101 protein-coding genes and 1 other annotated feature (1 of these 102 running past the window's edge) are annotated in these 115,343 nt (G+C 44.1%); of the genes, 70 read left to right on the top strand and 31 right to left on the bottom strand.

All coding sequences use genetic code 11. From position 1 onward, the window contains the following. Positions 1-101 precede the first annotated feature (101 nt). Both AWM73_RS08680 and mnmG read left to right on the top strand, forming a co-directional pair. Positions 102-1,091, top strand: coding sequence for a helix-turn-helix domain-containing protein (locus tag AWM73_RS08680; RefSeq protein ID WP_060778978.1), 990 nt, complete (start codon positions 102-104; stop codon positions 1,089-1,091). A 227-nt stretch (positions 1,092-1,318) separates the two neighbouring features. Next, positions 1,319-3,208: a tRNA uridine-5-carboxymethylaminomethyl(34) synthesis enzyme MnmG gene (gene mnmG, locus AWM73_RS08675; RefSeq protein WP_060778977.1), complete on the top strand. Its 1,890-nt coding sequence runs from the start codon at positions 1,319-1,321 to the stop codon at positions 3,206-3,208. A 301-nt stretch (positions 3,209-3,509) separates the two neighbouring features. Here mnmG and AWM73_RS08670 read toward each other — a convergent pair whose 3' ends face one another. The 4 genes from AWM73_RS08670 to AWM73_RS08655 are packed head-to-tail and all read right to left on the bottom strand — an operon-like array spanning position 3,510 to position 8,273. Then, positions 3,510-5,012, bottom strand: coding sequence for an ABC transporter ATP-binding protein (locus AWM73_RS08670; RefSeq protein WP_060778976.1), 1,503 nt, complete (start codon positions 5,010-5,012; stop codon positions 3,510-3,512). 6 nt (positions 5,013-5,018) lie between these two features. Next, positions 5,019-5,798, bottom strand: a complete 780-nt coding sequence (locus AWM73_RS08665) for an ABC transporter permease (protein WP_060778975.1) — start codon at positions 5,796-5,798, stop codon at positions 5,019-5,021. Beyond that, positions 5,788-6,711 carry an ABC transporter permease gene (locus AWM73_RS08660; RefSeq protein WP_060778974.1) on the bottom strand — a complete coding sequence of 308 codons (924 nt, stop codon included), beginning with the start codon at positions 6,709-6,711 and terminating at the stop codon, positions 5,788-5,790. The genes AWM73_RS08665 and AWM73_RS08660 overlap by 11 nt, the downstream gene beginning before the upstream one ends. Before the next feature lie 50 nt (positions 6,712-6,761). Further along, on the bottom strand, positions 6,762-8,273 hold the full coding sequence (locus AWM73_RS08655) for an ABC transporter substrate-binding protein (RefSeq protein WP_060778973.1): 1,512 nt from the start codon (positions 8,271-8,273) through the stop codon (positions 6,762-6,764). 252 nt (positions 8,274-8,525) lie between these two features. Here AWM73_RS08655 and AWM73_RS08650 point away from each other — a divergent pair, with 252 nt between their 5' ends. From AWM73_RS08650 to AWM73_RS08635, 4 genes are all read left to right on the top strand, one after another. Further along, positions 8,526-9,443 (top strand): magnesium transporter CorA family protein, encoded by a 918-nt coding sequence (locus AWM73_RS08650; protein ID WP_060778972.1) that lies wholly within the window; start codon positions 8,526-8,528, stop codon positions 9,441-9,443. Between the two features lie 1,033 nt (positions 9,444-10,476). Beyond that, positions 10,477-10,683, top strand: coding sequence for a PspC domain-containing protein (locus AWM73_RS08645; RefSeq protein ID WP_060778971.1), 207 nt, complete (start codon positions 10,477-10,479; stop codon positions 10,681-10,683). A 38-nt stretch (positions 10,684-10,721) separates the two neighbouring features. Then, positions 10,722-11,732 carry a transglutaminase domain-containing protein gene (locus AWM73_RS08640; RefSeq protein WP_060778970.1) on the top strand — a complete coding sequence of 337 codons (1,011 nt, stop codon included), beginning with the start codon at positions 10,722-10,724 and terminating at the stop codon, positions 11,730-11,732. A 182-nt stretch (positions 11,733-11,914) separates the two neighbouring features. Next, positions 11,915-13,069, top strand: coding sequence for an MFS transporter (locus tag AWM73_RS08635; protein WP_158083607.1), 1,155 nt, complete (start codon positions 11,915-11,917; stop codon positions 13,067-13,069). A gap of 353 nt (positions 13,070-13,422) precedes the next feature. Here the strand turns inward: AWM73_RS08635 and lrgB are convergent, their stop codons facing one another. The 4 genes from lrgB to AWM73_RS08610 all read right to left on the bottom strand — a co-directional run bounded on the left by lrgB (position 13,423) and on the right by AWM73_RS08610 (position 17,280). After that, positions 13,423-14,106, bottom strand: coding sequence for an antiholin-like protein LrgB (lrgB, locus tag AWM73_RS08625; protein WP_060778967.1), 684 nt, complete (start codon positions 14,104-14,106; stop codon positions 13,423-13,425). Between the two features lie 53 nt (positions 14,107-14,159). Next, complete coding sequence (gene lrgA, locus AWM73_RS08620) at positions 14,160-14,609, bottom strand: antiholin-like murein hydrolase modulator LrgA (RefSeq protein WP_060778966.1); 450 nt, start codon at positions 14,607-14,609, stop codon at positions 14,160-14,162. Between the two features lie 155 nt (positions 14,610-14,764). Further along, complete coding sequence (locus tag AWM73_RS08615) at positions 14,765-15,496, bottom strand: LytR/AlgR family response regulator transcription factor (RefSeq protein WP_060778965.1); 732 nt, start codon at positions 15,494-15,496, stop codon at positions 14,765-14,767. A 2-nt stretch (positions 15,497-15,498) separates the two neighbouring features. Beyond that, positions 15,499-17,280, bottom strand: coding sequence for a sensor histidine kinase (locus AWM73_RS08610; RefSeq protein ID WP_060778964.1), 1,782 nt, complete (start codon positions 17,278-17,280; stop codon positions 15,499-15,501). Between the two features lie 349 nt (positions 17,281-17,629). Between AWM73_RS08610 and rsmG the strand changes: the two genes are divergently transcribed. The 6 genes from rsmG (at position 17,630) to AWM73_RS08580 (ending at position 26,851) form a co-directional block, all read left to right on the top strand. Beyond that, positions 17,630-18,349 (top strand): 16S rRNA (guanine(527)-N(7))-methyltransferase RsmG, encoded by a 720-nt coding sequence (gene rsmG / locus AWM73_RS08605; protein WP_060778963.1) that lies wholly within the window; start codon positions 17,630-17,632, stop codon positions 18,347-18,349. A 461-nt stretch (positions 18,350-18,810) separates the two neighbouring features. Further along, complete coding sequence (locus AWM73_RS08600) at positions 18,811-22,644, top strand: Cna B-type domain-containing protein (protein ID WP_060778962.1); 3,834 nt, start codon at positions 18,811-18,813, stop codon at positions 22,642-22,644. 293 nt (positions 22,645-22,937) lie between these two features. After that, positions 22,938-24,158, top strand: a complete 1,221-nt coding sequence (gene pepT, locus AWM73_RS08595; protein WP_060778961.1) for a peptidase T — start codon at positions 22,938-22,940, stop codon at positions 24,156-24,158. Positions 24,159-24,457: 299 nt separating this feature from the next. Further along, positions 24,458-25,366, top strand: a complete 909-nt coding sequence (locus tag AWM73_RS08590; RefSeq protein ID WP_060778960.1) for an ABC transporter ATP-binding protein — start codon at positions 24,458-24,460, stop codon at positions 25,364-25,366. Positions 25,367-25,370: 4 nt separating this feature from the next. Continuing rightward, positions 25,371-26,120 carry an ABC transporter permease gene (locus tag AWM73_RS08585; RefSeq protein WP_060778959.1) on the top strand — a complete coding sequence of 250 codons (750 nt, stop codon included), beginning with the start codon at positions 25,371-25,373 and terminating at the stop codon, positions 26,118-26,120. Then, a complete protein-coding gene (locus AWM73_RS08580; RefSeq protein WP_060778958.1) occupies positions 26,117-26,851 on the top strand; it encodes an ABC transporter permease in 735 nt (244 codons plus the stop codon). Before AWM73_RS08585 ends, AWM73_RS08580 begins: the two co-directional genes overlap by 4 nt. A 169-nt stretch (positions 26,852-27,020) precedes the next feature. Here the strand turns inward: AWM73_RS08580 and AWM73_RS08575 are convergent, their stop codons facing one another. Then, positions 27,021-28,265, bottom strand: a complete 1,245-nt coding sequence (locus AWM73_RS08575) for a peptidoglycan bridge formation glycyltransferase FemA/FemB family protein (protein WP_060778957.1) — start codon at positions 28,263-28,265, stop codon at positions 27,021-27,023. A gap of 252 nt (positions 28,266-28,517) precedes the next feature. Between AWM73_RS08575 and AWM73_RS08570 the strand changes: the two genes are divergently transcribed. From AWM73_RS08570 to AWM73_RS08545, 7 genes are all read left to right on the top strand, one after another. Beyond that, entirely contained in the window at positions 28,518-30,233 is a 1,716-nt protein-coding gene (locus AWM73_RS08570) for a putative polysaccharide biosynthesis protein (RefSeq protein WP_060778956.1), read from the top strand. 179 nt (positions 30,234-30,412) lie between these two features. Next, the gene (locus AWM73_RS09040; RefSeq protein WP_060785023.1) at positions 30,413-30,622 is read left to right on the top strand and encodes a hypothetical protein; all 210 of its coding nucleotides are present in this window, start codon (positions 30,413-30,415) and stop codon (positions 30,620-30,622) included. Between the two features lie 321 nt (positions 30,623-30,943). Beyond that, positions 30,944-31,708, top strand: a complete 765-nt coding sequence (locus AWM73_RS08565; protein WP_013669632.1) for a ParA family protein — start codon at positions 30,944-30,946, stop codon at positions 31,706-31,708. Beyond that, the gene (locus AWM73_RS08560; protein ID WP_060778955.1) at positions 31,698-32,663 is read left to right on the top strand and encodes a ParB/RepB/Spo0J family partition protein; all 966 of its coding nucleotides are present in this window, start codon (positions 31,698-31,700) and stop codon (positions 32,661-32,663) included. The genes AWM73_RS08565 and AWM73_RS08560 overlap by 11 nt, the downstream gene beginning before the upstream one ends. Before the next feature lie 10 nt (positions 32,664-32,673). Further along, positions 32,674-32,877, top strand: coding sequence for a DUF951 domain-containing protein (locus AWM73_RS08555; RefSeq protein ID WP_013668998.1), 204 nt, complete (start codon positions 32,674-32,676; stop codon positions 32,875-32,877). A gap of 108 nt (positions 32,878-32,985) precedes the next feature. Then, positions 32,986-34,083, top strand: coding sequence for a redox-regulated ATPase YchF (gene ychF / locus AWM73_RS08550; RefSeq protein ID WP_060778954.1), 1,098 nt, complete (start codon positions 32,986-32,988; stop codon positions 34,081-34,083). A 12-nt stretch (positions 34,084-34,095) separates the two neighbouring features. After that, entirely contained in the window at positions 34,096-34,809 is a 714-nt protein-coding gene (locus AWM73_RS08545) for a DUF1129 domain-containing protein (protein WP_060778953.1), read from the top strand. Between the two features lie 487 nt (positions 34,810-35,296). On the opposite strand, the gene ppc is transcribed toward AWM73_RS08545, so the two are convergent. Beyond that, positions 35,297-37,969: a phosphoenolpyruvate carboxylase gene (ppc, locus tag AWM73_RS08540; RefSeq protein WP_268048487.1), complete on the bottom strand. Its 2,673-nt coding sequence runs from the start codon at positions 37,967-37,969 to the stop codon at positions 35,297-35,299. 414 nt (positions 37,970-38,383) lie between these two features. Here ppc and AWM73_RS08535 point away from each other — a divergent pair, with 414 nt between their 5' ends. Next, positions 38,384-40,015, top strand: coding sequence for a muramidase family protein (locus tag AWM73_RS08535; protein WP_060778951.1), 1,632 nt, complete (start codon positions 38,384-38,386; stop codon positions 40,013-40,015). 324 nt (positions 40,016-40,339) lie between these two features. Here the strand turns inward: AWM73_RS08535 and AWM73_RS08530 are convergent, their stop codons facing one another. The 3 genes from AWM73_RS08530 to AWM73_RS08520 all read right to left on the bottom strand — a co-directional run bounded on the left by AWM73_RS08530 (position 40,340) and on the right by AWM73_RS08520 (position 43,575). Next, positions 40,340-41,602: a lipid II:glycine glycyltransferase FemX gene (locus AWM73_RS08530; RefSeq protein WP_060778950.1), complete on the bottom strand. Its 1,263-nt coding sequence runs from the start codon at positions 41,600-41,602 to the stop codon at positions 40,340-40,342. Between the two features lie 109 nt (positions 41,603-41,711). After that, positions 41,712-42,782 (bottom strand): glycosyltransferase family 4 protein, encoded by a 1,071-nt coding sequence (locus AWM73_RS08525; protein WP_060778949.1) that lies wholly within the window; start codon positions 42,780-42,782, stop codon positions 41,712-41,714. Between the two features lie 34 nt (positions 42,783-42,816). Continuing rightward, positions 42,817-43,575, bottom strand: a complete 759-nt coding sequence (locus AWM73_RS08520; RefSeq protein ID WP_082702898.1) for a TVP38/TMEM64 family protein — start codon at positions 43,573-43,575, stop codon at positions 42,817-42,819. Between the two features lie 802 nt (positions 43,576-44,377). Between AWM73_RS08520 and AWM73_RS08515 the strand changes: the two genes are divergently transcribed. From AWM73_RS08515 to AWM73_RS08505, 3 genes are all read left to right on the top strand, one after another. Then, positions 44,378-45,067, top strand: a complete 690-nt coding sequence (locus AWM73_RS08515; RefSeq protein ID WP_060778948.1) for a response regulator transcription factor — start codon at positions 44,378-44,380, stop codon at positions 45,065-45,067. Positions 45,068-45,470: 403 nt separating this feature from the next. Beyond that, positions 45,471-46,628, top strand: a complete 1,158-nt coding sequence (locus AWM73_RS08510) for a sensor histidine kinase (protein ID WP_060778947.1) — start codon at positions 45,471-45,473, stop codon at positions 46,626-46,628. Next, positions 46,612-47,979 (top strand): serine hydrolase, encoded by a 1,368-nt coding sequence (locus AWM73_RS08505; protein ID WP_060778946.1) that lies wholly within the window; start codon positions 46,612-46,614, stop codon positions 47,977-47,979. Before AWM73_RS08510 ends, AWM73_RS08505 begins: the two co-directional genes overlap by 17 nt. A 76-nt stretch (positions 47,980-48,055) precedes the next feature. Here the strand turns inward: AWM73_RS08505 and AWM73_RS08500 are convergent, their stop codons facing one another. After that, positions 48,056-48,448 (bottom strand): DUF3021 domain-containing protein, encoded by a 393-nt coding sequence (locus tag AWM73_RS08500; RefSeq protein ID WP_060778945.1) that lies wholly within the window; start codon positions 48,446-48,448, stop codon positions 48,056-48,058. Positions 48,449-48,461: 13 nt separating this feature from the next. Next, on the bottom strand, positions 48,462-48,923 hold the full coding sequence (locus AWM73_RS08495; RefSeq protein ID WP_060778944.1) for a LytR/AlgR family response regulator transcription factor: 462 nt from the start codon (positions 48,921-48,923) through the stop codon (positions 48,462-48,464). Positions 48,924-49,366: 443 nt separating this feature from the next. On the opposite strand from AWM73_RS08495, the gene AWM73_RS08490 reads away from it, so the two are divergent. From AWM73_RS08490 to AWM73_RS08470, 5 genes are read left to right on the top strand one after another with little or no spacing between them, the layout of a single operon-like run. Next, positions 49,367-50,665: a YeeE/YedE family protein gene (locus AWM73_RS08490; protein WP_060778943.1), complete on the top strand. Its 1,299-nt coding sequence runs from the start codon at positions 49,367-49,369 to the stop codon at positions 50,663-50,665. A gap of 15 nt (positions 50,666-50,680) precedes the next feature. Then, a complete protein-coding gene (locus AWM73_RS08485) occupies positions 50,681-52,384 on the top strand; it encodes an FAD-dependent oxidoreductase (protein ID WP_060778942.1) in 1,704 nt (567 codons plus the stop codon). Between the two features lie 29 nt (positions 52,385-52,413). Next, positions 52,414-53,187, top strand: coding sequence for an ABC transporter permease (locus AWM73_RS08480; protein WP_060778941.1), 774 nt, complete (start codon positions 52,414-52,416; stop codon positions 53,185-53,187). A 2-nt stretch (positions 53,188-53,189) separates the two neighbouring features. Further along, complete coding sequence (locus AWM73_RS08475) at positions 53,190-54,239, top strand: taurine ABC transporter substrate-binding protein (RefSeq protein WP_060778940.1); 1,050 nt, start codon at positions 53,190-53,192, stop codon at positions 54,237-54,239. Positions 54,240-54,241: 2 nt separating this feature from the next. Then, positions 54,242-55,012 (top strand): ABC transporter ATP-binding protein, encoded by a 771-nt coding sequence (locus tag AWM73_RS08470; RefSeq protein WP_060778939.1) that lies wholly within the window; start codon positions 54,242-54,244, stop codon positions 55,010-55,012. 176 nt (positions 55,013-55,188) lie between these two features. Here AWM73_RS08470 and AWM73_RS09165 read toward each other — a convergent pair whose 3' ends face one another. Together AWM73_RS09165 and guaD are read right to left on the bottom strand one after the other, a co-directional pair. Then, positions 55,189-55,314, bottom strand: a complete 126-nt coding sequence (locus tag AWM73_RS09165; RefSeq protein ID WP_255204082.1) for a hypothetical protein — start codon at positions 55,312-55,314, stop codon at positions 55,189-55,191. Positions 55,315-55,444: 130 nt separating this feature from the next. Further along, a complete protein-coding gene (gene guaD, locus AWM73_RS08465) occupies positions 55,445-56,806 on the bottom strand; it encodes a guanine deaminase (protein WP_076340232.1) in 1,362 nt (453 codons plus the stop codon). A 367-nt stretch (positions 56,807-57,173) separates the two neighbouring features. On the opposite strand from guaD, the gene AWM73_RS08460 reads away from it, so the two are divergent. The 7 genes from AWM73_RS08460 to AWM73_RS08425 all read left to right on the top strand — a co-directional run bounded on the left by AWM73_RS08460 (position 57,174) and on the right by AWM73_RS08425 (position 66,291). Continuing rightward, entirely contained in the window at positions 57,174-58,400 is a 1,227-nt protein-coding gene (locus AWM73_RS08460) for a dicarboxylate/amino acid:cation symporter (RefSeq protein WP_060778938.1), read from the top strand. A gap of 97 nt (positions 58,401-58,497) precedes the next feature. After that, positions 58,498-58,715 (top strand) — a binding site (T-box leader). Positions 58,716-58,883: 168 nt separating this feature from the next. After that, the gene (gene serS / locus AWM73_RS08450; RefSeq protein ID WP_060778936.1) at positions 58,884-60,182 is read left to right on the top strand and encodes a serine--tRNA ligase; all 1,299 of its coding nucleotides are present in this window, start codon (positions 58,884-58,886) and stop codon (positions 60,180-60,182) included. A gap of 312 nt (positions 60,183-60,494) precedes the next feature. Further along, positions 60,495-61,019: a peptide-methionine (S)-S-oxide reductase MsrA gene (gene msrA / locus AWM73_RS08445; protein WP_060778935.1), complete on the top strand. Its 525-nt coding sequence runs from the start codon at positions 60,495-60,497 to the stop codon at positions 61,017-61,019. Positions 61,020-61,899: 880 nt separating this feature from the next. After that, positions 61,900-62,934 carry a branched-chain amino acid aminotransferase gene (locus AWM73_RS08440; protein WP_255204081.1) on the top strand — a complete coding sequence of 345 codons (1,035 nt, stop codon included), beginning with the start codon at positions 61,900-61,902 and terminating at the stop codon, positions 62,932-62,934. A 455-nt stretch (positions 62,935-63,389) separates the two neighbouring features. Beyond that, the gene (gene relB, locus AWM73_RS08435) at positions 63,390-63,614 is read left to right on the top strand and encodes a type II toxin-antitoxin system RelB family antitoxin (protein ID WP_060778933.1); all 225 of its coding nucleotides are present in this window, start codon (positions 63,390-63,392) and stop codon (positions 63,612-63,614) included. Between the two features lie 41 nt (positions 63,615-63,655). Then, the gene (locus tag AWM73_RS08430) at positions 63,656-63,928 is read left to right on the top strand and encodes a type II toxin-antitoxin system RelB/DinJ family antitoxin (protein ID WP_060778932.1); all 273 of its coding nucleotides are present in this window, start codon (positions 63,656-63,658) and stop codon (positions 63,926-63,928) included. Positions 63,929-64,134: 206 nt separating this feature from the next. Next, on the top strand, positions 64,135-66,291 hold the full coding sequence (locus AWM73_RS08425) for a copper-translocating P-type ATPase (protein ID WP_230080911.1): 2,157 nt from the start codon (positions 64,135-64,137) through the stop codon (positions 66,289-66,291). Between the two features lie 365 nt (positions 66,292-66,656). Here the strand turns inward: AWM73_RS08425 and AWM73_RS08420 are convergent, their stop codons facing one another. Together AWM73_RS08420 and AWM73_RS08415 are read right to left on the bottom strand one after the other, a co-directional pair. Continuing rightward, the gene (locus AWM73_RS08420; RefSeq protein WP_082702857.1) at positions 66,657-67,457 is read right to left on the bottom strand and encodes an IS3 family transposase; all 801 of its coding nucleotides are present in this window, start codon (positions 67,455-67,457) and stop codon (positions 66,657-66,659) included. A gap of 17 nt (positions 67,458-67,474) precedes the next feature. Further along, a complete protein-coding gene (locus AWM73_RS08415; RefSeq protein WP_060778350.1) occupies positions 67,475-68,206 on the bottom strand; it encodes a helix-turn-helix domain-containing protein in 732 nt (243 codons plus the stop codon). A 144-nt stretch (positions 68,207-68,350) separates the two neighbouring features. Between AWM73_RS08415 and AWM73_RS08410 the strand changes: the two genes are divergently transcribed. From AWM73_RS08410 to AWM73_RS08390, 5 genes are all read left to right on the top strand, one after another. Continuing rightward, positions 68,351-68,536 carry a hypothetical protein gene (locus AWM73_RS08410; RefSeq protein ID WP_060778930.1) on the top strand — a complete coding sequence of 62 codons (186 nt, stop codon included), beginning with the start codon at positions 68,351-68,353 and terminating at the stop codon, positions 68,534-68,536. Between the two features lie 41 nt (positions 68,537-68,577). Then, positions 68,578-68,847: a hypothetical protein gene (locus AWM73_RS08405; protein ID WP_060778929.1), complete on the top strand. Its 270-nt coding sequence runs from the start codon at positions 68,578-68,580 to the stop codon at positions 68,845-68,847. Between the two features lie 420 nt (positions 68,848-69,267). Further along, positions 69,268-70,464, top strand: a complete 1,197-nt coding sequence (locus tag AWM73_RS08400; protein WP_060778928.1) for a MalY/PatB family protein — start codon at positions 69,268-69,270, stop codon at positions 70,462-70,464. A gap of 123 nt (positions 70,465-70,587) precedes the next feature. Then, entirely contained in the window at positions 70,588-70,950 is a 363-nt protein-coding gene (locus AWM73_RS08395; protein WP_060779097.1) for a MerR family transcriptional regulator, read from the top strand. A 179-nt stretch (positions 70,951-71,129) separates the two neighbouring features. Further along, complete coding sequence (locus AWM73_RS08390) at positions 71,130-72,041, top strand: LysR family transcriptional regulator (protein ID WP_060778927.1); 912 nt, start codon at positions 71,130-71,132, stop codon at positions 72,039-72,041. Here AWM73_RS08390 and AWM73_RS08385 read toward each other — a convergent pair. Next, the gene (locus tag AWM73_RS08385) at positions 72,038-72,574 is read right to left on the bottom strand and encodes a TetR/AcrR family transcriptional regulator (protein ID WP_060778926.1); all 537 of its coding nucleotides are present in this window, start codon (positions 72,572-72,574) and stop codon (positions 72,038-72,040) included. The genes AWM73_RS08390 and AWM73_RS08385 overlap by 4 nt on opposite strands. A gap of 297 nt (positions 72,575-72,871) precedes the next feature. Here AWM73_RS08385 and AWM73_RS08380 point away from each other — a divergent pair, with 297 nt between their 5' ends. From AWM73_RS08380 to AWM73_RS08295, 18 genes are all read left to right on the top strand, one after another. Continuing rightward, positions 72,872-74,245 carry a class II fumarate hydratase gene (locus AWM73_RS08380; RefSeq protein WP_060778925.1) on the top strand — a complete coding sequence of 458 codons (1,374 nt, stop codon included), beginning with the start codon at positions 72,872-72,874 and terminating at the stop codon, positions 74,243-74,245. A gap of 72 nt (positions 74,246-74,317) precedes the next feature. Beyond that, positions 74,318-75,748 (top strand): anion permease, encoded by a 1,431-nt coding sequence (locus AWM73_RS08375; RefSeq protein WP_060778924.1) that lies wholly within the window; start codon positions 74,318-74,320, stop codon positions 75,746-75,748. Positions 75,749-75,817: 69 nt separating this feature from the next. After that, positions 75,818-77,173, top strand: coding sequence for a flavocytochrome c (locus tag AWM73_RS08370; protein WP_060778923.1), 1,356 nt, complete (start codon positions 75,818-75,820; stop codon positions 77,171-77,173). 224 nt (positions 77,174-77,397) lie between these two features. Further along, positions 77,398-78,054, top strand: a complete 657-nt coding sequence (gene rpe, locus AWM73_RS08365; RefSeq protein ID WP_060778922.1) for a ribulose-phosphate 3-epimerase — start codon at positions 77,398-77,400, stop codon at positions 78,052-78,054. Between the two features lie 161 nt (positions 78,055-78,215). Continuing rightward, positions 78,216-79,601, top strand: a complete 1,386-nt coding sequence (locus tag AWM73_RS08360; protein ID WP_060778921.1) for a PTS transporter subunit IIC — start codon at positions 78,216-78,218, stop codon at positions 79,599-79,601. Between the two features lie 2 nt (positions 79,602-79,603). Then, complete coding sequence (locus tag AWM73_RS08355; RefSeq protein ID WP_060778920.1) at positions 79,604-80,527, top strand: ribokinase; 924 nt, start codon at positions 79,604-79,606, stop codon at positions 80,525-80,527. A gap of 240 nt (positions 80,528-80,767) precedes the next feature. Next, positions 80,768-81,484 (top strand): HAD family hydrolase, encoded by a 717-nt coding sequence (locus AWM73_RS08350; protein WP_060785009.1) that lies wholly within the window; start codon positions 80,768-80,770, stop codon positions 81,482-81,484. Positions 81,485-81,556: 72 nt separating this feature from the next. Further along, entirely contained in the window at positions 81,557-82,252 is a 696-nt protein-coding gene (gene rpiA / locus AWM73_RS08345) for a ribose-5-phosphate isomerase RpiA (protein WP_060778918.1), read from the top strand. Positions 82,253-82,377: 125 nt separating this feature from the next. Next, the gene (locus tag AWM73_RS08340; protein ID WP_060778917.1) at positions 82,378-83,127 is read left to right on the top strand and encodes a DeoR/GlpR family DNA-binding transcription regulator; all 750 of its coding nucleotides are present in this window, start codon (positions 82,378-82,380) and stop codon (positions 83,125-83,127) included. A gap of 13 nt (positions 83,128-83,140) precedes the next feature. Beyond that, positions 83,141-84,088 carry a 1-phosphofructokinase family hexose kinase gene (locus tag AWM73_RS08335; protein ID WP_060778916.1) on the top strand — a complete coding sequence of 316 codons (948 nt, stop codon included), beginning with the start codon at positions 83,141-83,143 and terminating at the stop codon, positions 84,086-84,088. Positions 84,089-84,092: 4 nt separating this feature from the next. Then, positions 84,093-84,719 (top strand): class II aldolase/adducin family protein, encoded by a 627-nt coding sequence (locus AWM73_RS08330; RefSeq protein WP_060778915.1) that lies wholly within the window; start codon positions 84,093-84,095, stop codon positions 84,717-84,719. A 506-nt stretch (positions 84,720-85,225) separates the two neighbouring features. After that, the gene (tkt, locus tag AWM73_RS08325) at positions 85,226-87,223 is read left to right on the top strand and encodes a transketolase (RefSeq protein ID WP_060778914.1); all 1,998 of its coding nucleotides are present in this window, start codon (positions 85,226-85,228) and stop codon (positions 87,221-87,223) included. Between the two features lie 102 nt (positions 87,224-87,325). Further along, positions 87,326-87,973, top strand: a complete 648-nt coding sequence (gene fsa, locus AWM73_RS08320; protein ID WP_060778913.1) for a fructose-6-phosphate aldolase — start codon at positions 87,326-87,328, stop codon at positions 87,971-87,973. Positions 87,974-88,850: 877 nt separating this feature from the next. Beyond that, positions 88,851-89,507 carry a nitroreductase family protein gene (locus AWM73_RS08315; RefSeq protein WP_162492258.1) on the top strand — a complete coding sequence of 219 codons (657 nt, stop codon included), beginning with the start codon at positions 88,851-88,853 and terminating at the stop codon, positions 89,505-89,507. Positions 89,508-90,119: 612 nt separating this feature from the next. Continuing rightward, positions 90,120-90,776, top strand: coding sequence for a nitroreductase family protein (locus AWM73_RS08310; protein ID WP_060778911.1), 657 nt, complete (start codon positions 90,120-90,122; stop codon positions 90,774-90,776). A 239-nt stretch (positions 90,777-91,015) separates the two neighbouring features. Then, entirely contained in the window at positions 91,016-91,969 is a 954-nt protein-coding gene (locus AWM73_RS08305) for an NAD(P)/FAD-dependent oxidoreductase (RefSeq protein ID WP_060778910.1), read from the top strand. A 60-nt stretch (positions 91,970-92,029) separates the two neighbouring features. Continuing rightward, complete coding sequence (locus tag AWM73_RS08300) at positions 92,030-92,341, top strand: thioredoxin family protein (protein WP_060778909.1); 312 nt, start codon at positions 92,030-92,032, stop codon at positions 92,339-92,341. A 412-nt stretch (positions 92,342-92,753) separates the two neighbouring features. Continuing rightward, on the top strand, positions 92,754-93,542 hold the full coding sequence (locus AWM73_RS08295; protein ID WP_060778908.1) for an inositol monophosphatase family protein: 789 nt from the start codon (positions 92,754-92,756) through the stop codon (positions 93,540-93,542). Between the two features lie 44 nt (positions 93,543-93,586). Here AWM73_RS08295 and AWM73_RS08290 read toward each other — a convergent pair whose 3' ends face one another. Continuing rightward, the gene (locus AWM73_RS08290; protein WP_060778907.1) at positions 93,587-94,525 is read right to left on the bottom strand and encodes a LysR family transcriptional regulator; all 939 of its coding nucleotides are present in this window, start codon (positions 94,523-94,525) and stop codon (positions 93,587-93,589) included. A gap of 233 nt (positions 94,526-94,758) precedes the next feature. Here AWM73_RS08290 and AWM73_RS08285 point away from each other — a divergent pair, with 233 nt between their 5' ends. From AWM73_RS08285 to AWM73_RS08275, 3 genes are all read left to right on the top strand, one after another. Continuing rightward, complete coding sequence (locus tag AWM73_RS08285) at positions 94,759-95,544, top strand: enoyl-CoA hydratase/isomerase family protein (protein ID WP_060778906.1); 786 nt, start codon at positions 94,759-94,761, stop codon at positions 95,542-95,544. 68 nt (positions 95,545-95,612) lie between these two features. Further along, positions 95,613-96,560 carry an NAD(P)H-dependent flavin oxidoreductase gene (locus AWM73_RS08280; RefSeq protein ID WP_060778905.1) on the top strand — a complete coding sequence of 316 codons (948 nt, stop codon included), beginning with the start codon at positions 95,613-95,615 and terminating at the stop codon, positions 96,558-96,560. 199 nt (positions 96,561-96,759) lie between these two features. After that, positions 96,760-98,013 carry a CaiB/BaiF CoA transferase family protein gene (locus AWM73_RS08275; protein ID WP_060778904.1) on the top strand — a complete coding sequence of 418 codons (1,254 nt, stop codon included), beginning with the start codon at positions 96,760-96,762 and terminating at the stop codon, positions 98,011-98,013. A 99-nt stretch (positions 98,014-98,112) separates the two neighbouring features. Here the strand turns inward: AWM73_RS08275 and AWM73_RS08270 are convergent, their stop codons facing one another. From AWM73_RS08270 to AWM73_RS08255, 4 genes are all read right to left on the bottom strand, one after another. After that, a complete protein-coding gene (locus AWM73_RS08270; RefSeq protein ID WP_060778903.1) occupies positions 98,113-98,367 on the bottom strand; it encodes a Txe/YoeB family addiction module toxin in 255 nt (84 codons plus the stop codon). Beyond that, entirely contained in the window at positions 98,367-98,612 is a 246-nt protein-coding gene (locus AWM73_RS08265) for a type II toxin-antitoxin system Phd/YefM family antitoxin (protein ID WP_060778902.1), read from the bottom strand. The genes AWM73_RS08270 and AWM73_RS08265 overlap by 1 nt, the downstream gene beginning before the upstream one ends. Before the next feature lie 137 nt (positions 98,613-98,749). Next, entirely contained in the window at positions 98,750-99,487 is a 738-nt protein-coding gene (locus AWM73_RS08260; RefSeq protein WP_060778901.1) for a cyclase family protein, read from the bottom strand. Between the two features lie 706 nt (positions 99,488-100,193). Then, positions 100,194-100,865, bottom strand: a complete 672-nt coding sequence (locus AWM73_RS08255) for a hypothetical protein (RefSeq protein WP_060778900.1) — start codon at positions 100,863-100,865, stop codon at positions 100,194-100,196. Positions 100,866-101,015: 150 nt separating this feature from the next. Here AWM73_RS08255 and AWM73_RS08250 point away from each other — a divergent pair, with 150 nt between their 5' ends. After that, positions 101,016-101,504 carry a GNAT family N-acetyltransferase gene (locus tag AWM73_RS08250; protein ID WP_060778899.1) on the top strand — a complete coding sequence of 163 codons (489 nt, stop codon included), beginning with the start codon at positions 101,016-101,018 and terminating at the stop codon, positions 101,502-101,504. Positions 101,505-101,605: 101 nt separating this feature from the next. Here the strand turns inward: AWM73_RS08250 and AWM73_RS08245 are convergent, their stop codons facing one another. Further along, positions 101,606-102,796, bottom strand: coding sequence for a DUF6287 domain-containing protein (locus AWM73_RS08245; protein WP_060778898.1), 1,191 nt, complete (start codon positions 102,794-102,796; stop codon positions 101,606-101,608). Between the two features lie 214 nt (positions 102,797-103,010). Here AWM73_RS08245 and AWM73_RS08240 point away from each other — a divergent pair, with 214 nt between their 5' ends. The 5 genes from AWM73_RS08240 (at position 103,011) to AWM73_RS08220 (ending at position 107,255) form a co-directional block, all read left to right on the top strand. Further along, positions 103,011-103,250, top strand: coding sequence for a hypothetical protein (locus tag AWM73_RS08240; RefSeq protein ID WP_060778897.1), 240 nt, complete (start codon positions 103,011-103,013; stop codon positions 103,248-103,250). A 506-nt stretch (positions 103,251-103,756) separates the two neighbouring features. Beyond that, on the top strand, positions 103,757-104,569 hold the full coding sequence (locus tag AWM73_RS08235) for a MetQ/NlpA family ABC transporter substrate-binding protein (RefSeq protein WP_060778896.1): 813 nt from the start codon (positions 103,757-103,759) through the stop codon (positions 104,567-104,569). A 1-nt stretch (position 104,570) separates the two neighbouring features. Further along, positions 104,571-105,542, top strand: coding sequence for a methionine ABC transporter ATP-binding protein (locus AWM73_RS08230; protein ID WP_060779096.1), 972 nt, complete (start codon positions 104,571-104,573; stop codon positions 105,540-105,542). 1 nt (position 105,543) lies between these two features. Further along, positions 105,544-106,203: a methionine ABC transporter permease gene (locus AWM73_RS08225; protein ID WP_060778895.1), complete on the top strand. Its 660-nt coding sequence runs from the start codon at positions 105,544-105,546 to the stop codon at positions 106,201-106,203. Positions 106,204-106,241: 38 nt separating this feature from the next. After that, positions 106,242-107,255, top strand: a complete 1,014-nt coding sequence (locus AWM73_RS08220) for a uroporphyrinogen decarboxylase family protein (protein ID WP_060778894.1) — start codon at positions 106,242-106,244, stop codon at positions 107,253-107,255. 123 nt (positions 107,256-107,378) lie between these two features. Here the strand turns inward: AWM73_RS08220 and AWM73_RS08215 are convergent, their stop codons facing one another. Next, a complete protein-coding gene (locus tag AWM73_RS08215; RefSeq protein ID WP_060778893.1) occupies positions 107,379-108,062 on the bottom strand; it encodes a DUF6287 domain-containing protein in 684 nt (227 codons plus the stop codon). Positions 108,063-108,309: 247 nt separating this feature from the next. Between AWM73_RS08215 and fic the strand changes: the two genes are divergently transcribed. After that, positions 108,310-108,915 (top strand): protein adenylyltransferase Fic, encoded by a 606-nt coding sequence (gene fic, locus AWM73_RS08210; RefSeq protein ID WP_060778892.1) that lies wholly within the window; start codon positions 108,310-108,312, stop codon positions 108,913-108,915. Positions 108,916-109,009: 94 nt separating this feature from the next. On the opposite strand, the gene AWM73_RS08205 is transcribed toward fic, so the two are convergent. Both AWM73_RS08205 and AWM73_RS08200 read right to left on the bottom strand, forming a co-directional pair. Further along, positions 109,010-109,336, bottom strand: a complete 327-nt coding sequence (locus AWM73_RS08205; RefSeq protein ID WP_060778891.1) for a nucleotide pyrophosphohydrolase — start codon at positions 109,334-109,336, stop codon at positions 109,010-109,012. A gap of 4 nt (positions 109,337-109,340) precedes the next feature. Further along, on the bottom strand, positions 109,341-111,161 hold the full coding sequence (locus AWM73_RS08200; RefSeq protein ID WP_060785007.1) for a DUF2075 domain-containing protein: 1,821 nt from the start codon (positions 111,159-111,161) through the stop codon (positions 109,341-109,343). A gap of 800 nt (positions 111,162-111,961) precedes the next feature. Here AWM73_RS08200 and dcm point away from each other — a divergent pair. Then, positions 111,962-113,191, top strand: a complete 1,230-nt coding sequence (gene dcm / locus AWM73_RS08195; RefSeq protein WP_060778889.1) for a DNA cytosine methyltransferase — start codon at positions 111,962-111,964, stop codon at positions 113,189-113,191. A gap of 22 nt (positions 113,192-113,213) precedes the next feature. Then, positions 113,214-114,389 carry a phospholipase D-like domain-containing protein gene (locus AWM73_RS08190; protein ID WP_060778888.1) on the top strand — a complete coding sequence of 392 codons (1,176 nt, stop codon included), beginning with the start codon at positions 113,214-113,216 and terminating at the stop codon, positions 114,387-114,389. Between the two features lie 63 nt (positions 114,390-114,452). Here AWM73_RS08190 and AWM73_RS08185 read toward each other — a convergent pair whose 3' ends face one another. Then, a complete protein-coding gene (locus AWM73_RS08185; protein ID WP_060778887.1) occupies positions 114,453-114,671 on the bottom strand; it encodes a hypothetical protein in 219 nt (72 codons plus the stop codon). A 418-nt stretch (positions 114,672-115,089) separates the two neighbouring features. Then, on the bottom strand, positions 115,090-115,343 hold the 3' portion of the coding sequence (locus tag AWM73_RS09150) for a DUF1829 domain-containing protein (protein WP_255204077.1). It continues 10 nt past the right edge of the window; 254 of the gene's 264 nt are visible here — the last part of the coding sequence; its start codon lies off the right edge, out of view — the gene reads right to left on this strand; its stop codon occupies positions 115,090-115,092.

Here is a 115,343-nt window from a genome sequence, read left to right as displayed (position 1 = left end):
GCTGCTCTTGGCTAAATCACCTATAATTAAGACAAGAAAGGGGTAGGCGTCGACCGCTTTCAAAATAACTCATGAACTTTCATGGAAAGGAAGTGGTTGGCATGATTTTAGCTGACAAAATTTTATATTTAAGAAAACAGGCGGGCTGGTCCCAGGAAGAATTGGCCCAACAATTAAATGTTTCCCGGCAATCGATTTCTAAATGGGAGCGGGCCGAAGCCATTCCCGATTTAGAGAAAATCCTAGACCTGGCCCGGATATTTGGGGTGACCACCGATTACTTGATTAAAGACGAGATAGACCAAGTGGACTATAGTGAGGGTGACGATTCCCCAGTAGATGCGGTTACCCTTCCCAAACTATCTATTGAGGAGGCCAATGCTTTCATCTCTGCCCGCTATAGAGGGGCCCATCGATTAGCTTTGGGAGTCTTTCTCTGTATCTTAGCTGGGATTCCTGTCACTGTGATGGGGATTTTAAGTGAAGGCCAGGGCTGGTTTTATGTTCAAGGACAAATTTCCATTCTCGGGATCTCTTTGACCTTAGTCATTGTTGCCCTTGCTGTGGCCCTGTTTGTAAAGAACAGCCAGGATTTAAAGCCCTACCAATTCATTTGTGAGGGTCTCTTTACCCCTGCTTATGGGGTCAGTGGCTTGGCCAGTGAAGGGCTTAAACGCTACCAAGCCGCCTATCAACGGGGCTTAGTGATAGGGATTTCCCTCTGTATCTTGGCGGGGATCCCACTCCTCTGGGGAGCGATTAATGAAGAGAATAGCTCTCTGGCTCTGGGCTTTACTTTGACCCTGGTCAGCGTTGCCTTGGGCGTTTATCAGCTAGTCAAGGTGGTCAGTCGCAGGAACAGCTTCCGCTATCTTTTACAGGATGAAGAATTGCTAGGAGAAAGAGAGGATCGCCAATTGGACCTTAAGGTTGACCGCTATATGGAAATTTATTGGCCCCTGGTCATGGCCATCTACCTGGGCTATAGCTTCTGGACTGAGGATTGGGGCCGGTCCTGGATTATCTTCCCAGTGGCGGGACTTCTCAGTGCAGTCCTAGAAAATTTGCTGAAAGTGGTCTTGAAAGATTAAATTAGCCATAATTTCCCAGTTTCCCTATTTTACAAATTCTTCATTTCCTGCTATAATCTGTCAGGAAATTAAATAGCTAGACAGTCAAAGTGTCTTTCCGTTCTGAATCAAGGGGCGGAGTGGACACTTTTTTAGTGCTTATGAATAATGCTAACTGCCTAGTTAAGGAAATTGAAACCACTAGCAAGATAAGAAAGAACGACTTGATTTAGGAAGGAAGAGGATGAATGCAAACTTTTGAAGCGGGAAGTTTTGATGTCATTGTGGTGGGTGCAGGCCATGCGGGGTGTGAAGCGGCCCTAGCCAGCGCTCGGATGGGGATGGAAACCTTACTGATGACTATCGATATTAATATGGTGGCCTTTATGCCATGTAATCCTTCAATTGGTGGACCAGCCAAGGGGGTTGTGGTCAGAGAGATCGATGCCTTGGGTGGCGAAATGGGTAAGAATATTGATAAGACCTACATTCAAATGCGGATGCTCAATACCGGTAAGGGACCAGCTGTTCGCGCCTTGCGGGCCCAAGCGGACAAGGAAGCCTATGCCCGAGAAATGCGCCGGACCGTGGAAGGCCAAGCCGGCTTAACCCTCCGCCAAGGCATTGTCGATGACCTGGTGGTGGAAGACGGGGTCTGCCGAGGAGTCATTACCCAAACTGGTGCGATTTACCGGTCCAAAGCAACCATTCTGACTATGGGAACTAGTGCACGAGGCGAAATTATTATCGGTGAATTAAAATATTCTGCCGGTCCCAACAACTCTCAACCAGCTCTCCATTTGACCAAGAATTTAGCGGAAAAATATGGCTTCGACATTACCCGCTTTAAGACCGGGACCCCGCCTCGGGTAGATAAGAAGACCGTTGACTTCTCCAAGATGGAAGTCCAACCAGGGAGTGCAGAGCCTAACCACTTCAGCTTTATGACCCCGGATGAAGATTATTTACCGGTTTCTGAACAAGTGCCCTGCCATTTAACCTTCACTAACAGTAAGACCCATGAATTGATCCGGGAAAACTTGGACCGAGCACCGATGTTTACCGGGATTGTTGAAGGGGTGGGAGCCCGTTACTGTCCTTCCATTGAAGACAAGATTGTGCGTTTTGCTGATAAGCCCAAGCACCAACTCTTCTTGGAACCAGAAGGCCGCGACAATGAGGAAATCTACCTGCAAGGCTTGTCCACTTCCCTACCAGAGGATGTTCAAATTGACATGGTCCATTCCATTACCGGGATGGAAAAGGCCCAAATCATCCGTGATGGTTATGCCATTGAGTATGACGTGGTCCGTCCTAGTCAGTTAAAGGCGACCTTTGAAACCAAGAAAATTGAAAACCTCTACACCGCAGGCCAAACCAATGGGACTTCAGGCTATGAAGAAGCCGCTGGTCAAGGCCTCTATGCCGGGATTAACGCTGTGCTTAAGATCCAAGGCAAGGCTCCCTTGATCCTGGGCCGGGACGAGGCCTATATTGGCGTCTTAGTGGATGACTTGGTGACCAAGGGAACGACCGAACCTTATCGTCTGCTGACCTCCCGGGCGGAATACCGCCTCCTTCTCCGCCACGACAATGCCGACTGGCGCTTAACCGAGAAGGGCTATGAAATCGGCTTAGTGACTGAAGACCGCTACCAAACCTTTAAAGCCCACCAAGCCGCGGTCAATGAGGAATTGGACCGCTTGGAACATACCCGTTTGAAACCGACTGATGAGCTCCAAGACTACCTGGAATCTAAGAGGTCCGCTCGCTTGAAAGACGGGATCTTGGCTTCTGAACTCTTACGCCGGCCGGAACTTTCAATTGAGGATATCTTGAAATTTGCCCCAAGCGACAAGGAAGTGGGCCATAAGGTTTATGAAGAAGTGGCCATTGCCATTAAATACGCTGGCTATATTGAAAAGGCCCAAAAACAAGTCAAACGCCTGCGGAAAATGGAAGGCAAATTGATCCCAGAAGATATTGACTACAGTCAAATCGAAGGGCTAGCCACTGAGGCCAAAGATCGTCTGTCCACCATTGAACCCCGGACTCTGGCCCAAGCCAGCCGGGTGTCAGGGGTCAACCCTGCTGATGTGTCTATCCTAGCGGTTTACTTGGAAAGTCATCCTAACTAATTACAGTTGATGAGCATGCGTTTTGCTTTTGAATTTTAGTCGTTAAAAAGCCATGGCACCGGCTCGAGCACAAGGTCTCTCGCCTAGCGAGCTTCAAACGGCTAGTACGGCTAATGCCTACTATCCGTATTTCACATCGCTTGCTTATTCATGGCTAATGACTAAATTCAAAGCGCCACTCCTGCTCAAAGCTACTTGCCAAACAAATTTTTATCAATAATTCACTCATAAATGTAAAAACATCCCTCTTCATCAAAGCTGATCAGCTTGGTGAAGTGGGATGTTTTTTGTTGATTTCATTTTATAGTTGACTGATCCGCCCGGCTTCGATCTGGTAGATGCGGGTGCAGAGGATTTTCACCATGGCTAAATCATGGGAAATAAAGATCATGGCGAAGTCTTGGTCCTTTTGCAGGTCCTTGAGTAAGTCAATCAGCTCTAGAGCAATATCCCAGTCCAAGGCAGACAGAATTTCGTCAGCGATAATGACGTCGGGTTGGGCCAGGAGAATCCTTAGAATAGCAAAGCGCTGTCCCTGACCACCTGACAGCTGTTTGGGCGACTTGGCCATTAAGTCTTGGTTGAGTTTGAGCCGCTGGGCGAGTTCCTTTAACTTGGCCTCAAAAGTCTCCGGTGAAGGGTACTTAGCCTTAATATAAGGAATCTGATAGACTTCCTTTAAGTTTTCCTCCATCCGGTAGTGGGGATCAAAGGCCTGGTAGGGGTTTTGAAAGATCATCTGAATGCCTTGAAAATCTTCCAAGGACTGACTATTTAAAGTCTGCCCCTTAAAAATAATCTCACCTTGACTCTTGGGATAGAGACCAGTCAGTAACTTGGCCAGGCTGGACTTGCCTGAGCCGGATTCGCCTACCAAGCCGACAAATTCCCCGGGATAGAGGTCCAGGTTGACTTCTTGGAGGACCGGCTTGTCTGCGCCGGGATAGTGGAGACTAAGATCCTGAGTCTTCAAGACCGGCTCTTGGCCTTGGGGCCGTTGACTGACAAAGTCCTGGCTAGCGGCCTTGCGGTAGGCCACGCTTTCTACCAAGCGCTGGGTAGTGGATGCTTGGGGATGATTAAAGATGGCTTGAGCGCTATTGGTCTCAATATCGTGGCCCTGGTCAATAATGACCAAGCGGCTGCAGAGTTGGCTAACCAATTCTAAGTTATGACTAATAAAGAGGAGAGCAATGTTTTCAGCTTGGCTGACTGACTTGATCAAGTCAATAAAAGTTTCTTGGTTGACCCGGTCTAAGGCGGTGGTGGGTTCATCGGCTAGGATCAGCCGGGGCTTTTGTAAGAGGGCCATGGCAATGACAATTCGCTGTTTCATTCCCCCTGACAGTTGGGCCGGTTTACTGGCTAGGACCTGGTCAGAATGGTTGAGGTTGACTTGCTTTAAGACCCGGTCAAAGACAGCCGGATAGTCGGTTTTGTCGACTTGGGGTTGGAATTGTTTCATCACTAGTTCCAACTGAAAGCCAATATCATAGTGGGGGTTGAGACTGTCGAGTGCCTCTTGTTGAATAACAGCAATTTCCTGGGGCAAGGCTTGTTGGCGGCCTTTAGGCGACAGGTCAACAATGTCACCCAAGCCTTGGTAGTAGACCTGGCCCTTGACCTGGACTTGGTCTTGGAAGTTCATGATGGCCTTGACTGTCAGACTCTTACCGGCGCCAGAAGGGCCTACTAGTCCTAATCGTTCACCGGGATAGACCTCAAGGGACAGGTTCTTGACGTAAGTTTGCCCTTGGACGGCCACTTGAAGGTTTTTAATGCTTAATAGGGGTTTTGAATCCATGAGTCATCACCTTTCTAAGACGGCCTGGCGGTCAAACAGGGCTTGGAAGAGTAGGGCCAGGATAAAAATCGCCAGGGTAGGGGCGAGAACCAGTAAGGGACGCTCAAAGACATAGAGCCGGTAGTCATAGAGTAAGGTCCCCCAGTCGGGTTGGACAATGTCCGTTCCCAATCCGATAAAGGCCAGGCTGGCATAGGATAAAACCATCCCACTCAGGCGGTTGGCCAAATTGGTTAAGATATAGGGCTGTAAATTTTTAGCCAAGTGGTCCTTGATCAGGGCACAGTTAGATAGGCCTAGTTTTCTTAGTGTAATAATAAATTCCTCTTCCTTGAGTTCTTCGGTGAGGGCAGAAACTTGGAAGATATAATTGCCCATGGCCCCGATCCCTAAGACAATGCCGGCACTTATTGGGGTCAGCCCAATTAAGGCGGTAATAATTAAGGCCATAATGAAGCTAGGTAAAATCAAGAGCGCTTGGGCAAAGAGCAGGATGGTTCTCTTCCAATAGCCCCCGTAATAGCCGGCAACAATGCCCAAAATTGTCCCCAAAATTAAGGAAAGACTTCCGCCGACCGCTACCACAGTCAGGGTACGCAGGGCGCCCGCTTGCATTAAGGCCAGGACATCCCGGCCCAAGTGGTCGGTTCCTAGCCAATGAGCCGAAGAGACCGGGGCTAAGATATTAGCCATATCGGTTTGAAAGTAGTCCGGCGAAGGAATCAGTAAAAATACCACAAGTAAGAGCAGGAGACCCCCAGTTAAGATTTTTTGCTTAGCTGACATAACTGGTCTCCTTTCTGAGGGACTTCATCAAGTAGTGGAAGATCACTTGGACCACCAGCATCCATAAGCCCACAATCATAATATAGGACTGGATGACTAGGTAGTCGCGCCGTTGCATGCTGTGGACCAGGTAATTAGAAATCCCGGCCACGCCAAAGGAATATTCCACTACGGCCGTCCCCCCCATGACCCAGCTCATTTGAGCCAGGGAGGCAGCCAGTAAGCCGTACAAGGACTCTTGCCAGCCGTATTTACCCAGGGCAGTCCTTAGAGGATAGCCTCGTAAGACCAGGGCCTTGATATAGGTTTCCTTCTGGGTGGTTTCAAAGTGGCGGCATACAATCCTAGAGAGGGGTCCGACTTGGTAGAGGGCCACCACGACTAAGGCAAAGACAATGGCCCAGGGACTTTCTTCAGTGTAGAACTTGAACCATTGGAGGCGGACACTGGTAATTTGGATAAAGATAATGATTAAAATAAAACTAGGAATGGCCTGGGAGACTAGGGATAGGCCTCGGCTCAGCTTGTCCCAGAAGCCATTAGAACGAAGCGATGCTAGGAAGCCTAGATAAAAGCTTCCCAGCATCGCTAACAAGAGCCCACCCAAGCCGACTGTTAAAGAAGCCGGTAGGCGGTTGAGTATTTCTTGACGAATGGGTTGACTGGAATAGAAGGAAGTGCCCCAATCGCCAGTAATGAAATGGCTGATCCAATGGAAATATTGGACCGGTAAAGAACGATCTAAACCAAACTCTTCATTCACCAGGCGGATATTTTCAGGGCTAGGGGCCAGCTGCTTAGCTTCTAAGTAGAAGGTCGCCGGATCGCCCGGAATTAAGCGCGTGATGAAAAAGGCAAAGAGACTCAATAAAAAGAGGAAGCCCAGAGCTTTGGCTAGCGTTTTTAACTTCATACTTACCTCCTTCAAATCTTGCTTACGTCTTTTCTGTGTTTTAGTTTTCCCTATTTATTAACCCCTAAGGAAGGGTTAACGATGTAATAGTCACCACAATAGAGTTGGTAGTCGCCTAAGTCAGCGCCAACCCCCGCATGCCATTCTGGGTCGACCAGACGGATGATAGGGCGGTCATTAATGATTTTTTCTTGGATGGACTTAGCGATTTCATCTCTTTTTTCGGGAGTAGCTTCATGGCCTAATTGGTCAAGTTCTTGGTCCACTTCCGGATTGCTGTAGTCAAAGCGGTTGTTGGATCCGTCACTTCTAAAGAATTGGTTGAGGAAGTAACTTGGCTCACCCGATGGAGCGGTGTGTTGGCTGTAAAGTAAGAGGTCATAAGGAGACCCGGTCTTCACATCTTCAGCGTTGTCTAAGGCTTGGACGTTGACCTTAATGCCCAAAGGATTGAGTTGGGAAGAAAGGATTTGGCCAATGGTCACTAGGTCTTGACGGAAGGACAGGGTAGCTACATTAAGCTCTAGGGCTTGGCCGTCCTTTTCCCGTTGGCCTTGGTCATTTTTCTTCCAGCCGAGTTCATCTAAGAGGGCTTCAGCTTTTTCGCTGTCATGTTCTAGGGGGACATCGGCGTTAAAGGAGTAAATGTCTGCAAAGAGACCGCTAGGAAGCCGTCCGCCTTTGAGGGCTTTGAGGTAGTCTTCCCGGTTCAAGGCTAAATCAAGCGCCTGGCGCATCTTAGCTTCTTTGAATAGGGGCCTTTGGATGTTAACTAGGGCAAAGTATTGGTAACCCGCATCATAGGATTGGGTCTTTTGCCCGGCCTTGTCTAATTGTTCCTTTAGGTTGGGTGAAATCGGAGCGATCAGGTCTAATTCCCCGGATTGGAAAGCAGACTTCATGGCTGCTTCGTCGTTAAAGGCGGTAATGGTGACATTTTTTCTTTGGTCAGCATCGGGGTAGTTGGGGTTAGGTTCCAAGTCTAACTTTTCTTCGGATTGTAGGTTCTTGGCTTGGTAAGGGCCAGAGTAGATGACTTGGTCGCCGTCGCGTTTATAGACCACATTGGTCCATTCACCGAGAACGGAGTCCATCACTTGGGTAGGACGCTCGGTGGTAATGGTGAGATGACTATCATCATCGGCGGTAAAGGTCATCTTACCAGCTGTGGCATTAGCCAGTGGGTTCTTTTCTTGGATCTCGTTTAAGCATTCCGCTAAAGCTGGGGCATCAACGACGCTACCATCCGCAAACTTAGCTTCGTTTTTTGTGGTTGCTTGCCAGGTATTGTCATCGACATGGTTAAGTTCAGCGATATAGCGGGAGTAGAGATTCCCGTCTGGATCTTGTTGGTAAACATATTCAGCGACCCCGTGACTGGCCAAGGACCAACTGGAACTTAAGGGGTCCAGGTCACTAGCGACCAGGCTTTGGCCGACTTGGTAGCTGTCTTGACTGGCTTGGCCCTGATTCTTACTGTCGCCGCCAGCTTGGCAGCCAGCTAGAAAGAGGGTCAAGCTAGAGGAGCAAAGGACGATGAATTTTAATAATTTTTTATTCATAGCTATACCTTTCTATAAAAATTTTATTAAGGGTTGCTTTTTTGATTCCCTAGATTAAGACGTAAGCAAACTATATATAGGGAACTCCCTTACCGATTTTACAATATGTAGACAGATAAAACAAGTTAAATTTGGAAGCGCTTTAAGCAAAAATAAAAAGCCCATTTTAGTGCTAATAGAAGCTTTAGGAGACGGTCAGTGCTACAATAGTGGGGCAATGATTGATAAAGAAGTGAGGAAAGAAGTGAGAGCATGGCTAAAGTGAAAGAATATGGACCAATGGATGAACGGTTTACCTGGATTAATTTACCGGTCGATGATTTAGATGACCTCTTGGATATTGGGAATACTTACGGGATCAGTGAAGAAATGTTGGCCTATGCTAGCGACAAGAATGAACGGGCCCGCTTGGAGTACGATGATGATACTGATACCTTGCTGATTATTTTTAATATTGCCAATAAGAAGAAGGTGAACTACCATTATGAAACCTTGCCGATGACCTTTATCATTCGCAACAATGTCCTCTTGACCTTTGCCCATGAGGATAATGATTATGTCATCCAGCTGATGAAGCATTATATCCACCGCCACTCGGATGAGGGGCTGTATAAGTTCCTCTTCTCTAGTCTCTTTTTGATTGTTAAGGAATACTTCCCCTTGGTGGAGGAGATGGACCGGGAGCGCAATCTCTTAACTAAGGAATTACGGTCCCGGACTACTCGTAAGAACCTCTTCAACCTGTCAGACTTAGAAACCGGGATTGCTTATTTCCGTACTGGGGCCCGGCAAAATGAAATTCTCTTGGAACAATTCCGCTCACCTTCGCTTTTTAAACGCTTGGACGGAATTGATATTGAGGAGTTGGACGACGCGGTCATTGAAGCTAAGCAGTTAGTGGAAATGACCGAGCTATCCTGGCAAATTCTCGACCGCCTCTCCGACACCTATAATAATGTCCTGAACAACAACTTGAATGAGACCATGCGGATCCTTACCGTCCTCTCCATCCTCCTCACCGTACCGACTATCGTGACCGGTTTCTACGGGATGAATATGGACCTCCCCTTTGTCCAAAGCCGCTTTTCCTGGGTCTTCGCCCTAATCATCTCCGCCTTAGGCTGGTGGATCCTAGCCAGAATCCTAAAACGCTTCTTTGATAAGCATTAGAGTGTGACAAAAGGCATAAGAGCCCTGAACCGCTGGAGCTAAAGGGCGAAAGAATTCTCATAGAGAATTCGTCGACCTTTAGTGAAGCGGACGTCAGGGCTGCCTTTTGGAACACGTTTTCACTAGAGTGCGACGGGTGCGTCAAAGATCGATAGAGCTACGCATACTATATCTGTAACTCGCTGACGCTTCGAACAGCTATAGCAACTGGAGCTAAAGAGCAAAAATTCTTTAAAAGAATTTCTTGCACTTTAGTGAAGTGGAGATCGATCTGCACCCGGAGCAGGTTTGGCTAGAGTGCGAGCTGACGACAAAAAAGTGAAACACTGGAAGAAATATGCGGAAATCCTTGAAAAGGATTGACAAATATTTCTGAAGTGGAGTTCACTTTTGTCAGCGAGCAGGTTTGAAAAGGATGTGAGGAAGGATCAGTGAGGGTGATTACTTGGAAGAAAAGATGATAAGACCAGCTTGATGGTCGTTCAACTTTTCTGAAAGGACATCCCCTCACCCTTCCGAACTCAACTGTAAGGATGTGAGGACGCCGCTAGAGACTTGAATTGCTGGAGGAAAATACCATAAGCACAGGGAACTGTGCGTTGGAATTTTCTGAAGCAACTTCAAGGCTGGCATCCGAGCTCAACTAGAGTGTGACAGTCACACTAAAGGACGAAACCACTGGAAAAAACTGTCATAAGCTCAGCAAAGCTGAGCGTTGGCAGTTTTTGAAGTGGACGTTCGTCCTGTGACTGGAGCACGTTTTCACTAGAGTGCGACAGTCACACTAAAGGACGAAACCGCTACGCATACTATATCTGTAACTCGCTAACGCTTCGAACAGCTATAGCAATTGGAAGAAAAAACACCGTGAATCTGACTGCCCTTTACGGTAAAATAAGGGAATGCTCCATCACTTACTTATAAAAGATTAAAAGCTAGCCTCAGCTGGCGCTTAGACATGAGAATTGCTGACGTTTAGGGTATAATAAAGGTATCTAAAAGGCAGTGATAGTCTGTGAAAGGAGCTATAACGATGGATTTTCAAGGCAAACGTTTGTATCGTAAAAAGTATGACCGCACCTTCCTAGGGGTATGTGGTGGTCTGGGGGAATATTTCAATGTTGACCCAGTCATCTTTAGAATCATCTTCGTTGCCCTTTTCTTAGGTGGGTCAGTTGGATTCTGGATGTACTTATTGATGGCTTTAATTATTCCTGAAGAACCCGATCCACAAGAATAACACGAGCAGTTTGATGAAATCATAATGGGGTGGTATGTATGAAAAAGAGACAAGTTTTGGCCCTATTTTTCAGCATGCTGCTTTTTTTGTGGGGCTGTGACCATAAGCAAGCTCTCAACTGGGTAGAAGACCAACTGGTTGATCGAGAAGAAGTGACTAGCCAAGTCATAGAAGAGAGTGAAACCAAGCCGGTCGAATCTGCTTCTGGAGAGGGGAGCCAGCCAACTTCTGGAAAAGCTCAGCAAGAGAAGAATTCTCAGCAGAAAGGCCGGCCTCAAGCGCCGTCTAAGCAGGAAGTCATCCAGCAATTTAAAGAGGCTCCCCTAGCTGGCGAGGTAAAGGAAGCGAACTATGCCGACCTCTTGCCGATTGTTCAAAGGCAATTAGAGCAGGGCACCTATCAATTTGTGGTTGATGTGACCGCGCCTCAAGCCAGTGGTTCAGCTCTCTTTGAACGTATGCGCCAAGACTTATATGGCACTTATTACGGGATTGTCCTGGACTATGCTAATGCTTATTCCTATCAGGCCAGTCCTAATAAGCTCAAGGTCTTACTGACCTTCCGTCTCCACCATGACGCTGCTGCTGACCAGGCCATCCGTGACTATGCCCGTAACTTTGCTAGTCAGATCCAGGGCAAGAGCGACCATGAAAAGGTCCGCCTCATCCATGATGCCATTATTGACAAAGCCCACTACCACCTGGGTGAGGGGAATGATGTCCAGGGCGTGTCGATTTATTCGCCGGCCTGCATTCTCTCCAAAGGTACTGGGGTCTGCCAGGCCTATGCCGGACTCTTTCAAATGATGTGTGATGAAAGTGGGGTCAAGTCACTGGCCCGGACGGGAATTGCCTATCAACATGCTGATAAGAACCAGCCCATCGACCACGCCTGGAACTTGGTCCAAGTCAATGGTCAGTGGCTGGGGGTAGATACAACTTGGGATGATCCCGTGGACCTCAATAATCCCCAAGCTGACTTCAAGCGGTATGATTACTTCCTAGTGGACTTGTCTGATACCCACTTTGCTGACGATAAGATACGTTAGTTGCTATTAGGAGAGCGCGCTTTTCTTGCCTGCTCTGCCCTAGTAAATCGCAAAAATCCTGCATGCGGGCGGCAGGGCTAGTTTTGGAGAAGATTTTACTTAAAGAGTTCTTATTTAGAAACGAGGCTGGAACTTTTGTCCCAGCCTATTTATATGACAAGATCAAGAAAGGTTGTGAATTAATGAAAACAGAGACAGAACAGCAGGGTTTGCCCTGGCTACCCTTGATGGTGATGCTGGGGTTAGTCTTATTAGCTATTATTTCGGAATTATTACCTTCCGGCCTCTTAGTGCAAATGGGGGATGACCTGGGGGTAGATTATGGGACGGTGTCCTACCTGGTGGGAGGCTATGCCTTACCGGCAGGTCTCTTAGCGATCCCTATGACCCAGGTGGTGACCAAGTTTGACCGCCGGCCGCTCTTATTAGTGTTAACTTGTGGCTTTGCCTTGTCGAACTTTCTCGTCTTCTTGGCTCCTAACTTTCCCCTGGCCTTTATGGGACGCTTGATTGGTGGGGCCAGTGCTGGAACATTTTGGTCCATGTTGGGCCCCTATGCCATGGATATGGTTTCCAGCGAAAACCGGGGCAAGGCCGGGACAATTGCTTTGGCGGGGTCTCCGATTGGGATTTCTCTCGGTTTGCCGCTTTGGACCCGTCTCGGTCAAGTAGCGGGCTGGCGGATCGCCTTTTTAGCGACTGCTTTAGCTTTTGCTGTTTTAGGAATCTTGGCTTGGCGAATTCTCCCTTCCATTCCAGGACAGGCTAGCGACAGCCGGATCAAACCGACGGATGTCTTGAAGAAACCAGGTTTTCGTGTGGCTATTTTAGTGGTCTTTTTGATGGTGATGGCTGAATACAGTGTCTATGTTTATATCCAATTGATTAGTGATCGCCTGGGTCTGGCCCTGCAAAGCTCTCAAATCTTCTTTGGCGTCGGAGCCCTATTAGCGGTTTGGATTGTGGCTCGTTTGATTGACTCCCACTTGAAGCACTTAATGCAAGGGGCTCTTTTAGCGGGAGCTATCGCCATGTTTGTCTTCCTAGCCCTCTCTGGCCACCCGGTCCTTGGACTAGGAGCCATGGTACTTTGGGGGATGAGTTTTGGTCCCATTTCTTCTCTCTTACAGAATTCGGTGATTCGTCAAGTGGACAAGGGCCATGACGTGGCCATGTCCATTCAAACCACGGTCTTTGACCTCTCCATTATGGGGGCCAGTGTCATGGGCGCTTCCCTCTACCAAGGCCTAGGCTTAGCAGCTAACCTCTTAATAGCTATGCTACTCTTCCTGGTAGCTGCCCTTGTGGTTACCGTCTTTAGACAATATTATAAATAGACCGCTATGCCATAGCGATCACGAAAGAAGTTTTTTAATAAATGGTAAAAAAGAGCATTCGTTCTGCTTTTGAAATTTGGTCGTTGAAAAGCCATGGCATCGGTTCGGGCCGAGGTCCCTCACCTAGCGAGCTTCAAACGGTTAGTATGGCTATCCGCCAACTACCCGTATTTCACATCGCTTGCTTGTTCATGGCTAACGACCAATTTCAAAGCTCCACTACTGCTCGAAGCCATTTATTCAAAGTAGCCGTGTTTCATAACAGCTCAATAATAAAAATAAGAGAAATAAAAAATCACTCTAGAGCACATTCTAGAGTGATTTTTTTGAAGGGTGCGTATTTAAAATAAGGATTAGATACCAAAGAGCGGTGCGATCATGGGGACAACGAAGACGGTCAAGACGCTGACTACGACCATGGCAACGGATGCCATAGCGCCTTCGGTTTCACCCATTTCTAAACCAACGGCTGCTCCGATGGTGTGTCCGGCTGTCCCTAAGGCAAGACCACGGGCAACGGGATCTTCGATATGGAGCCATTCGAGCAGGCCTTTACCGACAGCGGAAACGATCACGGCGTTAAAGATCACGGCTGCTGCAGTGATGGAGGAGATACCGCCTAAGGATTCTGCGATCGGTAGGGCAATAGCGGTAGTCGCTGGTTGAGGTAAGAGGGCGGCAATGATTGAGTTATCCATATGGATTAACTTGGCCATGATTCCTAGCGATACCAAGGAAAGGGCCATCCCACCAACTAACATAATAGCGATTTGTTTCCAGTATTTAACCAGTAATTTTCTTTGTTTATAGAGTGGAATGGCAAAAGCGATGGTGGCTGGTTCTAGGAAGAACATGATCACCTTTCCACCGGATTGATAAGCTTCATAAGGGATGCCGGTGACGACTAAGAAACCGATCCCTAAAATCATAGCGACAAAGAGTGGGGTAAAGAGGAAGAAATGGTTAAACCGATTGTATAACCAAGTCCCAATTCCAAAGGCAACAAATGAAATAACAATTCCTAAATAGGGTGACATTTTGATTAACGCTCCTTCTTCTGATAACTGCTTACTGATCTAAGGTCTGAGCACTAGTGGCTAGCGTTATTACCGTAAGAGTAAGAACCTTCGCTGCTTTCTTGTGAGTTAGCCACTTTCTTGCGTACCCATTCAACTCCTTCACCGATGTAACCGATGAATACCATGGCCATGATGGTCCAGAAGATGACTAGGAAAACAATTTGCACGCCGGATGTGGCCATAATCCCCAGGGAATTAATTAAGGAAATTCCGGAGGGGACGAAGAGGAAGGAAAGGATCGAAATCAGTTTTTGTGATAAGCTTTCCACTTGTTCCAGTTTGACAATGCCTAGGCAGAGACTGGCGAAAAGTAAGATTAAACCAATCACTGAGGCGGGCATAGGAATAGGGGATAGTTTGGAGAGATAGGATGAAATTAACATAATCACTGCAAAGATCCCCGCTTGGGTTAGAAAGTTGGCTTGCTTAACCTCTTGTTTTTTGTTTTGTTTCTTATCCATTATGAATCGCTCCCTTTGTTTGTTATTATTAACTCTACATTTATTTGACAATCATAGTTTAGCCTAATAACAAGGATGGAAGCGGTTTTATTCATAAGATGCGAGGATTGGAACATAACTTACATGAGCCTGGACATTAAATACAGGCTTAATTTTTATTCGATAGGCAGGCGGTCCTTAAAATCTTTGAGATAAGACCGTGAAACGGGCACCTTACTGCCGTTTCTCAAGGTCACTTGGTAGGTTTGGTTGAACCAAGGTTGGATTTCTTGGATCTGGTCGATATTAATTAAGTAGGAGCGGTGGGTTCTTAAAAAGAGGTCCTTGGGTAATTTCTTCTCGATGGCACTTAAGGAGCCCGCCATGTCATAGGTCTTGTCATAAGTTTCGATACTGAGGGTATGGCCTTGGACCGAAACCAGGTAGATTTCTTCGGGACGGAGGAGGTAGACTCGGTCATTACTTTGGATGGGGATAGCCTCATGGCGTTTACTTTCCTGGTCTGGGTCGACTTGGCCATTAGCCCGTTCCAAGCTTTGGTAGTATTTATCGATGGCGGCATGGATCTTGGACTCTTCAAAGGGTTTCAAGATATAGTCATTGGCATTGGCTTCAAAGGCCTCTAGGGCATATTGGTCATAGGCTGTGGCAAAGATGAGATAGGGTGGGTTATGGACAGCCTTTAATTTTTCTGCCAGGTCAAAGCCGGTTTCGCCCTCGAGGTGGATGTCTAAAAACAGGATATCGGGCTTTTCATCCAACATCATGGTGACGGCTTGGTCAATGCTGTCGGCGGTTTTTACCTGGCTAACCTGGTCATGTTCTTGGACCAAGTAGGCCAGCTCTTGGCGCGCCATTTGTTCGTCATCAACAATCAAAACTTTCATCGTTAGTCCTCCTTGTTAGCTAATTCTAAGGGAAAAGTCAGGGTAAATCGAGCACCACCGGTTGAGCGGTTAGCGGCTTGGAAGCTGCCTTTGTCGCCGTAAAGGTTCTCAATCCGTCTTGCCAGGTTCTCTAAGGCCGTTCCAGTTCCTTCCTTGGATTCGACACTTTCCTTACCCAGGCGTTGAAGTTGGTCTTCCTCAATGCCGACACCATTGTCTGCGACCACAATTTCTAGTTTGTCGTCCAGCTTCTTAATTTCAATGACCACAGTATTATTGTCCTTCTTGTCGGGAAAGGCGTGGCGGATCGCATTTTCCACCAGGACCTGGATACAGAGCGGGGGAAGGAGGTATTGATTGAGGGCTTCGGGCATGTCCAGTTCAATATGGTAGCGGTCAGGAAAACGGGCGTCATTTAAGGACAGGTAGGCATAGAGGTGTTCCAATTCCTTTTCCACCGGGATCTTGGTTTGCCGGCTGGCTTGGAGATTATGGCGGAAGTAGGTGGTCAGTTGGAGCAGTAACTGCCGAGCCCGATCATGGTCAAAGCGCATCACCGCTAGGATAGTATTAATGGTATTAAAGAAAAAGTGGGGGTTAACTTGAGCTTGTAAGGACTTGATTTCGGCGTCTTGAAGCAATTTGCTTTGTAGTTGGGCTTCCCCAAGTTCCAGCTGCATGGAGAAGATCGCCCCTAAACCACGGGCTAGTTGCTCTTCCACATAGGAGAGCTGGCTGGGATTAGTAAAGTAGAGCTTCATGGAGCCGAGGACTTGTTGGTTGGATTTCAAGGGTACCACAATGGCAGCCTCTAGGGGACAGTCAGGGTGGGTACAGCCAATTTCGCTCTTACTGTGGGCAATCCGCATCTGTCCCGATTCAATGACCTCCCGGGACAGCTCAGTAATCACATCGTGGCTGGGAAAGTGGTGGTCGATCCCCGCTCCCACATGGGCCAGGATTTTGCTTTGGTTGGTCAAAGAGACCGCCGAAACCTTGGTGGAGGCCTTGATCATGGTAGCTAGTTCTTGAGCTTTCTCCCCTTTGAGCCCTTCCAGACCTGACCGCAAGTAGGGCAGGGTTTGCATGGTTAGGGCGAGGACATCGTGGGTTTGGACGGCCCGAGCTTGTTCTTCCTGGATCAGGGTATTGACAATCGTTGAGAGGAAGATAAAGGTTCCGACACTGTTTAAGAGAATCATCGGCAGGGCGATTAATTGGACCAGAGGCCAGCCTTCCCGAGAGAAGATTCCGATAAAGAGCAGTTGAATACACTCTAAGCCCACTGCGACTAGTGATCCTTTGATGGGCTTGATGAAGGGGGCGTAGGCATTGCTGGAGGAAGATTTTTTGCCCGCGTAACCGGCTAGAAAACCGATCAGGGGTGAAGAAACCATATAAAAAGCGTTGGATCCATTACCTTGGAAGAAGCGGTGAACACCAGCGATTAAACCGACCGCGCTCCCCACCCAGGGTCCACCGACAAAACCGGACACCCCAATGGCTAGGGACCGGGTGTTCGCAATGGATGAATTAGGAGAAATCTGAGTCAGCAAGCCAGAATACTTGAGACCGTCTGAAGTAATTTGAATTCCGACTAAGTTCGAGAGAATGGCAAAAAAGCCAAACAAAATAATTAAAGATAACATTCGCTTAGGCGAATTTCTTTGTACCAGTAATTTCTTAAAATAGGTGAAATGAACTAAGAGGACGGCTAAGAGAACAATCAAACCGACCCTTTCCATCATGAGAATAAAAAGTTCACCGAGATACGTCAGTCCCATCTTATGGGCTCCTTTCCACCGAGGCAGGTAAAGATCTTAGCCTCTTTTATAACTACAAAAATCTGTTCCAAACCTGTTCGCTGACAAAAGTGAACTCCGCTTCGGTAATATTTGTCAATCCTCTGTGAGGATTTTCGCATATTTCCTCCAGCGTTTCACTTTTTTATTGTCAGCTCACACTCTTTACTTATATAGCTTATCAGATGAAGGGGAAAGGAGCGCAAGTTTTTTCTTCTCGGAGGGAAAGTTACCTGAAGTAGGAGAGCAGAAAGTGGCTATTCGGCGATGATTTATAGACTGAGCCTGCCTATGCTATAATGAATGGGATAAAGTCAAAGGAGGATTTGACATGAACCCTGAAGAATTTAAGGCAGCCCTGGCTCTGCAAGGGATTGATCTGACGGATTTACAAATGCAACAATTTGAGAACTACTACCAACTGCTGGTATCCTGGAATGAAAAGATTAACCTCACGGCCATTACCGACCGTGATGAAGTGTATTTGAAACACTTTTATGATTCCCTGACCCTGGCCTTTAGCTTGGAAACCGATTTGACGGGCAAAAAGTTGGTTGACGTGGGATCGGGAGCGGGTTTTCCGAGCATCCCGCTCAAGATTGCTTTTCCCCAATTACAGGTCAGCATTGTTGACAGCTTGAACAAGCGGATTAAATTTATTGAAACCGTGACGGAAGAACTGGGACTAACAGGCGTTTTGGCCTACCATAACCGGGCCGAAGATTTTGGTCAAAATAAGGCCTTCCGCGGGCAATTTGACCTAGCCACCGCCCGGGCAGTCGCACGCTTGAGCGTTTTAAGTGAATACTGCCTACCCCTAGTGAAAAAAGGCGGCCTCTTTGTGGCCATGAAAGCAGCCAAGGCGGATGAAGAAATCGCTGATGCTAAGAAGGCTATTGCGACCTTAGGCGGCAAGTTTAGCCAAGACTTGGCCTTAGAACTCCCAGGCCAAGCCGGCGAACGCCATCTCCTAGTCATTGAAAAACGCAAAGAAACCCCTAATAAATACCCCCGCAAGGCCGGTTTACCCAATAAGAAACCCATTTCGTAAAGGAGAGTGCGACAAGCGCAAAAAAGAGCAAGACCTCTGGAAGAAAATACCATAAGCACAGGAAATCTGTGCGTTGGAATTTTCTGAAGAGGACGCTTGCTCTGCGCTTGGAGCAGGTTTAGAAGAGAGTGCGACAGTCACACCAAAGAATATTTATTTAGAAAAACTGCTAAGACTAAGCTGATTGATTAAGTCTTAGCAGTTTTTTTGTATTAATAAACAGTAATTAATAATAAACAAACTAATTTAAAACGTTTTCAATTTTAAATAGTTTTTATTTAATTAACGTGCTAAAATAAATGTGAAAAAACAGAAATGATTGGAATCATGATGCCTTTTCCTAAGTCAAAAGCGGGAAAGCTTGGGCAAGAATGGTTAGTAATATCCTGGTTTTATTAACCCTTATCTTTTTGCTTAAGATCTTTTGATTGCTTTAAAAATTGATTGAGGAGGGTTGAAAAATGAAGAAGGGATTTACTGCTTTATTATTGGCAATAGCAATGTTAATTTTCAGTTTCATGCCGACCCTAGTAGAGGCTAAGGAGCTGGGACCGCCCATTGCTAATCAGGAAGTTATGGCAATAAATGAGGTAAATGATCAGGACCAGGTCACTCCAAGTTCTGAATCTCACAAAGAAGTAAATTCAATCGAGAAGAAGGACACGACGAGTCAAGTTGCTGGCCATGTGAAAGAAGGAGGCGACCAAGAACCAGCGACATTAAAGGAAAATACCCAACCAGTCCAAGCAACTGCAGTAGCTAGTGATGGTGCACATGCCATCAATCCTAGAGCGACTGAGGAAGAAAGACCTTCCACTAAAACGATCCAGACTAAGCGGGTCAAAGAAGAGGAAATTCCTAAAAATATCGAAGAGCCTGCGGAAGTCATACTTGCAACAGAAAAGGCTAGAGTAGACAAGCTGCCCGACCAGGCTGTTGATGTGGGGCTAAGAAGTGCCCCCACCCACCATGACGATGTGATTACAGGAGTAAGCGTGACCAAGGCAAATGGTCAGAAAGTCAATAGTGCCTACCAATGGATGACGATTAAGGTCAATATGAACTTTCAACTCCCGGATAATACCATTAAAGCGGGAGATATCACCACGATTCAGTTGCCTAAGGAGCTGGTCTTTAAAGATACCCCTGATCGCTTTGGAGTCAAGGATTCGACCGGAGCAGTGGTTGCTAGAGGTTATGTTAATCCACAATCCAAGACCCTTACCCTCTCCTACACCGACTATGTCGAAAAACATTCCGGGATCAAGGGAACCCTATTTTTCTCCACCCGGGTTGACCATACTAAGGAGAAGAAAGCCAAAAATATTCCTCTGAATTTTAAAATCGGTAACCAGCTGATCTTTGCTGGGAATATACGTTGGCAAGGGGTCAAACGAGCCAAAGCTTATCCTTTGCAAAAGGATGCCTGGAAAAGCCGACTAGGGGATCATATCATCCAGTATCGGATTTCTATTAATCGCAAGGGACAAGACATTTATAACGGGGTCATTTCAGATGCCTTAGTCAGCGAAAAAGTGGAATACCTCAAGAATAGTTTGCGCGTGTATAAGGGTAAGTGGCAGTGGAACGATAATAAAAGTGATTTTGATTTTAACTATGGGAGGAATGTGACCTCCCAAGTGAAGATTATTTGGGGAGCGAATGATAAAGACTTCAAGATTCACTTTGGTCGCTTAAGACCTCACGAAGGCCTGATGATTACCTATCGGGCCCAAATTGACTACCGAGCCCTTGACGGAGAAGTCATTAAAAATTACGTGCGACTTACTGGCGATGGGATTAACAATGAGGAAGGCATCAGTCGTTATCGCTATATTTCCGCTGGGGGTAAGGCCCAAGGCTATGTTTATCAAATTAAACTGATCAAGTCGGATCAAGCGGATCCCAATAAAACCTTAGCAGGCGCTAAATTTAAGCTGATTCGCAACCGTACTGGCGCCCTTATTGGTGAGTATGAGACCAACCAAGCGGGAGAAATAGTGATTAAAAATCTGCTAAGAGATGCCTACACCTTGAAGGAAAGTCAAGCACCAATCGGCTATCAATTGGATCCTCGTCCCGTAGCCATTGGGGCAGAAGACTTCGACAATCCACAAAAATTAGCCATAAAATCCATTACTAATAAAAAGGTAGAAGAAAAACTATCAATTAAAGTCACTAAGCTGTGGATAGGAAAGATGTTAAATGAGGTCACCGTTTTCTTAAAAGCAGACGGTGAAAAGATTCAAGAAGGCAAAATTTCAGTTGATACCTTTTGGATGCATACTTTTAAAAATCTAGCTAAATTCAAGTCAGACGGCAGTCCCATTGAGTATACCGTTGAAGAAGCCCCTGTGGCAGGATATCGGACGGATATCAGACAAAAAGTAGCTGGTGATGTCAGTCGAGGTTTCATAATTACCAACACCGAAATTCCATTCAGGATACCAAGACGAGAAATCAAAGTGACGAAAGCTTGGTTAAACTCCCAAGGCGAGTCACTAAGCGCGCCAGTTGATAAGATAGAAGTGGAACTTTATCGCGACGGTCAAGCCACTGGTAAGAAACTGATCTTGTCGGCGGAAAATCACTGGTCAGGAGCCTTCAAAGACCTGCCAGTTTATGAATCGATTGAAAATTCGAAAGCCTATGAATACAGCGTAAAAGAAGTGGGTGAAGATAAAGGATCGATCCAAGTCGCTGGCAAGTGGTTCAAGGTGACCCACCAAGGAACGATGAAGGATGGCTTCACCATTCTCAACCAAGAGACGCCATCCTGGACACCAATGACGCCTCCAACCAGAGAGCTTAAAGTGACGAAGAATTGGGTAAATGCCCGAGCTGAGGCATTTCAAGCTCCAATCGATAAAATTGAAGTGGAACTTTATCGTGACGGTCAAGCCACTGGTAAAAAACTGCTCTTGTCGGCAGAAAATCACTGGGTAGGCGCCTTTAAGGGACTACCAGTTTACGAATCGATAGAAAACACCAAAGCCTACGACTACAGTATTAAAGAAGTAGGTGAAGATAAAGGATCGATACAAGTCGCTGGCAAGTGGTTCAAAGCGATTTACCAAGGGACGATGAAGGATGGCTTCGCCATTCTCAACCAAGAGACACCAACCTGGACTCCTATGACCCCACCGACTCGAGAGCTTAAAGTGACGAAGAATTGGTTAAATTTCCAGGGCGAATCACTAAGCGCTCCAGTTGATAAACTCGAAGTAGAACTCTACCGCGACGGCCAAGCGACTGGTAAAAAACTGCTCTTGTCGGCAGAAAATCACTGGGTAGGCGCCTTTAAGGGACTACCAGTTTACGAATCGATAGAAAACACCAAAGCTTACGAATACAGTATTAAAGAAGTAGGTGAAGATAAGGGTTCGATACAAGTCGCTGGCAAGTGGTTCAAAGCGATTTACCAAGGGACGATGAAGGATGGCTTCGCCATTCTCAACCAAGAGATACCATCCTGGACACCAATGACGCCTCCAACCAGAGAGCTTAAAGTGACGAAGAATTGGTTAAATTTCCAAGGCGAGTCACTAAGCGCTCCAGTTGATAAACTCGAAGTAGAACTCTACCGCGACGGCCAAGCGACTGGTAAAAAAGTGACTTTGTCGGCGGAAAATCACTGGACAGGTACTTTCAAAAACCTCCCAGTTTACGAATCGATAGAAAAGTCCAAAGCCTACGACTACAGTATTAAAGAAGTAGGTGAATCCAAGGGATCGATACAAATCGCTGGACAGTGTTTTAAAGTGACTTACTTAGGAAGGATGAAGGACGGCTTCAAAGTAGTTAACCAAGCCTATCTTCCAGAAGAACCACAAACGCCACCGGATAAACCGAATAAGCCGGAAACACCACCTGTGACACCGCCAGACAAACCGAATAAGCCGGAAACACCACCTGTGACGCCACCGGACAAGCCAAAGAAGCCGGAAACGCCACCCGTGACACCGCCAGACAAACCGAAGAAGCCGGAAACGCCGCCTGTGACACCCCCGGACAAGCCAAAGGAACCGGAAACACTGCCCACGCCACCAGCTGATAAAGCGAAGAAAGCAGACATTCCAATAAAAGCCACAGAAAAAGTGAGCCATCCTGCCGACAATCCCTCCCACCCCGCTGAAAAATCACTTCCAGCTCAAAAACAAGTCCATAAAAAAGCGGACTTACCTAAGACTGGATTGGATAGTGAGACTCAGGATTGGCTAGCTTTAGGATTGGGAGCAGTCTTTGTGGGTTGTCTCTTTGCTTGGCTAGGTAAGAATAACAAATCCAAGCGCTGAGATTTTATCCTGGTATAAGATAAACAAAGGACATATTGTAAGAAAAGAATCATTGTAATAACAAAGGATATGTCGAAGAATCACTCCAAAAGTGCTTAGACCTGTGTCATCAACAGGGGTCAAGGCACTTTTTTTCTTTTGAGGTCAAAGCAGATCGATATCATGAGGCCTCATTTTTCTACAATCAAATATATCTATTGTCTGAGTGCGGATTTTTGTTGCACAAAAGGTTTGACAATTTATTATAAACAGTGAAAGATAGCTGTAAAAGATTATGAGAAAGGAGCTAGACCATGTCTAAAAGTTTAAGCGAGCGTTTTATTCGCTATGCTAAGGTTAATACCCGCTCAGATATGTACAGTGACAGCTTTCCCAGTACTAAGAGTCAGTTGGATTTTTTAGAAAGCATTGCTGGAGAGCTGGAAGAACTGGGACTAAGTGAGGTCGATTTTGACCGCGAGCGGGCCTGTGTGACGGCGACCTTGGAAGCCAATACCGAGAAAGACTATCCCGTGATTGCTTTTATCGCCCATGTGGATACGGCTGATTTCAATGCGGAAAATATTCAACCCCAGGTTCATGAAAATTATGACGGCGAGGACATTGTTTTAAACAAGGATGAAGGGATTGTCATGGAAGTGGCCGAATTTCCCTTCCTCAAGGACTATGTGGGTCTTACCCTGATTACCAGTGACGGGACCACCCTGCTTGGTGCTGATGACAAGGCCGGTATGGTGGGGATTATTGGGGCCATGGAATATCTCCTGGACCACCCCGAAATTGAACACGGCAAGGTGAGAATTGCCTTTGTGGTCGATGAAGAAATTGGTCTCTTGGGGGCCTACCGCTTTGATGTGGAAGCTTTTGGCGCCGATTTTGCCTATACACCAGATTCAGGCCGGGTGGGTAAGATTGAAGGAGAGACCTTTAACGCGGCCCAGGTAGAAGTCTGGATCGAGGGCAAGAGTGTCCATCCCGGTTCTTCCAAGGGCAATGCCATTAATCCCTTGCACCTAGGGGCTCAGATCGTCAACGACCTGCCCAAGGACCAAGTGCCTGAGAAGACGGACGGCTATGAGGGTTACTTCATGTTAACCGAACAAAGTGGGGACTTAGGTCAAGTTCACCAAGTCTTTATTATCCGTGACCACGACGCGGACAAATTCCAAGAACGTAAGGAAATCTTTGCCCAAGTGGTGGATAAGATCAATAGCCAGTACAAACGGCCGCGGATCCGCTATGAAATTTCGGACCAGTACAAGAATATTAAAGAAGTTCTCGACCACCATCCATACGTTATGGAACGCGCGCTGAAGGCTTACCGGGACTGTGGCATTGAACCTGATGTCCAACCCTTCCGTGGCGGCATGGATGGCTGTGTCTTCAACTTCAAGGGGCTTCCGACCGCTAACATCTTTACCGGCGGGGAAAACCTCCACGGCCAATACGAATTTGTCAGTGCGGAAGGCCTCCAAGCCCTACAAGAGGTCATTGTTGCCATTATTAAGGGCTAAGACAGTGACTGAGATCAAAATCATGTCGATAAACAATGTCATATCAGTGATGGTATGGCATTTTTCTTTGCCTTGAAGTTAAAGAAAGGATCTTCTCTGGGGCCATGGGGGTAGATATAAGCACAGCTAAGCGCAGTCAGGCTTTGAGTTAATAAACATCAATTAACCTTACAAAACTGTAAGCTTCCCTCTTTGATTTGTAAGGTTAGGTAAAGGCTGGTCCACTTGCTTCAACCTATAATTAGATATGATTTAAAAAGTATATTGCAAAAGATTTTACTGAGAGGAAGAGGCATGACATGACCAATATGATTGAAGTTAAAAATTTGAAGAAGGCTTTTAATGGGCATCATTCGGTGGATTTGGATCATCTTACCGTGAGAAAGGGGGAAATCTATGGCTTCTTAGGGCCTAACGGGGCCGGAAAAACCACCACCATGAAGATGATCCTCTCCTTAATCCCACCCTCATCGGGTCAGATTGAAGTTGGAGGGCAATCTATTCTAGAAAATAGGGATTATTTAAATGACATCGGCTCAATGATTGAAGAACCCTCCTACTATCCCAATTTAACCGGATATGAAAACCTCTTAGTCTTTCAAAAAATGCTGGGTTTTGATAAGCAAAATATTTGGAAAACTCTTGAATTAGTCGGTTTAGCCGAAGAGAAAAATAAGAAAAAACTGGCTAGAGACTATTCCTTAGGGATGAAGCAGCGCTTAGCTCTTGCCTTTGCCTTAGTCAAGCAACCCCAAATCTTACTGCTTGATGAGCCAACCAACGGCTTAGATCCCAGCGGTATCCATGAAGTCAGAGAATTGATTATTAATCTGGCGAAGAGTCAGGGCTTGACCGTCTTGATTTCCAGTCATATTTTATCTGAAATTGAGCAGATGGCTGATCGGGTAGGGATCATTAATCAGGGAAGACTGGTCTATGAAGGTGAAATTGACCAAATCAATGCCAATCATTGGATCGAATTTCGCGGAGAATTTGAAAGCCAGGCAGTAGAGCGTTTGTTAAGTCAATACTATGGGCCCAATGACTTTGAAGTGGCGGACCATATTCTGAAAATCAATCGGACGACTGATGACCAGGTCGCCTTGATCGCTAAAGCCTTGGTTGGGATGGGTTTTCCGCTTTTTAGAATCGCGTCCAAACAGGAAAGTCTGGAAGATATTTTCTTACAGTTAACCAAGGAGGTGTAGGACTTTGAAGGCTTTAAGAATCGAACTTTTAAAGAGTCGCAGAACCCGGTCGTTTTCGCTTGCAGTCATCCTGATGCTAGCAGCCTTATTGTGGAATCTGGTCAGTTTAGGCGATGAGTTCACCAGCCGCCAACTGGATGCGGTAGGAGTCTTGTTTAATAATCAGACCGTTAATAGCCTCTTACTCCCTATAGCGATTAGTATTTTTACCAGTCGGATCGTTAACAATGAAAGAATGGGGCAAACTTTTAAACTGCAAAATGCCAATGGCAGGACCACACTGAAGATTTTTGATAGTAAATTGCTCCTCACGGCCTTATTTTTCCTGCTAATTGCAATCGCCCAAACCGGGCTTGTGACCCTATATGCCTCTGTCCATGGCGTCCATGTCCCTCTATCAATAAGTCTCCTGCAAGTGATTGGACAATTTCTGGCCAGTCTCAGCTTGATCACTCTTTATTTATTCCTGGCGCTGGTGATCGAAAAACAAGGGCTTTTGTTATCCTTAGGCTTTATGGGTGGCTTTTTCGGCCTGGTTTTGGCATCAAAAACCTCAGCGCTTTGGAGTTTTATCCTGCCTTTTTTAGGGGCAGGCTACTTAGCCCCCTATAAATTTAATCTGCTGGATAGTATGTCTTATACCTATGTTTTGGACACTTGGCTGGGAGTACGTTTACTGCTTTATCTGCTTTACCTCGCCCTGATAGCGATTGTCGTCCGGGCCATGATTGCTAGAAAGGGGACCTTAGCATGAGAGACTATCTAGCCCTAGAATGGCATAAATTGAGAAAAGTCCAATTATTCTGTATCGGCCTGGTCTTTCTGGCCTTAGCCAGCTTTATTGGTTTAGGTATTTACTTTGCCAACCAGTCCGTTTTTACTGAAGGGACCCAATACCAAGTCATGTGGGGACAATTGACTTTTTATTATAGCCAAGTCTTGTCTGCTCCCATGCTGGCCATATTTATAGCCATAAGCCTCAATCAAGAATTTGAAAGAAAGAATATCGAAATGTTACGGGCCAATGCTGTTTCGATTAGGAAGCTGCTTTTTAGCAAGCTGATAGCGGTTCTAGGAATCGTCACTTTTATCCAAGGCTTACTTTTCTTAGTGTATCTTGGGGCAGTGTTGGCTGCAGACCTTCAGTTATCGCTGGATGTCCTGGTCAATTTAAAATGGATTGCCTTGTCGCTTGTGGCCTCGGCAAGCATTCTTTCTATTCAAAGTTATCTCTTTTCTAAAAGCAGAAATTTTAGCCAGTCAGTAGGTTTTTCAGGCTTAGCTGTCATGGGCGGCTTTGTCTTGCTCTTCATCAATGAAAACCTGGTGCCATTCTACCCTTACTCTCAAGTCATGGTGGCCTTACGCAGTCGGGCGCTTGAAGACTTTAGCTTGGCTGAACTGGTTTTATTCCTTTTGGTCAATGTGGGGGTCACGGGCCTATTCTACCAATTATCTTGTCAGGAATTAGCCAAAAGCAAGTAAGCCTTCCTAAGTCGACAGCTTGGATTAGCTATAGGCTTGCTCCATCGGATAGGATGGGACTGTCCTAGAAAAGGTTACGTTGACTAATAAAGAGATTCCCAAAAAAGGCGCTGGTGGAGCATGTGTAGCTTCACCAGCGCCTTATTTTTACTATAGCTAGCGGTCAGTCCTACCAGGAAACAATTTTCCCTAGGGCATTTCGTAGTTCGTAGTTGGCCATAAACCATTCGATATTCCCCTTGAAGTTACGCTTGAATTGGAGGACGCCGTAGTCGGGGCCGTCTTCAGAGAAATCGCTACTGGTCCCGTAAAAATTAAAGTAGTTAAAGTCTTTCTCGATGGCCTCTTGGAGCATGCGATAGAGGATAGCGTAAGGTCCCTCAAAACGGGTAAACTTGCTGAAGGCACCACTAGAGAAGTAAATAAAGTCCTCAGCCGATTGGATAAAGCTGGCTGAGGCTAAGTTGACGATATTGCCTTCTTCTGCCTTCAACTTTTGGATCTTTTCAATTTTCTTTTCCCAAATGCCGATATTTTCATTGAGCTCACGGATTTTATTATTGGTCTTTTTAGGGTTAACCTTGCCCAAGGCGAGTTTTTCTTCCAATTCTTGCCGTTCTGCTTTGAGCTTGGCGATGGTTTCTTTGGTTTGGCTCAGGAAGTAGTCACAATCGATATAGGCCAGGGCCAGGATGAGGTCGTCTTTTAGGATGTTTTTGAGATTTTTGAAGTACTTAGCATCTCTCAGTTCAAAACCAATCCGTTCTGAGGTCTCTTGGTTGATGGCATCGAGAATTTTACCATCGGCTTCATCGTAAATATCCAGCGGCCGCACTTGCACGCCTTCCTTGATGGTACGGTTGATGGTGTAGCGGGCGATTTGTGAGACATGCTTCAGGAGATTATCCTTGGTGAGCCCGGTCAAATCTTTGGAAAAAACGCAACGAGTGGCCAGGGTGGGATCATCGAAGAGGTCGTGGTCGGTTTTAATATAGCCTTCCGCTTGAAGGATCTTATCCACGCTGCCGGCTTGGGGATTGTCCTCGATAAAGTCGACATCGGAGAAGTAGCGTTCATTGAGGAAGGGGTTGACCCGGACACAGAGGACCCGCCAATTCTTCTTAAAGTAATTTTTTAAGTGGTGGAAGTAGAAATCGACCAGGTCTGGGTTAGCATAATCCATAATCGGTCCAAATTGGGTGGTCACCTTGTAGAAAAACTTTTTGTAGGGGTAGTAGATGAAGATGGCATAAGCCAGTAGGGACTCACCTTCAACGACGGCCAGGATTTTAGAAGTGGTCTGGTTGCTTTCGGCCAGGCGTTGGTAGTCAGCGCCCTGGGTGAAAAAGTGACGGTCAGGTTGCTCTTGTTGAAAGTGTTCAAGTTCCTTGGCTGAAATTTCTTTAAAAATCATAATAGTCCTTTGCTAATGTTTAATATATTATCTGTTTATTTTACTAAAAATAAGCAAAATCTTGTCTAACAGCTCCCATTATAGCAAAAAAACCGTCTAAAACTCAGGCGATTTTTGCCCTAGCGGTATGGACGGTAGGGGGCTGACTGAAAGAGCAAAGGGAAGTTGTATTGAATTGATGGCTAAATTTGAGTACAATAAGTAAGATTATGATGTATAAAAAACATGTCAAACAATTCTGGGAGAGTAAGAATGCCAAAAAATGAAAAAGACCTGGAAGTTATCGACCAGGAAGCACGCGCAAAAGCTAAATTGAATGAAGGATCGGCCTGGATGTCCATATCCAGTATGGTCTCACGGATCATCGGGGTCCTTTATATTATTCCTTGGATGCGTTGGATCGGAGACCCCCATACGGGAACCCAGGCCAATGCCTTGTATAGTATTGGTTACAATTATTATTTAATTTTCTTGTCGGTGGCCATTGCTGGAGTGCCGGCAGCCATCTCTAAGCAAATGACCAATTACATGGCCCGGGGAGAATACGGGACCAGTCGTCGCCTCTTTAAGAGTGGGGCCATTCTAATGACCCTTACTGGGGTGGTCTGTGCTATCCTACTCTACCTGGCAGCGCCAGCCCTGTCGCAAAACTTACCAGCGGCTCGGGAAGAAGATGTGGTTCTAGTTATCCGTTCCCTAGTTCCGGCTTTGGCAGTCATTCCCCTCTTATCCATTCTTAGAGGGGGCTTTCAAGCCTATCTGGAGATGAAGCAGAGTGCTATCTCCCAGGTTACCGAACAGATCGCCCGGGTAGCCTATATGCTGGTGGCGGTTTATGTGATCCGCCAGCTCTTAGACGGTTCGGTGGCAGCGGCGGTGGGGCACTCCACTTTTGCGGCCTTTATCGGGGCGGTGGTGGCCATTATCACCTTGGTTTTCTACTATATCCGCGATAAAGACCAGTACCAGCTGCCTGAAGGCTATGTGGATACTAATACGGTTTCTACCAGGAGTCTCTTGTTCGAGATTGTCCGGGTGGCCATTCCCTTTGTCATCACCGGGTCAATTGTTGAAGTCATCAACTTGATTGATATGAATACCTACATGCCGGTGATGCAGCGGGTGAGCGATTTAGCCCATGACCAATTAGTCTACCAATATGGGGTCTTTAATGCCAATGCGCGGCGGGTGATTCAAATCATCCTCTCCTTTGCCACCGCCATTGCTTCGACTTCGGTTCCGGTGGTGACCGATACCTATATCCGGGAATTGACCCACTACCGCCGGGCTAAGCTGACTCACAAGGTCAAGGCCAGCTTCACCAAGACCCGGGAAGTGATCTTACATACCTTGAATCTTTTCAGTCTGGTCATGCTACCGGCTTCCTTGGGAATGGCCCTGGTGGCGGGTCCGGTTTACCAACTCCTTTACGGGATTTATGATCCTCTAGGTGAATGGTACTTACAGATCTCTTCAGTGATGGCCATTCCCATGGGACTCTTTTCCGTTTTAGTGATGGTCTTACAAGCCATGGATGACCAAAAACGGGCCATGGTTGGGATTGCCCTCGGGGTGGTCATGAAATTGATCGTCCAATACCCGCTCTTGGCTGTCTTTGGTAGTGAAGGCGCCATGTACGCCTCCATCCTGGCCTTTGTTTATATGTGTGTTTACTACCTGGTGATCATTCATGCCCGGGTTCAGCTCAGTGGCAAGGCAGTTTTAGGTCGCTTATCGGGCGCCTTGAAGGCTAGTGGGCTCATGTTAGTGATTGATGGGCTCTTACTGATCTTTTTCAAGGTCGTGATCGGAGCGCCTAATCGCTTGGGTGCCCTAGTGGAATTACTGGTCTTAGCTAGTGTGGGTGCTTTTGTCTATGTCTTGTCGATTAGTAAAAGCCGGCAGCTGGATGTTATCATTGGTCAAAGACAGGCAGAACGCTTGCGCAATTTCTTCCATATCGGGTAAAAATTAAGTAATAAGAGATTTTCATAGAGTTACTCCTTAAGGGGTGACTCTTTTTTACTTGGAATTGAAAAAAAGCTTTTAATTTATATATTTTAGAGTATAATTTTATCCAATTAATAGGACCGTCGGCTGAATATGGCGTAAAGAGCCAGGCTTTAGCGGCTTCCACTAGCTTGGTGATGTTCTTTTATCTTGCTGACGTCTTTCGGAAACTATCTGATCAGCTGGATTGGCTGGATTATTGTACCTTGTTTACTGTTTACGATCCCGATAAGATTTGTCAGGATACCCATTACTTTCTCGTCTCTTCCCTAGCCATGGTTGTAGTCAGTCTCTTGATCGATTATGGGTCGGTCATTTATTTTTCCAGACGGGACCTTTACCTCTAAAGGCAAGTTAGAGGCAATCAGCTAATATTTATTGAGCAAAGTCAAGCTTTTTTTGATACAATAAAAGAGACCGATGCAAATCAGTTTTTAAGCCCTGGTCTGGGGCCTGGAGCGGTAAATTCTAGGCCAATGTCAAAGCCCAGCAATCAGTCAGGTAAACTGATTTGACACGCTAAGGACCGCTTTTCCTGATTGAGGGAAGAGCGCTTAACGGATACAGTAGAAAAGATAGCGAAGAGTTAATGATTAACTTGGAAGAAATGCGGGGATTAAGGAACGCATTCGTTCCTTTTTTCATTGCTTAGTTTTAGGAGGATTAACATGGGGAAGGTCATTGCCATAGCCAATCAAAAAGGTGGCGTCGGTAAAACGACAACAGCGGTCAACTTAGCTGCTGCACTGGCTTATTCAGACAAACAAGTGCTCTTAGTCGATAGTGATGCCCAGGGAAATGCGACCAGTGGTTTAGGCATCTCTAAAGCGGAAGTCGAGCGGGATATTTATGATGTTTTAGTTAATGATGTGGATATGGCTACCACCATCCAGCAATCATCGCGGGAAAACCTGGTCTTGGTTCCAGCCACCATCCAATTAGCCGGGGCAGAAGTGGAACTGACCAACCTCCCTCACCGGGAAGCCCGGATGAAGCAGGCCATTGATGGGGTCAAGGAAAATTACGACTATGTCATTATCGACTGTCCACCCTCCCTAGGCCACTTGACCATTAATGCCTTTACCGCGGCGGATGCGATCTTGATCCCGGTACAGAGTGAATACTATGCCCTGGAAGGCTTGAGTCAGTTACTTAATACCATTCAACTGGTCCAAAAACACTTTAACCCTCATTTGAAGATTGAAGGGGTCTTGATGACCATGTTCGACTCGCGGACCAACTTGGCCAATGAAGTGGTCGAAGAAGTTCGTAAGTACTTTGGCGACAAGGTCTATAATACCTTGATCCCGCGTAATGTGCGTTTGTCGGAAGCGCCCTCCTACGGCCAATCGATCATTGATTACGATATGAGTTCCAAAGGGGCGCAAGTCTACCTACAACTGGCAAAGGAAGTGCTCGCAAATGACCAGTAAGAAAAACCGGGGTCTGGGTAAGGGGATCGGGGCCCTCTTTCCCGGGGACTCCTTCGATAATGAAGCCACCGACCTGACCCAACAGGCCCAAGCCATCGACCAAGAAGCTGAGGAAGCAGAGGCGAATGAGAGCGGACAAGACCAAAGCCGCCAAGACCAAGTCCAAGAGATTCCTCTTGATGAGATCCGTCCCAATCCCTACCAACCGCGGACGGAATTTGACCCCACTGCCCTCCAAGAATTAGCTGATTCTATTGAAGAACAAGGGCTTTTACAACCCATTACCCTGAGAAAATCGGCCATCAAGGGCTATGAAATTATCGCTGGGGAACGGCGCTTCCGGGCCATGAAACTGGCGGGCTACGATAGCATTCCGGCCTTAGTTCGGGAAATGACCGATGCCCAAATGATCGAGACCGCCATCATTGAAAACCTGCAACGGGAGGACCTGACCCCCCTAGAAGAGGCCCAAGCCTACCGGAATTTAATGGATGAACTCGACCTGACCCAGGCTGAAGCGGCCAAACGCCTAGGCAAGAGCCGGTCCCACCTGGCCAATACCTTGAGACTCCTCGACTTAAATGAAGATGTCAAGGAGCTCCTGCAAAACAAAGAACTGTCCATGGGCCAAGCCCGGACCTTATTAGGGTTAAAAAATAAGAAAGAACAAAGCCGACTGGCCAAGAAAGTCGTCGACGAAGGCATTACCGTTCGTCACTTGGAAAAGCTGGTCCAAAACCTCAATGAACCGGTCCAACCAGCTCCTAAAGTGGCCAATAATAAGTCGGAAAAACCTACTTATTTACTTGAGGGCGAAGAACACCTCATGGATAAGTTCGGCACCAATGTGCAGATTAAACCCAAGGGCCAAGCCGGCAAGATTGAAATTGAATACCTATCCCAAGAAGACCTCACCCGGATCTTGGATATCTTAGACATTCGTTTTGATGATTGAGGTGAAGAAGATGGCTGAAAAAAATTATGATTTAAATGATATCGTGGAAATGAAGAAGCCCCATCCGTGTAAGACCAATGCCTGGAAGTTGATCCGCATGGGGGCCGATATCCGCATGAAGTGTCAAGGCTGTGGGCAGTCTGTCATGATGCCACGGCGCGAATTTGAAAAGAAAATGAAAAAAGTCATTGGCCATGATGACCAAGGCAAGTAGCTGCCGATTTCTTAAAGTGTCAGCTGCCTAGATGATAAGCTGGCCTTGAAGCTTGAAGTGGCTCAGTGAAGACCAAGAATTTTAAAGAGAAAGAGTGACCGAAAAACCATGCCTTTAACAGCAGGAATCGTAGGTTTACCTAATGTAGGGAAATCTACTTTATTTAACGCCATAACCAAGTCTCAAGTGGAAGCCGCTAACTATCCTTTTGCGACGATTGACCCTAATGTGGGGGTTGTGGAAGTGCCCGACCAACGTTTGTGGAAGCTTAGTGAAATCTACCAACCCAAAAAGACCATCCCAACCACCTTTGAATTTACCGATATTGCTGGGATCGTTAAGGGTGCCTCCAAGGGGGAAGGTTTAGGCAACAAGTTCTTAGCCAATATCCGGGAAGTGGACGCCATTTGTCATGTGGTTCGTTGCTTTGATGACGGCAATATTACCCACGTGTCTGGTGGCATTAACCCCCAAGATGACATCGAAACCATTAACCTAGAATTAGTCCTGGCTGACTTGGAAAGTGTCAACAAACGCTATGAAAAAGCGGTCAAAATGGCTAAGTCCAAAGACCATGATGCCGTGACTGAAGCCAATACCTTGAAGAAATTAAAGGAAGCCCTAGAAGCGGGCAAACCGGCCCGGACCGTCGACTTCAACGAAGAAGAAGAAGCGGTAGCTAAGCAATTATTCCTCTTAACCATGAAACCGGTCCTCTACGTGGCTAACGTGAGCGAAGACGATGCCAGTGATGGGGATAATGACTATGTCAACCAAGTCCGCCAATTAGCCCAAGCAGAAGGCTCCGAAGTGGTGGTGGTCTCAGCCAAGTTGGAAGAAGACCTAGCTACCATGGATGAGGAAGACCGCGACATGTTCCTGGAAGACTTGGGCATGGACCAATCCGGCTTGGATGTCTTGATCCAACAAGCCTACAAGTTACTGGGCCTAGCCACCTACTTTACGGCCGGGGAACAAGAAGTTCGGGCCTGGACCTTTAAGAAGGGCATGCATGCGCCCCAAGCCGCCGGGATCATTCACTCCGACTTTGAACGTGGCTTCATTCGTGCGGAAACGGTCCACTATGACGACCTGGTCGAATACGGCAGCATCCAAGCCTGCAAGGAAGCTGGCCGCTACCGTTCGGAAGGCAAGGACTATGAGGTCCAAGACGGTGATGTCATGCTCTTCCGCTTCAATGTTTAGGAGGTGGACCTCGTGTTTAATCAAGATAAAAAAACGGACCAAGCAGCTGAACGCCAGGCTCAACTTGACCAATATGAGGCTGAAAATAAGACTCTCTATCCCCAATTAACCAAGCGTAATAAGGAATTTGTCTTCCAATTTGAAAAAGCTATTAAGGATAAGGACTTACGCGGCCGCAACAAGACCGAAGTCCTCCATGAGATCTTAACCACCTTGGTGGAGACTCAAGCGAGTGGCCAAACCGCCCAACAGCTCTATGGGCAACCCTACCAATACGCTGAAGAATTGGAAAAACGTCCAACTGCTAAGGAATTAGCCCCTGCGCCTTTCTGGATGCATTGGGTGGAAGGGGCCCTCTTTGTGGGTGGACTCTTCTCTATTATTGCCGGCTTGTCGGCCCTCTTATCCAATAACCAATCCAGCTCAGCGACCGCCTTTGGACCGGCTGCCTTGGTGGTTAACTTTGTTATGGGGGGACTGGCTATGGCGGTTTTAAACCAATACAGTCCTGACATGAACCAAGAAAAGGGCAAACGCGGCATTGGTCGCTACATCTTACTCTCCGTTTTGGTGGTCGGCTTGTGGATGCTTATCCTGGTCGGCGCTCTAGCTGTCCTACCGCCATCCTGGAACGGAGCCTTGCCACCTTTCGCCTATCTGGTCATCGGTGCCCTAGCCTTCCTTGCCCGCTGGTGGTTCCAAGGACAATTTATGGGGAAAAATTAAAATATAAAAAGCTAAAGAAAAAGTGTTTCCGTGAAAGCAAAAGACAGCTTTCATAGAAACACTTTTTATTTTTTGATTTATTCTTGTTACTGGCAATATTAAATAAAGTTTCTTTTAACTAATAACTATGAGCAGTAGTGGCGCTTGAAATGCGGTCGTTAGCCATGAACAAGCAAGCGATGTGAATTATGCTGAAGCCGTTCGAAGCAAAGCAAGTTACGGATTCAGTATGCGTAGCTGGGATCATAGGCTTTAGCCGTACGACCCCAAACCTGTTCCAAAAGTAGCCCTGACGTCCACTTCATAAACGAAGGTAGAGCCTTTGGAAAGGCTCTACCTTCGTTTATTCCAGTAGTTCAGGGCTTTTATACTTTTGTCACACTCTGGCTTTGAAGCTGGCTAGGTGAGGGACCTCTGGGCCCGAACCGGTGCCATGGCTGTGTAACGACCAAATTTCAAAAGCAGAACGCATGCTCATAGCTAAAGATCAACCGGAGTTACGTAAACCGGTGGCAATCCCGTTAATGGTGGTATGGATGAGTTTTTCGTAGTCTTCATCCAATTCATTATGACGGAGGCGTTTGATCAATTCAATTTGAATGTAGTTCAAAACATTGAAGTAAGGTAAACGATAGTCCAGGCTGGCCCTTAAGGAAGGGTTGGTAGCCAGGAAGTCGTCATGCTTTTCAATGGCTAGGAGAACTTCTTTGGTGAGTTGCCATTCATCGCGGATGGTGGTGAAGACGGCACGGACCGCTTCATTCTCTGCCAATTGAGCGTATTGCTCAGCGATATTCATGTTGGACTTGGATAAGACCATGTCGACATTAGAGAGTAAGGAATGGAAGAAAGGCCAGCTTTGATACATGGCTTGGAGTTTTTCCAGGTTGCCTTCCTCTTGGTCGATAAAGTGCTTGAAGGCGGAACCGACCCCGTACCAGCCCGGGAACATGATCCGGGTTTGGGACCAGGAGAAGACCCAAGGAATAGCCCGGAGTCCGGTGATTTCCGTGATGGTTTTACGGGCAGCGGGACGCGACCCGATGTTCAAACTTGACACTTCCTTAATCGGTGTGGCTTCAAAGAAATAATCATAGAATTCCGGCGTATCAAAGACTAAGTGGCGGTAAACCCCATTGGAATAGTGGACAATGTCATCCATATCTTGGTAGAAATCTTCCACCTCAGTCTTATTAGCGACTGGACTTGGCACAATTCGACTAATGGCGGCCGAGACTAACATTTCCAGGTTATAGTAGGCTACATCTTGGTTGCCGTACTTATTCTCAATAATTTCTCCTTGTTCGGTCAGACGGATCCGGTCCTTGATAGAGCCAAAGGGTTGGGAAGTGACCGCTTCATAGGAAGGACCGCCCCCACGGCCGACAGTCCCGCCCCGACCATGGATAAAGGTAATCTTAATCCCGTGGTCTTCGCCGAGTTGGGTCAGTTCTTGTTGGACCTTGTAAAGGGTCCAAACGGAAGATAGGTAGCCGCCGTCCTTGTTGGAGTCGGAGTAACCCAGCATGACTTCTTGGTAGCCATGGTTACCTTTGATCCAATTTTTGACCAGGTCATAACTGAGGAATTCTTCCATGATCCCTTGGGCGTTTTCCAAGTCTTCGATGGTCTCAAAGAGGGGCACGATTTGGACCCGGGCTTGTTTAGGAGCCACTAGGCCGACTTCTTTGAGCATGATGGCGAGTTCGAACATATCTGAGACACTCTCAGTATGGGAGATGATATGTTGCTTGATCACTTGGTCGCCCAGTTGGTCTTTTAAGAAACGGGCGGTTCTAAAGATTTTTAATTCTTTTTCTAAGAGTTCGGATTTCTCACTATGGGCAGAAGACAAGGGTCTAGGGTCTTCCAGCAATTCCTTGAGGAGGACTTTGACTTTTTCTTCTTCCGAGAGGGATGAATAGTCGTCGACAATCTTAGCTGACTTCAACAATTCCGCTACACAGGCTTCATTGACGCTAGAATCTTGGCGCATGTCGATGGTAGCCAGGAAGAAACCAAAAATGTCGATGGCTTCCAGTAATTCATTGAAATCTCCGGTTAAGAGGGCGTCTTCCCCATTAGCCAGTAAGGAGTCCTTGATAATTAAGAGGTCGGCCTTAAATGCTTCCGCGTTTTGGTAGCTTGGAGTGGCGGCTTGGTCGTCTCTTTTCAGGCCGTTTTTCACTTCTGCTAAATTCTGAGTGAGCTTGGCTTGGATATAATGGAAGGCCCGTCGGTAGGGTTCGTTCTCCCGGTAAATCGACTGGTCATTGGACTTAGCGGCCAGGGCTTTCATGGCGGGACTAATGTCTACCAGAGTGGTGGACAGGGAGAAGTTGCGGTAGAGTTTATAGACCTTGTCAATATAGTAGTTGAGGATGACTTCACTTTGGGTGGTAGCGGAAAGCATCAGGGTTTCGGCAGTCACATAAGGGTTACCATCCCGGTCGCCCCCAATCCACATGCCCATGGTAATGGGTTTGGCTTGGTCAAGTAGGATTCCCTTTTGAGCTGCTAAGTGGCGGTATTGCCGGCTTAACTTGGTAATGGCTCGGATCAGGGAATTGTTATAGTAGGCGGTCACATTGGTGATTTCATTACGGACGGTGAGCTTCTTTTCCCGGATAATATCCGTCTGCATAATAATTTCAATATAGCGGCGCAGGTCGGTATACCATTTGTCGCGGTTAACCACGCCAGCCTTCACGTCATGGTACTTGCGCAGGAGTTGGTGGAGTTGGTTGGTCAATTCCAGAATCGTCTTGCGTTGGACCTGGGTAGGGTGGGCGGTGAGGACAGGCACCACATTGACCTGTTCTAAGATCTCCTTGGCCTGGTCACTTTGGCTCACCCGATCAATAGTCAGCGAGAGTTTGCCCAGATAATCTTGATTGGTATTATTTTGATAGTTGATTTCATAAGCGAAATCGACATCTTCGGAAATATTAATCAGTAGCGGCAAAATCGAAAAATAACGGGAAACCACCACCATTTCTTCGTTGCTGAGCTGGGCGACAACCTTTTCCAGTTGCTTGTAGTCTTCTTTCATGGAGAGGTCAACCAGGCCTTGGATCTTCTCAAAGACTTGGTCACCCACTATCTTATGGGTGGTTTCGTCAAGAATTTCTTTTAAGACATTGACTTCTTCCTTGACCATAGATTGGGTGATATTGGCTTCCAACTTTTTGACTGGCACACTGTTCACTCCTTTATGGAACGGCACGTTCCTTATTTGTTCCTATGATACCACTTTTCACCTTAATGAAACATGGGGAATCGAGTCTTAGGAAACGCTTTCTCGTAATGATTACTTCTCTTATAAGTGAAATAATGTTACTTAAATATTACAAACATTTTTCATAAAACAATATTTATTTAGCTTGAAAGTTAATCAAAATCCTTATTTATCAATGATTATACCCCTTTTAATAAGAATATCAGGAAAAAGTTTAAGGAATGGTTAATATTACAGAAATGTTACAATATGACTTTAACTTCCCTTGGGGGCTTGTTATAATATAAGTGAAAAGAGAGCATGGTATGCCGTCTTTCCCTAAGGGAGGTTATTAAAATGAAAGCAAGAAATCAAAAAATGAATCAATATAATCAATGGCTCAGCCTGGCATCACTGTCCTTATTGTCGGCGGCAGCTTTACAAGTGGCAGATGCACCAACAGTCTTAGCAGAAGCTAACCCAGCTAGTGCATCTAATGGTTGGGTTCAAGAAGGGCAAAGCTTCAAAACCCTAGACGAAGCCATGAACTATGGCAGTCAACATGCGGATTGGTCGAAGTATAAACAATACCGGGTCAATTACGCCGGCCCTAACCGCTTCGTCCTCAAATGGGAATTGAAAGACGCTCCAACACCGGGCAAGGTAAGTGAACCGGCTAGCCAAGCTGGTCAAAGTAGTGAAAAACCAGTAGAGACTACAAAACCTGCTGAGAATACAGCAGTGAATGGTTCTTACACGGTTCAAGCGGGCGACTCGCTCTGGAGAATCAGTAAGAAGCATGGGGTAAGTATCCAAGACTTAATGACTTGGAATAAGTTAGGTGCTAACTACATGCTTCACCCAGGCGACAAATTAGTGGTTCAAGCGCCTGCCAAAGCAGAAAGGCCAAGTGAAAAACCAACTGAGTCTGAAAAACCAGTTGAAAGTACAACTTCTAAGGCGTCTTACACCGTGCAATCCGGAGACTCGCTCTGGAGAATTAGCCATAAGTATGGGGTAAGCATCCAAGACCTCATGACCTGGAATAAGCTAGGCTCTGACTATATGCTTCATCCAGGCGATAAGTTAGTGGTTCAAGCCCCCGCTAAAGCGGAAAGGCCAAGTGAGAAACCCGCTGAAGACGAAAAACCAACCCAAACGACCAAGCCAGCTGAAAGTCCAAGCAGCTCCTACACGGTCCAATCCGGCGATTCACTCTGGAGAATTAGCAACAAGTACGGCGTAAGTATCCAAGACTTAATGACTTGGAACAAGTTGGGTACTAACTATATGTTACATCCTGGCGACAAGTTAGTGGTCAAAGCGCCTGCCAAAGCAGAAACACCAGCAGAAAAGCCAAATGCTGAGAAACCAACCGAAACGACCAAACCTGCTGAAAGCACAGGTTCAAGCAGCTCCTATACCGTTCAATCGGGCGATTCCCTCTGGAGAATCAGTAAGAAGTACTTCGTAAGTATCCAAGACCTGATGACTTGGAACAAGCTAGGCGCTAACTACATGCTTCATCCCGGTGATAAACTAGTGGTCAAAGCCCCTGCCAAAGCTGACACCCCAAGCGAAAAGCCAAGCAAAGCAGAAACCACTAAGCCAGCGCCAACAAGTGTAGTCAAAGACGGTTGGGTCGAAGAAGACCAAAGCTTTAAGACGGTTGACGAGGCCATGACTTACGGCAGTCAACATGCTGACTGGTCCAAGTACAAACAATACCGGGTAGATAGTGATGGTTCTGGCCGCTATGTGCTGAAATGGAAATTAAGAACTCCCCAAGCAAGTCCTAAGAAACAATCACAAGCAGTTAAGGTTAACACCAAGCACGGCTTCGTCCGTGAACCCCGTCGTTTCAGTTCCATCCAAGAAGCGCTTAACTATGGTAACAGTGTCTTCAATTGGCGCAAGTACAAGATGTTCTATGTCAATTACGCCGGACCAAATAGCTATATTTTAGACTGGGAATTGAGAGAAAAATAGACCTTAAAAAAAGCCTTCAAGCACATGCTTGAGGGCTTTTACTATGGGTAAAATAAGTTCTTTAAAACAAATGGTATTGGTGAGCATTCGTTCTGCTTTTGAATATTGGTCATTGAAAAACCATGGCACCGGCTCGAGCCGAGGTCTCTCGCCTAGCGAGCTTCAAACGACTAGTACGGTAATGCCTACTAGCCGTATTTCACATCGCTTGCTCGTTCATGGCTAATGACCAAATTCAAAGCGCCACTACTGCTCAAAACTATTTGTTAAAAATCCTGATAGGCCTTTATCAATAATAAAAATGAAATAAGATAAGTTTTAAGACTATTCATTGTCTTCCTTGTTACGGAAGCCTTTCATGAAGTGGCGGACTCTCGGGATGGCGTAGGTCATCAATTGGTAGAGGCCAGGGATGAGGACATAGTCAAATTCACCGATTTTATCAGAGACCTTGGTCCCCCACATGCGTTTGAAGACCCAAAGTCCCCGGTAGGGAGAATCTTCATCCGGATCAACGCTGACCCCACCAAAGTCATAGGTGGTCGCTCCCTTATCACGGGCAAAGCGCATGAGGTCGTATTGGAGTTGGTAGTTAGGGCTGAGCTTGCGGTAGTGGTTGGAAGAAGCCGCGTAGAGATAATAAGCCTTCTTGCCACAGAAGCAGAGAATGGCAGCTGACAGGGGCAGGCCCTTAGGATGGTCCTTACGTAAGTCGTCCGCATCGGCAATGAGTTTTTCTTGTTTTTCTTGCCGGGTAGCCAGTTCTTTCAATTGGTTGTTTTTCTTCTTGCTATCGCGGCGGGCTTCCACCTTTTCCCGGTCTTTTTCGATCAGGGCCAGTTCCTGACGGGCTTCTTCCTCCATTTTGTCCGGCATTAACTTAATCATGAAGTAATATAAGTGGCCTTGGGGATGGAGGTTGTCGTAAAGGGCTTCAAAGTAGGAAATATCCCGGGTGGCGAAACCGTCCCGTTTTCCAGTTTCTTCCATTAGACGGTGGAAGACATCCAATCCCTCCCGACTCCCTTCAAAGACTTCTAGTCCTGACTTCATGGCCTTACGGACCAGGTTTCTGGTCTTGGCTTCGTAGGAATTTAGTAAGTCTTCGTCGGATTGGTCGATGGGGGTGTACATGGTTTGGCGGGGTTGGATATACTGTTCGCTCATCCCATCTTTAAAACCGGTATGGCGAAAGCCCAGGGTCTCTAAGAGTTTGAGGGTCTCTTCATTACCTTCTCTTTCCAGGTCAGGGTCGATCTTGAGGTAGACGGCGTGTTCTTCTTTGGCAGCTTTTACCGCAGCTTGGCTGATGGCCGCCACGGCGTCATGGTTGTCATAGTCGACCACAAAACCCCGGGAGGCATAGGCAAAAGTTAGGGGAGTGCCTTTGAGTTTCTTGAATTGAATGTTAGCGACCGCTTGAACTTGGCCTGCTTCATCGGCCACGGCAACGTTTTTGGAGTACCAGCCGGTAAATTCTTTGGCCTTAGCCCAGTCGGTTAGCTGTAATAAGTCACCATTGGGATGGTTTTCAACGAAGTGGTTGTGGTCCGCATCACTTAATTGGACGCTATGGTATTGAGTCATTTATTTTCAAATCCTCTCGCATGTTTTACTACTCCCTTAATCTTACCACGGCTTTGATTTTTTTGAAAAGCTGACCTGAATTTTAAGGAAAGCTTTAGGCCAAGCCCGTTTATTTCTCCGGCTGGGTCAGCTGGTGGGTATTTTTTTCATGTTTTCTAACCAGATCCCGGTAGAAGCTGAGCCAGATTTGAGCAACCCGGTCCTCACTGTAGTAGTGGGAGGCGGCTTGGGCCTTGTCTTGGTAGCTTTTGAGACTTTGGGGATCTTGGGCCAGTTGGCTGATCTTTTTCCCCATGGCTGCTCGGTCAGCACAAGGAATATAGTAGCCGCCTAAAATATCCTGGTAGAGGTCCAAGTCCCGCAGCATGACCGGGGTGTGACAGGCGAAGGCTTCTAGAATACTCATGGGAAAGAGCTCGCTGTAACTGGGTAGAAGGAAGAGGTCGGCCAGGTTGTAATACTTGACCATGTCGGCCCGGTCCACTACCCCGGTAAAGTGAACATTAGGCGGCAGGTGTTTGAGAGCTTCCTGGTAGCGATCATGGTCATCACTCAACTTTCCAAAAGTAAAGCCACCCACCCAGTAAAAACAAATCTCTGGGTGGTCGACGCCTAACTGGATAAAGTCGTCGATCCCCTTGCGGCCTTGGATCTGGCCTACTCCCAAAACCACAAAGTCATTTGAACTGCGGCCCAGTGTTTGGCGGAAGGCTGCTTTTTCTTCGGTAGTTTGCGGATAGAAAGTATCGGTTGAAACAAAGTTGGGGATATAGGAGAGTTTTTTCGGGTCAAAGTGGTAGTCTTGGACCAACTTATCGATAAAGACAGGATTAACGACCACTAAGTGATCCATCCGCCGGTAGAAGGCGATTAGATACTTATCGAAGAGGGTCTGGATCCAGCCAGGGAGGTGGATAGACCCCCGCAAGGTCTCAGGGAGAAAATGGACATAGCCCAAGCGGATCCCGCGGCGACGCTTTAGGAAAGTCGATAAATAGAAGGGAAAATTAATGGTATGGTAGTGGGAGATGTCGCTAGTTTTAAAGGCATTATAAGTGAGTGCCAGGTCGTTGGGGTAGTGCTTGACCAGGGTGTTGACCAATTCCCGGTAGGCAGAGCCCACGCCTTGGCCGGCTTTACTTTCGGCTTTTGAGAACATGTTAATCGATAAAGACTGCATAGAAAATCCTTTCTAAGGCTGGCGGACAATGGGCTTAGAGCCCCAGTAGCTGGCCGATCCAGCTGGACAAGTAGAGGAGGCCGTAAGTATAGATAAATAAGGTAAAGGGTTTTCCTAAAGATAAGAAGAGGAAGAACCGTTTAAAGGTCATGTTGGAGAGACCGGCTAAGAGGCAGAGGGCATCAGCCGGGGAGACCGGAAAGAACATGCCAAAGATAAAGATCCGGTCAAAGGTCTTGGTGTTGAGATAATGAATGTATTTGTTATAGGACTTGGGCCCGATTAAGGCCATGACCAGGTGGCGACCGTAGCGACGGGCCAACCAGAAGTCAATCACGCTGCCGATCATAATCCCGATAAAGTTTAAGAGAAAACCGTACCAGACCCCAAAAATCGCAGCTCCAGCCGGACAGGTCAAGCCTCCGGGGATGACCGGGATAACGGTTTGGACAATTTGAATCAGGATAAAGAGCCAAGGGGCCCAACCGCCAAAGCCACGCAAAAAGGCCTCTAAGTTTTCTTGGGAGGAAAAAAGCCCTCTTTGGTAGGCGGCGTAGATCAGCCAGATAGTTAGGATGACCCCTAAAATCCCAACCAAGTTAAAGACCTGGTTGGCCAGTCGGGCCCGCTTAAGCGACCGAGTCTCCCGGGCCAAGTTTTGGCCTTTATTGGAGTCAGATCGCAAGGCATTCTCTTGCTTTTTATCATCGCTTAGTTGGGCTGACTTATCTTCTTTGGGACAAGAGGGCTTGGGGGTGACTGGCTTAGGATGACAATCCTTGGGTGTGGACATGGCGGTCGCCTCGCTTTCAGCGTGTCTTGAGGAAAATTCAGGTCTTGAAAGCTGTCACAACAGCTTCGTTAAATTCATTATACGTTAAGGAGAATTGAAATAATATATAAAAAAACTAAGGATTTTTTTAAGAAATAGGTGCAAAGTTGTTCGGATTACTTTGAATTTAAGCTTTTCTTAAGCAGATTTTAAGGCGAATGAGATTATTGCTGGGAGGATCTTTGGTAGAATAGGTACAAAACCAGAAAAATTAAACAGAGAGTGCGACAGTCACGCAAAAGGACGAAATCGCTGGAGAAAACTGGGATAAGCTCAGTTATAAGGATGTGAGGACGCCGTCAAAGGCTTGAATTGCTGGAGGAAAATACCATAAGCACAGGAATCTGTGCGTTGAAATTTTCTGAAGCAACTTCAAGCCTGGCGAACGAACTCATCTAAGATGAGCGTTACCAGTTTTTAGTTGGGTTCGACTTGGCAGACTTGGAGTGATTTCACAAGTCAGAAACAAGCGAAGGTTTCGCTTTTATTCTGACTTGCTCCAATCATCCAAGCCTAGGCGCCAAGTCTCACACCCTGTGTGAAGCGGACGTTCGTCCTGTGACTGGAGCAGGTTTGAGAAGGATGTGAGGAAGGATCAGGGAGGGCGATTCCTTGGAGGAAAAGATGATAAGACCAGCATGCTGGTCGTTCAACTTTTCTGAAAGGACATCCCCTACCCCTTCCAAACTCAACTCGAGAGTGCGACAAGCGCAAAGGATTTTTGGTCTCAGTCTCATTAAAAATAAACAGAGGAGGGATCCTTGTGAAATTATTGATCGTTGATGACGACAAGGAAATTGTTGAATTACTGACTATTTATTCCAGCAATGAAGGCTATGATGTGATCCAAGCTTATGACGGGGATGAAGCTTTGAAACGGATTAGTGAAAACCCCGATATTGCTTTAATTATTTTAGATATTATGATGCCCGGTAAGGACGGCTTGACCGTGGTCAAGGAGTTAAGGGGTCGGGAGGTCGATGTGCCGATTCTTTTATTGAGCGCTAAATCCGCTGATATGGATAAGATTTCCGGTTTAACCACGGGGGCTGATGACTATGTCACCAAGCCTTTTAACCCCTTAGAAGTGATGGCCCGGGTCAAGTCGCTCTTACGCCGATCGGGAGCTAGTGACCAAGGTAGCGGCGATACCATTGAAATTGGCCCCTTGATCATCCATAAGAACTCCCATGAAGTGAAAACCATTGACGGGGAAGATATCCAGTTAACCGCTCTCGAATTTGGCATCCTCTATCTCTTGGCTTCTCATCCTAATGAAGTCTTTTCAGCCGATCAAATCTTTGAACGGGTCTGGCAACAAGAATCCGTGGTCTCCGCCAAGACGGTCATGGTCCATGTTAGCCACCTCCGCGACAAAATCGAAACCGCAACCGGCGGCGACAAAGTCATCTCCACCGTCTGGGGAGTCGGCTATAAGATTAGTGAACAATAATAAAGGACGAGAGGAAGGATCAGTGAGGGAGATTTCTTGGAAGAAAAGCTAAGATCAGCTATAAGGCTGTGAGGGCGCCGTTAGAGACTTGAATTGCTGGAGGAAAATACCATAAGCACAGGGAACTGTGCGATGGAATTTTCTGAAGCAACTTCAAGGCTGGCGTCCGAACTCAACTAGAGAGTGCGACAGTCACAACGAAGGACGAAACCACTGGAGAAAACTGGGATAAGCTCAGCTAGGCTGAGCGTTACCAGTTTTTGAAGTGGACGTTCGTCCTGTGACTGGAGCACATTTAAAGAGTGCGACAGTCGCAACAAAGGTACTTAAGACAAGCTTAGAGTAGCGCGCTGACGCTACTTTTTGCCCTGCCCATAGGCTAGGAAAGAAGGAAAAAGAGTCCATGCCCGCTAAAAGACGCTTACGTATTTTTACGGAATTACTATTTGAAACCATCGCCGTGACAGCCCTACTGGTGATCGGTTATTTTGGGATGGTCTTTGTTTTTATTACCCTGACCGACTATTTCATGCCTCTTGTGGCCCAGGAGAACCCCTATTGGTTGCTCTTCTTTCCCCGCTTCCAACGCTATTTTGTCCTCGGTTTTACCGCTTTTTACCTGATGGCGGGTCTGATGATTTTAATTTGGCGGGTCTATCGACGCAACCGCACCATCCAATTGGGCTTTATCCTCGATGAACTCCACTATATCTCTAAGGGTAATTACAACCATAAAATTTCTACCAAGCATATGAACAGTATGGAACCCGTGGTCTCTTCCATTAACCGCTTGGTCGATTCGACGGTGAAGGCTATGGAGGAGGAACGCCGGATTGAGGAATCCAAAGACGAATTGATCGCCAATATGAGTCACGACATCCGCACTCCCCTGACCTCGGTGATTGGTTACTTGGGACTAATTGAAAATAAGCAAATCGATGATCCCGAGAAGATCCAAGAATATGTCCACATCGCCTATGATAAGGCCTTGCAGATGCAGAAAATGGTGGAGGACCTCTTTGAGTATACCAAGATTCAAAATATCAATACTAAGATCAATACCCAAAAGACCAATGTGGTCCGCCTTTTAGAACAATTAAGTGCCGAGTTTGAACTCCAGGCCGATGAGGTTGGCCGGCGGATTGAGGTGGATAGCTCGGGACAAGAGGACATTTGGGTCGAAATGGACCCCGAAACCATTGTCCGTCTTTTCTCCAACCTGATTACTAACGCTATTAAATATGGTGGGGAGGGCGACTATATTCTCCTAAGAGTGATTCCGCAAAAGCAAAGCACCCGCTTTGAAGTGATCGACGACGGGAACGAAATTTCCCAGGAAGCTTTGGAGAATCTTTTCCAACGTTTTTACCGGGTGGACCCCTCTCGAACCACCAAGGGGAGTGGCCTTGGGCTCGCTATTGCCCAAACCATTGTTAATTTGCACCATGGCAAGATTTGGGCGGAATCCGACCATGGACAAACCCGCTTTATTTTCGTCCTACCTAACCAACAACCCCTTGATAAGAAGAAGGAGGCTGATAAGCATGAAGACAGTGACTAAGAAGATCGCCAGCAGTGTGGCTGGGGCAATCCTGGCTTTGGTCTTTTTTGCTAGTCCAGTCTTAGCCAGTGGCGAGACGGTGGCAGATTTTTCTGACCAACTCAGCCAAAGTCAGCAATACGGCTTCAAGCATGCCATCGCTATTGACCAAGAATCCGGACAAATTCTCTACCAGAAGGCCGCCGATGATTTACATGGGATTGCTTCCTTGACCAAGTTACTGAGCCTCTATGTAATCTATGACCAACTGGCCCAGGGCAAGCTTTCCCTCGATGAGGCTGTCCCCGTCTCGCCTGCCTTGGCTAAGCAGTCCCAAGCAGAAGGCCTGTCTAATGTGCCTCTAGTGGCGGGACCGGCCAACTACAGTGTCGACCAATTGATTGATGCGGTCATTATTGCTTCCGCTAATTCCGCCACTGTGGCTCTAGCGGAAAAGGTGGCTGGGAGTGAAGACCACTTTATCGAACTCATGGCCCAGAAGTTAGACCAACTCGGCATCAAAGATTATAATCTAGTCTCCGCCTCTGGCCTCCGCGGCGAACTCCGGGCTGACGCTCGACCTGGCCAGTACAGTGAGACGGAAGAAAACCAAATCTCAGCGAAAAGTCTGGCTCTCGTTGTCCAAAGACTGCTCAACGATTATCCCGATATCCAAAGTCGTTCCCAAGTGGAAGAGAAAGTCTTCCAAGTGGCTCCTGACTGGCAGGTGACCATGACCAATAGTAACCAACTCCTGCCTGGGATGACTTACGGGCGGCGGGATATTACCGGCCTGAAGACGGGGACCGAACTGGGGGCGGGCTATTGTTTGGTGGCTACCAGTTTCATCAACCAACGACCGGTCATCCTAGTGACTTTGGGAGCGGCAAGTAATGAAGATCGCTTCCTGGAAACTTCTCGTTTGCTGACCGACCTGCAAAATAACTTGGATTGGATTGTCTTGATTCCCCAAGGCGCCCTCTATAACAATGGTGAGGAAGTCGAAATTTATGGTGGTAATAAGGCTACGACCCAATTGCAATACGGCAATACTGTGGCCTGCTTTGTTCCCCAAAATTACAGCATTAGTGACAGTCCCGAAGCCGACTTTACCGAACCGGCTTCCTATTCCATGAACGGGAACCTGGAAGTCAATGCACCCCTAGAGGAAGGGGAGGCAGTTAATACGGAAATCCTCCATATCCCCTTTGTGGACAGCGTGGATGGCCAATTAGCCTTGGCGACGGACTTGATGCCAACGGAAAATGTTAAACGGGTCAGTCCCTTCGTCCAAATCACCCGCAAGGTCCATGAAAGCATGCAGTTCATCAGTGATTGGCTCAATGCAAAAATCGCGGAATATAGTAACTAAAAGTTAAAATACATGAAAAGAGCTCCTAAGTGGGAGGGTTTCTATCCACCTAGGAGCTTTTTTGACTTTTTTAGCTTTAATCTTTTTTCTTCTTCAAGTAGTGGTTAATTTGCTTGATCTTATGGCGGTTGTAGAAGTAGTAGCAGACCCAGATGGCAAAGAAGATGAGGGCGAAGTAGACAATGACGCTTACTAGGACTTGTCCAGTGAGTGGAAACCAGTGGTTGACAGAGCCCATTAGGAGGAAGGCTAATAAAGAGACGGTAAAGTGGATGCTGACCTTGGCTAAGAGGGGCCAAGAGCTGTACTCATAGATGGCCGAGGTCCCTCCGATTACAGCACCGAAGAACATGACTGAGGCCAGCATAGAGACATAGGTCCAGTCCCTGGTGTAGATAGCGCCCATGACCACCCAGATAATGATAGCTAGGGAGACGCTTTGAGAGATAGCAGAGACAATGTTTTTCATGGTGAGACTCCTTTCAAATACCTAAACGGTTCTTGACTTGACTGACGAAACGGCGGGAGACATTGACTTGCTGACCGGTCGATAGATAGGCATACATATTTCCGGAAAAGGCCATTTCCAACCGCTCAATAGCTTGGAGGCGGACCATAGCGTACTTCGAAATTCGGATGAAGTCCTGGCTGTTTAACTTGTCGGCCAGACTGGAGAGGCTTTGCCGGCTTTGATATTTCTTGTTACTGGTAGTGATGGTCAGGATGCCCTGGTTGACCTCCAAATAGAGAATGTCCTTAGTGTGGACGATAAAATACTGGTCATCGACTTTAAGAGCGATATCTTCCTGACTCCGGCTCAGGCAGGGACTGATCTGCTGGGCTAAGCTTTGGGCTTGTGACTCGCTTTGGGCGTGGATAGCGATATAGTTTTCTTTTAGTTGGGGATCAATGACTTGTTGAATGTTGATCTTACTGTCATCCATAAACTCACTACCTTTCTAGAAGAAAATGAAGAGCTTGGTCGGCCTTTTTTCAGCTTTAGTATAGCAAATTGTTGAAATGGTAGGGCACTTTCTCGCTAAGCGGTGGAGAATTGGGTCTAAGCGGTAAGGGGACTAGATTGAATTCAATTGATTTTAAAATGAGACTGGAATGGATTATTTCAGTCTCTTTTAAGTCCTTATTTAAATTAAAAATTATAAAGGTAAAGTCTACGGCTCTTTATTATATAAATAGCCCATCCTAACTGATCGCTAGGGGAAATCGTTTTTAAAAGAGAATGCTGCTGTTAAGGGGATTTCTAAGTTTGGTGTTTTACAAAATAATGTTTACTCATATTTTAAGCGAATTGACATTTTTATTTAAAGATTATATCTTCTTAATCACTATACAAAAATAAGTAGATTAAAACGATTGGAGCGATAAGATGCAAAAGAGTGTCAAGCGAACCCAGACCTACCTGGGCTTAGCGCTAATTATTATATTACTGGGGTTTGGTTATTATTTGAGTGGCTTAAAGGCTATTCTTCCCTTACATTTATTAGCTGGTGTGTCCTTTGGTTATGCCTTAACCCGGTCACGCTATGGTTTTGCTGGAGGAGTGAAGCGCCTCTATATGCGAGGCGAAGCGAGTTTATCTAAGGCCTTGTTGCTATTATTTGCCTTTACTTCATTTGTCTTTGCAGGTATTCAGTGGAAGGCTGCCAGTCAAGGGGCCTTGCCAGCTTTTGTTGAAGGGGCCGGAGACTTTATTATTCCAGGTACCCAAAATGTTGAGTTCGTTAACCTGGCGACCATAGTTGGGGGCTTTCTTTTTGGTGTTGGGATGATCATGGTTGGTTGCTGTGCTTCTGGTACCCTGTCTGACTTGGGCGAAGGACGAGTTCGCGCTTTGATTTCCCTGATTTTCTTTGTTTTATCAGCGGCGCCCGGCCAAGCTGCCCGCGCAGTCTTTGATCGGACCGCTCTAGGACAGGTCGGCTTCCGTCTACATCTTCCCCAAGTCTTTGGTTATTTTGGGGCCTTGGTGATAACCCTAGCCCTACTTGCTGGGCTTTGGTGGTGGGTCATGAATTATGAGAAAAAACGCAAGGAAGATAAGACTTCTCTAGATCCTTATGGGGATTGGGAAGAGATTGAGAAACCACTCGACTTGTCGACGCCAGCACCATTATTTTCATACGCAACCTATCATAAGCTATTTATTGAACGTTGGACCTTCTTCACAGGGACAGTCATTATTGCGTTAACAGCAGTCTTTGTCTTGGTGACCGCCGGATCTCCTTGGGGGGTTACCTCACCTTTTGTCACCTGGGACGTAGCTCTTTTACAAAACTTCGGCCTTGAATTCTCAAAAGCAAATTTTGCTAGCTACTTGGAAAAGGTGAACCGCGGTCTTTTAGTTGACGGGCCAACTATTCGAAATATCGGCCTCTTTGCAGGGAGCCTCTTAGCCTTCCTACTAGCTAACCGTTTCCGCATTCGGTCAGGTTTCTCTATTAGAGATGGAATTTATTATGCCATTGGTGGGACTTTACTAGGTTTTGGATCACGTTTGGCGCTGGGCTGTAATATTGGTGCCCTATATTCAGCCATTTCAAGCTTCTCCATTTCGGGATGGTTCTTCCTCTTCGCTACAATCGCTGGCGGAGTAGTTGGTCTTAAACTCTTCCAAGGCAAGATTAATATTATTCCGATTCCTATCCAATGTGAACGTGAACGATGAAAGGTGTGAATGAAGATGTCAAAACATAATAAAATTGTCGTTGTTGGAGGTTGTGCTGGTGGGGCGTCAACTGCTGCCCGTATCCGCCGCTTGGATGAATTTGCCGAGATCACTATTTTTGAAAAAGGGCCTTACGTTTCTTATTCCAACTGCGGTATTCCCTTCTACCTAAGTGGTCAGGTGGCATCAAGTGAGAATTTACTCTTGATGACACCAGAAAATTTTGACCAACAGTATAATATCCAAGCTAAGGTCAACCATGAAGTGGTTGAGATTGACCGCAAAAATAAAACCGTCAAAGTATTAAATCATGAGACAGGAGAGAGCTTCCAAGAGTCCTATGATTACTTGATTCTGGCTCCGGGAGCACGTGCGCTTAAGCCACAAAGTATTCAAGGAGTGGACAGCGACCATGTTTTTACGATTAAGACTGTTCCTGATGTTCGCAAACTGGCTGACTACTTGAGTGACCATGACGTCAAGGATGTGGCGGTAGTTGGTGCCGGCTTCATTGGTTTAGAAGTTTTAGATAACCTCCACCAGCTAGGTTTGAACCTTTCTTTAATTGAAGCGGCCGACCAGGTCCTAACCCCTATTGATGAGGACCTGGCTCAAATTCTTCACCGCTCACTCTATGATCATGGGATTAAGCTCTATCTGGGACACAATGTCCAAAAGATTGAGTCCGATGCGGTTGTTTTAGAATCAGGAGCAAGTATCCCAGCACAAGCCGTGGTCTTGGCGCTAGGGGTTGCTCCTAATAGTGACTTAGCTAGTCAAGCAGGCCTAGCGATAAGTGAAACGGGACATATTGTGACCAATCACCACTACCAAACCACTGACCCCTATATTTATGCGGTGGGAGATGCTATTGAAATTAATGACTACCTCACCGGCAAGCCGAGGACTTTGGCCCTAGCTGGTCCTGCCCAGTGGCAAGCCCGGGCAGCAGCTGATCACATTTATGGTCGGACGGTTCAAAACAAGGGGGTGCAAGGGTCGCTTTCGATTAAGCTATTGAACTATAACGTGGCCAGCACCGGTTACAACGAGAAATTTTTACAAGCTGAAGGGATTCCTTATGACTTTGCCTATATTATTCCTAAAGACCGGGTCGGACTGATGCCAGGTTCCAAGAACCTCTTCTTTAAACTCTTATTCGCTAAGCCGTCTGGAAAGATCCTAGGGGCCCAGGCCATCAGTGAAGGTGATGCGGTTAAGCGTGTCGATGTGGTGGCAACTGCCATCCGGGCAGGCTTTGACTTGGAAGACTTGAAGAATCTGGAATTAACTTATTCCCCACACTTTGGTACCGCTAAAGATCCCGTTAACCATGCGGCCTTGGTTGGCTTGAATATCTTGAATGGGGAATTCAAAAAGGTGCCAGTCACCGCTGTGCGTAAACTCGTTGAAGAGGGAGCATTCATTATCGATGCCCGCGAGGAGGATGAATACGAACTAAGTCACCTTAAAGGGGCTAAGAATATCCCACTGAGTCAATTTAGACAACGCTTGGATGAAATTCCTCATGACCAACCCGTTTATATTCACTGCCGGTCCAGCCAACGGTCTTATAACATGGTCCGGGCGCTAGAGCAGCGGGGTTATAGCAATGTTTATAATATTGATGGCTCTTACCTAGGCTTGTCCGAGTATGAATATTATCGCGACCAAGTAACCGGTCGGAAATCGATCCTCACCGCTTATAACTTTGACTAAATGACAGGCGAACATGTTAGGAGATGGGAATGAAGAAGTATAGTCAATTGAAGGGCCTAGGTCTGCTTTTCTGGCTCCTTATTCTAGTCGGCTGGCAGCTTGCCTTTAGCGGAAGCGGAGGCCAAGGCCTGAATATACCCTCTATCACGGAAATTTGGCAAGCCTTTCTGTCTTTATGCCAGGAAGGCTATGCCGGAATTCCTTTGTCCATCCACTTAAGGGCGAGTTTTGTTCGTTTGTTCTTAGCCTTATTCTCGTCAACACTTTTAGCCCTTCCTTTGGGAATTTTGAGTGGCTTCAGTCCAATCATCCGTTATGTCGTACAGTCTTTGGTAAATTTCATCCGGCCCATTCCCCCTTTAGCTTATTATCCTTTACTGATTATGTTGGTGGGAATTAGTGATGCTTCCAAGATCATTCTCTTGTTCATCGCTGCCTTTGCCCCCCTATACTTAGCCGTGGTTTCGGGGATCGAACAGGTGCGGTCGGACTATATTCTGTCTGCTGAATCACTAGGAGCTTCACGCCTGATGATTATGCGCGAGGTGATTTGGCCCAGCGTTCTAGCCAGTTTTATTGTTGGCTTACGGACGGCTTTCGGCTTTGCCTATACGACCCTGGTTTCAGCGGAGATGACAGCCGCCGAGTCAGGTTTGGGCTGGTTGGTTATTGATGCTTCCCGTTATTTGAAGATTGATGTTGTTTTTGTCGGGATTATTTTGATGGGCTTAACCGGCTTAATCTTTGACCGGGTATTGGATGGTATTGAAAAGCAATTGGTATTTTGGAAAGGACAGGGTTAAGGGTGGTAAGAAAGAGACAATGGACCAAACTAGCGATTGCGGTTTTTATCGTTGTCGGTTTGTTAATCAGTAGCTGGCACTACGGCTTATTCGATAGGAATTCAGACAAGGATAGCCATGAAGTGCGAATTGCTTACCTCCGGGTGCCCAACGATGAGTTGCTTGCCATGTCCCAGGGAAAGTTAAAAAATAAGCTAGCGGAAATTGGGGTAAAAGCCAAGTTCGTCGAGTTCGATTCAGGAGTCGAGGCTAATAAGGCCTTGGCTTCGGGAAGTATTGACTATGCCAGCATGGGAATTACTAATGCCGTAGTTGCCTTAGCCAAGCAAATCCCTACAGAACTGATCTGGGTTCATGAATTGCTGGGAGAGACAGAGGGCCTGGTGGTCAAAGATTCCATTAACTCTTTGTCAGACTTGGCTGGTCAAACCCTGGCAACGACCTTTGCTTCAACGTCACACTATAGTTTGGAAAAGGTGCTTGAAGAAGCCAATCTTAGTGGCCAAGTGAAACTTCTTGACATGAAGTCAACCGATATTGCAGCCTCTTGGGCCAGTGGCGATATTGTTGGGGCCTATACTTGGGAACCTAACCTTTCCCAACTTGTGAGCCAATCCGGGCATATCCTGTTGGACTCCAAAGAACTCCAAGGCAAAGGCATTGTGACAGCTAATGTGATGTTGGGGCGGAAAGCTTATCTAAATGATCATCCTGAAGTGACTCAAGCCATTATCCAATCCTTAGAAGAAGCCCACCAGCTCTATGCGAGTCAGCCTGATCAAGCAGCTAAAGTATTGGGAGCGGAACTGGGTATGCCAGCGGACGAGGTACTCAAACAAATGAAGGGATCCAAATGGCTAAAGGCTGAAGATCAAGTCCAATTCAATTACCTGGGCTCTTCTCAAGAAAAGGGAAACTTTGTCCAAATTATTCAATCAATTGCTGACTTCTTAAGGAGTAACCGCCAGTTATCAGACCTGCCCAGTCAAGAAGCCGTCCAAAATTTTATCAGTCCCACTTACATTGAAAGTTATTTAGCCAAGGAGGAATAGCCGTGAATGAACCCTTATTAAGGATGGAAGATGTTTCCTATCGCTATGATGACCAATCACCTGAAGTGATCCAGGGACTTAATTTCTCCATGAATTCGGGAGAATTCGTCTGTGTCTTGGGGCCCTCAGGGGTGGGCAAGAGCACCTGGCTCAATTTATTAGCTGGCTATGAGCGTGTGACTTCAGGCAAGCTGTCCTTCAAGGGAGAGAAGATTACTGGCCCTTCCTGGGAACGGGGTGTGATTTTCCAGCGCCATACCCTCTATCCCTGGCTGACAGTAGGAGAGAACATTGCTTTTGGATTGGAAGCGCGCAAAGATAAGACTGAACAAATTGATCAACAGGTAACTTACTTGCTTGAGAATATTGGACTTGCAGATTACCGGGATGCTTATATTTTTAAGTTATCAGGGGGTATGCAGCAGCGGGTTCAGCTGGCTCGGAGCCTGGCCCCACAACCAGAGCTCATCTTAATGGATGAACCTTTCTCTGCCTTAGATGCCTTGACCCGGTTGGATATGCAGCATTTTGTCAGAAAGACTTGGCAGCAGGAAGAGACCTCTATCTTCATGATTACTCACGATATCGATGAAGCTCTGACTCTTGCAACCCGTTTGATTGTTATTCCGAAAGGGAAGTCAGGACAGTTGGTAGAGTTTTCCTTGGATTATACCTACCGTATCTTAAACGGGCAGACGGCCAAGGACTATGTCGATAAGCGCTATCTAAGAGTTAAAGATCAAATCTACTACCATTTGAGCATAAAACCTTAGTCTCTGGGAAGTTTGCTTTCCAACTGGAACCTAATGATTTTCTTTCATTTTGTATATTAAATAAGCCGGTGCGCTAAGACAGCGCCCGGTTTTTTTGTATTATGGAACAAATTAAAAAACGACCGTGCGGGAAATGACGGTCGTTAAGATTACTTTCTTGACTTGCTTTAAATATTTTATTTAGCTAATTCCTCATAAACCTCTTTATTTCTTTTAAGCAAATCTTCAGATAAACTCATAACTTCTTCATGACTAGGAGTAAAGATGTCGGATTGGTTAGAAAAATTGGAAAGGATATCCATTATACTGCCTCCTTTAAAACAAGGATACTTGATTTAACACACAAAGTAAAAAAGATGAGATCTTAGCTTGGACTAATTTCTCATCTTTTTTATAGGAGATTATATAATTTAAAAAGTTAAGTCTTATTCTTTATCCCTTTTCCACCACTAAGTCGCCTTGGACCCAGACTTTGCGGATGTTTTCAGGGGTAACTAGGTAAATGATCCGTTCAAAGATTTCTCTAGGATCATTGAATACGCCGAAGTCAGGGAGGATATTATTGGTCACTTTGGTGTCGACTAATTGGAGGTCACAGGCTTGGCCGCTTTCGATACTGCCCAGTGGAAGGTCGAGAGACTCACCGCCGCCCTTAGTAGCCAGGTAGAAGGCTTCCACCAGGGAAATCCGGCTGTCGCTGACTCCGCGATCTTCAGGGCCCACTTGGGTATCGACCCCGTCTTCTAGGATCCGGGAAGAAACCACGGCTTGGCGGATATTTTCATAGAGGCTTGGGGAGAAGCCACCAGAAATGTCTGTTCCTAAGCCGATGTTGACGCCTTGAGCCTTCAAGCGCTTAACGGGAAGGACAGCATTAGCGAAATAGGCATTGGAATAAGGGCAGTGCCCGATCCCGGTCCCAGTTTCTTGGAAAATTTTCCCGTCTGTTTCGTTGAGGAAGTTACAGTGGGCCATGACTGACTTAGGTCCTAAGAGGCCGAAGTCGCGTAAGACCTCAGTGTCGCGTTTACCATGGAAGCGTTCCATGACAAAATCGTGCTCCCATTGGCCTTCCGAGCAGTGGGATTGGACGTGGGCATTGTATTTTTTGGCTAAGGCGCCTAAACCAGCCAAGGCCTCATCGGTACAGCTCGGAACAAAGCGCGGGGTAACCACGGGATAGACGCCTTGCTTATAGTCTTTACTTAAGTCGCGAACTTTTTGGATAAAAGTTTCGGTGTCTTTAAGGGCTTGGTCAGTCGAAGCATCCCGGTAGAAGTCGGGATTAGCTTCAGGGTCGTCCATAACCACCTTACCCACTAGGCCACGTTGGCCGGCTTGGGCACAGATTTTGGCCAATTCATAGGAGGATTCTAAGTGAGCTGAAGCAAAATAGAGCCCAGTGGTGGTGCCACGGGCTAGTAACTGTTGGATTAAATCGGTGTAAACCGCGCGGGCGAAGTCCAGGTCCGCGTACTTGGCCTCTAAGGGAAAGGTGCACTCGTCTAACCAGACATTGAGGGGTTCGTCTAAGGCTATCCCGGCTTGAGGCCATTGAGGCGCATGAATATGGAGGTCCACCAGGCCAGGCAGGAAGTATTGGCCGGCTTCTAAACGGACAAAGTCAGTAGATTCTTGGGCCTGCTTGACTGCTTCAGCGTAGGCGGGGTCATCTTGGCGGTAAACTTGTTCAATCTTCCCTTGGTCATCCACCGCGATCAGGGCTTGGGGAATATAGTCTAACTGGCCATAAACAGGGGTGTGGAAGAGATCACCTTGAAAATACTGGGTCATCGATTGATTATCCTTTCTATTTTGTCACTTATCATGTGAGGTGATAAGCGAATATTAATAGTATTCAGATTTGTTATTATTCATAAAATGATTGACTTTTAGTGATTTAATTGTCAACCAACAGTTTAATTTTAACAAAATACGAATATAAATCAAGTTAAATTTAAAATTGTCCGGAAAATACCTGCATTAAGAAATTCTGCCAAGACACCTGTAAAAATCCCCTAATCCAGTACCAAGCCAGTCTTGGAATTTTTCGGGCTATTTTTTATCTAATCATGCTATTCAGTCGATTTTACAAAGCGATCACTTTTTGCTAATATTATTAGAATGCCATGATAAGAAAATGAAATGGAGGTGGGAAAGAATGGCAAGAGTACTTGAGAAAAGGAAAATTGGCCTCGTTCCCCGAATATTATTAGCAATTATCTTAGGAATTATTGTTGGACAGTTAAGTTTTGTGCCGGAGTGGTTTTTCCGACTCTGTGTCACTTTTACCGGGATTTTTTCCAGCTTCTTGAGTTTCGTGATTCCCTTTATGATCATTGGTTTTGTGGTCCAAGGGATTGCCGATTTGGGTCAGGGGGCTGGTAAATTATTAGGAATTACCGTCTTGACCTCCTATTTATCGACCATCGGTGGTGGCTTTTTGGCCTATCTGATGGCCAGTCAGCTCTTCCCCTTCTTTATCAGTGAAAGCCTGGTCGAGCGCTTAACTCAAACCGCGCCGAGTTTAGAACCGCTCTTTGTGATTCCTATCGAGCCTTTCTTTGATGTGACGGGGGCGATTATTTTCGCCTTTATGATGGGGCTAGGGATTTACTGGCTCCGCCAACACGGGCGTGGACAGGTGCTTTATGAAGGTTTTAGCGATTTTGGTGGGATTATCAGCCAGGTTCTTGCGAAAATTGTCGTGCCTTTATTACCCATCCATATTTTCTGTAATATCAGTAACTTGTCCTATAGTGGCTCGGTTTTTGCCATTATTTCGGTCTTTTGGAAGGTCTTTATCTGTGTGATTCTCCTACAGATTCTTTATGTGGCTTTCCTCTTTATTTTATTTGGGACTTACGCCGGCAAGAATCCTTGGGAACTGATGAAAAACCAAATCCCAGCCTATATGACTGCCATTGGGACTCAGTCCTCGGCTGCGACCATTCCGGTTAACTTGAAGTCGGCGGCTAAAAATGAGGTTTCTCAAGACATTGCGAACTTTGTCGTGCCTCTCTGCGCCACCATTCATTTGACCGGGTCTATGATTACCATTACGGCTAATGCTACCGCCCTCTTATTAATTTACGGTATGCCCCACAACCTCACCATGGTTCTGGGCTTCATACTCACCCTGGGTGTCTGCATGGTGGCGGCACCGGGGACCCCTGGGGGCGCGATTATGTCAGCCCTACCTTTCTTACCGATGATAGGGATAATTGACCCAGGCATGCAACAAATTATGATCTCCCTCCACTTGACCCAAGACTCCTTTGGGACTGCGGCCAATATTTCCGGAGATAACGCCATCGCTGTCTTTATTGACAAGATTTACCATAATTACATTAAGCAAAACGAGACGGAAAGCTCAGACCTGGCCTAGGTAGGCAAAAGCCATTTGACAAGGTCGGCTTTTCTTCTTAAAATAAGGGTAGCTTTGGAGTTTAACTCCAGTAAAGTCTTCATTGACTTTATATATAGATCAAGTGATGCTTGTGACTAGTAGCTTAGGAAGCCTTTTAGCGAGTCCATGGTGGGTGAGAATGGACAGGGGACCTGGGTGAATCCACACAAGGACTGCCTACGACTTAGTATTAAGGAAGTAGCGCCGGCACAAACCGTTATTTGTAAGTGTAAGGCAAGTCTTGCCTTGAAGCAGGGTGGTACCGCGCAAAATGATGACCATTTCGTCCCTTTGATGAAGAGGGCGGGATGGTTTTTCTTTTGCCCAAATGTTGTTACTGAGCAGGCCTTCTGCTAGAGCTTATCAACGGGTAAAGCAAAAATAAGACTATAATAGTTGATGACCTAGCTAGTTTTTTAATAATTTAATGATAAAAATGTTTAAAAGAAATGAGGAATTGAAATGATTGATGTACGTTTATTACGGGATAATTTTGACCAAGTGGCTGAGGCTTTGAAGGGTCGGGGCGTGGAAAAGGAAACCTTAGAACATTTACGTGACCTGGACCAAAAACGCCGGCAAGTGATTGTGGAAGCGGAAAACTTGAAGAAGGAACGTAATATCGCTTCTGACGCCATCGGTCAACTCAAACGCAATAAGGAAAATGCTGATGACAAGATCCAAGAAATGAAGGCCTTGGGAACCAAGATCAAGGCTTTGGACAGCGACTTAGACCAACTCGACCAAGAAGAACATGATATTCTGGCGCGGATCCCTAACCTCCCGGCTGAAGGCGTACCAGTCGGTGAAGACGAAGATGAGAACGTGGAAATCCACCGCCATGGCGAGACCCCTGAATTTGATTTTGAAGTCAAAGCCCACTGGGATCTGGCCGAAGACTTAGATATCCTCGACTGGGACGCTGGGGCTAAGGTATCCGGCTCACGTTTCGTCTACTATAAGGGTCTAGGTGCTCGCTTAGAACGTGCCCTTTACAACTTCATGCTGGACCAACACCAAAAAGAAGGCTATATGGAAATGATTACGCCTTTCTTAGTCAACGACCAAGCCATGTATGGGACGGGGCAATTCCCTAAATTTACCGAAGACGTTTACCAAATCACCAATGAAGGCCAAGACCTGACCTTGATTCCTACTGCAGAAGTGCCCTTAACCAATTATTTTGCTAAGGAAATCTTGAAGGAAGAAGACCTGCCTATCCGTGTGACTGCCCTCTCACCTTGTTTCCGTTCTGAAGCGGGTTCAGCGGGACGGGACACCCGGGGCTTGATCCGTATGCACCAATTCCAAAAGGTGGAAATGGTTAAAGTGGCCACTCCAGACCAATCTTTCGATGAATTAGAAGCCATGACTGAAAACGCGGAAAATATTCTTGACTTACTTGGTTTACCTTACCGTCGCATTGTCCTCTGTACTGGGGATATGGGCTTCTCAGCAGCCAAGACCTATGATATCGAAGTCTGGATGCCGGCCCAAAACACCTATCGGGAAATTTCTTCTTGCTCTAACTGTGTCGACTTCCAAGCACGCCGGGCCCAAGTCCGTTACCGGGATATCGACGGCAAGACCCAACTGGCCCATACCTTAAATGGTTCAGGTTTAGCTGTGGGGCGGACTGTGGCTGCAGTCTTAGAAAACGGGCAAAACGCGGATGGTTCCATTACTATTCCTGAAGTCCTTGTGCCTTATATGGGTGGGGTAAGTCAAATTACCAAGGAAAATGCTCGTGGCTTAAATTAAGCAGTTTTTAAGCAATGAATAAGTGAGAGAGTGTGACAAAAGTCAAAAGAGCCCTGAACCACTGGAGCGAACTATGGTAGATAGTTGCAAAACTATCGCACATAGTTCGTGAAGTGGACGTCAGGGCTGACTTTTGGAGCACGTTTTTAATAGATAGTTCGTGCTTTAAAAAGAGCCTGGGATTTTTGTTCCAGCCTTTTTTGCGAATAGTCAAGTCATGTGTCCTGCCAAGCAAAAGTCTTGTTTTTGCCTTTATCAGTCTTTACAATGAGTCATGTTTGAAAGACTAAAGTATAGAAAGAAGGACTAAGGATGAGTCAAGCATTAGCAACTTTTGCCGGGGGCTGTTTTTGGTGCATGGTGCAACCTTTTGAAACCATGCCGGGGATATTAGAAGTCGTATCTGGTTACACGGGCGGTCATACCGAAAATCCCACTTATCGCGAAGTTTGCCTAGGAGGAACGGGCCACACGGAAGCAGTGCAAATTACCTATAATCCCGAACTGATTTCCTACCAAGACCTGGTGGAGATCTACTGGCAACAAACCGATCCCACTGATGCCATGGGTCAATTTGCTGACCGGGGGGACTCTTACCGTCCCGTGATTTTCTACCACGATGACCAACAAAAGGCTATCGCCGAACAATCCAAGCGTGACTTGGAAGCCAGTGGCCGCTTTGACAAGCCGATTGTCACCCAAATCGAACCTGCTCAAAGCTTCTACCCGGCTGAAGAATACCATCAAGACTTCCATGCCAAGAATCCTGACCACTACCAAGCCTACCGCCAAGGCTCAGGTCGGCAAGCCTTCATTGATAAGCACTGGAAAGATTAAGGATAGAGTGTGACAGTCACGGAAAAGGACGAAATCGCTGGAGAAAACTGGGATAAGGTCAGTTATAAGGATGTGAGTACGCCGTCAAAGGCTTGAATTGCTGGAGGAAAATACCAAAAGCACAGGAATCTGTGCGTTGGAATTTTCTGAAGCAACTTCAAGTCTGGCGTACGAACTCAACTGGCTGAGCGTTACCAGTTTTTAGTTGGGTTCGACTTGGCAGACTTGGAGTGATTTCACAAGTCAGAAACAAGCGAATGTTTCGCTTTTATTCTGACTTGCTCCAATCATCCAAGTCTAGGCGCCAAGTCTCACACCCTGTGTGAAGTGGACGTTCGTTCTGTGACTGGAACAGGTTTGAGAAGGATGTGAGGAAGGATCAGGGAGGGCGATTCCTTGGAGGAAAAGATGATAAGACCAGCACGCTGGTCGTTCAACTTTTCTGAAAGGACATCCCCTACCCCTTCCGAACTCAACTCGAGAGTGCGACAAGCGCAGAGCAAAAGCTTAATTTCTTTTTAGGGGAAATTCGGGTGATTCATGCAAGAAAGATAAATATTGATAAGTAAGCTGGGCAAGTCCCGGCTTATTTTTTATGGGTATTTTATCAAGTGAATTTCAAAGTGGAAAGCATGCGTCGGAGCTCAAGGGGAAAGTTATTTTATAGGTTAAAATTTTTCTTGCCTAGCTAGGAAAATGGCCTTAAAATATGCTAAATAAAAATTGTCTTTTATTTAAATTGTCGAGCAATTCAAACAAATTGATCCGAAAGTATTTACAAATGAATTTGAAAAGGGTATTATAAGTCTACTTAACTCATGGGCGCCGCTCTTAGAACCTTGTTCTAGCGAGAGCCCAAAATTGTAAATTTGAAAGGGGAATGACAATGTCTGTAAATATCGATTGGAATAATTTAGGTTTTGCTTATATGGACCTTCCTTATCGTTGGCGCGCTTATTGGAAAGATGGCGAATGGTATAAAGAAGGCTTAGAAGAGGGAAAGACTTTTCCAATTGCTGAAGGTGCTCCAGCCTTACACTACGGCCAAGAAGCATTTGAAGGCTTAAAAGCTTACCGTCGTAAAGATGGTCAAATCCAACTCTTCCGTCCAGACCAAAACGCTAAACGGATGGCTAACTCCGCCGAACGAATGTTGATGCCAGCTTATCCTGAAGAAAAATTTGTTGAAGCGGTTGTCAAAACAGTTCAAGCCAACGCTGACTACGTCCCACCTTATGGGTCAGGCGCTTCGATGTATATCCGTCCATTATTAATTGGGGTAGGCGACAACATTGGTGTTTCCCCTGCTAAAGAATATATCTTTACGATCTTCACCATGCCAGTAGGACCTTACTACCGTGATGGTTTAGCACCAATGCCATTTGTCACCAGCAAGTACGACCGTGCCGCTCCTTACGGGACTGGTGCTTCTAAAGTTGGTGGGAACTATGGTGGTTCGCTCTTACCAGGTGAAAAAGCCAAGAAAGCCGGCTACGGTGACGTGGTTTACTTAGACCCAGCCACCCATACTAAGATTGAAGAAGTCGGTTCAGCCAACTTCTACGGTATCGAAAAAGACACCAACAAGTTTGTGACACCAAAATCACCTTCAATCCTGCCATCTATCACCAAATACTCCATCATCCACTTAGCTAAAGAACGTTTAGGCTTAGAGGTTGAAGAAGGCGACGTATACGTAGATGAATTAGACCGCTTCGCTGAAGCCGGTGCTATGGGAACCGCTGCCGTAATTTCTCCAGTGTCACGGATCGACCACGGTGACCGTTCCTACAAGTTCTACTCTGACAAAGAAGTTGGACCAATCACCCAAAAACTCTATGATGAGTTAGTAGGGATCCAATATGGTGACATCGAAGCCCCAGAAGGCTGGATCGTCGAAGTCCCTGAAAAATAATAGGATGTGAGGAAGGATCAGGGAGGGCGATTCCTTGGAGGAAAAGATGATAAGATCAACTTGTTGATCGTTCAACTTTTCTGAAAGGACATCCCCTCACCCTTCCGAACTCAACTGTAAGGATGTGAGGACGCCGCTAAAGGCTTGAATCGCTGGAGGAAAATACCATAAGCACAGGAAGCTGTGCGTTGGAATTTTCTGAAGCGACTTCAAGGCTGGCGTCCGAACTGAACTAACAGAGTGCGACAAGCGCACAAAAACTAAGTCCATTTTTTCGAATCATCCTTTAAAAACCTATCAATTGTCACCCAATAAACAATTGATGATAATAAAAGAACCGTCTACTGAAACAGTAGGCGGTTTTTTCGTGGAAGAATGCATTTTGATACTTTGTTTGTTTATTTAATGACCTCTTTTTATTAATAGATTACAATGTCATATAAAGAGGTGAGGAGATGTCGAAAGTAACTATTCCTTTAAATAAAGATGAGGAAGAATTATTTAACCAATATGCCAAATTCCGCAATAAGCCACTTTCAACGCTTTTTAAGCAATGCTTGGAAGAAAAAATTGAAGAAGACTTTGACCTTGAAGTCGTCAAAAATTATGACGCCAATAAAGAAGCGAACGATGTTTCCTATTACAGTCATAATGAAGTCAAAGGCATGTTAGGACTATAATGATGAAATTTTAGGTGAATGATGAAAAAGGAGTGACGACCGTGACGAAAAAGGTAAGTATCCATGTTAGGGTAGACCAAGACTTAAAAGACAGTGTCCAGTCCATTTTAGATGATATAGGTATGGATATGTCCTCGGCAATTACAGTTTATTTGAAGGCCATCAACCGTAAACAAGGTATCCCTTTTGATTTACGCCTTAACGCAATCGACGAAGCTTTGGCTGAAGTCGAAGCGGGGAAAGGTGAAAGTTATGACAGTATTGATGACTGGTGGGAAGCAATGAATGCCGATGATAAAAAAGCAGGCAGATAGATTTAAAAGAAAACTAATAATTAGGATGATTTTTAACAGGTAACTCGAAAGATTGCCTGTTTTTCTTATTTCATCCATCTTACAAGCAGAAAGACTTGCAATTTTAAGCGGGTGCTCTTATACTAGCAATGCAATATGATTACAAATGTAGTCAACAGATAAATGAAGTCTAAAACGATTGAATCAACCAAGAAAGGATGAATGAAATGGTAACAGCTTGTTTAAATGCTTGTCCGCATGCTTGCCGGCAAGGGGGCGCATGCACCTGCCAACAAGCCTTTTGTGGTAGTCATGAAAAAGTAGAACATACACAACATGAGAGTGCCAGCTGCCATAGTCAAGCGGCTGATCACGAGAGCCATGGAGCGGTTTCCTGCCACGATGACGCCGGTCATGAGGGGCATGGAGGCCACCACATGGGCATGATGGAAGACATGAAGCAACGTTTTTGGGTGGTTTTAGTACTCACCATTCCAATTGCGGTCTTATCGCCCATGTTAATGATGATTTTTAATTATTCTATTAATTTCCCCGGCCAAGGCTGGATCGAATTTATCTTAGGGACTATCGTCTTCTTCTATGGGGGTAAACCTTTCCTCGAGCACGGCTGGATGGAAATTCAAAACAAACAACCCGGTATGATGCTCCTGATCACTTTGGGGATTGTATCTTCCTATCTATATAGTGTCATGACCACCTTTTTCCTCGACGCCAGCATGAATTATTACTTCGAACTGGCTACCCTGATTCTCATCATGCTCCTGGGCCATGTGATTGAAATGAAGTCACAGATGCGGGCCAATGATGATTTGGAATCTCTGGCCAACCTCCTCCCCAATGAAGCCAGTCGGATTAACGCGGATGGGGACATTGAAGTGGTTGGAATCGACCAATTGCAAGTCGATGACCTGGTTTTAGTTCGTCCCGGGGAAAAGGTGGCTGTGGACGGCACCATTGCTAGCGGTCATTCCACTCTGGATGAAGCAGTCATTACTGGGGAATCGGTGCCTGTGGCTAAGGATGATGGTGATGAGGTCATTGCCGGAACCATTAATGGCGACGGCGCCCTCCAAGTCCGCGTAGCAAAGGCTGGGAATGATTCCTATGTCCAACAAGTCCTTGACTTGGTTAAAGGTGCCCAAGCCCAAAAATCCAAGGCCCAAAGTCTAGCTGACCGGGTAGCAGCCTGGCTCTTCTACATTGCCTTTGGGGTCGGGATTATTGCCTTAGTGATTTGGTGGAACTTGACCACGGCCCAAACCGCTATTCAATTTATGGTCTCGACCTTTGTCATTGCCTGTCCTCATGCTTTAGGGTTAGCCATTCCTTTGGTTAATGCCAAATCTACCTCCCTAGCGGCGCGTTCAGGTCTCTTAGTCCAAAACCGGATTCCTTTTGAACAAGCCTACCAAGTGGATACAGTAGTTTTTGATAAGACTGGGACTTTGACCAAGGGCGAATTTGCCGTCGACGGCGTTTACCCAATCGCTGATGTCAGTGAAAACCAAATTTTAGCCCTAGCCGCTAGTTTGGAAGCCCAATCCGAACACCCCATTGCTAAGGGGATCGTTCAAGCAGCCAAGGAAAAAGACTTAGACTTACAAGCCGTTAACAACTACCAAAACCACAGTGGGGCTGGTTTAGAAGGGGAAGTGGATGGCAACTTAGTCAAAATCCTCAGCCCTAAAGCGACTCGAGAAGCGGGTTATGACTTTGATCAAGCCCAATTGGAAAAGATTACTAGCCAAGCCAAGACCGTAGTCTTTGTCATTAAGGCCGACCAAGTCATTGGGGCGCTGGCGGTTTCTGACCAAGTCCGCCCAGAAGCCAAGGAAGTCATCCAAGTCCTCCACAAGCAAGGCATTGAAGCGGTCATGTTAACCGGGGACAATGACCAAGTTGCTCAAGCCGTGGCCAAGGAAATCGGCTTAGACCAAGTCTTTAGCCAAGTCCTCCCCGACCAAAAATCAGCAGCCATCCAAAGTCTGCAAGGCCAAGGCAAATCAGTCATGATGGTGGGTGACGGGGTCAATGATGCGCCCGCTCTAGCCCAAGCTGAAGTGGGAGTGGCTATCGGTGCCGGAACCGATGTAGCCATGGATTCGGCCGATATTATCCTGGTGGAAAGCCAATTGAAGGATGTCTTAAACAGCCTGAGTCTGTCTCAAGCTACTAACACCAAGATCAAGCAAAACCTGGCCTGGGGAGCGGGCTACAACATTTTCGCTATCCCCTTAGCCGCTGGCCTATTGGCACCCATCGGCATTACCTTAGGCCCCGCCCTATCTGGGATCTTCATGTCACTTTCGACAGTCATCTGTGCCGTCAATGCCCAAAGCTTGAACTTTGAAAAATACGAATAGTTAAGGAAAGCCAAGTTGCTCTTTAGTGAACTGCTCCCTGTCAAGTAGACAGATAAATAAATAAATTTTTTACCATGTGTGATCTTTGTCATGCATGGTTTTTATTTTAGATTTTAAAGTATTATTTATCAGTGAATAGGATGTTTCATAAAACTTAATCCGAAAGATAGTTTAGCGGTCAGGCTTGTTTGACAAGGAGGGAGCGTAAACAGCTTCAAGCCTTTATCAAGGTCCGCTCCGCTCTCCACCTTGACAAAGCCTATTAGCTGTTTTAAAAGATGGACAAGCCAAACAAGCCCAGACAGTCTAACTAAAACTAGATTTAATTTTAAATTTTTTAGCCAAACGGCTAATCACCTTTGGATTTAAGCTGGAATTTTAAGGCCCATATCCAGTGTGACACGTTCGGTGTTATAAAATTCGATGTAGCGTTTAATATCTTCTTCAAGTTGTTCAAAGCTTTCATAAGTTTTCAACCGATACATCTCTTCTTTAATAATGCCCCAGAAATTTTCCATTGGTCCGTTATCAATACATTTTCCTACGCGAGACATACTTTGAATTAACTGTTTTTCGTCAACAAAACGCTTAAAGAAATGCGAAGTATATTGGAAACCACGGTCACTGTGCAAGAGGGTTTCTGTAGGGATAAGTTCTTCTTCTACTTGAACAATCGTATCTTTAACAAGTTGATTGTTATTCCTTTGTGATAATTTAAAAGCAATAATCTTATTGGCTCCGTAATCAAGAATCGCACTTAAATACGCTTTGTAACTATAGTTATAGCCATATTTAAACTCTGTAATATCCGTCAACAACACCTGCATCGGTTCATAATCTTTATCAAATTCACGGTTCAACACATTTTCTGCAACGTGCTGAGGCTTACTTTTTTTGTAGTGATATCGCCTACGGCGAATAACAGATTTTAAACCCATTAATTTCATGAGACGATAGACACACTTATGATTGACCCGCGCATTCTTAAAGTGATTAAGATAAATGGTGATTCGACGATAACCATAGATGCCCTCATATTTATCATAAGCTTCTTGAATTAAAGTCATTAGCCACTGTAAACGTTGTTCTGTCTTGGATGGCTCTCGGTCGAGCCATTTATAATAAGCAGATCTACTGACACCTAGCGAATGGCATAAGAATGTTATTTTGTGTCCTTCCTGGCTTAATTTTTCGATTGTTTTGAACTCTGCTTGATATTTTGTCCGTCGGACATCAACTCTCTTTCCACTTCTTTCAATTTTTTTAGAGCAGCATTTTCCGTTTCTAAGTATTCATTACGTGCTTTAAGCGCAGCTAATTCTGTACGTAACTTCTCTTCTTCATTTTGAATACTCATCGGTTTGCGGCGTCCTCTACTATCAATGAGCCCATCGGGACCATATTTCTTATACTTTTGGACCCATGAGTAAACATTATTGTAGGAAACTTTATGTTTTTCAGCAGTCTCTTTATAAGACATTCCTGTTTCAAGAAAATCTTTAACAATATCAACTTTTTCCTGATAGGTTTTCTTTTGGCTTTTCATTGTATACACCTCGGGTTTAGGGTGGTAGCCCTTTAATTCTTCCCTTTTAGTATACTTAGTAATCCAATTCCTTACAGTAGAAAAGCTAGGGATATTGTATTTTCTAGCAATTTTTGTAATTGAGATGTCTGTATTCAAGTATTCTTGAACGACGTTCTGCTTAAACTTTTCACTATAAGAATTATTCTTTGTCTGTGATTCCAGCCCTGCAAAGCCATGTTCTAGATATTTGAGATAATATTCTCTAAAGACAGATGAATGAATTGAGAGACCATATTGATCACAAAGCTCGGCATAGGAAGTTCCTTCTTCATAAAGATGGATATATTTAGCCAACTCTGCTGGTGAATGCTTTCTATTTGAACGCATAAAAAACTCCCCCTAAAGTAGTTTTACTTTTTCAAGTGTCTACTTTAAGGGGAGCATACCATAGGAGGACTTGGTTTTTTCTTAGTTTTTATAAATGATTTCACACTTGTTTGTCTTATAATAAGAAAAAAGGAGGGGAAATTTATGGATAGAATAGGAAAGGATACTCTAGCTTTTGAACGTAGTGCTGATAAGGAGCGAGAAGCTCTTCTGGAAGAATTGCAATCTGAAATTAGTCAGAGCTTTGCTGGTTTAGAAGAGGGGAGGGCTTATAGCCTCAGTGAAGTGAGAGATCAAGTTAAAAATCATTCCCTTTCTCCTGATAATTAGCTATAATAACTTATCCAAATTCCTTGACTAGAGGTGATAAGATGTTTAAACAAGTGCTTCATTCAGGCCATAAGTATTGTTTTTGGCTAGGAATCTTGGTTCTAGTACTGTCTATTTTACTGCCTGACTTATTCGGCCCTACCATGCGCCCCTTAGCTTATGCCACCATCTTTATTTGTCCTGCCTTAGGGCTATTTGGCGGACTCCTGTCCCTCTATCACAAACGCTTGTGGTACTTTCTCGGTAATCTCTGTCTGATCTTTTCCTTTGGTATTCTCTGGTTTGTGGGGACCTTAATCTTTGGTCCTTAGAAGATCATTATCAGCAAATTCAAATGGCTTCTGCCTCTATCTAGTAGAAGTCTTTTATTGTTAATATCTAGTTTTTAGTAAAGATTATTTTGAGCAGTAGTGGCGCTTTGAAATTGATCCTTAGCCATGAATAAGCAAGCGATGTGAATTAGGGATAGTAGGCACTAGCCGTACTAGCCCTTTGAAGCTCGCTAGGTGAGGGACCTTGGCCCGAACCGATGCCATGGCTTTTTAAGGATCAAATTTCAAAAGCAGAACGAATGCTCACTAAGATGATTTGCTAAAGAAACTTTTCATCAGTTATCGCTTTTAGGAATAGCGAGTGATCAGCTTTTAATATGGCGGGCGAGGGGTCAGCGAGCAGTTCAGCCGCTAATCTATGCTACACTTATAGAAAAGACTGGGAAAGGGAGGAATTTGATGAATAAAGCAGATTTAATCGTAGATAGAAGAGGGACCCAAACCACCAAGTGGGGGCAGTTAGAGAATGTCTTTGGGGACAGTGATTTGATTCCTTTGTGGATCGCGGACATGGACTTTGCTACCGCACCAGAAATTAAAGAAGTTCTCCACGACTATGTGGAACAAAACCAATACGGCTATGCCCCCGTGCGTCCGGAATACTACCAAGCTATTATTGACTGGACCAGGAAACACTTCGACTATGATACTGAAAAAGACTGGTACTTCTATACCCCTGGGGTCTGTACCGGGATTGCCTATGTCTTAGTGGCTCTCTTAAACGAAGGTGACAAGGTTCTGATCCAAAATCCAGTTTATAATCCCTTCCGGACCGTGGTTGAAGAAGCCAACCGCACCCTGGTCATGCAAGACCTCTTAGGTGACGATGAAACCGGCTACACTATCGACTTTGAAGCCCTAGAAAAAGCCTTCAAGGAAGACGATATCAAGGCACTCCTCTTCTGTTCCCCGCAAAACCCAACTGGTCGGGTGTGGACGGAAGCTGAACTCAAGCAAGTGGTTGCCCTCTGTAAGCAATATGACGTCTTACTGATTTCTGATGAAATCCACCGCGACTTTGTCTGGCAAGGTCACCACCATATCGCCATCGATAAGCTGGCCCAAGACCAGGACTTTGACCAAGTGATTACCCTGACAGCGGGTTCTAAGACCTTTAACTTGGCCCAGTTCAGTCACTCCTTGATGATCGTTCGTGATCCGGACTTACGGGCGAAGATCCAAGCCTTTTACGACAAGTTACACTTGAATAACCCGGGCTCGCCAGCAGGCTACCTGGCCTTAGAAGCGGCTTACCGTCACGGGGAAGATTGGCTGGAGACCATTAAGGAAATCATTTACCAAAACTACCAAAACTTGCGAAAGACCCTCAAGGAAGCCTTACCTGAAGTGAAGATCGCTGACTTACAAGCCACTTACTTAATGTGGATTGACCTAGGCGCCTATGTGCCAAGTAAGGACCTCAAGCATGTGGTTCAAGATAAGGCCAGACTAGCGGTCAACTACGGGCAAACTTACTGGCCCACCAAAGCCAACGATACCCATATCCGCATTAACCTGGGGACCGATCCGGCCTTAATTGAGCAAGCTGGCAAGAACTTGGTTCAAGCCATTAAAGACTATCAAGCTGAACATTAAGCAATATTTATCGACAAATGAATAAAAGATAAAAGGGCAAGGCACTTGCCTTTTTATGTGAGATAAAGTAACATAATCATGACAGAAACTACTCAGTCAAATAAAGAAAGTGGGGTTTTAGACATGGCAGAGAAACAATTACGGCGGTCACGGGCGGTCTTTCCGATTGGGACAGTGATGAAGTTAACCGATCTCACCGCGCGTCAAATTCGTTATTATGAGGAGCAAAAGTTAATTGCCCCCCACCGCACCGATACCAATCGGCGGATGTATTCCTTGAATGATGTGGACCGTTTACTGGATATTAAGGATTACCTTGATGATGGCTATAGTATCCAGATGATTTATAAAATTTATAATGAACCCAAAGATGTGACCCATGAAAGTAAGCAATTAACTGAGGATGATGTCCGTCGTATTCTTTATAATGAGTTTCTCGCCGCCGGAGGCTTTGATAACGTTCCGGGAGAGAAACCGCGCTTTTAAGACATACCAGGGTTTTATGCAGCAGCCTGTCCAATGAGGGATGGGTTGCTTTTTGTTTTTGTGGGGATAGTTGCCTTTATTGCAAACTAAGAAAAGTGATTTGCTTTTTGTTGAAAAACGAGTAATATATAATAAAAACCAATGAGTTAATAAGAAATAATAATTAATGAGGTGAGACCATGCGTACCCAAGATTTAATTTATTTTCTCCACCTATGTGACAGTAAGAGCTTTACCACAACTGCAGAAGAAATGGACGTTTCACAACCTACTGTTTCTCAAGCGCTTAAGCGGCTAGAGGAGGAGTTTAAGACATCCTTCTTTTTACGCAAGCGGGGGAATAATATCATGAAGTTAACAGAAAGTGGTGAACTCTTCCGCCACCAAGCAAAAAAAATACTGGACATTGTTGCTGAAAGTAAAGAGCTAATTGTCCAAAGTGAAAATCAGGAAGTAAAATTAGGAGTGCCTCCTATCATTGGCGCTACCTTGTTGCCGATTTTTCTTCCTGAACTGGTTAAATTCTCGGAGAATATTAATATCATCGAAAAAGATGGGTCGCGGACGATTTACCAACTTTTACGTAAGGGAGAAGTTGATATGGCTCTGGTGGGCTTTTCCAAACCTTTTGTCGCAGATAATTCGCCTCTGAAGGCCGGACTTATCGTTCAAGATTCTTTTGATGTTTTTGTTAGTGCCAATCATCCCTTAGCGGAGAAAAAAGAAATTATTTTATCTGATCTCAGCGATCAAACTTTTGTGTCTCTGGGAACGGGCTATGTGCAAAATAAGGTTTTTCTCAAGTGGGCTAAGAAAAATGGCATTGAAGATAGTAATATTTTTTATACCAATGAAGTAGCAACTGCCAAATCATTCGTTAAAGCCAATGTTGGGGCTATGATGCTAGTGGATATGGCAACTTCTGCTAATGACGGCTTAGTGAAACTACAAATTAAAGACGTGACCATGCCTGATTTTTATATTTACTTGCTGGCTCGTCAGTCAGCTACTGGTTGCTTACAGGACAAGGTGTACCAAAAGATAGCAGATATCGCTAAAAAGGAATTTCCTAAAAAACTCTACCATGACTAAACATTGCTAGTCTCCTTAAGCAGATGAAGGGGAAGGGAATCATAAAGTGATTTACTCAGCTGACTTCCGGGTAGATTTTGGTCATTTTTAAGCCATTGGGTAATGGTATAGGTTATTGCTGAAGCGGTATAGCGGGAAACAAAGTTGATATCCGTATTTTGAAAGGGTGGCTTAGTCTGCTTTGAAAATGCCTGCTTAAACCAGTTATAAATAAAGTGATAGAGATAGTTATAGAAATCGTTTGTGTTACTTACGGTAAGGATGAGTTGATAATAATCAGATTTTTGCTCTAAAGTTTTTATGACGCTATCAATAAAGGGGCTGACTTGGTCGATGGTCTGGGGCTTGTCTTTTTTATAATCCACTAAGAAAACTTGGTTCATCACATCATATTTATCTAAAAAATTGCGGTAAAAGGTCGAGCGGCTGGTGCCGCTTTTTTTAATGATTTGATCCACACTGATATCAGGAGACCTGCTTTCGACGACTAAATCATAATAAGCTGTAATAATTTTATCTTTTGCTAATGGCACGGTTAGTCCTCCTTCATACCGAATATAATCCTCCTACTTTATATTCAATTATAAATAAAAATTATAACTAAATCAAAATAATTTTGTGAAACACTTCTCATGAAATGTGTCTTTAAAAGTTTCTGTTTTCTGTTTTAATAGACTTGTAAAGAGTTTGAAAGGCCTTTCAAAAAGCAAATAAATTCTTTTGTTTAGTAACGATTCGATTTATTTGATAAAAATTTATTATTAGTTGATTTAATTAATTTATAAGTAGCTGTTGAAGTTTTGGATTAAATAAGAAAGTAGGAAAAACTCATGACTGAAGAATTTCGTATTGAACATGACTCAATGGGGGAAATTAAGGTACCAGCCGATCATTATTGGGGAGCGGTTACGCAAAGAAGTAAGCAAAATTTCTTAATTGGGACAGAGCTTATGCCAGAAATGGTCTTAAGACCTTTGATTAATATCAAAAAAGCAGAAGCTCAAGCCAATCGTGACATTGATAACCTAGACGCTAAAAAGGCAGAATATATTGTCAAAGCGGCTGATAAAGCCTTAGCCTTAGAAGATATTCATAGTGAGTTTCCACTACGAGTATGGCAAACAGGGTCAGGAACTCAAACCAATATGAACGCCAACGAAGTCTTAGCTAATATCGGTAATGAACTGGCAGGAGAAAAATTACTCCACCCTAACGATGACGTTAACAAGGGCCAAAGTTCTAATGATGTTTTCCCAGCTGCTATGCAAATTGGCTTCTATGAAGGAATTCATAGTGACGTTATTCCAGCCGTAGATCGCTTCATCGAAACTTTACAAAAGTTAGAAGATAAATATAAAGACAAAATTAAAGTTGGCCGTACTCACTTACAAGATGCTACCCCAGTAACCTTTGGCCAAGAAGTAAGTGGTTGGAAGACCATGATGATTAAAGATAAACAAATGATTGAAGAGGCTTCCGCCCATCTGCTAGAACTCCCTCTAGGGGGCACCGCAACAGGAACAGGCTTGAACTGTCCTGAAGGCTTAGATGTCAAAGCTTGTCAATACTTAGCGGATAACTATGGTCACGACTATACAGCAGCAGAAAATAAATTCTACGGCATGACCTCCAAGGGGCAAATTTCTCAAGCCCATGCGGCATTAAGAACCCTAGCAGAAGATATGCTTAAAGTAGCCAATGATGTTCGCTTCTTAGCCAGCGGTCCACGTTGCGGTATTGGCGAATTAATTATTCCATCTAATGAGCCTGGGTCTTCCATTATGCCTGGTAAGGTCAACCCAACCCAAGCAGAAGCCATGACCATGGTATCTACCCAAGTGATGGGGAACGACCAAGTCATTGCTATTGCTGCTTCACAAGGTTACTTTGAATTAAATACCTACATGCCATTAATTATTAATAACTGTGCTCAAAGTGTCAGTCTCTTAGGATCAGCAATTGATTCCTTTAACCACATGTGTGTGGCAGGGATTGAAGTTGACCATGAAAAGATGGACCACTATTTAGAAATTTCACTAATGAATGTGACTAAGTTGTCACCAGTGATTGGCTATGAAAAAGCTGCTGAAATCGCTAAACATGCCCACAAGAATAAACAAAGTCTTAAAGAAGCTTCACATGATTTAGGTTACTTGGATGATGAAGAATTCGATAAGATTATGCGCTTTGAAGATATGGTATAGGGCTTTAATTGCTTAAAAGGTTAAACGGCACCCATCGCCGTTTAACCTATTTCTCTTAAAGGAAGTGTTAAAATGACTGAGAAACAAAGCTCACTGGCGCAACTTGATTATAAAAAAATTGCTATCCCTATTCTTATTGGCCTGTTACTTTGGTTCCTTCCTATAAAACCAGATGCTCTTTCAGACCAAGCCTGGCATTTATTTGCTATTTTTGTAGGAACGATTGTTGGATGTATCTTACAACCTTTACCTATTGGAGCAGTATCCTTATTAGGTTTAACCACGATTTTTCTAACCAAGACCTTAAAGGCAGATGTTGCCCTATCTGGTTTTACCTCATCAACGGTTTGGCTGATCGTGATGGCTTTCTTCCTATCCCGTGGTTTTATTAAAACGGGTTTAGGTAATCGGATTGCCTATCACTTTGTCAAACGCTTTGGGAAGAGTACTTTAGGCTTAATGTATTCTTTACTGGGTGTTGATTTAATTGTAGCTCCTGCGACACCAAGTAACACGGCTCGGGCTGGTGGGATTATGTTCCCCATTGTCCGTTCTCTAGCAGAAACTTTTCAGTCTTATCCTAACGAACCTTCACGTAAGCGAATGGGTTCCTACTTAATTTATACCCTATGGCAAGGAAATATCGTGACCTCAGCTATGTTCCTTACCGCAGTGGCTTCTAACCCATTAGCTCAAGAATTAGCTAATGGTGCCGGGATCGAAGTCACTTGGGTGAAGTACTTTATTGCTACCCTAGTCCCTGGCTTGATTGCCTTACTAGTTATTCCTTGGATCATCTTTAAGATCTATCCACCAGAAATTAAAGAAACCCCTGACGCACCGGCATGGGCAGAGAAGCAATTATCTGAGATTGGTGCCATGACTGCTGCTGAAAAATGGATGCTAGGTATTTTTGCTGGGGCCCTAGTGATGTGGGTTTTAGCAGGAACCATTAATGTCAGTGCGACAACCACCGCTTTTCTGGCTGTAGCTGCTTTAATCCTATCAGGCGTGTTGACTTGGAATGACATAAAAAAAGAAAGTGGCGCTTGGGATACCTTAGTGTGGTTTGGAATTTTAGTGATGATGGCAACTCAATTGAACGAAACTGGATTTATTCCTTGGTTAAGTGATAATATTGCTCAAGCAGTAGGCGGCTTACCTTGGATTGTTACGATCATTGTTCTTTGTCTAGCTAACCACTATCTCCATTACCTATTTGCAAGTACCACTGCTCATGTGAGTGCAGTCTACTTAGCCTTCCTGACCGTTGCTGTAGCGGCTGGCGTACCACCAATGTTTGCAGCGATTATGCTCATCTGGGCAAGTAATACCATGTCTTCAACGACTCACTATGCCAATGGACCTTCACCAATCTTATCTGGGTCAGGCTACGTTACCCAACAAGAATGGTGGAAGAATAGTGCGATTATCTCCTTAGCTTATTTCGTCATATTCTTTGGTATCGGTGCGGGTTGGCTATTCTTAATCGGCATGGTTTAATAATATGAGTTATGAGATAAAAAATAACAACTAGATAAGCTCTATCCAGATTTAGAAAGGAAGAGATTTATGGCAGACATAAAAGATGCTTACGATGTAATTGTTATCGGTTCCGGGGGTGCGGGGATGACGGCTGCCATTACCGCCCATGACCTGGGGCTCGAGACTATTATCTTTGAAAAAACGGACAAAATCGGTGGGAATACCAATAAGGCTTCCAGTGGGATGAATGCTAGTGAAACTAGCTATCAAAAGGCGGCTGGCGTGGACGATAAGAAGGAAGATTTCTTTGAAGAGACCCTCAAAGGGGGACACGGGACTAATCACCAAGACCTGCTCCATTATTTTGTTGATCATTCGGACCAAGCCATTGATTGGTTGGCTGATTTAGAGATTGTGTTGGATAATTTGACCATTACTGGTGGCATGTCCAAGCCTCGGACCCACCGCCCTCATGATGGTTCAGCGGTAGGCGGTTACCTGGTCAAAGGATTGAAAGCCAATGTGGACAAGCGGGAGATTTCTGTTATTACCCAGGCGGATGTCCAAGAAATTTTACTTGACCAAGGCCAAGTTGGCGGGGTTAAGGTTGAAATCGACGATCAAGTCCGTGAGATCAAGAGTCAAGCAGTCATTATTGCCTCTGGTGGTTTTGGAGCCAATGCTAAACTGGTTGAAGCAGCTCGTCCGGAACTTGCCGGTTATGTGACCACTTCTGGACCGGGGATTACCGGAGACGGAATCCTCATGGCTCAAGATCTTGGCGCTGGAACGGTTGATATGGACCAAATCCAAGTCCACCCGACTGTTCACCAAGAGGAAGGGATTTTGATCGGCGAAGCGGTCCGCGGCGAAGGAGCCATCTTGGTTGACGGTCAAGGCCAACGTTTTACCAATGAATTGGGGACTCGAGATGTGGTTTCCCAGGCTATTACCGATCTCCCTGACCACAAGGCGCGTTTGATCTTTGACCAGGGCGTACGTGACCGGGCTAAGGCGATTGAATTCTACGCTGCCAAGGGTTATGTGACTGAGGGAGACGATTTAACTGAATTAGCTGAAAAGATCGCTTTGCCAGCAGAAAAACTCGTTCAAACTGTGGCAGACTATAACCAAGGTATCGCTGAAGAAAAAGACGAGTTCGGGCGCACAACCGGTTTACATGCTCTTGATCAAGCCCCTTACTATGCCATTGAAATTGCCCCTGGCGTTCACTACACCATGGGCGGCTTAAGCATTGACCAAGACGGTCGGGTCCTTAAGACAGATGGCAGTGGCTACATTCCAGGACTCTACGCCTGCGGGGAAGTCGTGGGTGGCTTGCACGGGTCTAACCGGATCGGTGGCAATTCCATTGCTGAAATCATTGTCTTTGGTCGCTTAGCTGGTCAAAGGGCGGCTGAAGCGGTGAAAGATAAAGCCTGAGTTAGATGTAATATCCATTAAAATTACAAGATAGAAAACACCAAAAGTTGTATTCTTAATCGGCTTTTGGTGTTTTTTAATTAATAATAAATTTATTTTAATTGGACATAATATAATGAAAGCGTTATACTCCTTGTGAGAGTAAATGATTATCTCTAAAGCTTCGCTTACCCATCTATTTAGAATTAATCATTTACTTATTTTTGTTTATTAGGAGGATTATGATGTCTGAAATTTTAATTTGCCCATCAATGATGTGTGCAAAATTTGGTAATTTGCATGATGAGGTTAAAGAACTCGATGAGGCAGGTGCCGATGTTTTCCATATGGATATCATGGATGGTCAATTTGTGCCCAATTTTGCCATGGGAATTCAAGATTATGAATATATTCGCTCGGTTACTGATAAGAAGATGGATGCCCATCTCATGATTATGAATCCAGGGAATTATATCGATTTATTTGCTGACCTAGGAGCTAATATCATATATATTCACCCGGAAGCCGACCTGCATCCTACGCGTACGCTAGCTAAAATAAAAGATCGCGGAATATTGGCAGGGATTGCTATTAATCCAGGAACATCGGTTGAATCTGTTAAAGAATTACTGTATTTAGCTGATGTTGTCATGGTAATGAGTGTTAATCCTGGTTTTGCAGGGCAAAAGTACCTACCTTTTATTGATAATAAAATCCATGAATTAGTAGATTTAAAAGCGAATTATCAATTTAAATTATCTATTGATGGTGCAATCTCTGAAGAACGGATTAAAACTTTAAGCAAAGTGGGTGTTGATGCATTTATTTTAGGAACTTCTGCATTGTTTGGCAAAGACGCTAGTTATAAAGAACTCATTCAAAAATATAAAAGTTTTAAATAGTTAAATCTTCTAACTTATTAATTAATCGTCTTTTTTATTGTGAATATTATCACTAAAATATGAATGATGATGCATATTAAGAATGAAAATAGAAGGTGAAAATTAACATAATTTATATTTTTACCTATAATATATAAAAAGATTTTAAGGAGGGACAGGATATGGTCGATATCTTGAATCAAGGCTTTAACTTCTTGATTGGATTAGGAGGTGCAGCTCTTACATTTATATTTATAACAATTATTTCCCTATTTATGGGAGTTAAATTTTCTAAGGCAGTTGAAGGTGGTCTTAGGATGGGGATTGCCCTAACTGGTATGGGAGCGATTATTTCTTTATTGACTAATGAATTTGGCGATTCCCTATCAGCCTTCGTGGAAAGAACAGGCACTAGTCTAGATATCGTTGATTTAGGTTGGGCACAAATGGCAGTTATAACCTGGGGCTCGGCTTACACGATGTTATTTGCTCTGATTTGTTTATTATTAAATTTATTGATGCTTTATTTTAAAAAAACGAACACAATGAATGTCGATTTATTTAACGTTTGGCATCTATCTATTATTGGTATGCTGACTATTTACTATACCAATAATATATTTATTGCTTTAGTTTTCGTTATTGGTATTTATGCAATGATGCTTATCAATAGTGACTTAATGAAACCTCAATTAAATCAATTGTTGGGCTATAGTGAGACGAACGTAACCGCTACAGCTCATCCAGCTTTTCTTTTTAACCCTATGGTTATGTTTATTGACAACTTAATTACAAAAATTTTCCCGTCCATTGATAAATACGATTTTAATGCGGAGCAATTAAATGAAAAAATTGGCTTTTGGGGGTCTAATTTTGCTGTAGGTATTTATCTAGGAATATTTATAGGTATTTTGGGTCAAGAACCTATCGCTAAAATTATCACAATGAGCTTTACAGCTGCCGTTTGTTTAGAGTTGTTCGGCGTTATCGGTGGCTGGTTTGGTCCAGCAATGGAACCGATCTCCGAAGGCATTGTCCAAAGAATGAAAAATTCAAATAGCGACCGTAAATTTATTATTGGGGTTGACTGGGCAATTACTGCAGTTCGTCCCGAAATTTGGGCGGTAGCTAATATCTTAGCTCCAATTTTAATGGTTATTGCTATGTTTTTACCAGGAAATAAAACTTTACCTTTGGGTGGTATCATTCTTACCGCCTTAGTTCCTTCATTACTATTTGTTACTAAGGGGAAGGTAATGCGCATGACTATCATCGGAACGATCTGTATACCATTATATCTTTGGGCTTCGACCTTAATTGCTGACTTCATGACGCAAACGTCTATTAATTTAAACGTCTTCCCTGAAGGTTTAGCCGAAGGTTCCTTATTCACATCAATAGAAGCTATTCCATTAGAGAAGATAATTACTGTTCTATTTGGAGAAACCTTTAGGAATCCTACAGTCCAAGGTGTTTTAGTAGTTACTTTATTATTAGTCATTCATATTGGCTTGTTTATCTGGTATCGCAATAGAATGATTGTTCTTAATAAATCGGAGGTAGATTAGTTATGGAGAAATTATGTGTAATCGGTGCTGTAAATATGGATATTATTTTAGAGGTTGATGCTTCGCCATTGCAAGGTGAAACGACTGTTGCTAACAGTACCCATAAAGCCTTGGGAGGAAAAGGATCTAATGCAGCCATTGCCACTAAGCGTTTAGGCTTAGACACTCATTTTTATGGCTGTGTTGGTAATGATGAAAACGGTAATGAACTAAGAGAGAACTTAGAAAATGAAGGCATTGATATCAGCAGTATGACAATCTTTGATGAAGTTTCAACTGGAACGGCTTATATTATCTTAGAAAAAGACGGGAATAACCGGATCATTGCAGCACCAGGCGGCAACCAAGCCATTACAGAAACAGAAATTAGAGAAAATTGTGCACCCCTAATTGAAGAAGCAGACCTTGTCTTTATGAATTTAGAAATTAGCCAAGAGGCAGCTAAAGCAGTGTTAGAAGTCTGCAAAGAAAAAGATAAAAAGATTGTTGTTGATGCTGGACCCGCTAAAGGATGGTCAGCAGAAGACTTTAAAGATATCTATATGATCAGCCCTAACGAACAGGAACTATCAGACTTAATGCATTATGAAATCAAAACGCGTGATGAAGTCATCGAAGCCGGTAAAAAGTTGCTAGACTTGGGTATTGAACATGTCATTGTTAAATTAGGAGAAAAAGGATCTATTTATATTGGACAAGACGATATTTATGATCAAAAGAAATACGATGTTAATGTGAAAGATACTACGGCAGCTGGAGATATTTACATGGCAGGTCTATGTAAAGGACTATTGGAAGAACAAACTATTCCGGAAAGTATGGACCTAGCAAGTAAGGTTGCTGCAATTTCTGTTACTCGTTTAGGGGCATCTCCAAGTGCGCCTACTTTAGCTGATCTTGATAACTTCGATTCCTTTTTAAAATAAGTATAGACCTAGAAAAGGTTACCAACCTTACTAGTAGATTGAGTTGATGATATTTTTAATTTTAGCTTATCCCTTTTATGTTAAAATCTAATGTGGAAAAAAAGCATAGGAAACGTAAAAGAATAGCAAAGCAACAGTCGCTATGCGGCTGTTTTTTATTGTCATATAGGACACTTGAATAGTTAATTGCTGTTTTAAATTTAGGTTTCCAAAAATAAGAAAAAGGGAAGGGTGAGCTCCTTGATTCAAGCAGTTGGCTGGGATTTGGATGACACTTTATATGACCGTAATTTACCTTATTTAGCCGTTTATCAGTATATGGAAGAAAACGTGATAGAAACTGGAATTGGTTTTGAGACCTTTAATTATTTCTATCAAATGAATAGTGACATTGAATTTCGTCGCTATACAGATGGGCAGGCGTCGGTAGATCAATACCGCAATAACCGGGTCTTGATGACTTATGCTCAGTTTGGCTTCACCATTAAGAAGCAGGATGCCATTCTCTTCAACCAAAAATACGAAGAAGCCAAAGAGGATATTGTCTTACGCCCCGGTGCTAAAGACTGCTTAGACCTGCTTCAAAAGGCCGGCCTTAAGCAGTTCCTTCTCACCAATGGCCCGGCCCAACAAGCTCATAAGGTTGATTTATTAGGGCTGGAAGACTATTTCGATGATAAGAATATTTTCATATCCAGTCAGATGGGAGCTGCTAAACCGGCCTCAGAGATTTTTCAAAAAGTGGAAGAGGCCTTAGAGTTAAATTCAGCCACTACCCTCTATATTGGTGATAATTACGAAGCCGACATGAAGGGCGCAAGCAATGCCGGATGGCAGGGACTGTTTTTAAATGTCCATGATAAGTCAGTAGAAGATGTTAGCGATAAAATAATAATCTGTAAAGATATGGATGATATTTATAAGTCACTTATCAGCAAATTAGAAGAGAAAAAGTAGCCATGTTCGTTGTGAAAGCGCTATAAATTATGGACACAGTTAGTTATAATAAATAAAAAGGAGGCATATTGAATGGATAATAAAGAATTAGTTGGGAAAAGTGCCGCATATTTAGTTGATAACAATAGCATATTAGGTATTGGAACCGGATCAACTGCAGAAATTTTTATTAAAGAATTAGGTAAACGGGTTAAAGAGGAAGGACTCCAAATCAAGGCTGTTTCGACTTCTGTACGCTCAGCAGACTTAGCCAAAAGTTTCGGTATCGAAGTGTTACCAGTTGATGAGGTTGATCATATTGATTTATGTATTGATGGGGTTGACGAGTTCACTGATGACTGCCAAGGAATAAAAGGTGGCGGTGGAGCCCATCTCGAAGAGAAAATTGTTGCTACCTATAGTGATCGTGTAGTTTGGATGGCTGAAGAAAGAAAACATGTCGATTATCTTGGCGCATTTTCTTTAGCGGTTGAAGTGATTAAAAACGGCCATGCCCAACTTTTCAAAATTTTTGAAGATCGCGGGTATAAACCAAGCTTAAGAAAAGTAGATAGCGGCGAACCATTTATTACTGATAATGGGAATTATGTTATTGACTTACATATGGAAAAAATTGATAATCCTCAAGCGTTAAGTGAAGAATTAATTAAAATGGTTGGGGTTGTTGAGCATGGTTTGTTTATTGATATTGCAGACGATGTGTTAATTGCTGACAATGATCAGGTTTATTTTGTCAGTGGGGCAGAATACAGCCGTAAATCGGTTTAAAATTTAAATACTAGAAGTAAGACCAGAGTCTGAGTGTTTAGACTCTGGTTTTTTCTTGCCTAAAAAGTAGCCTTGTGTTATTATGAACGAAAATAAAAAGAAAATATAACGAAAGAGAATTGAAAATGGATAAGCTAGAGCGTCTAGATAAAATTACTGAATATATTAACCAATTAGAAAGAGTTAGCACTCATGATATTGCTAAAAAATATGATATTACTGAGCAGACGGTACGTTCTGATTTAAACATTTTAGAAAATCAAGGGAAGATCATTCGTGTACATGGCGGAGCTAAGTCATTAGCAGTTCCTGATTCTTTTGCAGACCGGATGACTAGTAATCGTGAAGAGAAGAAAGAAATCGGAAAGTATGCAGCAAAACTAATTAATAATAACGATATTTTGTTTTTAGATGGTGGAACGAGTCACCTATACTTGGTTGATTATCTCCCATTTGACAAATACATTACTGTTATAACAGCCAGCTTACCCATTGCCTTGAAGTGCTCTCGACTAAAAAATGTTCATCTGTTTTTATTAGGAGGCGATTTTGACCAGCGAACTCAACAATTTTATGGCCCCCGAACTATTGCAGATATTGAAAAAATGAATATAAACAAGGCCTTTATAGGAGTCAGTTCCTTTCAATTAGCGCGTGGCTTTTTTGAGGATAATACATTGACACTGGCTGTAAAACAGAAAGTTATTGAACAAGCTGGTCAAGTGATTATACTTGCTGACTCAAAAAAAGAAGAAAAGATGGGTATTCAAAAGGCTTTTAATGAAAAAGATGTGGATATTTTAATTACTGGTAAAAAAGATAGGAAAAATTCTTCAAATCTAACAGACTTACCCTTTAAAATGATCGAAATTTAGGAGGCGAGAGCAGATGATATACACGATTACACTAAATCCAGCCATTGATCATATCTTAAATATAAAAGGTAAATTAACCCGTGGGAAAACTAATCGTATACAGAAAAGTTCCTGTCTGGATGTTGGTGGGAAAGGAACTCATGTTTCTGTAGGGTTGAAACTCTTAGGTCATGAAAATTTATGTTCAGCAATCTTAGGTGAAAAAGACTCCGAGATATTTAAAGAATTGTTGAATCAATATCAAGTGGAGACATCCTTTCTCAAAGTAGAAGGGCAAACCATGCGGCATAACTATATTCTTGTCGATGAATCTAATAAAGGGAGTTTAATGGCTGCTGAATATGGTTTCCCTATTAAGAGAGAGGTTATGAAAAATTTTATTAATAGTCACTTAAAAGAAATTAAAGCAGATGACATTGTTATCATTTCTGGTAATCCAAGTAAAGATACGCCGATGGAAGTATTTGAATATTTGTTAGATGTATTAGTGGAGCGCAAGGTGCGGTTAGTGGCGGATGTTTCAGGAGAATTCTTAAAAACGATGCTAAGGTATCCCTTATTATTTGCTAAACCAAATTCTCATGAGTTGGGAGAAACGCTTGCTTGTAAGATTAATAGTCTAGAAGAATGTTACCAAGTATATTTAGAACATCAGCCTTTATTAAAAAACATAGAGTACTTAGCTGTATCGATGGGGGCTGAAGGATCAATTTTTCTTAAAAATGAAAGCGCTTATATATTTTATCCTCCAAAAGTTAAAACAATTAATGACACAGGGAGTGGAGATGCTTATGTTGCAGGAGTTGTAGCAGCTATAGTTAATGGGAAAAGTTTGTCGGGAATTGGTCGTTTAGCGACAGCAGTGGGGGCAAGCAAAGCTTTGGAACCCTTAAGTACGGGCTTTAATGTCGACAAAGTTGATGAATTGCTAGAGCAAGTGACATATAGAAAGTTGGGTTAATAAGATGATGTATTATGAAGAAAGAAAACAGCTAACAAAATTTGTTAAAAATATGTTTGAGAGAAAAAATACCAATACTGGCGGCGGAAATATCACTGTTAGAGTGAGTGATGAACATATCTTGGCAACACCTACCTTAGCTTCTAAAGAATATTTGTGGGATATTGATCCAGAACAAATCTTAGTGATGGATATGGACGAAAATATTATTGAAGGTCGAGGGAAAAAGACCCGGGAGATTTATATGCATTATGCGTGTTATGAAGAAAATCCTGAAATTGGCTGTGTGATTCATGCACATAGTCAACAAGCCTTGGTTTATGCCACTCTAGGACTAGATATGCCAAATGTCACCGAAGGCACCCAAAAATTAGGCGAAATAAAATGTCTTCCTCCACATAAAGCTTATTCTAAAGAACTCGCTGCAGAAATTAGAAAGCATGTTAGAGAAGATCAATGTTATCCGAAAGCCTATATATTAGCCGGTCATGGCATATTAATGGTAGGAGACACCTTAGTTAATACTTACGATAATGTGGATCGCTTGGAATATAATGCCTATGTCGCTATTGTAAAAACGATTTTTGAGAAATTAGGCGTCGAAGGGATCCGAGACACCAACGTAAAATAAAATGATAACCTGAACTTCGAATTTTTAAGAAAATATTAAATTGAAGAAAGTCATTGTCTTGAATTTTATAGAAATAATAAATAATCTTATACGTTGAACATTTTATCTCAATTTGCAATACCAACTAATCATGCACAAACAGCCAAATTGACAATCTTTGTAAGAAGGAATTTTTATAATTCATAAGTTAATAAAAGCTGAACTTATTTCGCTTTTTATTAACTTAGCAATTAAAGGCATAGCACTATGTATTTTTATATTTTGAACTTAAAAGAATTTCACTATTGTAATTTTATATGTAAATTCATATCTTTTTCTGTATTTTCGATCAAATGATCATTTTTTGTCGGAAAATGGATACTAAAATATAAAGATTGAGCCTTACAAGGGACTTTTTATCGATTGACACTTCACATCTTTCAAGCTAACATAAAATCAAAGAAAGTTACCGCTTACAAAAATTTTGGCAGTTTAATATTTGTGAAGTAGAAGTAAAGGAGAAAATAATGTTTAATCAAACAGATGAACTCGCTGTGAATGCAGTGCGTATATTAAGTATTGATATGATTAACAAGGCTAATTCCGGCCACCCAGGCTTACCGATGGGCTCGGCGCCTATGGCCTATGCTTTGTGGGCTGAACACATGGTGCAAAATCCTAGTGATCCTCATTGGACTAACCGGGACCGCTTTGTTTTATCAGCGGGGCACGGTTCTGCCTTACTCTATAGCTTGTTACACTTATCCGGTTACAAGGTGACCATGGATGACATTAAACAATTCCGGCAACTGAATTCTAAGACTCCAGGCCACCCGGAAGTCCACTTTACTGAAGGCGTGGAAGCTACAACGGGTCCTTTGGGTCAAGGTTTGGCTAATGCTGTGGGAATGGCGATGGCTGAAGCCCATGATGCTGCCATCTATAACCAAGGCGATTATAAGATCGTTGACCACTACACCTATGCTCTCTGTGGGGATGGGGACTTGATGGAAGGCATTTCCCATGAAGCCGCTTCCCTGGCTGGCCACCTTCAATTAGGTAAATTAATTGTCTTCTATGACTCCAACGACATTTCTCTTGACGGACCAACTGACAAGGCCTTTACCGAAGACAACAAGGGCCGTTTCGAAGCTTACGGCTGGCAACACATTCTAGTGGAAGATGGCCGCGACTTAGACGCTATTTCCAAGGCCTTAGAAGAAGCCAAAGCTGAAACTAAGAAACCAACTATCATCCAAGTGAAAACGGTGATCGGTTACGGCTCCGAAAACGAAGGCACTTCTGCGACCCATGGTAACCCCATTGGTGAAGAAGACCGGGCCCATGCCGCTAAGATTTACGGTTGGGAACACGAAGCCTTCGATATTCCTCAAGAAGTCTACAACCGTTTCCAAGAACGGGTAGCTGACCGCGGGGCCAAAGCCCAAGCGGACTGGCAAGAACAATTCAAGGCCTATGAAGCCGACTATGCCGACTTAGCAGCCCAATACAAACGGGCTTATGCTGGTGAACTTCCAGTTGACTGGGCCGACTGCCTGCCAAGCTACGATGTTAATGACGAGGCTATGGCTTCAAGAAAAACCAGCCAAAAAGCCATCCAAGCCATTGCCCAAACTCTCCCTGAATTCTGGGGTGGGTCTGCCGACTTGAAGTCTTCCAACAATACCTATATTGACGCGGATAGTGACTTTGAAGCCGGGAATTACGCTGGCCGCAACATTTGGTATGGAGTCCGTGAATTTGGCATGGGCGCTGCCATGAACGGGATTCGTTTACACGGCGGCTCCATTCCTTATGCCGGGACCTTCTTCGTCTTCTCGGATTACCTCCGCGCAGCTATGCGGGTAGCCGCCTTATCACACTTGCCATCCACCTTTGTCTTTACCCATGACTCCATTGCCGTTGGGGAAGACGGACCAACCCACGAACCCATCGAACAACTCGCAGCTTTCAGAGCCATGCCGAATATCAACACCATCCGTCCTGCTGACGGGAACGAGGTCTCTGCTGCTTGGAAGGTGGCCATTGAAGCTAAAGACACCCCAACGGTGCTCGCCCTCTCTCGTCAAAACTTGCCTGTTCTCAAGGGCACAGCTGACAAAGCCATGGAAGGCGTAGCTCGCGGGGCCTATGTCCTCTCTGATGCTCAAGGCCAAACCCCAGATGGGATCTTAATTGCGACCGGTTCCGAAGTCAACTTAGCTATGGAAGCCCAAGCCGAATTAGCTAAAGACGGTATCGATGTCCGTGTGGTATCTATGCCTTGCCAAGAGCTCTTCGACCAAGAAGACCAAGCTTACAAGGAAAGCGTCCTCCCAAGTGGCGTGAAAAACCGGATGGCCATCGAAATGGCTGCTACATTTGGTTGGGAACGCTATGTGGGTGATCACGGTGTCGTCCTCGGCTTAGACCGCTATGGTCAATCTGGTAAGGGTGGTCAAGTCATGGAAGCTTTAGGATTTAGCGTGGACAATGTCGTGAAGACCTACAAAAACGCCTTTTAATAAATAGTCAATATTGGAAAAGAAGAAAATGAATGGATTAGCGTTGTTACTTAGGATTTAAACAGTTAAAAATCACTGCGATTAGTTTTCAAGGAGGCTATCATGAAATTTTTCTTAGACACTGCAAATATTGATGAAATTAAGCGTATTAATGACCTCGGTTTATGTGACGGGGTAACCACTAACCCATCTTTAATTAACAAAGAAGGCCGCGACTTTGAAGAAGTCATCAAAGACATCGCTTCAACCGTCGACGGACCGGTTTCAGCCGAAGTTACCAGCTATGACTACGAAGGCATGGTCAAAGAAGCCCGCGAATTAGCAGCTTGGGCAGACAATGTGGTCGTTAAAATTCCAATGACCGAAGACGGCTTAAAAGCTACCCACACCTTAGCCCAAGAAGGGATTAAGACCAACGTGACCCTAATCTTCTCCGTTTCCCAAGGACTCTTAGCAGCCAAAGCTGGAGCTACCTACATCTCTCCATTCATCGGTCGGATTGATGACATGGGTGAAGACGGCCTCCGCTTAATCGCTGAATTACGTGAAGTCTTAGACATCTATGGCTTAGACTCACAAATCATCGCCGCATCCATCCGCCACATCGGCCACTTCGAAGGCGCAGCCCTCGCCGGCGCTCATGTAGCCACCATCCCAGGCACCATCTTCCCTAAACTCTGGAGCCACCCACTCACCGATAAGGGAATCGAAGGCTTCAAAAAGGACTGGGACGCCTTCACGAAAAGATAGAGTGCGACGGGTGCGCCAAAGATCGATAGAGCTACGCATACTATATCTGTAACTCGCTAACGCTTCGAACAGCTATAGCAACTGGAGATAAAGAGCAAAAATTCTTGAAAAGAATTTCTTGCACTTTAGTGAAGTGGATGCTTGCCTTGCGTTTGGAGCAGGTTTGGGATAAGGATGTGAGGGAGATTCCTTGGAGGAAAAGATGAAAAGATCAGCTTGCTGATCGTTCAACTTTTCTGAAAGGACATCCCCTCACCCTTCCGAGCTCAACTATAGAGTGCGACAGTCACAATAAAGGACGAAATCGCTGGAGAAAACTGGGATAAGCTCAGCGAGGCTGAGCGTTACCAGTTTTTGAAGCGGACGTTCGTCCTGTGACTGGAGCAGGTTTGGGTAAGGATGTGAGAACGCCGTCAGAGACTTGAATTGCTGGAGGAAAATACCATAAGCACAGGAAACTGTGCCTTGGAATTTTCTGAAGCAACTTCAAGGCTGGCGTTCGAGCTCAACTAGAGTGCGACAGTCACAACAAAGGACGAAAATGCTGATCTCCCAACGCCATCAGTATTAATCGAGTTTTGATCGGTATTTGTCACTAATATTTTGTCACTTTTCTTGCTTAATAGAATAATTGTGTTAAAATTGTATCAGTTCACTCCTTATGGGAGAACTAGTTATCAGTGCATGGTAAAGAAGAGAGGTTGTGACTTCGGTTGCAGCCTCTTTTTCTATGGATTTTTTGATCGAAATTGTCGTAGTTTTCCCAGCCTATGATCGTTTATCGCTCTTTGACAAGGCAGCTACAAGGGAGTATTCTTTATGTGAAAATAATTACATGACTAAATTTTATTCAGATTAAGGGAAAGGTGCTATGACAATGACTGGAATAAAAAATAATGATTTTTCGGATGTGGTCTTTAAGCGGCGGTCTGTCCGTCATTTCGATCCTGACTTCAAGATTAGCCGGGACGAATTAAAGCAAATCGTTAAAGAAACCGTGACGGCACCTTCGGCATGTAACTTACAATCTTGGCATTTTGAGATTGTGGATACTGAAGCGGGCAAGGAGAAGTTAAAATCTTACTTTATTCCCTTTAACACCCCGCAAATTGACTCATGTTCTGCCATGATCTTAATTTTTGGCGATACCCAATCCCATAAAAACTATCGCAAGGCTTGGGAAGATGACTACCATGCCGGTAAGATTACTAAGGAAGCCATGGAAGACAACTTTTCCAGAATTCTTTACCGCTATGAAAAGGGCGCACGTGACTTCTTAGTCAATGATGCCACCGTGGACGCCGCTATGGCCGCTATGCAACTGCTCTTAGTGGTTCGGGCCCATGGTTATGAAGGCAACGCTATCGCCGGTTACGACACCACCAAGGCCGCAGAAACCTTCGGCCTGGATCCCTACCGCTACCTGCCGGTCATGGCCGTTGCTATTGGCGTGCCTGCTAAAAACGGGCCAGCTGAGGAAGACCACTCCGATCGTTATGGTTTGGAGACAATCCTACACTTTGTGGATGATTAAAGCTCCTTGGCTACTAGCAACTTATAATTACGCATACTTGTTTATTTAAAAATCCTAATAATCACTCCTTCTAAAGTCCGCTCTTTTCACTTGAAGAGCGGACTTTTTAAGGGCTATATTAAATTATATTATGAGCATTCGTTCTGCTTTTGAATTTTAGTCGTTGAAAAGCCATGGCATCGATTCGGGCAGCTATAGCTCTAGGAGCAAAGCGACTTAGAGATATAGTTCAAGGTTGCACAGCAACGTTGCTACACTTTTCTTCCCTCATCTAGCGAGCTTCAAACGGCTAGTACGGCTTAAAGCCTACTAGCCGGTAATTCACATCGCTTGCTTAGTCATGGCTAACGACTAATTTCAAAGCGCCACTACTGCTCATAACTTGTTGATAAAGCCAATATGTCTGTTAACTAGTTATTAACTATAAAATATAAGAGTCTTATATTTTAGGTAGCCTGTTAAAGATAAAAACTAGTGATTGTTGATTGTTCTTTAGTAGGGAGACAATCTTTTGACTTGGGGGAAGTAACATGCTATTCTTTATGTGAAAAATATAACAATATAATATTATAGAAAGTGTTACTGGTAAATAAAAGAAAGTAGGCGAAGAAGATGAGTACATTTAAGAATAATGACTTTTCTGATGTTCTGTTACAACGACGGTCGATACGTCTATTTGACCCCGAGCTGAAAATTAGTCGGGAGGAATTGCAAGATATGGTAGAAGAAACCATCACCGCGCCTTCCGCATGTAACTTACAATCCTGGCATTTTGAGATTGTTGACACTGAGGCGGGTAAGGAAAAGTTAAAATCCTATTTTATGCCCTTTAACTATCCTCAAATTGATTCCTGTTCCGCTATGGTGTTAATCTTTGGAGATACTCAGTCCCACAAAAACTATCGTCGTGTTTGGGAAGAAGCTTATGAAGCAGGGCGGATAAGCAAAGAAAAATTAGAAGAAGTTTTCGCTACCTTCTTGCCACTTTATGAAAACGGATCACGAGAATTTCTGATGGCGGATGCCATGATCGATTCTAGTATGGCGGCTATGCAACTCCTCTTAGTCACTCGAGGGCATGGTTATGAGGGCAATGCGATTGCTGGTTATAATAGTCAAGTGGCTGCTCAAACCCTTGGCCTAGATCCTGAACGCTATATTCCGGTTCTGGCTGTGGCGATCGGTAAGCCAGCCAAGAACGAGGAACAAAGTGCTGTCTATCAGCAACGCTACGGTGTCGACCAAGTCCTTCATTTCTTTGAAGAATAGGTTAGTTATAATTTTCTTAATGACCGATATATTTAGAGACTGTGATTTAGTTTCATGGTCTCTTTTTCTCTTTTACGCTAAAAGTGTTGGCGCGACAACAGGACTAGACTTGAGCTTCTGCTATAATATGGGTGTAGAAATAAAGCGCTCTCATGTGATATTTCGAGCAAGTAATAAGTTTAAACTGTCTCTTGACCAGTCAGTTTACCGATTAATAAATAATACGAGGAGGAAAGACAATGTCACAATATGATTTAGTGATTGTGGGTGCCGGCCCAGCGGGGATGACGGCTGCAATTTATGGGGTACGGGCCGATTTGAAGGTGTTAATGCTAGATAAATTAGCTCCCGGTGGACAAGTCATTAACACCAATGAAGTGGATAACTATCCTGGTAAACCTAAGATTAACGGGGCCGAATTATGTATGGACATGTTCCAACATACCCAATCTTTAGGGGCTGACTTCGACTACAAGACCGTTACCCGGGTGCAAGTGGCTGATGATGGGGTCATGAAGACCATTTACTTTGCTGAAGACGAAGAAACCGTCCAAGCGCCAACCGTGATTGTGGCTACTGGAACCCGGTCTCGGACCTTAAATATTCCCGGTGAAGAACAATTCAAGGGTTCAGCCATTTCCTGGTGTGCCATCTGTGACGGGGCCAAGTACCGCGACAAGGATGTTGTGATTATCGGTGGCGGGAACTCCGCTGTGGATGAGGGGACTTATCTAGCTGGAATCGTCAACCACTTAACCATCGTTACCGACTTTGACCTGACGGCTGACCCAGCTTCCTGTGACTACCTACGTTCCTTAGACAACGTGACGGTTTATCCTTATAAAGCTGTCCAAAGTTTTGAAGCCAATGAAGACGGTAGCCTCAAAGGGGTTAAATTTGCCGATAAGGAAACCGGCGAAAATGAACAAGTCGTTGAATGTGACGGAGTCTTCGAATACATCGGTGCGGTGCCAAGTACCGAATTTATCCAAGACTTAGGCATTACCGAGTCACACGGTTATGTAGAAACCGATGCCCATATGGCGACTGCTGTCCCAGGGATCTATGGGGCAGGGGACTCCAACAGTAAGTTCTTACGTCAAATTGTCACCGCTACTTCAGACGGCGCTACTGCCGCCCAAGAAGCCAGTGGTTACATCAAGAAACTACGGGCAGAAGGCAAGTACCAATAAGTGAAAAGCCTGGATTTATGCTAAAGTATAAGTAAATCAATGATTAAGGAGTGACCCTAAGTGATCAAAGAATTAGACAAAGAGACTTTCAAAGAAGACTTACAAAATGGGACTGTTTTGGTGGACTTTTACTCCAAAACCTGTGGCCCTTGCAAGATGTTATCCTTCATCTTAGACGATGTCGATAAGACTAAGGGGGATGACCTCTCCATCATCAAGATTTCTTTTGAAGAAAATCCTGACCTAGTGGAAGAATACGGGGTTGAAGGCTACCCAACCCTAATCGCCTTTAAAGACGGCGAAGAAGTTACCCGAAAAGCCGGCCTCCAACAAAAACCAGTCATCTTAAAAATGATCGAAGAAGCCGAGTAAAAGTAGAGTGCGACAAGCGCGCCAGAGAGCAAGACCACTGGAAGAAAAGGGTGTAAAAATTCTCAAAGAGAATTTGTCGCCCTTTTCTGAAGTGGACGCTTGCTCTGCGCTTGGAGCAGGTTTGAATAGAGTGCGACAGGTGCTTAAAAGATCGATAGAGCTACGCATACTATATCTGTAACTCGCTAGCGCTTCGAACAGCTATAGCACTGGAGCTAAAGCACAAAAATTCTTGAAAAGAATTTCTTGTACTTTAGTGAAGTGGAGATCGATCTGCACCTGGAGCAGGTTTGAATAGCGGTATATTGAAAAATAGCGTCAGTTTTACAGTAACTGGCGCTTTTTTTCTTCCCGTTTGGTCAACATTAACTATAAAATTTTTGACAAATACTTATTAGAAAGTGGAATAGGAATGGATAAGAAGGAGATTGCCGAGCTTATGGTTAGCTGGGCAAAAGAAGCTAAAATTCTGGTCGACGCTGGTTTGAAACAGGACTTAGGGGTCAAAGAAAAGACCGGCGCTCGCGACCTGGTGACGGTATTAGATGGTCAGTTGGAGCGCTTTTACCGTAGCCAAATCAAGAAATATTTTCCCAATGACCGCATCTTAGGCGAAGAAGGCCAGGGCGACCAGGCCCAGTCCCTAGAAGGGGCGGTGTGGATTATTGATCCTATTGACGGAACCCTAAACTTTGTCAAGCAACGTGCCCATTATGTGACCATGCTGGCCCGCTATGTGGATGGTGTTGGCCAAGTGGGGCTGATCTATGGCTTGGATACAGGTCAGTCGCTTTTAGCTCTGGCTCAAGAGGGCGCCTATTTAAATGGTCAGCCTCTGAATCTGGAACGGCAACAAGCTTTGGCAGATGTCAGCCTAGATCAAGTCCTCATGTCTACTGAGGCTTTACCCCTAGATGGTGACCTCGGTCTCTACCAGTTATCTAAAGCCAGCCTGGGCCTAAGAATTTTTGGTTGTGCGGGTTTGGATGTGGTCCACCTGGCCCTAGGACGGACGGGCCTTTACCTCAACCACCTCTACCCCTGGGATAACGCCGTTGCCCTCATCCTGGCTGACCTTTGTGGCTTTAAGCTGACTGACTTTCAGGGGCAGCCCTTGAACTTACTCGATCGTCAATATGTCCTCATGGCCTATCCCAAGATCCATGACCAAGTTCTTAACTATTTAAAAAAACGCAGATAAAGGAGGCGCTGAGTCGGGAAATTTTCCTAACATTCAGCGCTTTTTTAATAATTAATTGACTGAGCGAGCGGGTCTTTTTTCTGGCTGAAGAGTTGGATAAAGTCTTTGGCCGCGGGACTGAGTTGGACCTTGGCCTTGTAAATGAGGTAGGTTTCCCGGTAGAGTTCCATGTCTCGGACCGCTAAGTATTTGACCTGAGGATAAGTCTGGCTGGCAGACTTGGTGGCTAAACTAATGCCAAAGCCGGATTGGACCAGGGAGATGATGGAGGCGTCGTTCATGACCTTGTGGCGGACGTTGATGTCATTGTAGTGGATATCCCCGGTTGAACGCCCATACTTCTCCATGGCTAGGTGGCGGAGGTGCTCGGAGTCATAGGTGCGGAAGAAAGTTTCCCCTTGGATTTGTTTGAAAGTGATGGAGTCGTAGGCAGCCAGGGGGTGGTTTGTGGGGACCAGGATACCCAGACGTTCCTTAAGCAGACGGATACTTTTTAATCCCGGATAAGCGGGGTCGAATTCTTCACCGCTTAGGCAGGCCAGGTCGTAACTGCCGTCCATGACGCCCATAACCACTTCCTGGCTGAGAACCTCGGTATAGTTGATGGCGGTTTGGGGGTATTTTTCCTTAAAGACTTTGAGCAGTTCGGGGATAACAAAGTAAGTCGTCGAAAAGAGATTGGATGAGGACAAGGACAAGCTATCGTTGGTCTGGGCCAGTTCCTCTTGGATCTCGCGGATACTATCGGTAATATAGGTCATCCCTTGGACCAGGCGCTGGGCTAGCTTATGGCCGGCATAGGTGATTTGAATGTCGCGGCCAGACTTCACAATGAGCGGGATGCGGAGCTTCTTTTCCAGCTTAGCGATGGCCTTGGACAGGGTGGAGGGGGACAGGTAGAGTTGGGCAGCTGCCTTAGTCAAACTTTCGCATTCGACTACCTTGATAAAGTAAGTCAGGTGCTGCCAGTTAAGTTCTTTCATGATCGGGATCCTTTCAATCGTTGAAAAATATTCATTAATAGCAGAAATTATTTCAATTTATTTTTCCAATAAAATATTGTATGATTAATCACAAGAGGAGGGGTAACCGCTTCCATTGAGCTGTAACTTATAGATAAAGACAAGATCTAGTCTTTCCTCTAACGACTATCACTATAGCTTAATTATGAATATTTTTCACTAAAAAAGTTTAATGACGAGAAAGGAGCTGGACCATGTTTTACAATTTACTTTATGAAATTGATCAGCAAGTGGCGACCATTACCATGAATCGTCCCGACAGTGCTAATGGCATGGACCAAGGGATGATCAAGGACTTAGTGGCCGCTTTTCGCCGTGTGGAGACCGAGCCTGACGTTCGGGTAGTGGTCCTGCGCGCTAAGGGCAAGCTGTTTTCGGGTGGCGGTGACATGGAGTGGATGAATGACATGGTTGACCAAGGCCGGTCCTTTGCTTCCACAGACATCTATCGGGCCAATGAAATTGCCCAAGCCATCCGCAGCGTATCAAAACCAGTTGTGGCAGCGGTTCACGGGACGGTAGCTGGTGGGGCCGCGGGGATTATTATGGCCTGCGACTTCCGGGTCATGAGTGACAAAGCCAAGATTGTGCCGGCCTTCTCCAATATTGGCTTAAGTGGCGACACGGGCTTGATTTATTCCTTGATGCTGTCTTTGGGCTTTAGTCGGACCTATGAAATCATGGCGCTGGGCCAAGTGATTACCGCCCAAGAAGCTAATGACTGGGGTCTGGTGACCCGGTTAGCCAGTCCGGAAGACTTTGAAAAAACAGTCACTGACTTTATCGAGCTTTTGAAGAACCGTCCGACCCTGGCCTTAGCTAGACAAAAAGCAGCCATGAATGAATTCTTCTACCAAGACTTGGCTAAATTTGGCCTCAGTGAAGCCGTCAATATCCCTTATCTTTCCGGGACCGAGGACTTCAAGCAAGCCATCAAGGGCTTTGTCAATAAGGAAGAGGTTCATTTCCAAGGCAAGTAGGCCAAGTAAGCAAAAATGTAGTTAATAAAATAAAAAATTATATTGGAAAAACTAAGGAGGAAATGTCAATGACCGATGTATGTGAAATGTTAGGAATTAAATACCCAATCTTTTGTGGGGCTATGGGAGGAATTTCCCGTCCAGAACTAGTCGCTGCAGTCTCCAATGCCGGTGGGATGGGAATCCTAATGACCGCGGGAATGAAAGACGAAGCCAAGATCCGTGAAGCCGTTCAAAAGACGCGCGAATTAACCGACAAACCTTTCGGAGCCAATGTGGCTATTATTTCTGGTAACGCTAAAGAAGTGCTGGAAGTCCTGATTGATGAAGGCGTGAAATTCTTTACTACCGGTGCGGGGGACCCTGTACCTTTCATCGACATGATTCATGAAGCGGGCGCTAAGATCTTCCCAGTGGTGCCAAGTGCCCGGGTAGCTCGCAAGGTAGAAGATGCTGGCGCTGACGGCGTAGTCGTTGAAGGGATGGAAGCAGGAGGTCACGTGGGTCAAGCGACCACCATGACCCTGACCCGTCAAGCCGTTGAAGCCGTTGACCATGTGCCTGTTATTGCAGCAGGTGGGATTGCAGACGGCCACGGTTTAGCGGCTGCCTATGCCCTAGGCGCTGACGGCGTCCAAGTCGGAACTGTCCTCGTAGCTTCTACCGAAGCACCTATCCATGACAACTACAAACAAGCCATCGTTGACGCTAACGACACCGCCACCTTTGTATCTGGGTCCATGACTGGGGCACCTATCCGGATTGAAAAGAACGCTGCTGCTAAGAAGCACCACGACATGGATATGGATCCCGATGTAGATGTTAAAGGCATTGAGGCCTACACCATTCCATCCCTGACTAAGGCTGCTGCAGACGGTGATGTGAAGGAAGAAATCGTGACTTACGGGCAAATTGCTGGCTTAATCCATGAAGTCCGCCCGGTCAAAGAAATTATCGAATCCATCTTCCAAGAAGCTAACGAAGTCATCGATGCTTTGGCGGATAAAAAAATCTAAAGAAGAGAGTGTGACAAGCGCGACAAAGAGCAAGACCGCTGGAAGAAAAGGGCGTAAAATTATCAAAGAGAATTTGTCGTCATTTTCTGAAGCGGACGCTTGCTCTGCGCTTGGAACACGTTTTGAAGAGAAACTAGGACTTTTGACCTAGCCTTATCATTTTAAAAAAGCAAAAATCATCCAAGGAGGAAGATAAAGCATGACTGAAACACGTAAAGACTTAATTCCTGAATACGGTCCCTTACATGGCGTGAGAATCCTCGGTTTAGGATCCATTGTGGCCATGCCACATGCCGGTAACCTCTTAGCTGACTTAGGGGCTGAATTTATCCAAATCGAACGTCCCGGTATGGGGGACTCGCTGCGGATGTTGGCGCCTTTCTCTAAGAAAACCAAGGTGTCTAACGGCTGGATGCAAGACGCGCGGAACCGTTTAAGTATTACCCTAGAATCCAACCTCAACAATGAAGACGCCAAGGCGGTTTTCCTCGACCTGATCAAAGAAGTCGACATCTTCATGGACAACATGGTGTGGTTGAAGAAATTAGGCATTGACGATGATGAAATGCTGGAAGCTAATCCTAAACTGGTCATCTGCCACATCTCCGGTTTCGGCCAAGAAGCCTTTGGTGGCGAAGAAGGGGTTTCCGGACGGGCCTCCTTTGACATGATCGGCCAAGCTTACGGAGGCTTCTTGAACTTGAACGGGGAACCGGATGGGGCCCCAATGGTCGTGAAACCTTATCTCAACGACTATGTGTCTGCTCTAAACGCGACTTATGGAGTCCTAGCGGCTTATATCCACGCCCAAAAGACTGGTAAAGGCCAAGTGGTGGATGTGGCCCAATATGAAGCCATGGCCCGGATCCTCTGCGATACCTTTGTGACCTATACCGAAAATGGAGAAGACAAGGAACGGACCGGAAACAAGACCACGGCCTTCCAACCTTATGGACTATTCTTCGACAAGAATGGCGAATACGTGGTGGTTGGTGCCTTTGGGCGGAACGTCTATAACCGTTTCCTTGAAGCAGTTGGCTTTGACAAGGAATACTTCGCCTATGAAGTCGCTGGTAACGGGGTCGAAGCCGTGATGTCCGAACGTGGCCAAGAGCTGGACCAAAAGATTAAAGAATGGTGTAGCCAACGGACCGCTAAGGAAATCGAAGACACCCTAAACGCTCACCGGGTGCCCGCTTCCAAGGTGAACAAGGCTTCAGACGCCTTGAATTCTGAACACTTCAAGGCTCGTAACAACTTCGTGACCTATACCGACCAAACCAGTGGTGAAGAAGTCACTGCCTTCGGTGTCGTGCCTCATATGAGCGAAACCCCAGGGAAAGTATGGCGGGGTGCTCCAGCCATGGGTCAAGATAACGAACTCGTTTATGGCGAGCTCTTAGGTTACTCTGAAGAGAAAATTGAGGAACTCAAGGAAAAAGGGCTAATTTAATAAGTATTTCTCAATATAAAAATTAAAACAGCTCCTTCACTAGTGTGATTTCACTGGCGGGGGAGCTGTTTTTACGCTTGTTTAAATGACTGGAAAAACTTAATAATGATATTTACAAGATAATACTTCAATGGCGGATGATTTTATCCGGTAGACTAAGCGATCTTGCTGGGTTAATCGGCGGGACCAGTAACCAGACAGGTCATATTTAAGAGGCTCGGGCTTGCCTAGACCCTGGTAGGGATTTTCTTTAATCGCCCTTAGTAGCTTATAGAGCTTGTCGTAAATCTTCGGGTCGTGGGACTTCCAGTAATCTCTTTCGATTACCGCCCGCTTACTCCAATGAACTTCCATTAGATCTCCTCAACTTCATAATCGCCCTGGTCGAGTTCTTCCATGGCTTGGTAGAGGTTTTCCCGGTTAGCTCGACTAGAAAGCAAATGGTAGGTTTCCATTAAGCTATCAAAATCCGATTTTGCCATCACCACCACATCATTGCCGTTTTGAGAAGTGACCGTGTACTCCACAGAATCTTCGTTGATCACGTCCATGTATTTTTTCATATTTTGCCGAAAATCGCTATAATTAGTAATTTCCATCATTCTCACCTCAGTACTATTGTACAAATACTTGTACAATAAAGCTAGTATTTAATAATAAAACAGCTCCTTCCCTAGTGTTACTGGTGGAGGAGCTGTTTCGGTGTAGAAAAATCTTAAGGAAGTAAAGTCAATTTTTACTCCTCTTCAGCTACCAAGGCAAAAACCCGAGCCGGGAAGCTGGGGGCGCCTTTGACTTTTAGGGGAGCAACGACAATGACTGCGCCTTGGGTTGGTAGGGCAGAGAGGTTATTTAAGACTTCGACTTGGTAGCGGTCTTGGTCTAGCCAGTAGAATTCACCCGGCAAGGCTTCTTGGTCATGGTAGATGTGTCCAGGATCGGTATCCAGGTTTTCGTGGCCAATGGCTTTGACATTACGTTCGTGGGCAAGAAATTCCAAGGCTTCTACGGTCCAACCCGGGGTGTGGGCTTGGCCGTTTTCATCTTCGTTATAGAAGGCTTGGGGATCGTCCCAGCGCTTGGACCAGTCACTGGCAAAGGCAACAAAAGTTCCCGCGGGAATCTTACCGTGGTCAGCTTCGTAGTCTAAAATAACTTCTTTAGTGACGGAGAAGTCAGGGTCAGCGGCAACCTCTGCTTCCAGGTGGAGGACATAGAGAGGTAGGATCAGTTCGTCTAGGCCCACCCCATCTAAGAGCCGTTTGCCAGCCGCAAAGTGGCCAGGAGAATCGATATGGGTCCCGTAAGAGGTGGCTAGGGTGTATTCCTTGGCGTAAAAGCCATCCTGGTCGATGGTATTCAAGGTTTTCTCTTGAATGGGGTCAAAGGCATTAAAAAGCGGAATATTTTCGTGCAATTCGTGGGATAGGTCGACGCGTTTGGCATTCAATAATTGGGAAAGATCTTGTGACATCGGGCAGGACTCCTTTTGATTTATCTGATAGTAACGAGTAATTGCAATAGGTATTTTGAATTGTTCTTATCTTAGGGAAGACCTTGGTGAAATGCAAGAGCGGACTGACCGTGACCAAGACACTTAGCCAGGTGAAAGCTTGACCTGATAGGCTTTTTAGCGGAAATATGAAATAGTGATCAACGGTGATTTAGAGCTAGTCAGGACTTTTCTCTCGACGAGGAAATTATTCAATTTATATCGCTACTTATCAGTTCAAGCGATTATCAATCGGGAGAAAACTTATTCTAGCAGCCTTTCTTTTTAAATCATGAAAAATAAGGGCAAAAGTCGCTGAAATCGGTAATTGACAGTTTGACATAAAGCGCCTATGATTGATCCACAATAACTTATAACTAATGAAGAAGCGGGAGTAGTGCTTGACTAGGCATTGAGTCCCATCTGACTGAAGGACCTCAGTCAAGGCTCCCGCGACCTTCAAGCATTGTTGGTGAGACAGCCGCAAAGCATCCCGTCTAAGCCTCCATTCAGGCTGCTGAGTGCCTTGTGGTTGGACCGAGAAAGAGGTGGTTAAGCGAAAAATGACTAGTCGAATGTTACTCAGAATAAAAAAGGACTTGATCAAGAAAGCCTTGAAACAGTGACTTCTCTGGAAAAGAAGAACTGGATCAAGGCTTTTTTCTTTACTGTAAAATTAGCTTAATGCTTAGTAATGCAGTTTTTGAATCGTTTGAATGACTTGGTCAGGTTGGTTGGGGTCGACAGCAATTTGTTTTGTGGTTTGGGCCATTTTATAAGTTTCATTGATATAAGTCGACTCGGGGATGGCGGAAAAGTCTGGCAGGTCAAAACGCAGGGGGATATTGTAAAGGTTAATGGTCCCATCGTGGTTAGAGGAGTAGGTCACTACCCCATCGACCAGGCGGTTGCCGGCCAGTTGGGTAACGGTTTCTGGGTATTTGGCCCCTTTGGCTAGGTAGGGATTAATGAGGGTTCCTTGGGGAATGATATGGACATTAATGGCCTCGGCGTTTTGGTTGGGCCCCAATTGCAGCCAAATCCGGGCGTATTCGATAGCTAAGGGATCGTAAGCGGCTAGGAGATTGTTGGGAGCAGAGACCTGACTTTCATCTGACTGGGCTTCATTGGCTGCAGTCTGGACTTCTGTTTGATTTGGAGTGGACTCAGCGACATCTTCGGAATTAGTCTGGGAAGTCTCCTCAGACTTACTTTCTGAAGAATCAGAAACCGCGGATCCCTGACTAGACGGTGGTTCAGACACTGAGGACTGCTTGGTGCTTTCCTTTGATGGCGCACAGGAACAGCCAAGTAAGCTAGCGGACACTAGGGCTAGGGAAAGATATTTTTTCCATTGCATGACGGATCACCTCTTGATCTAATTATAATATATATTATATATTTTGAAGCGCTTTCTAGCGGATATGATAAGCAAGGAGACCATGAGGCCAGAGAAAAAAGTGGGTATGTGTTATACTAAGTCAAATCTAAATGAAAAAGAGATGATAAAATGACCACAATTAGACCAATCCAAGCTAAAGACGACGTCCAAATCGCTAAAATTATTAGAAACTCCTTAGAATCGGTGGGCCTAGACCAACCGGGAACAGCTTACTATGACCCGGAACTGGACCATTTAAGCCAGTTTTACCAAGCCAAGCCGGAAAGCCGCGGTTATTTTGTGGCCGTAGATGACAAGGACCAGGTCCTCGGTGGGGTGGGCTTTGCCGAATGTGACCTCTTCGACCAATGCGCGGAGCTACAAAAGATCTATTTAGCGCCAGCTGCCCAGGGTCAGGGCTTAGGCCGGGCTTTAATGGAAGAATTGATCCAACAAGTCAAGTCGGCTGGCTACCGTCAACTCTATTTAGAGACCCATTCTTCCTTGAAGGCCGCTATTGGCCTCTATCAGAAATATAACTTTAAGGAAATTCCCCAACCGGAAAACTTGATCCATACCACCATGGACCGCTTTTTCTTGAAGGACTTGTCAGATTAGTCGCTTGGCAAGGAAATCTATAAAAGTGAAAAGACACAGGAAAATGTTTGTTGAACAGCTTCCTGTGTCTTTATTTTTAGTTACTATTAGCGGCTAGTCGATTAGTCGACGCGGTAATAGAATTCTTCTGGATTTTCAATAGAACCCGTGTCTTGTGACAACATTAATCGGTCACGAGAGTAATCGGAGGAATCAGTATAGGGTTGTGAGGAGTATAAGGGCACGATTTGAGTACCCGCGGGTGCAATGATTAAACCGGCTCCTGTTGAAGAAGTTCGAATGCCAGCCCATAATACTTGACCTTTAATTTCTGCATTATTCACACTGACAGTCTCTCCAGTATCAACTTCTCCGTTTTGATCAATGGTCATCTCGCGACCCTGACCATTACGCCAGGTGCCTGCAAGAGTAGAGAAGTCCCCTTGTTGGATTTGGTTGATATCTAGGCCTTGCTGGCTGCGCTTAGAAGGCGCCAGGTCTCCAGCAATGGTAGGAACAGATTGACTACTTGCTGCAGCGGTGGTTGGCGCTAGGTCTTGCCAATTCAAGGATTCAATATCCACTTCCTTCTCATTTTCTAGGCCGAGTAAGGGCGCGGGGTCCTTGGTATCTTGTAAGTCATAGTCGACTTTCTTGATCTCTTCGACCTTGCCGTCATCAGTAATGCGATAATTAATGGCATGGGCTTCAGGAGTTGGTGAGTGGAAGTTGTTGTAGACAAAGCTACCATTATCATAGATAGTGAGGATCCGACGTTCACCACCAGAACCCGCAACGCCACCTTCCTTAGCAAGCACTGGTTTATTGTCTTCTAGGGTATAGATAGCAATAATGACGTACTGGTCTCTAAGAATTAACTCATCTTGGCCGTCCTTGTTGATGTCATAAAAGGCATACTGGATGTTTTCACCATTGGAATCATTGATAATGGAGGCGACGTATCCAGTTTCGGGGTCATCGATCTTGGCACTTTGGATGTCCTTGTTCTTGGCCAGGTCAACAATCTCCTGGTACCAATCCAGGGTCGATTGGTAGAGCTTGTGAACTTCTTCTGGCGTCTTGCTTTCGGTCTTTTCTTCTTTATCCGCTTCTTTTTCTTTACTATCTGATTTTTTTGAGCTGGCTTCAGAGCTTACTGATTCTTGGTTTTGAGAAGTGGCGCTTGACTGGTCAGCCTCTTTTTGACAGCCGACTAAGAATAGGGACACTAAGACAGATAAAGAGAGGAGCGTCCGTTTTTGCTGGTGAATTTTTGAAAGAATTGCTTTTGTTGATAAATTGATTTTCTTCATATTTCCTCCTAGGGTTAAAATTTGATCGGTGAATAGCCAGTCCAAGCTGTCACTTGATGAAAACCCTTTCTTTAATTAAAGACCTTAGCGATGGCTTTGTCAAGGGAATTTGGGTGCCTTTAGAGGAGAGATTTGCTATGCTTGTTTTAGTAATATATAGCTTCTAGTGATTAGGTTTTCCGAAAATTTTCTTCAGTTGAGAGAGGAGATCACCATGATTAATCAATTAGAGTATCGTAAAGCCAACAGTGAGGCTCTATTGGCGACGGCAGAGCGTGTAGGTCGTGAAGCAGGACGTGAGGAAGGTATAGAAGTAGGACGTGAATCGGAACGCAAATCAACCATTCAAAAAATGATAACTAATGGCATGACTACTGACCAAATTGCAGTCATTTTAGATCTGCCCCTTGAAGAGGTTGAGAAATTTCTAGAGACCTCGGAGGATAACGATTAATCCTTTGCTTCACGTGATTGAAAATCCTATAGAAAGTAAAGACACAGCAGTCCCTTATTGCTGTGTCTTTTTTACTTTATTAAAATACTAGCTAAAATCAGCCGGCTTATATATATTAAGCGGGCTATTTTTTCGGCTAAGCCATTCACCCATAACAAGAAGTATATGATTACTATTGATCGCTTACGGGAAAGCTTTTTCAAATTGAAAAATTCGATCAAACACCACCTTAAGTTGAAAAAGCTGAATTGACGCCTTTTTTAGCAATAAAGCCAATAGGGTGAATGTATTTTTAACACCTTAATAGTAAAAGACCTAAAGTGCCGATTATAACTGATAGTGAATGGGTATCCCGCTCGTATTGCTAGACAAAGAATAGATATGCTAAACTTCCAAACTAATAACTGGATAGTTATTAATCCAATCCTTGATCAGAGACTTACGAGCCTAGTGCCCGTATTTTTTCTTGGATAGAGATAAAACGAATGACCTTTGGAGGTATATCTATGAAAAAAATTGTATTGTCACTTGTCGCTATCGCCATCGTTGCTGCGGGCTTTATCTTTTTTTCTCGACAGCAAGAAGAGAAGAAGGTGGTTCTCGGTGTCAGTGGACAGAGTGCAGGAATGACCAAATACGTTGAACAAGCCTTAAAGGAAAAAGGCTACAAGCTGGAACTGTCTGTTGCTGAGAGCACCATTGCAAGTAATGAAGGCCTGATGGACGGGTCAGTCGATGTCAATATCATGCAACATGAAGCCTATATGAACCAATTTAATAAAGACCGCGGTGCCAGCTTAGTCAAAGCCGAGAAACCCCTCTTTGAACAATTTATTGGCGTTTACAGTAGAAAGCATAAATCCCTAGATGAACTTCCTGATGGGGCCAAAGTAGCCATTCAAAATGATGCCTCAAATATCCAACGGGCCCTCCGCGTCTTAGAACAGGCCAAATTAATTGAAGTCAAACAAGATATCCCTAAAGGCGAAACCCTAACTCCCTTAGATGTGACCTCTAATCCAAAAAATCTGGAATTTGTGGAATTAGGTGGGGGCACCTTGATCGAGTCCCTGGATGAAGTGGATATTGCGATTTTCAGTGGTCTAGCGGCACATAAGGCCGGCTTTAAAACCGAAGATGCCCTTTACAAATTTGAACCCAAAGATTTAAAGGCCAATGCCCTTATCCTAGCTACTAAGGATGGTAACCAAGATAAAGAGGCGGTCAAGATTATCCATGACGCCTTTGAATCCAAGGAATCTGCCGAACTGGTCAAAGAGGTCAGCGGCGGGACCTGGTTCCCTTATACAGGTGATTAAGATGACTGAGCCCTTAGTAGAAATCAAACATTTGCGCAAGTTCTATGGCAATTTTGAAGTCTTATCGGATATTAATCTCACTATCAATGAAGGCGATATCTATGGCCTGGTTGGGAAGAGTGGGGCCGGCAAGTCGACCCTGCTGCGCTGCATCAACGGTTTGGAAAGTTTCGATGCGGGATCCATCCAAGTCCTCGGTGAAGATATCCAAAGCTTATCAGGCAATGCACTGAGACACCTGCAAAAAGAAATTGGCATGATTTTCCAGCAATTTGAGTTAATTAACCGTAAAACGGTCCGTGATAATGTCGCCTTGCCCTTAAAATTATGGAATATTGAAGAGAATGACCAGCGGATCCAGAGTTTATTAGACTTAGTGGATATGTCGGCTAAGGCAGACGCCTATCCCGGCAAGTTATCTGGTGGGCAAAAACAGCGGGTAGGTATTGCCAGAGCCCTGTCCTTGAACCCTAAGCTTCTCCTCTCTGACGAAGCCACTTCTGCACTGGACCCCTCAATTACCCGGTCAATTATTGACCTCTTACAGGAAATTAACCAAAAATTGAAGCTAACTATTATTGTGGTCACCCATGAAATCGAAGTGGTGAAAAAGATCTGCAACAAAGTCGCCATCCTCGAAAATGGCAAGATTGTTGCAGCAGGAAATACAGTGGATCTCTTCCTTGACCAGCCCCCCGCTTTAAGGCGCTTAATGGGGCTTGAAGAAGAGACCGAGCCCCAAGTGGAAGCGGGGCACTTTGCCTTTAAGTTGGTTCTCCCTAATGTGGACCAGCAAAAGGACCTCTTATCGCGAATTTTTTCCGACTTACAAATTCCTTACACGATCGAGGACGCCCATTATGAGGAAATTAATGACCGTACTACGGCCTATTTTAAAATTCAGCTTGCTGCCGAGCATCGACCCGTCGTAGAAAGCTATTTAAAAGACCATCAGATTGAATGGAGGGAATAAGATGGAAGCGAGTTTAGTAAAATTATCCGCAATTTTAGGCCCATCGGTTTTTGACACGGCTTATATGGTGTTTTTTACCATGATCTTATCGACCGCCTTAGGTTTTGTCATCGCGGTGGCCTTGTATTATACCGATAAAGAAGGGCTGCGACCCAATGCTTTCATTTATGGCATTTTGGATGCCTTCATTAATATTGTCCGCTCCTTTCCCTTTATTATCCTGGTTGTGGCTGTCATCCCCTTAACCCGTGGCATTGTTGGCGGGGTGATCGGGCGGACAGCGGCCTTGGTGCCCCTAACCATCAGTGGAACCGCCACCGTGGCGCGCCTATTAGAGAATTCCTTCCGCGAGGTGGGGCGGCCCTTGATTGAGGCCATCCGTTCATTTGGAGCCAGCGACTACCAAATCATGAAGGAAGTCGTCTTAGTGGAAGCGGCGCCCTTGGTGATTGTCAACTTAACCGTGGCCATTATTGGCATTATCGGAACCACTTCGGCTGCCGGAACTGTTGGCGCTGGCGGCTTGGGTTCAGTGGCCATTAACTACGGCTACAACAGCTTTGACTCCGTGATCATGTACGGGACCGTCCTGGTGATCATCCTCATTGTTCACTGCGCCCAATTTGTTGGCAACTACCTCTATAAACAGTCCCTAAGATAGTAATCGCTGTAAAAATGAATCTAATGGAGAAGACAAAAATGAGTAAAATTGAATTAATCAAACGCATTATTAATAAAGAAGAAACTGACTATGTCCCCTTTTCCTTTAAATCCCACCTGCCCCAAGTCGACCATGATCCGGTAAAATATGCCCAGGCCCTAGCAGAAAAAGTTAAGAAATATGACCTAGATTATGCGGGCCACAGCAGTAACGGGCTCTTTACGGTGGAGGACTATGTAGATGAGGTGGACCATTCCCCCGTCTATAAGGGCGGTGTCTCTAAAGTGGTTAAGACCCCTTATAACCACCCAGAAGATTTAAAAAAGCTGCCCCATGACCTCGATATCTCTACTGCCTCTTACCAGCGCGAGTTAAAATCGCTGACCTACTTATTGGATTTACTAGGCGACCAAGTGCCGGTTACGGTGATTTCCTTTAGTCCCCTAACCATCCTGGACAAGCTGACCCAGGGGCGGGCGGTTGAATTTATCCGCAGTGGCGAGAAGGAGCTCATCCATCAAACCCTGGAAAACTTGACCAATGTCCAAGTTCAATATGTTCAAGCAGCCTTGGAATTAGGCGCGTCAGGCGTCTACCTGGCCTCTCAGTTTGTCCGCTATGACCGGGTGACGGAGGAAGAATACTTAGAATTTGGTAAAGCCTATGACTTAAAAATATTAGAAGCTTCCAAGGCGGGTTGGTTTAACAGCTTCCATGCCCATGGGACTAATATTATGTTTGACCTGATCAAGGATTATCCCATCCAGGTCTTTAACTGGCATGCCTTTGAATCCCTACCTAGCGTAGAGGAAGTCTTCCAGTATAGCGATTTCGTCCTGAATTGTGGGGTTGACCGCTTTAGCTTCAACGACTTTAACCGTAATGCCATCCGCAACCAAATCTACCAAATCTATAAAGCCACTAAGGGGCAACGCTTATTACTTAGCCCCTCTTGTGGGACCAATAGCTTCTTTGACCCCGAGCTGATCTATTATATCAAGAAAGTCAAAGCGGAAACTGATCGCATCTTTAATCTACGGACTGAGGCTTAGTAGTTGATTGGTGTTTGGATGGAAAAGTTTATTTTATAAATGAAAAAGCACAGCAAGTCCGCTAGTCATTGAAGGGATTGCTGTGTCTTTTTATGCTTTGGAATTTTGGTGTGGTTAGAGGTTTTAGTCTACTCTATAGTAGAATTCTTCAGGCATTTCCATTGTGCCATAGGTTTGGGCTACAAGTAATCGGTCACGACTATAGTCAGAGGCATCGACAAGGTCAAGCATGGGAGCTTTCATCTGGGTTCCTGCGGGAATAATATTTAAAGCTGCACCACCATACGAATCAGGTTCCTTAATATTTACAATCATAGTTTGACTTTCCATTCTAAAAGGATCTAGAAATATATATAGGTTACCATTGACATAACCATCTTCATCAATGACAAGTTCCTCTCCATTTCCATTGCGCCAAGTACCCACTAAAGTGGAGTGATCACCTTGTTGGAGTTGTTCGATATCAATACCTTGGTGGGAAGTAGTGCGACCAAGGTCACCAGCAATAGTAGGAACTGACGACTCATTGACGGAACTGTCTGATTCAGTCTCTTCTGCTTGGCTTTCACTTTCAGTCTTTTCTTCCTTGGCAGCTTTCTCTGCTTTTTCTTTCTTTTCCTTACTTTCTGACTCTTCCTTGCTGGATTCCTTTTCTTTAGATTCTTCTTTCTCTGAACTGGCTTCAGAACTTACTGATTCTTGGCTTTGAGAACTTGCGGTGGATTGGTCAGCGTCGTTTTGGCAGCCGACAAGGAATAAGGCGAGTAGGGCGGTTAGGGATAGGAGTTTGTGATTTGCTTTCTTCATGGTTGTTTCCTCCGTCTGTATGGTGTTTATTTGTCTCAAAAAAGTATATTTTGAAAACCCTTTCTTTAATTAAAGCTTGTTAGAATGGCTTTGTCAAGGGGATTGGAGCGGAATTGCTTTTTTGGATTTAAAAGGTGAATTATGTTAGGAATACTGTCCAGTAATCAATGTTCCACTAGGAATAGACTGAGGTCTATATGGTAAAATGAATCATAATACTAAGCGATTAAAGTGAGGGGTGAATGGGTTGGCAGATAATTCTTTAGACCAAGAAGAATACCTATCGAAGTCCCAAGCGATTGCGCTTTGGGATAGTGGAGCCCTTCAGGCATTTGAAGTGGGCACAATCAAGGGCCTACAGGAAATCCATTATGCCTTATTCCATGATTTACCAGGTTATCAGGCAGGGAAATTGCGGGATAAGAATATTTCGAAGCAAGGCTTTCGCTTTGCTAGTGCGATTTATTTAAGAAGTGCGGCACAAGCGATAGAGAAGATGCCCCAGCAGACCTTTGACGAGATCATCGATAAGTATGTGGGAATGAATATTCTCCATCCCTTTATGGAAGGAAATGGGCGGGCGACTCGGATTTGGTTGGACCTTATTTTGAAGCAAGAACTCGCTTTATGTGTCGATTGGCAACAAATTAATAAGACCGATTATCTATCGGCAATGGCCATGAGCCCTACTAATCCCCACTTTATTAAAATATTGCTGAAAGAAGCTCTGTCCGATGCTATTGACAGTCGTCAAGTCTATATGAAGGGCGTTGAGCAGTCTTATTTTTATGAGGATTTGAATGCTTATTCGATGGAGGAGATAGATGCTGATGATTCGGGTGAGAAGGATTAGAAAAATCTTATTTTCTGCTTAATAAAAAATCACATGAAAAAAGCTCCGAAAAATGTCACAATTTCTGTCATTTTTCGGAGCTTTTATTCTCTATCTAAAGTTCGGTATATTTTTTATTGCTGCCCTTACTTTTCTCTACGGGATATTTTTTGGCGTTGAGTTTTAACTTTTCTTCGATAATTTGATTAACATCGAGGTCTAAATTATCTGCAAACATCAAGCTATAGATCAAGACATCCGCTAGCTCTTCTTTGATGGCTTGCAGGTTTTTGTTACCTTCTTCCGCTGATTTCCATTGGTAAATTTCAAGGAGCTCGCTAGCTTCTAAGACAATTGAGAGGGCGAGGTCTTTTTCGTTATGAAACTTGCGCCAATCTCTCTCATCGCGAAAGGCATTAATTTTATCGATTAAATCCATCATTTTCTCATTCCTTTAACTCATGGTTTTGTGCTTTTTGGAGCATTGCTTGTAATTCTTTATCAACAGCATGGATGTATAAACCGTTAATTCCCCGTTTGAGGAGGACATTTAACTGATTTTGTAAGAGTTTATCAGAAATATCGACCTTCTCACCAGATTCCAGTGTCCGTTTTTTAGTCATTTGATCAGACCTAGCGGCACTAGCATCGTAAATGACTTTACCATTTCGATATTTTACCGAAGGGCCGATAATGACGCCAGCATAATTCAAGTCGAAACCTTGAATGGTATAAGTTGACCCCACTTCATGTAGGGACTTTGGTTGTTCTGCCCAAGACTGATTATCCTTACTTTTACTTGGTTGCTTAGTATCAGTATAGTTCCATGGTAGTTTAAAATCTCCATCCTCAACATACCAAGCTGATTTTTCCTTCGTAGGCGCCTTCCAGTCCCAATCATAGGTAGCTAACATCCGTGAGATCCCATTGTCTCGATTTTGTGCTTTTTCGATGATCGCTTGATACATGCTTTGGCTGTCATCAAATATTTTGATATCGTAACCCAAGCTGTCATTTGGGATATTGGTAATCTTTCTGTCTTTAACGAAGGTGTTGATCCATTCTACCGTTTCCGGTCCAGAATGAATCCGCATTCGGTTTTCTAAGTAAATATAGTTATCGTTTTCAATACTTCGATCAATCATCTGATCAATTCTAAGATTTTCCCAATATTGGGTTCGTGCAATAATTTGGTCTTCGTCAAAGATCAGAATAACCAATTTAGCATGTTCTAAAATATCCGTTAATTGGTCTTTTCCACTATACCCTTGGTTACCTTGGGTGAGTAATAGGTGGCCTTCATCGATCAAGACGATATCAACAGGATGATCAAGTTTTTTAGCTTTGTTGATAAAGGTGGTTGGTTTTAATACTTTTTCATCCTTTTTCTTTTGGATATTTAATTTTAAGGCGATATCATTATAAACCTGTAATTGCTCATTATGGTTGACTAATAAATAACAATCTAAGGGATCGTCAAGCGAATCAATGATCTCAGCCTCATCATTTTCAATATGACTATCTTGGTATCTAAGGTTATTCAATTCATAAAATAGAGCACTCAGTAAGACGGTCTTACCCGCTCCAGCTTCACCACTAACCAGGATTAATTCAGCTTCTTCATCTGATTTTGAACTTTTTTGCTTTTTAAAATTATCAAGGACCTTATCAAAAATTTTCTTTTTGGCTTTTATTTGTTCAAGAGTTAATTTATGGAAGGGCGAGGCTTTAAATAAGGCGCTGTCTTTAATGACAGACTCATCGGGAAAGATTTCAGGCTCGTGATCATGTAAATCTTGCCAGATTTTGGAAGTAAAATCTTCTAAATATTCATGGGTATAATATTTAATTTGCGGATTATTTCTTCTGTTATTCAATTGACCGATATTTGGGTTACCAGACATATATAACATTAATCGATTTTCGATATCTAAGGTCAGCGATTTATTGAATTTTTCATGACCAATAATAAATAAGCTGGCCGATTTAGCCTGTTTAAATTCTCGCCAATCTTGTCTTTCAATAGGGTCTCTAGTTAAGTGTTGTTGGGTGCGCGAAATAATATTAGTCGTTTCGCCAACATAACCGATAAATTTTTTGCTCTTTTCCCCGGTGATCACATAGACAGTAGGGTAAGCCAAAAACATGTCGCTTTTACTTACTGAATTTGTCAGCGTTTCAGTGTTTTTTTGCATCGACTGCTCAAATTTCTTCAGAGCAGTTTCATCATAGTCTATTTGTTCTATTATCGGTCGGTCATTAGTCATCTGATATCACCCAAAAAATATTATTTAATAATTAGTATAACAAAAACATGCTGAGGCGAGGAGTTCTGGGTGAAAGTTTTTATTTCAATTACTTAAAACATGAATGCATATTATATAAAAAGCCCTCTCCCTGGTCCGCATGTAGAAATTACATTAAGCGTGGAGAGGTTCTGTTATAGATAGTATATAGTAATTGATAACATTATTTACCAAAATATTTTAATTATTTCTTTCAACTAACAGGGAAATAAAGCCTCAGAAGAAAATTTTTTAACGTAATTCCTGCAAATACAGAAAAACAAGCTGATAGAACATCACTAGATCTGTCTAATGTAAATAGACAAACATACTCTGCAGGTGAAGAAGTTATGCTAGCAAATGAAAATGCTAATAAAGCACCGATTACAATTAATTCTGTCTCGTCAGATCCTAATATGTTCCCCATCACTCCAGGTGGCTGTTTTATTAATTTTTTTCATAAGTAGTAAGCCTTTTTCATTCATAAGCTACTCTAGTAAATACGTGACAAAATAATATATATGTATTATTATAAAAGATGATATTCTTACTATAAGAATGTCAATAACTTTCTATTTTTATAACTAAATCGGAAAGCTAGTAAAAGCCACCACTATAGGTGGCTTTTGCTGTTTTAAAATCATAAATAGAAATTCACTTTTTAATATTTAAAAGTGAATTATTATAGGGTTATATTCAATATATACATAGTAATAAATAGTTATATAGCAAATAATAAAGATGGTATACTTGAAGATATGTAAATTAAGGAGGTAAAAGCAATGACAAATTCTGTAAGTTCTACACCTGAATCAAGATATTCTTTAGCTTCTTTTTTTGCAGGTGTTGGTGGAATTGAGCTAGGTTTTGAACAAACCGGCAAGTTCAGAATTGATTATGCTAACGAATTCGATAAAAACGCAGCAATTACATATAAAACTAATTTTCCTGAAGTGGAATTAGATGAACGAGATATTCACGATGTTTTGCCATCTGAAGTTCCAAATTCAGATATATTCACAGGTGGCTTTCCTTGTCAGGCGTTTAGTATTGCAGGTTATCGAAAAGGATTTGAAGATGAGCGAGGGGATTTATTCTTTGAATTGCTTAGAATTATTAATCATAAAAAGCCTCAAGCTATATTTATTGAAAATGTAAAGAATATGGTTACTCATGATCATGGAAACACTTTTAAAGTCATTCGTGAAGCTTTAGTAACAAATGGATACTTCATTAAGTGGAAAGTTCTAAATACAAAAGATTATGGAAACATTCCACAAAACAGAGAAAGAATATATATAGTGGGGTTTAATAATAAAGCTCAGTATGATTCCTTTGAATTTCCTGGTGAAGTAACATTAACTACTAAGTTACATGATATATTAAATTATGAAGATAAATTTGATGAAGCATATTATTATAGGGAAGGTAAACAACCATTTTATTCTACTCTCGCTGAAGGTGTTACGAATGAGGATTCAGTTTATCAATGGAGAAGGCAATATGTTAGAGAAAATAAATCAGGTGTTGTTCCTACTCTAACTGCAAATATGGGAACTGGAGGGCATAATGTTCCAATTATTTTAACAAAAGGGGGAATTAGAAAATTAACTCCAAGAGAAACATTTAATGTCCAAGGTTTCCCAGAGGAATTTAATTTACCTAAAGATATGGCTAAAAGCCACCTATATAAGCAATCTGGAAATAGTGTTTCTGTTCCTGTTATTAAAAGAATTGCAACAAATATAGCTAAAGCATTAGATATTAAAGTTAATAGGAAGAAAATAGAAAATAAAAAATTAACTAGATCTAATTTTGCGTTAATATTTACAAGTATACATGGTAGATATAGTGGTTATTCAGAATTAGTAGAAACATTTGATACTATAAAAGAAGCAGAATTATTTAAAGATTCTCAATCCAAGAATATAAATATTCTATCTGATGATGAATATATTCATTTAATCAAAAAAGGTAAAAGTCAGCAATTTTATATGATTGTTCCATTATAGAGTGCTTTAAAGGGAGATTATCATGTCAGAATTTTTTTGGAATCTACAAACTGATGACGATAAGAAAAGGTATATACAACTACTACAAATAGTAGGATCTTTATCTAATCTGTTTGCTGATACAGTTAATCCTTTTCTTTATTATAGGGCTCATGAAAATTTATTTTGTGAAGTCTTTAATGCCAAAAATTTATCTCGAGGCGATATATCTTTTGATGCTGTCAAAGGAAATCTAGGGATAGGACTAAAAACTTTTTTACAAGGTAATGGAAATACATTTCAAAAAGTAGCAGAATTTAATTCTGATTCAGATTTATTTAGAGGACTTGTCACGGATGAAGAAGTTATATATAAGGTATCTGAATTAAGAAATAAGCGTATTAAAATGACTCAAAATGCTACAAATACTAAATTAAATCTTTATCATCTTATTACTCGCGATGAAGGATGTATGAACGTTGTAGAAACTCCAATGGATTTAGTAGACATTAATTCAATTAAGATCCCTAAAAAGCAATATAAAAATACTATACATTTTTCAGATAAATATAATGAATATTCTTTTTCTCGTTCTAAAAATACTTTGCTAAAAAGGTTTAATACTAGTGAACAGCATATTATATGTCAATTTGAGGTAGAGATACTTAAAAATCCTTTCGATATACTATTAAACTTATCAAATTACAACGACGATAAGAATAATGATTTGTCACAGAAACAGGATGGTCTAGAATATATAATATTACCTCTATATTCACCCAAAGATGGTAAAGTGCAACTGAGATCTGGTTTAAATCAATGGAATGCTAAAGGAAGGCCACGTCATCCTGATGAGGTATATATTCCTATTCCCTCATGGATACATACTACTTTTAAAGAGTTTTTCCGTTATGAGGCTGGTAAACCTACCCAAAATTATCCCTCATTTAATGTTGAGTTACCCAATGGACATATTATGAAATGTAAAATCGCCCAAGGTGGAGGAAAAGCCTTAATGTCTGATCCTAATAAAGATTTAGGCCATTGGATATTACGAGATGTACTTCAAATTCCTGAGTTTCAGGTATTAAACATGGAGTTTTTAAATGAAGTTGGTATTGATAGTGTTAAATTAAGTAAAAAGAATTTAGATTATTATCTTTTAGATTTTATGAGTTCGGGAAGTTTTAAAGAGTTTGAGGAAAATAACAAACTGTAATATTTATACGTTTATACATGTATTTAAAAGGACAGGTTATCTCTAGGCGAGTGACTTGTCCTTTTATTTTAATCTACTTTCTAACTCTTCAAAGACCTCGTCAATAGGTCGTCCTTCTTTCTTAAGGTGTTGTGCATAACTACTTTCTAATTTAGCATCTAGCTCTTCTACTGTAATGTGTTTATTACTACATTCTATATGAGTACTATCTGTCAATTTTCTCATATTTCTCTCATTAAGTTTGTCTATATCAGTAAATTTTTTTGAATAATTTTCACTCATATTAACTGTCCTTTCAAAATCCACAGAGTCTTTACTTTATAAGTTATAAATAAAGCGGTTTATTAAATATTTATCATAATGTATCAGGTCTTTCTTCCTTAACTTAACTATATAATCTCCTAATTTTCAACTGCAAATTCCTCACCTAGTTTTCTTAATACAAATATAAATAAAAGGTGATTATCCCTAAAATCGCTTATAATAAAACAAAAAGCACTAGTCGAGGGCAGAAAAAACACCCCTAGAAGCCACTAACTTCTAGGGGTGTTGTGTTTAGTTATGAACGAACTCCTTCGCTCCACATCTCAGTATAGCATTCATGTTGGAATTTACCATTAACTAGCTAACTTGTTATTGGCAAAGGTTTATTAGTATATTGGTTAGTCTTTAATTCCCTATTAATAGCAGGGGGGCTACTTTATTTAAGGGCGAGTATTTCACTTTGTTGGCTAAAGGGAATAATTTCTACATCAGCTTCTTTAGCGACTTTTTTATTTCTTTCAGAAATTGAATCTTTTTCAGAAATAATGACAAATTTTAAGCCGTGTTGAATAAATTGGGGTTCTTCTTTTAAATCTTCGTAGATAAATTTTTGAGATACGATATTATCAAAGCTAGGTTTACTAAAGAATTGAAACATAACATTAGGTCTCCATTTAGTGGCACCAAGAC

This window comes from Aerococcus urinae (assembly GCF_001543175.1).
Lineage (GTDB): Bacteria > Bacillota > Bacilli > Lactobacillales > Aerococcaceae > Aerococcus > Aerococcus urinae.
The sequence above is the reverse complement of the archived record's forward strand: the minus strand, read 5'-3'. Positions and strand labels throughout refer to the sequence as shown.

Coding starts and splice junctions, on each gene's coding strand:
- AWM73_RS08680 (WP_060778978.1), top strand. CDS start 102: ATGATTTTAGCTGACAAAATTTTATATTTAAGAAAACAGGCGGGCTGG.
- mnmG (WP_060778977.1), top strand. CDS start 1,319: ATGCAAACTTTTGAAGCGGGAAGTTTTGATGTCATTGTGGTGGGTGCA.
- AWM73_RS08670 (WP_060778976.1), bottom strand. CDS start 5,012: ATGGATTCAAAACCCCTATTAAGCATTAAAAACCTTCAAGTGGCCGTC.
- AWM73_RS08665 (WP_060778975.1), bottom strand. CDS start 5,798: ATGTCAGCTAAGCAAAAAATCTTAACTGGGGGTCTCCTGCTCTTACTT.
- AWM73_RS08660 (WP_060778974.1), bottom strand. CDS start 6,711: ATGAAGTTAAAAACGCTAGCCAAAGCTCTGGGCTTCCTCTTTTTATTG.
- AWM73_RS08655 (WP_060778973.1), bottom strand. CDS start 8,273: ATGAATAAAAAATTATTAAAATTCATCGTCCTTTGCTCCTCTAGCTTG.
- AWM73_RS08650 (WP_060778972.1), top strand. CDS start 8,526: ATGGCTAAAGTGAAAGAATATGGACCAATGGATGAACGGTTTACCTGG.
- AWM73_RS08645 (WP_060778971.1), top strand. CDS start 10,477: ATGGATTTTCAAGGCAAACGTTTGTATCGTAAAAAGTATGACCGCACC.
- AWM73_RS08640 (WP_060778970.1), top strand. CDS start 10,722: ATGAAAAAGAGACAAGTTTTGGCCCTATTTTTCAGCATGCTGCTTTTT.
- AWM73_RS08635 (WP_158083607.1), top strand. CDS start 11,915: ATGAAAACAGAGACAGAACAGCAGGGTTTGCCCTGGCTACCCTTGATG.
- lrgB (WP_060778967.1), bottom strand. CDS start 14,106: ATGTCACCCTATTTAGGAATTGTTATTTCATTTGTTGCCTTTGGAATT.
- lrgA (WP_060778966.1), bottom strand. CDS start 14,609: ATGGATAAGAAACAAAACAAAAAACAAGAGGTTAAGCAAGCCAACTTT.
- AWM73_RS08615 (WP_060778965.1), bottom strand. CDS start 15,496: ATGAAAGTTTTGATTGTTGATGACGAACAAATGGCGCGCCAAGAGCTG.
- AWM73_RS08610 (WP_060778964.1), bottom strand. CDS start 17,280: ATGGGACTGACGTATCTCGGTGAACTTTTTATTCTCATGATGGAAAGG.
- rsmG (WP_060778963.1), top strand. CDS start 17,630: ATGAACCCTGAAGAATTTAAGGCAGCCCTGGCTCTGCAAGGGATTGAT.
- AWM73_RS08600 (WP_060778962.1), top strand. CDS start 18,811: ATGAAGAAGGGATTTACTGCTTTATTATTGGCAATAGCAATGTTAATT.
- pepT (WP_060778961.1), top strand. CDS start 22,938: ATGTCTAAAAGTTTAAGCGAGCGTTTTATTCGCTATGCTAAGGTTAAT.
- AWM73_RS08590 (WP_060778960.1), top strand. CDS start 24,458: ATGACCAATATGATTGAAGTTAAAAATTTGAAGAAGGCTTTTAATGGG.
- AWM73_RS08580 (WP_060778958.1), top strand. CDS start 26,117: ATGAGAGACTATCTAGCCCTAGAATGGCATAAATTGAGAAAAGTCCAA.
- AWM73_RS08575 (WP_060778957.1), bottom strand. CDS start 28,265: ATGATTTTTAAAGAAATTTCAGCCAAGGAACTTGAACACTTTCAACAA.
- AWM73_RS08570 (WP_060778956.1), top strand. CDS start 28,518: ATGCCAAAAAATGAAAAAGACCTGGAAGTTATCGACCAGGAAGCACGC.
- AWM73_RS09040 (WP_060785023.1), top strand. CDS start 30,413: ATGTTCTTTTATCTTGCTGACGTCTTTCGGAAACTATCTGATCAGCTG.
- AWM73_RS08565 (WP_013669632.1), top strand. CDS start 30,944: ATGGGGAAGGTCATTGCCATAGCCAATCAAAAAGGTGGCGTCGGTAAA.
- AWM73_RS08560 (WP_060778955.1), top strand. CDS start 31,698: ATGACCAGTAAGAAAAACCGGGGTCTGGGTAAGGGGATCGGGGCCCTC.
- AWM73_RS08555 (WP_013668998.1), top strand. CDS start 32,674: ATGGCTGAAAAAAATTATGATTTAAATGATATCGTGGAAATGAAGAAG.
- ychF (WP_060778954.1), top strand. CDS start 32,986: ATGCCTTTAACAGCAGGAATCGTAGGTTTACCTAATGTAGGGAAATCT.
- ppc (WP_268048487.1), bottom strand. CDS start 37,969: ATGGTCAAGGAAGAAGTCAATGTCTTAAAAGAAATTCTTGACGAAACC.
- AWM73_RS08535 (WP_060778951.1), top strand. CDS start 38,384: ATGAAAGCAAGAAATCAAAAAATGAATCAATATAATCAATGGCTCAGC.
- AWM73_RS08530 (WP_060778950.1), bottom strand. CDS start 41,602: ATGACTCAATACCATAGCGTCCAATTAAGTGATGCGGACCACAACCAC.
- AWM73_RS08525 (WP_060778949.1), bottom strand. CDS start 42,782: ATGCAGTCTTTATCGATTAACATGTTCTCAAAAGCCGAAAGTAAAGCC.
- AWM73_RS08520 (WP_082702898.1), bottom strand. CDS start 43,575: ATGTCCACACCCAAGGATTGTCATCCTAAGCCAGTCACCCCCAAGCCC.
- AWM73_RS08510 (WP_060778947.1), top strand. CDS start 45,471: ATGCCCGCTAAAAGACGCTTACGTATTTTTACGGAATTACTATTTGAA.
- AWM73_RS08505 (WP_060778946.1), top strand. CDS start 46,612: ATGAAGACAGTGACTAAGAAGATCGCCAGCAGTGTGGCTGGGGCAATC.
- AWM73_RS08500 (WP_060778945.1), bottom strand. CDS start 48,448: ATGAAAAACATTGTCTCTGCTATCTCTCAAAGCGTCTCCCTAGCTATC.
- AWM73_RS08495 (WP_060778944.1), bottom strand. CDS start 48,923: ATGGATGACAGTAAGATCAACATTCAACAAGTCATTGATCCCCAACTA.
- AWM73_RS08490 (WP_060778943.1), top strand. CDS start 49,367: ATGCAAAAGAGTGTCAAGCGAACCCAGACCTACCTGGGCTTAGCGCTA.
- AWM73_RS08485 (WP_060778942.1), top strand. CDS start 50,681: ATGTCAAAACATAATAAAATTGTCGTTGTTGGAGGTTGTGCTGGTGGG.
- AWM73_RS08480 (WP_060778941.1), top strand. CDS start 52,414: ATGAAGAAGTATAGTCAATTGAAGGGCCTAGGTCTGCTTTTCTGGCTC.
- AWM73_RS09165 (WP_255204082.1), bottom strand. CDS start 55,314: ATGGATATCCTTTCCAATTTTTCTAACCAATCCGACATCTTTACTCCT.
- guaD (WP_076340232.1), bottom strand. CDS start 56,806: ATGACCCAGTATTTTCAAGGTGATCTCTTCCACACCCCTGTTTATGGC.
- AWM73_RS08460 (WP_060778938.1), top strand. CDS start 57,174: ATGGCAAGAGTACTTGAGAAAAGGAAAATTGGCCTCGTTCCCCGAATA.
- serS (WP_060778936.1), top strand. CDS start 58,884: ATGATTGATGTACGTTTATTACGGGATAATTTTGACCAAGTGGCTGAG.
- msrA (WP_060778935.1), top strand. CDS start 60,495: ATGAGTCAAGCATTAGCAACTTTTGCCGGGGGCTGTTTTTGGTGCATG.
- AWM73_RS08440 (WP_255204081.1), top strand. CDS start 61,900: ATGACAATGTCTGTAAATATCGATTGGAATAATTTAGGTTTTGCTTAT.
- relB (WP_060778933.1), top strand. CDS start 63,390: ATGTCGAAAGTAACTATTCCTTTAAATAAAGATGAGGAAGAATTATTT.
- AWM73_RS08425 (WP_230080911.1), top strand. CDS start 64,135: ATGGTAACAGCTTGTTTAAATGCTTGTCCGCATGCTTGCCGGCAAGGG.
- AWM73_RS08415 (WP_060778350.1), bottom strand. CDS start 68,206: ATGCGTTCAAATAGAAAGCATTCACCAGCAGAGTTGGCTAAATATATC.
- AWM73_RS08410 (WP_060778930.1), top strand. CDS start 68,351: ATGGATAGAATAGGAAAGGATACTCTAGCTTTTGAACGTAGTGCTGAT.
- AWM73_RS08405 (WP_060778929.1), top strand. CDS start 68,578: ATGTTTAAACAAGTGCTTCATTCAGGCCATAAGTATTGTTTTTGGCTA.
- AWM73_RS08400 (WP_060778928.1), top strand. CDS start 69,268: ATGAATAAAGCAGATTTAATCGTAGATAGAAGAGGGACCCAAACCACC.
- AWM73_RS08395 (WP_060779097.1), top strand. CDS start 70,588: ATGGCAGAGAAACAATTACGGCGGTCACGGGCGGTCTTTCCGATTGGG.
- AWM73_RS08390 (WP_060778927.1), top strand. CDS start 71,130: ATGCGTACCCAAGATTTAATTTATTTTCTCCACCTATGTGACAGTAAG.
- AWM73_RS08380 (WP_060778925.1), top strand. CDS start 72,872: ATGACTGAAGAATTTCGTATTGAACATGACTCAATGGGGGAAATTAAG.
- AWM73_RS08375 (WP_060778924.1), top strand. CDS start 74,318: ATGACTGAGAAACAAAGCTCACTGGCGCAACTTGATTATAAAAAAATT.
- AWM73_RS08370 (WP_060778923.1), top strand. CDS start 75,818: ATGGCAGACATAAAAGATGCTTACGATGTAATTGTTATCGGTTCCGGG.
- rpe (WP_060778922.1), top strand. CDS start 77,398: ATGTCTGAAATTTTAATTTGCCCATCAATGATGTGTGCAAAATTTGGT.
- AWM73_RS08360 (WP_060778921.1), top strand. CDS start 78,216: ATGGTCGATATCTTGAATCAAGGCTTTAACTTCTTGATTGGATTAGGA.
- AWM73_RS08355 (WP_060778920.1), top strand. CDS start 79,604: ATGGAGAAATTATGTGTAATCGGTGCTGTAAATATGGATATTATTTTA.
- rpiA (WP_060778918.1), top strand. CDS start 81,557: ATGGATAATAAAGAATTAGTTGGGAAAAGTGCCGCATATTTAGTTGAT.
- AWM73_RS08340 (WP_060778917.1), top strand. CDS start 82,378: ATGGATAAGCTAGAGCGTCTAGATAAAATTACTGAATATATTAACCAA.
- AWM73_RS08335 (WP_060778916.1), top strand. CDS start 83,141: ATGATATACACGATTACACTAAATCCAGCCATTGATCATATCTTAAAT.
- AWM73_RS08330 (WP_060778915.1), top strand. CDS start 84,093: ATGATGTATTATGAAGAAAGAAAACAGCTAACAAAATTTGTTAAAAAT.
- tkt (WP_060778914.1), top strand. CDS start 85,226: ATGTTTAATCAAACAGATGAACTCGCTGTGAATGCAGTGCGTATATTA.
- fsa (WP_060778913.1), top strand. CDS start 87,326: ATGAAATTTTTCTTAGACACTGCAAATATTGATGAAATTAAGCGTATT.
- AWM73_RS08315 (WP_162492258.1), top strand. CDS start 88,851: ATGACTGGAATAAAAAATAATGATTTTTCGGATGTGGTCTTTAAGCGG.
- AWM73_RS08310 (WP_060778911.1), top strand. CDS start 90,120: ATGAGTACATTTAAGAATAATGACTTTTCTGATGTTCTGTTACAACGA.
- AWM73_RS08305 (WP_060778910.1), top strand. CDS start 91,016: ATGTCACAATATGATTTAGTGATTGTGGGTGCCGGCCCAGCGGGGATG.
- AWM73_RS08295 (WP_060778908.1), top strand. CDS start 92,754: ATGGATAAGAAGGAGATTGCCGAGCTTATGGTTAGCTGGGCAAAAGAA.
- AWM73_RS08290 (WP_060778907.1), bottom strand. CDS start 94,525: ATGAAAGAACTTAACTGGCAGCACCTGACTTACTTTATCAAGGTAGTC.
- AWM73_RS08285 (WP_060778906.1), top strand. CDS start 94,759: ATGTTTTACAATTTACTTTATGAAATTGATCAGCAAGTGGCGACCATT.
- AWM73_RS08280 (WP_060778905.1), top strand. CDS start 95,613: ATGACCGATGTATGTGAAATGTTAGGAATTAAATACCCAATCTTTTGT.
- AWM73_RS08275 (WP_060778904.1), top strand. CDS start 96,760: ATGACTGAAACACGTAAAGACTTAATTCCTGAATACGGTCCCTTACAT.
- AWM73_RS08270 (WP_060778903.1), bottom strand. CDS start 98,367: ATGGAAGTTCATTGGAGTAAGCGGGCGGTAATCGAAAGAGATTACTGG.
- AWM73_RS08265 (WP_060778902.1), bottom strand. CDS start 98,612: ATGGAAATTACTAATTATAGCGATTTTCGGCAAAATATGAAAAAATAC.
- AWM73_RS08260 (WP_060778901.1), bottom strand. CDS start 99,487: ATGTCACAAGATCTTTCCCAATTATTGAATGCCAAACGCGTCGACCTA.
- AWM73_RS08255 (WP_060778900.1), bottom strand. CDS start 100,865: ATGCAATGGAAAAAATATCTTTCCCTAGCCCTAGTGTCCGCTAGCTTA.
- AWM73_RS08250 (WP_060778899.1), top strand. CDS start 101,016: ATGACCACAATTAGACCAATCCAAGCTAAAGACGACGTCCAAATCGCT.
- AWM73_RS08245 (WP_060778898.1), bottom strand. CDS start 102,796: ATGAAGAAAATCAATTTATCAACAAAAGCAATTCTTTCAAAAATTCAC.
- AWM73_RS08240 (WP_060778897.1), top strand. CDS start 103,011: ATGATTAATCAATTAGAGTATCGTAAAGCCAACAGTGAGGCTCTATTG.
- AWM73_RS08235 (WP_060778896.1), top strand. CDS start 103,757: ATGAAAAAAATTGTATTGTCACTTGTCGCTATCGCCATCGTTGCTGCG.
- AWM73_RS08230 (WP_060779096.1), top strand. CDS start 104,571: ATGACTGAGCCCTTAGTAGAAATCAAACATTTGCGCAAGTTCTATGGC.
- AWM73_RS08225 (WP_060778895.1), top strand. CDS start 105,544: ATGGAAGCGAGTTTAGTAAAATTATCCGCAATTTTAGGCCCATCGGTT.
- AWM73_RS08220 (WP_060778894.1), top strand. CDS start 106,242: ATGAGTAAAATTGAATTAATCAAACGCATTATTAATAAAGAAGAAACT.
- AWM73_RS08215 (WP_060778893.1), bottom strand. CDS start 108,062: ATGAAGAAAGCAAATCACAAACTCCTATCCCTAACCGCCCTACTCGCC.
- AWM73_RS08205 (WP_060778891.1), bottom strand. CDS start 109,336: ATGATGGATTTAATCGATAAAATTAATGCCTTTCGCGATGAGAGAGAT.
- AWM73_RS08200 (WP_060785007.1), bottom strand. CDS start 111,161: ATGACTAATGACCGACCGATAATAGAACAAATAGACTATGATGAAACT.
- dcm (WP_060778889.1), top strand. CDS start 111,962: ATGACAAATTCTGTAAGTTCTACACCTGAATCAAGATATTCTTTAGCT.
- AWM73_RS08190 (WP_060778888.1), top strand. CDS start 113,214: ATGTCAGAATTTTTTTGGAATCTACAAACTGATGACGATAAGAAAAGG.
- AWM73_RS08185 (WP_060778887.1), bottom strand. CDS start 114,671: ATGAGTGAAAATTATTCAAAAAAATTTACTGATATAGACAAACTTAAT.